Origin of the sequence: Nostoc sp. DedQUE02, from assembly GCF_034531035.1 — a bacterium.
In the GTDB taxonomy this organism is placed as follows: Bacteria; Cyanobacteriota; Cyanobacteriia; order Cyanobacteriales; family Nostocaceae; genus Nostoc.
On record NZ_JAVRBY020000003.1, the window covers coordinates 1 to 85,430 of the forward strand.

The 85,430-nt window shown below is 41.6% G+C and carries 72 protein-coding genes, 1 tRNA gene and 1 riboswitch; of the genes, 38 read left to right on the forward strand and 35 right to left on the reverse strand.

Features of this window, described 5'->3' with window-relative positions:
- Window positions 1-216 precede the first annotated feature (216 nt).
- Together RMX98_RS04025 and RMX98_RS04030 are read right to left on the reverse strand one after the other, a co-directional pair.
- Complete coding sequence (locus RMX98_RS04025; protein ID WP_322678515.1) at window positions 217-513, reverse strand: hypothetical protein; 297 nt, start codon at window positions 511-513, stop codon at window positions 217-219.
- Between the two features lie 312 nt (window positions 514-825).
- Window positions 826-2,172 carry a voltage-gated chloride channel family protein gene (locus RMX98_RS04030; RefSeq protein ID WP_322678516.1) on the reverse strand — a complete coding sequence of 449 codons (1,347 nt, stop codon included), beginning with the start codon at window positions 2,170-2,172 and terminating at the stop codon, window positions 826-828.
- A gap of 95 nt (window positions 2,173-2,267) precedes the next feature.
- Window positions 2,268-2,351: riboswitch (Fluoride riboswitch) on the reverse strand.
- 600 nt (window positions 2,352-2,951) lie between these two features.
- On the opposite strand from RMX98_RS04030, the gene RMX98_RS04035 reads away from it, so the two are divergent.
- The gene (locus RMX98_RS04035) at window positions 2,952-3,821 is read left to right on the forward strand and encodes a zinc metalloprotease HtpX (protein ID WP_322678517.1); all 870 of its coding nucleotides are present in this window, start codon (window positions 2,952-2,954) and stop codon (window positions 3,819-3,821) included.
- 109 nt (window positions 3,822-3,930) lie between these two features.
- On the forward strand, window positions 3,931-4,356 hold the full coding sequence (locus RMX98_RS04040; RefSeq protein WP_322678518.1) for a hypothetical protein: 426 nt from the start codon (window positions 3,931-3,933) through the stop codon (window positions 4,354-4,356).
- 79 nt (window positions 4,357-4,435) lie between these two features.
- On the opposite strand, the gene RMX98_RS04045 is transcribed toward RMX98_RS04040, so the two are convergent.
- On the reverse strand, window positions 4,436-6,502 hold the full coding sequence (locus tag RMX98_RS04045) for a pentapeptide repeat-containing protein (RefSeq protein ID WP_409880796.1): 2,067 nt from the start codon (window positions 6,500-6,502) through the stop codon (window positions 4,436-4,438).
- Between the two features lie 267 nt (window positions 6,503-6,769).
- Here RMX98_RS04045 and RMX98_RS04050 point away from each other — a divergent pair, with 267 nt between their 5' ends.
- From RMX98_RS04050 to aspS, 4 genes are all read left to right on the forward strand, one after another.
- Window positions 6,770-7,093 carry a hypothetical protein gene (locus RMX98_RS04050; RefSeq protein WP_409880794.1) on the forward strand — a complete coding sequence of 108 codons (324 nt, stop codon included), beginning with the start codon at window positions 6,770-6,772 and terminating at the stop codon, window positions 7,091-7,093.
- Window positions 7,094-7,184: 91 nt separating this feature from the next.
- The gene (locus tag RMX98_RS04055; RefSeq protein WP_322675716.1) at window positions 7,185-7,400 is read left to right on the forward strand and encodes a type II toxin-antitoxin system HicB family antitoxin; all 216 of its coding nucleotides are present in this window, start codon (window positions 7,185-7,187) and stop codon (window positions 7,398-7,400) included.
- 32 nt (window positions 7,401-7,432) lie between these two features.
- Window positions 7,433-7,621, forward strand: coding sequence for a type II toxin-antitoxin system HicA family toxin (locus RMX98_RS04060; protein WP_322675718.1), 189 nt, complete (start codon window positions 7,433-7,435; stop codon window positions 7,619-7,621).
- Window positions 7,622-7,786: 165 nt separating this feature from the next.
- Window positions 7,787-9,574 carry an aspartate--tRNA ligase gene (aspS, locus tag RMX98_RS04065; protein WP_322675715.1) on the forward strand — a complete coding sequence of 596 codons (1,788 nt, stop codon included), beginning with the start codon at window positions 7,787-7,789 and terminating at the stop codon, window positions 9,572-9,574.
- Between the two features lie 200 nt (window positions 9,575-9,774).
- Here the strand turns inward: aspS and RMX98_RS04070 are convergent, their stop codons facing one another.
- The 5 genes from RMX98_RS04070 to RMX98_RS04090 all read right to left on the reverse strand — a co-directional run bounded on the left by RMX98_RS04070 (window position 9,775) and on the right by RMX98_RS04090 (window position 15,667).
- The gene (locus RMX98_RS04070; RefSeq protein WP_322675714.1) at window positions 9,775-10,083 is read right to left on the reverse strand and encodes a KGK domain-containing protein; all 309 of its coding nucleotides are present in this window, start codon (window positions 10,081-10,083) and stop codon (window positions 9,775-9,777) included.
- Between the two features lie 381 nt (window positions 10,084-10,464).
- Entirely contained in the window at window positions 10,465-11,538 is a 1,074-nt protein-coding gene (gene ccsB, locus RMX98_RS04075) for a c-type cytochrome biogenesis protein CcsB (RefSeq protein ID WP_322675713.1), read from the reverse strand.
- Between the two features lie 218 nt (window positions 11,539-11,756).
- The gene (locus RMX98_RS04080; RefSeq protein ID WP_322675712.1) at window positions 11,757-13,532 is read right to left on the reverse strand and encodes a DUF3352 domain-containing protein; all 1,776 of its coding nucleotides are present in this window, start codon (window positions 13,530-13,532) and stop codon (window positions 11,757-11,759) included.
- A 1,100-nt stretch (window positions 13,533-14,632) separates the two neighbouring features.
- Window positions 14,633-15,253 carry a chorismate lyase gene (locus tag RMX98_RS04085; protein ID WP_322675711.1) on the reverse strand — a complete coding sequence of 207 codons (621 nt, stop codon included), beginning with the start codon at window positions 15,251-15,253 and terminating at the stop codon, window positions 14,633-14,635.
- 331 nt (window positions 15,254-15,584) lie between these two features.
- A tRNA-Leu gene (locus tag RMX98_RS04090) sits at window positions 15,585-15,667 on the reverse strand.
- A 130-nt stretch (window positions 15,668-15,797) separates the two neighbouring features.
- Here RMX98_RS04090 and RMX98_RS04095 point away from each other — a divergent pair.
- Complete coding sequence (locus RMX98_RS04095; protein ID WP_322675710.1) at window positions 15,798-16,019, forward strand: hypothetical protein; 222 nt, start codon at window positions 15,798-15,800, stop codon at window positions 16,017-16,019.
- A 70-nt stretch (window positions 16,020-16,089) separates the two neighbouring features.
- On the forward strand, window positions 16,090-17,433 hold the full coding sequence (gene accC / locus RMX98_RS04100; RefSeq protein WP_322675709.1) for an acetyl-CoA carboxylase biotin carboxylase subunit: 1,344 nt from the start codon (window positions 16,090-16,092) through the stop codon (window positions 17,431-17,433).
- Window positions 17,434-17,592: 159 nt separating this feature from the next.
- Here accC and RMX98_RS04105 read toward each other — a convergent pair whose 3' ends face one another.
- Entirely contained in the window at window positions 17,593-17,886 is a 294-nt protein-coding gene (locus RMX98_RS04105) for a YggT family protein (protein ID WP_322675708.1), read from the reverse strand.
- A 375-nt stretch (window positions 17,887-18,261) separates the two neighbouring features.
- Here RMX98_RS04105 and psbX point away from each other — a divergent pair, with 375 nt between their 5' ends.
- From psbX to RMX98_RS04125, 4 genes are all read left to right on the forward strand, one after another.
- Window positions 18,262-18,381, forward strand: a complete 120-nt coding sequence (psbX, locus tag RMX98_RS04110; protein WP_013189728.1) for a photosystem II reaction center X protein — start codon at window positions 18,262-18,264, stop codon at window positions 18,379-18,381.
- Window positions 18,382-18,628: 247 nt separating this feature from the next.
- Entirely contained in the window at window positions 18,629-19,549 is a 921-nt protein-coding gene (locus RMX98_RS04115; RefSeq protein ID WP_322675707.1) for a Ycf66 family protein, read from the forward strand.
- Window positions 19,550-19,596: 47 nt separating this feature from the next.
- Window positions 19,597-20,157, forward strand: a complete 561-nt coding sequence (locus RMX98_RS04120; protein WP_322675706.1) for a hypothetical protein — start codon at window positions 19,597-19,599, stop codon at window positions 20,155-20,157.
- A gap of 65 nt (window positions 20,158-20,222) precedes the next feature.
- On the forward strand, window positions 20,223-20,747 hold the full coding sequence (locus tag RMX98_RS04125) for a Tol biopolymer transporter periplasmic protein (RefSeq protein ID WP_322675705.1): 525 nt from the start codon (window positions 20,223-20,225) through the stop codon (window positions 20,745-20,747).
- 84 nt (window positions 20,748-20,831) lie between these two features.
- Here the strand turns inward: RMX98_RS04125 and RMX98_RS04130 are convergent, their stop codons facing one another.
- Together RMX98_RS04130 and RMX98_RS04135 are read right to left on the reverse strand one after the other, a co-directional pair.
- Window positions 20,832-21,839: a succinate dehydrogenase/fumarate reductase iron-sulfur subunit gene (locus RMX98_RS04130; protein WP_322675704.1), complete on the reverse strand. Its 1,008-nt coding sequence runs from the start codon at window positions 21,837-21,839 to the stop codon at window positions 20,832-20,834.
- A 1,168-nt stretch (window positions 21,840-23,007) separates the two neighbouring features.
- Window positions 23,008-23,163, reverse strand: a complete 156-nt coding sequence (locus tag RMX98_RS04135) for a hypothetical protein (RefSeq protein WP_322675703.1) — start codon at window positions 23,161-23,163, stop codon at window positions 23,008-23,010.
- A 148-nt stretch (window positions 23,164-23,311) separates the two neighbouring features.
- Here RMX98_RS04135 and RMX98_RS04140 point away from each other — a divergent pair, with 148 nt between their 5' ends.
- Both RMX98_RS04140 and RMX98_RS04145 read left to right on the forward strand, forming a co-directional pair.
- Complete coding sequence (locus RMX98_RS04140) at window positions 23,312-23,749, forward strand: AbrB family transcriptional regulator (protein ID WP_322675702.1); 438 nt, start codon at window positions 23,312-23,314, stop codon at window positions 23,747-23,749.
- Between the two features lie 164 nt (window positions 23,750-23,913).
- Complete coding sequence (locus tag RMX98_RS04145; RefSeq protein WP_322675701.1) at window positions 23,914-24,774, forward strand: type II CAAX endopeptidase family protein; 861 nt, start codon at window positions 23,914-23,916, stop codon at window positions 24,772-24,774.
- A gap of 210 nt (window positions 24,775-24,984) precedes the next feature.
- On the opposite strand, the gene RMX98_RS04150 is transcribed toward RMX98_RS04145, so the two are convergent.
- Window positions 24,985-25,947, reverse strand: coding sequence for a M48 family metallopeptidase (locus RMX98_RS04150; RefSeq protein WP_322675700.1), 963 nt, complete (start codon window positions 25,945-25,947; stop codon window positions 24,985-24,987).
- 138 nt (window positions 25,948-26,085) lie between these two features.
- Between RMX98_RS04150 and RMX98_RS04155 the strand changes: the two genes are divergently transcribed.
- The 3 genes from RMX98_RS04155 to RMX98_RS04165 are packed head-to-tail and all read left to right on the forward strand — an operon-like array spanning window position 26,086 to window position 28,026.
- Entirely contained in the window at window positions 26,086-27,636 is a 1,551-nt protein-coding gene (locus RMX98_RS04155; RefSeq protein ID WP_322675699.1) for an ATP-dependent DNA helicase, read from the forward strand.
- Window positions 27,617-27,793, forward strand: a complete 177-nt coding sequence (locus tag RMX98_RS04160) for a hypothetical protein (RefSeq protein WP_322675698.1) — start codon at window positions 27,617-27,619, stop codon at window positions 27,791-27,793. The genes RMX98_RS04155 and RMX98_RS04160 overlap by 20 nt, the downstream gene beginning before the upstream one ends.
- A gap of 17 nt (window positions 27,794-27,810) precedes the next feature.
- Window positions 27,811-28,026: a DUF2839 domain-containing protein gene (locus RMX98_RS04165; protein WP_322675697.1), complete on the forward strand. Its 216-nt coding sequence runs from the start codon at window positions 27,811-27,813 to the stop codon at window positions 28,024-28,026.
- Between the two features lie 142 nt (window positions 28,027-28,168).
- Here the strand turns inward: RMX98_RS04165 and RMX98_RS04170 are convergent, their stop codons facing one another.
- The 3 genes from RMX98_RS04170 to RMX98_RS04180 all read right to left on the reverse strand — a co-directional run bounded on the left by RMX98_RS04170 (window position 28,169) and on the right by RMX98_RS04180 (window position 31,998).
- Window positions 28,169-28,423: a hypothetical protein gene (locus RMX98_RS04170; protein WP_322675717.1), complete on the reverse strand. Its 255-nt coding sequence runs from the start codon at window positions 28,421-28,423 to the stop codon at window positions 28,169-28,171.
- A 128-nt stretch (window positions 28,424-28,551) separates the two neighbouring features.
- On the reverse strand, window positions 28,552-31,659 hold the full coding sequence (locus RMX98_RS04175) for a phosphoenolpyruvate carboxylase (protein ID WP_322675696.1): 3,108 nt from the start codon (window positions 31,657-31,659) through the stop codon (window positions 28,552-28,554).
- A gap of 84 nt (window positions 31,660-31,743) precedes the next feature.
- Entirely contained in the window at window positions 31,744-31,998 is a 255-nt protein-coding gene (locus tag RMX98_RS04180) for a hypothetical protein (protein ID WP_322675695.1), read from the reverse strand.
- Window positions 31,999-32,456: 458 nt separating this feature from the next.
- On the opposite strand from RMX98_RS04180, the gene RMX98_RS04185 reads away from it, so the two are divergent.
- The 6 genes from RMX98_RS04185 to RMX98_RS04210 all read left to right on the forward strand — a co-directional run bounded on the left by RMX98_RS04185 (window position 32,457) and on the right by RMX98_RS04210 (window position 43,753).
- On the forward strand, window positions 32,457-35,471 hold the full coding sequence (locus RMX98_RS04185) for a DUF1574 family protein (protein ID WP_322675694.1): 3,015 nt from the start codon (window positions 32,457-32,459) through the stop codon (window positions 35,469-35,471).
- A gap of 175 nt (window positions 35,472-35,646) precedes the next feature.
- The gene (locus RMX98_RS04190; protein ID WP_322675693.1) at window positions 35,647-37,146 is read left to right on the forward strand and encodes an MBOAT family protein; all 1,500 of its coding nucleotides are present in this window, start codon (window positions 35,647-35,649) and stop codon (window positions 37,144-37,146) included.
- 342 nt (window positions 37,147-37,488) lie between these two features.
- Window positions 37,489-38,571: a photosystem II q(b) protein gene (gene psbA, locus RMX98_RS04195; RefSeq protein ID WP_409880785.1), complete on the forward strand. Its 1,083-nt coding sequence runs from the start codon at window positions 37,489-37,491 to the stop codon at window positions 38,569-38,571.
- Between the two features lie 96 nt (window positions 38,572-38,667).
- The gene (locus tag RMX98_RS04200; protein WP_322676636.1) at window positions 38,668-39,360 is read left to right on the forward strand and encodes a Uma2 family endonuclease; all 693 of its coding nucleotides are present in this window, start codon (window positions 38,668-38,670) and stop codon (window positions 39,358-39,360) included.
- 422 nt (window positions 39,361-39,782) lie between these two features.
- A complete protein-coding gene (locus tag RMX98_RS04205; protein WP_322676637.1) occupies window positions 39,783-41,174 on the forward strand; it encodes a malic enzyme-like NAD(P)-binding protein in 1,392 nt (463 codons plus the stop codon).
- Window positions 41,175-41,464: 290 nt separating this feature from the next.
- A complete protein-coding gene (locus RMX98_RS04210) occupies window positions 41,465-43,753 on the forward strand; it encodes a PhoD-like phosphatase (protein ID WP_322676638.1) in 2,289 nt (762 codons plus the stop codon).
- Window positions 43,754-43,900: 147 nt separating this feature from the next.
- On the opposite strand, the gene mtnA is transcribed toward RMX98_RS04210, so the two are convergent.
- The 3 genes from mtnA to RMX98_RS04225 form a co-directional block, all read right to left on the reverse strand.
- Complete coding sequence (gene mtnA, locus RMX98_RS04215) at window positions 43,901-44,968, reverse strand: S-methyl-5-thioribose-1-phosphate isomerase (protein WP_322676639.1); 1,068 nt, start codon at window positions 44,966-44,968, stop codon at window positions 43,901-43,903.
- A gap of 137 nt (window positions 44,969-45,105) precedes the next feature.
- Window positions 45,106-48,630, reverse strand: a complete 3,525-nt coding sequence (locus tag RMX98_RS04220; RefSeq protein ID WP_322676640.1) for a Calx-beta domain-containing protein — start codon at window positions 48,628-48,630, stop codon at window positions 45,106-45,108.
- Window positions 48,631-48,994: 364 nt separating this feature from the next.
- Window positions 48,995-51,772, reverse strand: coding sequence for a M10 family metallopeptidase C-terminal domain-containing protein (locus RMX98_RS04225; protein ID WP_409880783.1), 2,778 nt, complete (start codon window positions 51,770-51,772; stop codon window positions 48,995-48,997).
- Between the two features lie 448 nt (window positions 51,773-52,220).
- Between RMX98_RS04225 and RMX98_RS04230 the strand changes: the two genes are divergently transcribed.
- The gene (locus RMX98_RS04230; RefSeq protein WP_322676642.1) at window positions 52,221-52,409 is read left to right on the forward strand and encodes a hypothetical protein; all 189 of its coding nucleotides are present in this window, start codon (window positions 52,221-52,223) and stop codon (window positions 52,407-52,409) included.
- On the opposite strand, the gene RMX98_RS04235 is transcribed toward RMX98_RS04230, so the two are convergent.
- The 4 genes from RMX98_RS04235 to RMX98_RS04250 all read right to left on the reverse strand — a co-directional run bounded on the left by RMX98_RS04235 (window position 52,406) and on the right by RMX98_RS04250 (window position 57,495).
- Window positions 52,406-53,929 (reverse strand): hypothetical protein, encoded by a 1,524-nt coding sequence (locus RMX98_RS04235; protein WP_322676643.1) that lies wholly within the window; start codon window positions 53,927-53,929, stop codon window positions 52,406-52,408. The genes RMX98_RS04230 and RMX98_RS04235 overlap by 4 nt on opposite strands.
- A 78-nt stretch (window positions 53,930-54,007) precedes the next feature.
- Complete coding sequence (dxs, locus tag RMX98_RS04240; protein ID WP_322676644.1) at window positions 54,008-55,915, reverse strand: 1-deoxy-D-xylulose-5-phosphate synthase; 1,908 nt, start codon at window positions 55,913-55,915, stop codon at window positions 54,008-54,010.
- Between the two features lie 415 nt (window positions 55,916-56,330).
- Window positions 56,331-56,774 (reverse strand): hypothetical protein, encoded by a 444-nt coding sequence (locus RMX98_RS04245; protein WP_322676645.1) that lies wholly within the window; start codon window positions 56,772-56,774, stop codon window positions 56,331-56,333.
- Between the two features lie 349 nt (window positions 56,775-57,123).
- On the reverse strand, window positions 57,124-57,495 hold the full coding sequence (locus RMX98_RS04250) for a hypothetical protein (RefSeq protein WP_322676646.1): 372 nt from the start codon (window positions 57,493-57,495) through the stop codon (window positions 57,124-57,126).
- A 127-nt stretch (window positions 57,496-57,622) separates the two neighbouring features.
- Between RMX98_RS04250 and RMX98_RS04255 the strand changes: the two genes are divergently transcribed.
- Window positions 57,623-57,772, forward strand: coding sequence for a hypothetical protein (locus tag RMX98_RS04255; protein WP_322676647.1), 150 nt, complete (start codon window positions 57,623-57,625; stop codon window positions 57,770-57,772).
- A gap of 72 nt (window positions 57,773-57,844) precedes the next feature.
- Here the strand turns inward: RMX98_RS04255 and RMX98_RS04260 are convergent, their stop codons facing one another.
- From RMX98_RS04260 to RMX98_RS04270, 3 genes are all read right to left on the reverse strand, one after another.
- Window positions 57,845-58,807, reverse strand: a complete 963-nt coding sequence (locus RMX98_RS04260; protein ID WP_322676648.1) for an aldo/keto reductase — start codon at window positions 58,805-58,807, stop codon at window positions 57,845-57,847.
- A gap of 119 nt (window positions 58,808-58,926) precedes the next feature.
- Window positions 58,927-59,112 (reverse strand): hypothetical protein, encoded by a 186-nt coding sequence (locus tag RMX98_RS04265; protein WP_322676649.1) that lies wholly within the window; start codon window positions 59,110-59,112, stop codon window positions 58,927-58,929.
- 246 nt (window positions 59,113-59,358) lie between these two features.
- Entirely contained in the window at window positions 59,359-59,664 is a 306-nt protein-coding gene (locus RMX98_RS04270) for a DUF4090 family protein (protein ID WP_322676854.1), read from the reverse strand.
- 899 nt (window positions 59,665-60,563) lie between these two features.
- On the opposite strand from RMX98_RS04270, the gene RMX98_RS04275 reads away from it, so the two are divergent.
- Entirely contained in the window at window positions 60,564-60,908 is a 345-nt protein-coding gene (locus tag RMX98_RS04275) for a DUF1815 family protein (RefSeq protein ID WP_069074034.1), read from the forward strand.
- Between the two features lie 405 nt (window positions 60,909-61,313).
- On the opposite strand, the gene RMX98_RS04280 is transcribed toward RMX98_RS04275, so the two are convergent.
- Complete coding sequence (locus tag RMX98_RS04280; RefSeq protein ID WP_322676650.1) at window positions 61,314-63,362, reverse strand: CHAT domain-containing protein; 2,049 nt, start codon at window positions 63,360-63,362, stop codon at window positions 61,314-61,316.
- A 107-nt stretch (window positions 63,363-63,469) separates the two neighbouring features.
- Between RMX98_RS04280 and RMX98_RS04285 the strand changes: the two genes are divergently transcribed.
- A complete protein-coding gene (locus tag RMX98_RS04285) occupies window positions 63,470-63,970 on the forward strand; it encodes a thioesterase family protein (RefSeq protein WP_322676651.1) in 501 nt (166 codons plus the stop codon).
- A 438-nt stretch (window positions 63,971-64,408) separates the two neighbouring features.
- Here RMX98_RS04285 and RMX98_RS04290 read toward each other — a convergent pair whose 3' ends face one another.
- The gene (locus RMX98_RS04290; RefSeq protein ID WP_322676652.1) at window positions 64,409-64,606 is read right to left on the reverse strand and encodes a hypothetical protein; all 198 of its coding nucleotides are present in this window, start codon (window positions 64,604-64,606) and stop codon (window positions 64,409-64,411) included.
- A 798-nt stretch (window positions 64,607-65,404) separates the two neighbouring features.
- Window positions 65,405-66,601, reverse strand: a complete 1,197-nt coding sequence (gene dxr, locus RMX98_RS04295; protein WP_322676653.1) for a 1-deoxy-D-xylulose-5-phosphate reductoisomerase — start codon at window positions 66,599-66,601, stop codon at window positions 65,405-65,407.
- A gap of 647 nt (window positions 66,602-67,248) precedes the next feature.
- Here dxr and RMX98_RS04300 point away from each other — a divergent pair.
- From RMX98_RS04300 to RMX98_RS04310, 3 genes are all read left to right on the forward strand, one after another.
- Complete coding sequence (locus tag RMX98_RS04300; protein WP_322676654.1) at window positions 67,249-68,556, forward strand: hypothetical protein; 1,308 nt, start codon at window positions 67,249-67,251, stop codon at window positions 68,554-68,556.
- Window positions 68,557-68,601: 45 nt separating this feature from the next.
- Window positions 68,602-70,629 carry a DMT family transporter gene (locus RMX98_RS04305; RefSeq protein WP_322676655.1) on the forward strand — a complete coding sequence of 676 codons (2,028 nt, stop codon included), beginning with the start codon at window positions 68,602-68,604 and terminating at the stop codon, window positions 70,627-70,629.
- Between the two features lie 198 nt (window positions 70,630-70,827).
- A complete protein-coding gene (locus RMX98_RS04310; RefSeq protein WP_322676656.1) occupies window positions 70,828-72,027 on the forward strand; it encodes a hypothetical protein in 1,200 nt (399 codons plus the stop codon).
- Window positions 72,028-72,068: 41 nt separating this feature from the next.
- On the opposite strand, the gene RMX98_RS04315 is transcribed toward RMX98_RS04310, so the two are convergent.
- Complete coding sequence (locus RMX98_RS04315) at window positions 72,069-73,610, reverse strand: glycosyltransferase family 39 protein (protein ID WP_322676855.1); 1,542 nt, start codon at window positions 73,608-73,610, stop codon at window positions 72,069-72,071.
- A 179-nt stretch (window positions 73,611-73,789) separates the two neighbouring features.
- Here RMX98_RS04315 and RMX98_RS04320 point away from each other — a divergent pair, with 179 nt between their 5' ends.
- On the forward strand, window positions 73,790-74,998 hold the full coding sequence (locus RMX98_RS04320) for a hypothetical protein (RefSeq protein WP_322676657.1): 1,209 nt from the start codon (window positions 73,790-73,792) through the stop codon (window positions 74,996-74,998).
- 41 nt (window positions 74,999-75,039) lie between these two features.
- On the forward strand, window positions 75,040-76,422 hold the full coding sequence (locus tag RMX98_RS04325; protein ID WP_322676658.1) for a DUF2079 domain-containing protein: 1,383 nt from the start codon (window positions 75,040-75,042) through the stop codon (window positions 76,420-76,422).
- Between the two features lie 5 nt (window positions 76,423-76,427).
- On the opposite strand, the gene RMX98_RS04330 is transcribed toward RMX98_RS04325, so the two are convergent.
- The 4 genes from RMX98_RS04330 to RMX98_RS04345 form a co-directional block, all read right to left on the reverse strand.
- Complete coding sequence (locus tag RMX98_RS04330; protein WP_322676659.1) at window positions 76,428-77,069, reverse strand: Uma2 family endonuclease; 642 nt, start codon at window positions 77,067-77,069, stop codon at window positions 76,428-76,430.
- A 142-nt stretch (window positions 77,070-77,211) separates the two neighbouring features.
- The gene (locus RMX98_RS04335) at window positions 77,212-77,634 is read right to left on the reverse strand and encodes a type II toxin-antitoxin system VapC family toxin (protein WP_322676660.1); all 423 of its coding nucleotides are present in this window, start codon (window positions 77,632-77,634) and stop codon (window positions 77,212-77,214) included.
- Window positions 77,634-77,888, reverse strand: a complete 255-nt coding sequence (locus RMX98_RS04340) for a hypothetical protein (protein WP_322676661.1) — start codon at window positions 77,886-77,888, stop codon at window positions 77,634-77,636. The genes RMX98_RS04335 and RMX98_RS04340 overlap by 1 nt, the downstream gene beginning before the upstream one ends.
- Window positions 77,889-78,153: 265 nt before the next feature.
- Window positions 78,154-79,575 carry an NADP-dependent isocitrate dehydrogenase gene (locus RMX98_RS04345; protein WP_322676662.1) on the reverse strand — a complete coding sequence of 474 codons (1,422 nt, stop codon included), beginning with the start codon at window positions 79,573-79,575 and terminating at the stop codon, window positions 78,154-78,156.
- 274 nt (window positions 79,576-79,849) lie between these two features.
- Here RMX98_RS04345 and RMX98_RS04350 point away from each other — a divergent pair, with 274 nt between their 5' ends.
- The 4 genes from RMX98_RS04350 to RMX98_RS04365 are packed head-to-tail and all read left to right on the forward strand — an operon-like array spanning window position 79,850 to window position 82,262.
- The gene (locus tag RMX98_RS04350) at window positions 79,850-80,578 is read left to right on the forward strand and encodes a GUN4 domain-containing protein (protein WP_322676663.1); all 729 of its coding nucleotides are present in this window, start codon (window positions 79,850-79,852) and stop codon (window positions 80,576-80,578) included.
- A gap of 25 nt (window positions 80,579-80,603) precedes the next feature.
- Complete coding sequence (locus RMX98_RS04355; protein ID WP_322676664.1) at window positions 80,604-80,822, forward strand: type II toxin-antitoxin system HicB family antitoxin; 219 nt, start codon at window positions 80,604-80,606, stop codon at window positions 80,820-80,822.
- A complete protein-coding gene (locus RMX98_RS04360; RefSeq protein ID WP_322676665.1) occupies window positions 80,822-81,049 on the forward strand; it encodes a type II toxin-antitoxin system HicA family toxin in 228 nt (75 codons plus the stop codon). The genes RMX98_RS04355 and RMX98_RS04360 overlap by 1 nt, the downstream gene beginning before the upstream one ends.
- A gap of 52 nt (window positions 81,050-81,101) precedes the next feature.
- A complete protein-coding gene (locus RMX98_RS04365; protein WP_322676666.1) occupies window positions 81,102-82,262 on the forward strand; it encodes an ABC transporter ATP-binding protein in 1,161 nt (386 codons plus the stop codon).
- A gap of 126 nt (window positions 82,263-82,388) precedes the next feature.
- Here RMX98_RS04365 and RMX98_RS04370 read toward each other — a convergent pair whose 3' ends face one another.
- The gene (locus RMX98_RS04370) at window positions 82,389-82,547 is read right to left on the reverse strand and encodes a hypothetical protein (RefSeq protein WP_322676667.1); all 159 of its coding nucleotides are present in this window, start codon (window positions 82,545-82,547) and stop codon (window positions 82,389-82,391) included.
- Between the two features lie 82 nt (window positions 82,548-82,629).
- Here RMX98_RS04370 and RMX98_RS04375 point away from each other — a divergent pair, with 82 nt between their 5' ends.
- Window positions 82,630-83,253 carry a Uma2 family endonuclease gene (locus tag RMX98_RS04375; protein WP_322676668.1) on the forward strand — a complete coding sequence of 208 codons (624 nt, stop codon included), beginning with the start codon at window positions 82,630-82,632 and terminating at the stop codon, window positions 83,251-83,253.
- A gap of 456 nt (window positions 83,254-83,709) precedes the next feature.
- On the forward strand, window positions 83,710-84,489 hold the full coding sequence (locus RMX98_RS04380; RefSeq protein ID WP_322676669.1) for a superoxide dismutase: 780 nt from the start codon (window positions 83,710-83,712) through the stop codon (window positions 84,487-84,489).
- An 87-nt stretch (window positions 84,490-84,576) separates the two neighbouring features.
- Here the strand turns inward: RMX98_RS04380 and rsmG are convergent, their stop codons facing one another.
- On the reverse strand, window positions 84,577-85,311 hold the full coding sequence (rsmG, locus tag RMX98_RS04385) for a 16S rRNA (guanine(527)-N(7))-methyltransferase RsmG (protein ID WP_322676670.1): 735 nt from the start codon (window positions 85,309-85,311) through the stop codon (window positions 84,577-84,579).
- Window positions 85,312-85,430: the final 119 nt, after the last annotated feature.

The window sequence follows — 85,430 nt, forward strand, 5'->3', positions numbered from 1 at the left end:
CCTATGGGTCAGCCACTTTATATAGTACATAAATACTATAAAATAGCGATCACGCTGTGCCAGTTGCGTAAGTCCTGGAGTTGTTTGCTTCAAACTCCAACTGCCTAAACTGTTAGATAAAAAACAAAACTGCTGCCGCAGTACTGCTGTGGATACCAGTATCGTATACTATAGCTTTGAATTAACTTATCCACAATTTTGGTATGGGCGATCGCATCACGTCGTGCTTGCAAAATTAGAATTTTGGGTATGTTTGGCAGAATTAGTTTCTGGCTCTGAATACATAGCAAATAACTCATTAAAAGCCTCTTCCCCATTAATCTCTCCACTACTAACAAATCGTTCTACTTCAACCGAACCATCTTCAAAAAATTCCACTTCCCATCGTTCCCCAGCCACCGCCACATTCACCATAATAGTTTCATCTCGATGATGGGCTAAGGTGTAACTAATTCTCTCTTGTTCCAATTGATTTAGAAAAGTAACTAGTTTGCCAAATCCATGATTCTTCATTTGTCAAACCTCTTATCACTTAATAACTTGCGAACAACTTTAAAACCCGGTTTATTTACCTCTGCTCCCGCTTCAATCTCCTCCCATAACATTTCACAAAACTCATCCCAACTGGGCGATTCTTCCGGGAGTGGAGCCTGTTTTATACTACCCTTCTTGTACTTTAGTATTTCAGACACCTTTTGCCCAGCAAATTTGTGTACGATTTTCCCCTCTCCTTTTGATTGAGCAGCTACTTGATTTTATAAAATAGTGATGCCTACGGCGGTAAACTACGCACTTTCTCAATTATCCATTAATTGTATCCATAAATTACTCCTGAGAATTACTTCCTTTTTCTTCTTTATCATCAGGTAAATCAATTTTCGGTTGCCCATAATTAGCCAAAGTCATCCCTTCTTCTAAATATACAGCAGAGTATTTACTCAACCCAATACGCTGTGCAGAATAAATTCCAGAATGACCTGAAAATAAATAGCTCACTACACAGCCAATACCAATAAATATCCCCGATTCCAGACCAAATAGTTCAATTCCCATTAAGGTGGATGCCAATGGTGTATTTGCTGCACCCGCAAACACACCCACAAATCCCATTCCTGCTAACAGTGGTGCAGGTAATGCTAAAAGTAACGATAAAGCATTACCTAAAGTTGCACCAATAAAAAATAAAGGCGTAACTTCTCCTCCTTTAAAACCTGCTCCTAAAGTTAAAGCAGTCAGACCCAATTTTGCTGCAAAATCCCAAGGAGGTAGCTGAGTGAAAAAAGAATCAACAATAGTAGGGATACCAAGCCCAATGTATTTAGTTGTACCACTTAACCCAACAATTACTGTTATCATCGCACCGCCGATAAAAGGACGTAATGGAGGATAAGATATCTTACTTTTAAATAAGTGACTAATTTGGTGAGTTACTTTAGCAAAGAATCTCGCGACAATTCCAAAAATTGCACCTGCAATAATCGCAGCAATCAATCCCCAAATTGTGAGCGTCGGTATAAAGGGAGCGTGTCGGTATGCTGTATGATGTAAACCCAATAGTAAGGTGACTTGATTCCCAACGATCGCAGCAATTAAAGAAGAAAAAAGAGCGTCGTAATGAATTTTACCAATTGCTAAAACTTCTAGACCAAATACGGTTCCAGCTAAGGGAGTACCAAAAACTGAAGCAAATCCTCCACTGATACCCGCCGTTAACAAAATTCGCCGATTAGCCCCTTGGAAATGTAATATTTTAGTTAGCTGATCGGCTAAAGAAGCACCCATTTGTAATGCTGTACCTTCACGACCGGCTGAACCACCAAATAAATGCGTCAGGTCTGTTCCTAATAAAACAAGAGGAGTCATACGGAAGGGAATAACCTTTTTAGGGTTATGAATTTCTTCTAGTAAAAGGTTATTTCCAGCTTCTACAGTCCGACCGAATTGATGATATATCCAACCACTCAAGAAGCCACCAAGAGGAAGCAAGGCGATAATCCAGCGATGGGATTCTCGCCAATCTGTTGCCCATTCTAATGAAGCTAAAAGAGCCGCAGAAGCCGTTCCAGCAAGAATGCCAACTACAACAGAAATAGGCAACCACTTAATTAGATGTGGTAATGCAATAAACGGTTCAAATTGACGAAACTGTTTCATGAATACACTAGCGAACATTCCATGACTCCTTGAAGTGCGATTTGTAGACAGATGCTTTCTACAGGGGAGTCAGGTGATGTCTTTAACCAAGCCCTACTCCCCCGCAGTCAGCGAAGAAAGTAGGAGCCATCAGCCTTTCAGTGATGACTTTCAGTCCTGAAAAGGCGGTTTTGGCGAGCTCCATCGCCATTGATTATAGAATACCATTTTTGCTTTTAATGGAAATTAATATTTGTTTTGTTGATTGATTAACAATACAGATGCGATCGCGATTTGTTTAAAGCCCAAAAATACTCACAAGCAACCGAAGCTTTAAAGGCGTGTGAATTAGATTTTCAGCTATTTACCGAACAAGTGTATGAAGCACAAGAGATATACTCAGAATCTCTATAAGACTCATATTTGATTTCTGAAAAAAATTCGGTATACTTTAATCTTCTGAAATCCTCTTGCCTATTGCCTATCTACGCAAATAATTTCAGTAATCAAACCAGATTCCTATATAAATAACTGAATCTTAACTAATGGCGTAGGCATTGCACTTAATAATTTCTGCCTATTTAAAAAATTATTTCTATAGATAGATGCATTTTTTAATATCTGTATAAATTAGCTCCTTAATATGATACATATCAAAAACAACTAAATTAGTATTCTTAAAAGTTAAGTGGGAAAACCGTACTTCTCTGATAGGTTTTCTCTACCATATATCTAAATTGAGCTAGATAAAATCAAAATGTAGCTGAAGTAATGCTGTTTTCTCAAACATTTACACAGCATTAAGAGGAGAGCAAAATATGACAAATCAATTGAAAACGGCTGCTTTACTTGCTGCGCTAAGTGGTCTTTTGATTGCAATTAGTTACTGGGTAATTGGCGGTTCTAGTGGTTTGATTATCGGGATTGGCTTGGCAGCAGTCACAAACCTATTTTCTTGGTATCAGTCAGATAAGATTGCGCTAGCAGTATACCAAGCACAGCCTGTGAGTGAAAGGGAAGCACCAGGACTTTATCGGATGGTTCAGAGATTGAGCGATCGCGCCAATATTCCCATGCCTAAAGTTTATATCGTTCCAAGCCAGGGTGCTAACGCTTTCGCAACAGGGCGCGATCCAGAACACGCTGCTGTGGCTGTCACCGAAGGTATTCTAAATATATTGCCAGATGATGAACTCGAAGGCGTTATTGCTCACGAGCTGACTCATATTATTAATCGTGACACCCTCACACAAGCTGTTGCTGCTACTGTTGCCGGTGCTATCTCATTTCTAGCCCAAATGGTTAGTTACAGCCTATGGTTTAGCGGTGGTTCACGAGATGACAACAGAGGTGGAAATCCTTTAGGAGTTTTATTAACAGTTATACTTGCGCCAGTAGCTGCGACAATCATTCAGTTAGCTATTTCGCGCACACGAGAATTCTCTGCTGATGCAGGTTCTGCGAGATTAACTGGTAATCCTCGTGCTTTAGCTAGGGCATTGCAACGTTTAGAAGCCTCAGCAAAGCAGATGCCTTTAAATGCTAATCCAGCTTATGAGCCGTTATTAATTATCAATTCTATTTCTGGACAATTTTTGGGTAACTTGTTCTCTAGTCACCCTGCTACAGAAATGCGAGTTGCAGCATTGCTGAAATTAGAGCAACAACTGCCAACAAAAGTTTATTAATTTGTCATTAGTCATTAGTCATTTGGAAAATTTACCATGACTCATGACTAATAGTACAGGGTGCAATTCTGATTCGAGAGTAGGCTTTGCAGTTAAGGAAATTTTAACTATGAATGCTAACAAGATCGAACCGATTGAAACCACAGTAATTGAATCAACCGAATCCATAGTAATTGTAGAAATCAGTTCTGAAACTGATAAATTAGTAGAAAGCGAAATGGTTGGTGAAACCGATGAGGTGAAGCGCGAAACCAAAGCGTTGATTGAGGCGCTAAAAAGACGCGCTGTTGAAGCTGATTCAGCAGGTAATATCACTCGTGAAACATATTTGAAAGCTGTGCATCAAGCACGGGAATTAATTGAGGGAAGGAAAGTGATAGAACGCGATCGCTTACAGGACTCTTGGGCGATAATTCAAAATGAAGCCGAGAGAAACTGGCATTTATTGATGAAAGACGTAGTAGACTTTAGCTTTCGTTTACAAAAGGCGGCTATTGCTGCCTGGGAAACCTTCAATAACCCCTATTCTCGTTAAACAGGGGAAGAGTGCGATCGCAACTAAATGTAGGGGCGCACAGATGTACGCCCCTACCATGATTGGAATTGAAAGCAAATCACCCTAAACCCAAAAAATTTGAAATCAACGGCAACAGATTGCTGCACTGTTCAACCAACTTTGTGGCACTGGGTAAACTAGAAATTGTCCCTTTTAAAATCTTAATAGCCGTTTTCGCCGCCTTTTGCATTGCCCCTTCTTGAGGACTTTTCCCCGCTTCTGCTAAGGCTTTCACTTGTTCTAATGCCTCAGCTTTATCTTCTTGCGGTAAGTTTGTATCAGCCTCAATTGCTGCTTGCAATTGCGTCAACAGTTCCTTAATTCCTGGTTTATCTGGTTCGGGAGATGCTGGTAACTCGTTTATGGTATTTGTTACCGTACCGCTAATATCGCCCAAATTTAAAGCTTGTCCACTGGCATTAAAGTCTCTGCCAACACTGCCAATTTCAATTTTGCGGCTGGCATCATTGCTGTTAGTCATATTTTTATTCTCAACTTTATTGTCAACTTGAACATTTATAGGTTTATTTGCTAATAATTTTACAATCTCTGCCATCTCTCCGCTTTGTTGGCGATAAACGACTATTTGCTCATCTTTAGCCTGTAATTGTGCTTTATATTTTTCTTCTACAGCTTGCAATGCCAGTTGATAATTTTGTGTAAAATCACTATGAATCTTTTCTTTATCAGCACCATCTGGCACACCAACTTTAACGACTACTACCCCATCGCCTTTATTTTCAATACTCTGTAGGGCTAATTCTGTGTCTTCATTTTGATTTTGCACATTTTGAAAGGCATTAACAAAAGCCTTCCAATCAATGCCATTACGGAAAATCAAATCAACAGTATTTAAAACCTCTTCAAATAACTTAGAAAATTCACCTGGTTGAAATTCCCCACTACTGGGACGGCGTTCGCGGTCATCGGTTTTAGGCTTGGGGTGTTCTAAAAGATAAATAAAGCGACAATCAACATTATTGAACTGAGTTGTACTTTCAATATTCCACGCTTCTACACAAGCACCTGTCATGTGGGCGCTATTGAAATCAGTGCCTACAGCTTGAGCTAGAGTTAAATTTGCCCACTCTAAACAAGCTCCTTGAAAGGTTGCTTCAGTAATATTAGCATCTCTGAGATTTGCCTCTTTTAAATCTGCACCTATGAGGTTAGCGCCTTTAAGGTTAGCACCAAGATATGATTTATTTCTACCATTGCAGCTTACGAGCAAATTGAGAACAGTAAGGTTAATTAGTATAGTGTTGTTTACTCTGGCAAAGTCGAGTTTTTTGACTTCATAAAAACGAGTGCGTGTGAGGTTGGCATTTCTGAAATCTGTATTTCTAAGAATTGCACCTGTAAAGTCAACATCAGTTAAATCAGCACTACGAAAACTAGTTCCACCTGTAGCAGCAAAGGCAATAGCAAATGAGCGAACCCAAGCTTCTTTTTCATTTCCAGCTAGACTACGCCAGCCAATGTAAGCACTAAATAATGTAAAGGCTACGGCGAAGGCTAGGGCGAAGGCTCCGGCTCCGGCGAAGGCTCCGGCGAAGACGAAGACTAGGGCGAAGGCTACGGCGAAGGCTACGGCGAAGGCTACGGCGAAGGCTCCGGCGAAGGCTCCGGCGAAGGCTACGGCGAAGGCGAAGGCTCCGACGAAGGCGAAGGCTCCGACGAAGGCTCCGGCTATGGCTAAGCCTTCGGCGAAGGCTTCGGCGAAGGTTCCGGCGAAGGCTCCGGCGAAGGCTCCGGCGAAGGCTCCTAAACCTGCTGTTAAACCCTTACGAATGGTAATAATACAAAAAATTAGCAGAAAAATTAGGGTGACTATTCCTGCTATGAAGTTTTGAGTATTATCAAGTTTAAAAATATATGCTACCAATATACCAAGCAAGATTGAGAAAAATCCTGATAGTCCCGACAGCAGCAATGATACTGTGAGCAACCCAATTGTCCAACGTCGCTGTAATCCGGCTTTAGCACCTGTGAAGTCAGCATCTTTAAGAATCGCGTTGGTAAAGTTTGCTCCTCTAATATCCGCCTTGCTAAAGTTAGCTCCAGTCAAGTTTTGACCTTTAAAAGAGCGACCTCGGAGATTTTGACCGGAGTAGTCTGGCGGCATAATCACTAATTCGTAATTCGTAATACTTCGGCTCCTTTCGACTTCGCTCAAGGCAAGTCGCTCAGTACAAGTTCGTAGTTAAGAAAGTTAGATTAAATTTGGGTTTGGGGGTTTGAATTTGGTGACGTATTTTTGAGAACTGGTATCACTGAGATTTTATACAACTTTGCTGTGTAATATTCCCGATTTGGTGAAATTTTCATCAATATTACTCATAAGGAGTCCACATACTTAAAACTTTCATCTCGCATTCCAGGAACTTGCAGTATGTGCAACGTTATTGCAACTATAGCGGTCTATCTCATAACAGGAGCAGCTTCACAACTTACGGGAGCGACTTCACAACTTACGGGAGCAGCTTCACAACTTACGGGAGCAGCTTCAGAACTTATGGGAGCAACTTCACAACTTACGGGAGTAGCTTCAGAACTTATGGGAGCAACTTCACAACTTACGGGAGCAGCTTCAGAACTTATGGGAGCAGCTTCACAACTTATGGGAGCAACTTCACAACTTACGGGAGCGGTCTACCTTACAATATTACTCACTAAGATTTTCACCTTCCTGTTGCTTCCTGCCTATATCAGCTAAAGTGACTTGATTAGCATAAATTTTTGTTTTGGCGATCGCAGCTACTCAACTACTTTAAAATTAGATTACCCCACCAAAAAAGAACCTCCAGATGACCAGAGAATTTAACGTCATTATAGAACGCGACTCTGAGGGTTATTTTGTTGCCTCCGTGCCTAGTTTAGCTGGATGTCACACCCAAGCCAAATCTCTAGACGAACTGATAGAGCGGATTAAAGAAGCTATTGAACTTTGTTTAGAGGTTGAACAAGAAAACACCGAAGCATTAGAGTTTATCGGTGTGCAAAGGGTTTCTATTCAAGTATGAGTAAACTACCGAGTTTGACTGCGTGAGAAGTAATAACAGCGTTAAAAAAAGCAGGTTTTGAGGTAGCAAGAATCCGAGGGAGTCACCATTTTGTGATACACAGTGATGGCCGTCGAACTGTTGTTCCAGTCCATTCTGGTGAAACAATTGGTTCTGGTTTGTTAGCGCAGATACTCCGTGACTGTGAGATCAGCCGTGATGAATTCCGGGAACTATTGTAAAAATAGGTAAAACTTACCCTTCCTCTCTCATGGACTCCTTTATATAGTGTGAGATTATTTCATTTTTTCTTCAACCAGAACTACTACAATTACTATTGATGCTAGATAATGGGAAAGCTTTGACATTTTCTTCCCAATCTAGCCCGGAAACAATAATTAAGACTTATGCGAACTCACTATTGCGGCGAACTCCGAAAAGAACATATTGGAGAAACTGTTACCTTTTACGGATGGGTAGACCGTCGCCGCGATCACGGTGGTGTGATATTTTTAGATTTACGCGATCGCTCTGGAATAGTCCAAATCGTCAGCGATCCGCAACGCACCCCAGATTCTTACGAGCAGGCGAACGCCCTGCGAAATGAATATGTTGTTGAAATCACTGGTAGAGTAACGCAACGTCCTGAAGAATCGTTGAATACCCGCATCCCAACAGGCGAGGTAGAAATCTACGCCGATAAAATTCAACTCCTCAATGCTGTCCGCAAACAGTTACCTTTCCAAGTTTCCGTAGCTGACACCGAGACAGTGCGAGAAGACTTGCGGCTGAAATATCGTTATTTGGATTTGCGACGCGAACGCATGGCGCAAAATTTGCAACTGCGTCATCAAATTGTCAAAGCCATGCGTCGTTATCTGGAAGATTTGGAAGGTTTTATCGAAGTCGAAACCCCGATACTTACCCGTTCTACTCCAGAAGGAGCGCGGGATTATATTTTACCCAGTCGCGTTAATCCAGGTGAGTGGTATGCTTTGCCCCAATCACCCCAGTTATTTAAACAATTACTGATGGTATCCGGCTTAGATAGATATTATCAGATTGCCCGTTGCTTTCGTGATGAAGATTTACGCGCTGACAGACAACCGGAATTTACCCAATTGGACATGGAAATGAGCTTCATGTCCCAAGAAGAAATTATTGAACTAAATGAGAACTTAGTTTGCCATATCTTCAAAACCGTTAAAGGTATTGAGTTACAGCGCCCTTTCCCCCGCCTCACTTACGCTGAGGGAATGGAACGCTACGGTAGTGATAAACCAGATACCCGCTATGGTTTGGAATTAGTTGATGTCTCAGATATTGTCAAAGACTCTGGTTTCAAAGTCTTTCGGGACACTGTTACCAATGGTGGTATCGTCAAAATCTTGCCCATTCCCAACGGTAACGATGTAATTTCTAATGTCCGCATTAAACCAGGCGGCGACTTATTTAAAGAAGCCAGCGAAGCCGGTGCTAAAGGTTTAGCTTATATCCGCGTCAGGGATGATGGCGAAATAGACACCATTGGCGCAATAAAAGACAACTTAAGCGAAGAACAAAAACAAGAAATTTTACGCCGTACAGGTGCAAAAGCTGGACATTTGCTGTTGTTTGGGGCAGGGGAAGCTGCTACAGTTAATAAAACATTAGATAGATTACGGCAAGCGATCGCTAGAGAATTTAACTTAATCGATCCAGAAAAAATCAACTTGCTGTGGATTACAGACTTCCCGATGTTCGAGTGGAATGCTGACGAAAAACGTTTAGAAGCACTACACCACCCGTTTACAGCACCACATCCTGATGATTTGAGCGACTTAAAAACTGCACGCGCCCAAGCTTATGACTTGGTACTCAATGGCGTAGAAGTGGGCGGTGGAAGTCTGCGGATTTATCAGCGAGAAATTCAACAGCAAGTCTTTGAAGCGATCGGTTTATCTCCTGAAGAAGCACAAAGTAAATTTGGCTTTCTCTTAGAAGCATTTGAATATGGTACACCACCGCATGGTGGCATTGCCTACGGTTTAGATCGTTTGGTAATGTTGCTAGCTGGAGAAGAATCTATACGAGATGTCATTGCTTTTCCGAAGACACAGCAAGCGCGTTGTTTGTTAACAGATGCGCCTTCGAGTGTAGATGCTAAACAGTTGAAAGAATTACACGTTGCTTCAACTTATAAACCAAAGTCTTAGTCAACTAGAAAATAGTTTAAGTAGGGTGGGCATTGCCCACCAATTACTTGAATTGAGAAAGCAAAGATAAAGAATAATATTTATAGTGTCATCTCGGTTGCAAGAAGAAACCAAATCGATTACTTGCAATACAGTTTACACCGTCGGCTAATAGAGAGGCACTAAGGTTCTCATACTTTAGTGCGCTTGCTCATTGGATATTAGTTTTCCACTTGTTTGAGTCTTTGAAAAATTTCATCAAGTGGTGACTCAGATTCATCAGGACAAAATTCTAAAGCAAGTCTAACTTTTCCTTTTTTCCATCCCTGAGTACTAAATTGCAAAACTTCACAATTTAATCCTTGAGTATACAAATTTACTTCATCAGCGTCTTCTGCTCCAATATATTCCTTAATCGCTGTAATCAAATCACGGACTTTAAAAGTTTTAGCAATATTTAACTTATTAAAAGTGTCTGGTTCTATAGACACAACTTCATCATGATTTAGTCTCTCGAATCCATCTTCCATAAAAATCTCCTGTCACTAAATCTATATTTTCTAGAGATATAATGGTTCGTCCGAAATAAAATGATGATTTTATAGATTTAGTGCTGCTCAAAAAAAATCGGCGGGAATCCCATCCCTTTAAGGAGTGTCCGGGATAGCTGACCTGCCGATTTAGTCATTAGCAGTAATGACTTCGATTTCTCTATGACTTTTTATGAAAACGAGCAAAGTGAGATTTTCGTAGCCTGGGATGAGTTAAATAGAAATTCAGTAATAATTTTTGTCTCGTCCGTTTTCAGTTGAGTCTAATACAAGACTTAAACCCCAGCCCCTTCCCGATAAAAGAGAAGGGGGGTAAGATTTCATTCCTCTCTTCTTTTAGGGCAGAAGAATAGAAGTGAATTAAAAAAACCAACCGTAAGAATGCAAACCTTTACCCAAAAGATTCACACCAAGATAGCAAACCCAAACAACAAGCAAGCCTGTAGCGGCTAAAATTGCCGGACGCCTTCCTTGCCAACCGTGAGTAATTCTGGCGTGAAGGTAGGCAGCGAACACTAACCAGGTAATTAATGCCCAAGTTTCTTTAGGATCCCAACTCCAATAGGAACCCCAGGCTTCGTTAGCCCAAACGCCACCGGCGATAATGCCAATTGTCAATAAGGGAAAACCTAGCCCGATGATCCGATAGCTGATGTTGTCGAGAGTTTCGGCAAGGCTAAGGCGCTGGGGTGAAAGGCGTTCCGAATTTTGGATTTCGGATTTCGGATTTTGGATTGGGGTTGTTGTAACTAAACCCAAAACAGCAGTGTTTCCATTGCCGTTGCCGTTGCTACTACTTTCAAAACGAGCAAAACCGTTATTTTCGACAGGGGGAGCTGATGGTTGAGAAATCAGTTCGCCGGCTTTGTGCAAGCGGTAGCCGTTGCTGCGATAGCCACCAGTACCAACAGAACTACCTTGTAGTTGGATATTTTGACCGCGAGTGACAATTAAGAAAGCGATCGCTAATAACGAACCCACCATCAAAGCAGAATAACTCAACATCATAACGCTGACATGCATCATCAGCCAATTTGACTTCAAGGCAGGTACTAAGGGTTCTGACGCTTGCATCTGGGATGGTAGTGTCATAGTAGCAAAAGCTGCGATCGCCATTGCCACCGGTGCTGTTGCAACTCCTACTAAGCGGCTACGACTACTATTTTCGGCAATCAGATGGACGGCAGTAATTCCCCAAGTTAAGAAAAATAGAGACTCATAGAGATTACTCAAGGGAAAGTAACCAGCTTCGATCCATCGTGCCCCTAGTAAAGTAGCTATACACAAATTTGCGATCGCCATCCCAGCTGTCCCCAAAGCGGCTAGATAAGGCAAATTCGGAAAAGCCGCTCCTCCCCAATACACCAGCATTGTCAGGAATAATATGGCAAAGGAGGCATTGTCCAGCCAATTCTGGAGTACAACCAGATTCATACAGTGTTCTCTCCGTGAATGATTTAAAATATCGATTCGACTGTTCTGATCCTATATGTTTAAAGGGTCATGAGACAGGGGAAATGGGAATTGGGGATTGGGAATTGGGGAAGGTGGGGCCCCCTCTGGGGATAAGGGATTAGCGAAAATAAGTATGTGGATTCATATCCCAACCAATCTTAAAAGAATTTCTTCCCCAGTACCCAGTACCCAGTCTTCTATCTAACAGAGTTACTCTTATTGCTTTCTGGACTAGGCAAAGTAGTCGCGTTAGTAACTTTTTTGAGTGCGATAAAAATGTCGTAGCGGTTACTGCGACTATCACTGACGGCAGATGTCATCCCAATTGAGCGCGTTGCATCTAGCAAAGTTTGTTGATTGGGAATTAGAGTTGGTAAAGGGAAATTTTTCACTGTTCGTTCCACATCCAAGAAAAATTGACCATTTGTTGGATTTGGTTCTGTAGGAACTGTTTGTTGGAAAGGGATTGTGCTGGCTAGTGTGTTGTTGGGTTTGGGAACAATTTTATCCGCGATCGGAGCGCCCACTATCAGGAAGGCGACATCTCCATCTAACCAGCCGTGGGTGGCGGTTAACGTGCCATAGGGTGATACCCAGTTAACAACGGGTTGATTTGCAACTTTCCCCGGTTGAACTTGGAACTGGTATTGATCTCTCATCACGTCATCTAGCTGTTTTAACGATGTTTCAGCTGATTTGCGTAGGCTTTGCCCGCCGTAGGCATCGCTTGCCTGTACCATAAACAACAAACCCGCCCGAAAATCATCTGGTGAACCTGCTTTTGAAGTACTAGGAATCACTGATAAGGAAAATTCACCTTTCATCCAACTGAGTAAATCCTTCTCTAAATCGAGATCGGTAAGCGATTTTATACCACCTCTGATCTGATCTGGTGCGATCGGCGATAAAGGATTTCCCTGAGATGTTAAAACATAGTCTCCCCACAATCGCTGTAAGTTACCCCCCGAAAGCATCATTAAAGTTTCTGCTGGTACGCGGCTTTGCATTTTCCCAGCTTTATTTTCCACCGCCAGCACTCTTTGACTATTAGGGTTTAGCCAAGAAACGCCCTTAAAGCGGATTCCTTCTGACTCTAAAGTAATTGTCCCCGCTAAACCTTGGTTATTTTGCAGTTGAGCTAAAACTTGAGCAGGTAAAGGGCGGTTTGGCGAAGCTGCGGCTATTTTGGCTGCCGTTGGTACATTTACATAAAACTGAGCAAAAGGTTGGTAATTGGCAATTTTCGGAAAATTCTCAGCAAAGCCGCCTGTTGTCGCTAGAGATGTTTTATTTTTGTAGGCATCGATCGCTCGTTCTGTAGCTTTGGGGCTATCAGTTATGACTAAAAAACGCCCATCTAATAGTGCAGCTGAGAAATTTTCCCCTGCTTGTCCCTGACTTTGTTTGATAGCGATCCCTTGATAAATACGGTCAATCCATTTACCTTGTTTAAGGGTTTTGGGTTGTGCCAAAATGTTTTTGGCGATTTCTGGATTTTTCACTGGCAAAACCATTACCATCGACTGCTGATCGCTAGCAGCATCTTCATTATTATTAGTGGTAACTGGTTTGGGTGCAGGTTTACTCCCGATTGCTGGGGCCAGAATTGCGATCGTCACATCATTCCCCACCCAAGGAGCGACATCTTTCTGGAAGTCGTAACCATTACTAGTCAAAAAGCGATCGCGTAACTGGACTAAATTCTTGTCCAATTCTGCTTGGGTTTCTCTTGTCCCAAACTGCCGCAATTTTTGCCACTGCTGGGGATCTGTTGTTAAAGAAACCGCAAACAGGGCATCACCAGGAATAATATTTGCACCTACTAGCAAATCGCTAGAAGATAGTTGTCTCTGAGCTAACAGCCAGTATGCTGCACTCCCCGCACCAATCAATAAACCAGCAGCCGAAAGCGTCAGCACCAGAGACGGTTTCTTATTTTTCTTCATCCGAACAGACACAAGAGGTAGTGCCATTGAAACCTATACCTCATACTTGCAAACTCATTACTTGCTTGATTGGTTAAGTTAACCAAAAAGTTTTTCCTTATCTAGTAGTCCACCAAGTTCACTTGGCGGGGTAAAGGGTAAGGGGGAAGGTGGGGCCCCCTTTGGGGATAAGGGGCAGGGGGAAAGGTTTTAAATCCCTTACCCTTTCCCCTTTCCCCTTTTCCCAGCCCTCACCCACCAAAGAAACTTTGCAGGGTTTATGGTAACAAAATCAAATTCATTTCCCCACCTGCTTCCCCTTCTGTTCTTTCCTTCTTCCTGCTTCCTTCTTCCTTCGCGTACTTCGCGTCTTCGTGGTTCGTTCCCTTACCCTTCTTTTCTTCGTTTAACAGATTACTAAAGCAGTTAACTGCATAAATTTCTCTATCCTAAACATTGATCATATTTCCGTAATCAACCTTCCCAAACGTTTCAAAAGCAGCATTTTCGTGGTTAGTTACCTTTTTTAACACGCTTTATTGAATTTCGCAGGACACTTCCTTTAAACGGTTGCCTTTATCGGCAAGTCTTTGCAAGTTCACATCCCTCATTTCAAGCACTTCGAGGATATAACTAACTTAGGCATTGCTGCAAGTCATCAGCAACCCAAACTACCTTCCATTTACAGAGTTTTCATCTGTTGTATTGACTTTATCTAACCAAGATCAATTCCGTGTCCAGGATTTTATATTGATTACCAATCTTCCAAGCCAGATATCTTGTTCAATTATCATTCTGAGGAATTGGCATCAAAATGATACAAAATAGATGTGATTTATGCTGAAAAGCAACTGGTAATTTTTCGAAAAATCAAAAATAAATTAAATAATGTAGACAGTGCCTAACTCACAACAATAGTGTTATTGAGATTGGTACAAGATTTTCATGCTCTGCGGCGCACTGCAAAGGATGAAAAACTTTTAAACAATACTATAAAAAAGCTCAGTACAACTAGGAAGCTTGCCTATTGCCTATTGCCTATTGCCTATTGCCTATTGCCTATTCCCTATTCCCTATTCCCTATTCCCTATTCCCTAACAAAAGCCAATCAGTTCAAAACTCAAAGCGAATTTTTATATGCCTCAGCATTAATTAACAGCATCCAACTGCATAGGCCCCAGATATTTGGTTAAATAAGGCGAAAAAACTTCATAAATTAATGTCAGTGGTTGTCCATGATGCCAAAACAAATAGTGGCGACCCCAAAAAGGCCCAGTTACACCAAAACCAGACTCCAGTGCCGATGAGTCACCGTAGTATATTCCTCGCACATCCCGATACAACTCTGTGCGAAGACGAGCTAAACTTGCCCAAATTGGTAATGAACGGTTTTGCAAATACTCATCTACATGACTGGCTTCCCACCACGAAGTAGCATACGCTAATCGCTGACCAGAAGCGGTACGTAGCCACACTTGTCGCCGTAGTCGCGGCCCTGGGACAGCTTGGATTAACTCAGGAGCAGCATCCCAATCCATGCCAATCAATGACATATCAATAACATCTACTTCTATAGGCTCACCTGTAAGCAATTCTAAGTGACGTGTTGGAGAGCCGTCACCCAAAAGCATTAGCTGCCAAGTCGGTGCTAGCTGAGTGTGAGGTAAACTTTGTTTAATTATTTCCTCCCCTCCTTGCCAAATCGGAGTGAGGCGATGCCAAGCTGGTGGCAGTGCTAGATTATTTGTCGGCCTAAAAGTAATAGTCAATGCTTTATTACAAAACTTCACCTATCTCTATAAAAGCATAAAAGATTAGTACTTTGGCAAGGTAACTTTGTTGGCTGACGGGTAGAGAAAAGTTTTTTCATTTTGTCAAATTTTATAGTGTCTAGTAAACACTAAAGTGCTTCAGACAAGAACTAAATTCCTCTCTTTGAGACGATAGATGTCGCTTGCTTCCCTAAAAGGACAGACTACAAACTTATTTACCAATCTAAAGTTGCCTTCAAGATGTATTAAAGATAGGTTCAAATTTAAGGGTCAATAATCTAAGGTTTTTTGACCTTGACTATTGACCCTATAACTAGACAAGCTAAAATGCGGATGGCGAGACTCGAACTCGCAAGGGCATTGCCCACACGCACCTCAAGCGTGCGCGTATACCAATTCCGCCACATCCGCATGGTTTGTCTAAAGATAGACTATAGCATAAGAAAATAATTATAGTAAGGTGATATCTAAATTCAGTTGCTCAAAAAGATAAATTTTCTCAAGGCGGTATCAGGCTGACAGAAATCTAGCAGCTGCACAAGTGATATTAAAAGGGTTAGAGCTACTGTATTCGGCGGGGTGCGATCGCGTCAGCGATGTCTACGACGAACTATTGCGCGTCGCAAAACCCCAGCTTGGTAGTCTAGCCAAGACTTACAGCAGCAATGTTGTTAGTGTAGTAAAACCCGTAGAGGCAGCAAGCCTGCAATCTTGCATTTGCTTAGAATCAGGGTGGCGAATCTCCTGCGATAATTTGAAATAATGCGGAAGCGTTGTTTCAAGTTGGATCAGAGAAAATGTCAATCTACTGGTAATGATATCGAAACTAAAAAATGAAGTTTGACAAAATATTAATTGCCAATCGGGGAGAAATCGCCCTTCGCATTCTCCGGGCCTGTGAAGAAATGGGGATTGCGACAGTTGCAGTTCACTCCACCGTTGACCGTAATGCTCTCCACGTCCAACTTGCTGATGAAGCGGTTTGCATTGGCGAACCTGCTAGCAGTAAAAGTTATTTGAATATTCCCAACATCATTGCTGCTGCACTGACGCGCAATGCTACTGCCATTCATCCAGGCTATGGCTTTTTGGCAGAAAATGCTCGGTTTGCGGAAATCTGTGCCGACCATCATATTGCTTTTATCGGCCCAACCCCAGAAGCTATGAGACGAATGGGAGATAAATCCACTGCCAAAGAAACTATGCAAAAAGCTGGAGTACCAACAGTACCAGGTACTGAGGGATTGGTAGAATCTGAGCAAGAAGGATTAGGATTCGCCAAGGATATCGGCTATCCAGTGATGATTAAAGCCACAGCAGGTGGCGGTGGACGGGGTATGCGCCTAGTTCGTTCTGAAGACGAATTTGTTAAACTTTTTCTCGCTGCTCAAGGCGAAGCAGGAGCAGCTTTTGGCAATTCTGGCGTTTACATAGAAAAATTTATTGAACGTCCTCGCCACATCGAATTTCAAATTTTGGCGGATAACTACGGTAATGTTATCCACTTAGGTGAACGGGATTGCTCAATTCAACGCCGAAATCAAAAGCTACTAGAAGAAGCACCAAGTCCGGCTCTCGACCAAGACTTGCGTGAGAAAATGGGACAAGCTGCTGTCAAAGCTGCCCAATTCATTAATTACAGTGGGGCGGGTACTATCGAGTTTCTCTTGGATAGATCCGGTAAATTCTACTTTATGGAAATGAACACCCGGATTCAAGTAGAACATCCTGTAACAGAGATGATTACTGGGATAGACTTAGTTGCTGAACAAATCCGCATAGCCCAAGGGGAAAGACTCAAGCTTACCCAAGAGCAAGTAGTATTACGAGGTCATTCGATCGAATGCCGGATCAACGCCGAAGACCCCGATCATGACTTTCGCCCCTCTCCTGGACGGATAAGTGGCTATCTGCCCCCTGGAGGCCCTGGTGTTCGCATTGATTCCCACGTTTACACAGATTACCAAATCCCGCCTTACTACGATTCTTTGATCGGCAAGTTAATTGTTTGGGCCCCAGACCGACCCACTGCTATTAACCGGATGAAACGCGCACTCCGGGAATGTGCCATCACTGGACTACCTACCACCATCGGGTTTCATCAAAAAATTATGGAAACTCCACAGTTTTTGCAGGGTAATGTCTATACAAATTTCGTGCAGGAAATGAACGGTTAAAAGAGTAGGGAGCAGGGGGAAGCAACAAGAGAGGGGAAAAGGTTAAAGGGTAAAGGATGAAGAAATCAACCCTTTCCCCCTTACCCTTTACCCTTTACCCTTCTTACCCATGCCCAATACTTCGACTACGCTCAGTACAAGTGCCCGATGCCCAATAGACTAATTCACACGAGATAGCATAGTCAGCAATCCTTGTTGACCTAGTAAGATTTCTCGTAGCAGGCTGAAGATGCCAACCCAAATAATAGGTGTAATGTCTACCCCGCCTATAGGTTGTACTAGTTTTCGCAACGGGATTAAAAATGGTTCAGTGGGCCAAGCTATTAAATTAAAGGGCAAACGATTCAAATCCACTTGCGGATACCAAGTGAGAATGATCCGAAATATAAAGAAGAATGTCATCAGCCCTAATGCAGGACCAAGAATCCAAGCAGTCAGATCAACACCAGTCATCGGTTTCAGCTACTATCTATCTGTAAACAAAGAAAAATTAGGCAACGGCAAGCTCTTCAGGTTCACGTAGCGTAGCTCGCACTTCGGCTCCTTTCGGCTCCCTTCGGCTGCGCTCAGGGCAAGTCGCTCAGTGACCGTCATAGACATCGCCAGAAATTTTTAAGCTTTGTAAAGGCCTCTGATCATCATTTTAACCAAATGCTGTCACTTCTTTCTGAAATAGAAAAGCAAACTCGCTCATCTAACCAATGAAGCGATTAACTTCACAAATGGTGAAAGCAGTTACCAAGTTTAGCAGTTCAGATTTAGAGGCTTCTCAAGAAAGTAATACACTATTAAAATTAAAATGAAGTGTGTAAAAAAAGGTTGAGAAGTATGACGCCTTCTTTAGCAAATTTTCTTTGGAGTTTGGTTTGGGGTACTGCAATTGTGGTAATACCCGCTACAGTTGGTCTAATTTTCATTAGCCAAAAAGATAAAATACAGCGTTCATAATGCTTATGAGAGTCAATTTGACTCTCATAATTGATTGTCTGTCTGCTATCTACATTAATTGCACCAAAAGCAGCATTTTCTGCGCTTAGTGGCAGTTGTAGATGACAGAAGTATTGTTTTTACTTTTCGCTAAATAGCTTCAGAGCTTCTTTGCTAGAGGCTTTGAAGCTTCAATATATCGTGACTAATTACAGTAGTGATTTTAATGGTGACTCGCTAACATAGATTTGATATTGGGAAAACAGCAATGATAAATTTTGGGCTGAACTCAGCCAGTTTTCTGGCTCAGGTAAATTTTGGGGCAAATTCAGCCAGTATTCTAGGAATTTTCCTGGCTGTGGCTGGGGCAGCACTGTATTTTCTCCGTACTGTGCGCCCAGAATTGTCACGAGATCAAGATATCTTTTTTGCGGCAGTCGGCTTACTGTGCGGCTTCATTCTCGTCTTTCAAGGATGGCGGCTAGACCCGATTCTACAATTTGGTCAATTGCTTTTAGTTGGCACAACTGTATTTTTTGCGGTTGAAAGTATTCGTCTGCGGAGTATAGCTACCCAGCAAGCTAAACGCAACACTCCAATTGTGGACGATGAGCGAGAGGTAAGCGGAAACTATTCAATGAACCGCAATCGCAAGAGGTATGGAGCTGAGATGGAGGCAGACTTAGATCCACTGCCTTATGAAGACGAAGAAGAACGCCCCGTGCGTCCCCGGATTCGGGGTAGCAGGGATGAGATTTCAACTCGTGATGACTACTACGAGGATCAACCCCCCCGTCGTTCAGAACGCCGTAACAGCACCAGTAGCGAAAGACAGCCTCCAGCAGATAGAACGCGCCGGCGGACTTCTGGGCGTTCTGTAAATCGCCCTTCGGAAAACTTAGAAGAAGAAAATTGGGGTTCTTCATCTAGGCAAGTTGATGATTGGGAAAATTCGGATAGAGAAGTTAGAAAACCTTCTCGCCGCAGTAATAACGGAACTGGGCGTCCCGAAAGTCGTGAAGATGATGTTTCTCCTAGACCGAGAAGGCGTCGTCCGCCCACGGACTCAACTCCTCGAAGACCGCGCGAAGATGATGATGCGATTCCAACTGATTATGTGCCATACAACCCGATTGAAAGGGCAAATGAGGAGTCAGATAATTCGACCGATTTTGATGACGATGTTTAAAACAGTTGATGTGGAAGTAGATTTAGAGGCGACGGAAAACGGTTGAGGTGGAAAAATTTACGCCTACATTTTGGCTCCAAAGACCAATTTATTGGAGCCTGGTTTTTGGTTTAACAAGTTTGCTTGTATCTTGTGGTTCTAACAATATTCCCATAGGGCCTACTTCTCTTAACAGTCGTTACACCGAGGAGCAACCTGCTTTGAGTGGAAATGGGCGCTTTTTAGCGTTTGTATCTAATCGAAATGGTAATCAGCAGCTACTAGTATACGATTTGGAAAGACAGCTGTTTATTAGCACACCGGGGATAAACCGACAGGAGACAATTGCCGAAAGTCCAAGTTTGAGCTACACAGGGCGTTATATTTCTTATCTTACTAGTGACCAAGGTAGACCAGTGGTGGCGCTTTACGATCGCGCTACGCAACAGTCGCAAATCGTCACACCAATTTATCGCGGCTGGGTGAGAAAACCAAATATTAGCCCAGATGGACGTTATGTTGTCTTTGAAACCGCTACCCGTGGTCAGTGGGATATTGAAGTCCTAGACCGGGGGCCAAATATTGAGTTAGATATTCCTAACGGTGCAACCGTAGGTTCACCTCCGTAGAAGAGAGGGAGCAGGAGCAGGGAGATGAGGGAGAATAATTAATGCCCATGCCCGATGCCCAATATATGAAACGTGTTTTTTTTATACCTGTATTTTTCTGTTTAAGTTTATTAACTGGATGTTTTGGCTACCCTCGCCTTTTGAGTTATCCCTTTGATCCGGGGGGTCGGAGTCTCAATAGTTTAGCGTCGGAATTAAACCCCCAGATTTCTGGGAGATACATTGTTTTTATTACTGACCGACGCGGTAGCCAAGATGTTTATATGTTTGATACGGTAACTCGTGATTTAGTTGATTTGCCAGGTTTAAATTCCTTTGATGCGATCGCAAATCATCCCAGTGTTTCACAGGATGGTCGTTATATTGTGTTTGCGGCTAGTCGTCAGGGGCGATCGGCTATTTTTCTCTACGACCGAGAAACACGCCAATCACGGAATTTGACCAATAACCTGCAAGCGGAAGTCCGCAACCCTACAATTAGCGCTGATGGTAGCAGGATTGCTTTTGAATCTAGTAACAACGGGCAGTGGGATATTTTAGTATATGACCGCTATGGACAGCCATTGAATATACCTCAAGAGCCACGTTGAAGAATGGGAACTGGGGAAAGAAAATAATAATTCCCCCATGCCCTATTGCCTATTGCCTATTGCCTATTGCCTATTGCCTATTGCCTATTTCCTATTCCCTTCCACTTGTTGCACAGATTCAATGAGCGATCGCACTTGTTCTGTCCCTTCTGAAGCTTCAAATGATAGGGGAAACTTACCCCGAAGAATCATCCGCAAACCGAGGGGTGCAAGACTGAGTAATCCTCTTAAATCTCGAAAATAATTACCGACAACTTGTAAACCAAATTGACGTTCATCAATCCAACCACCTTCTTTAACTAAATCTACCAATACTTTCCGGTGACGAATTGAGCGACTATTGCTGACTTCTTTGTGGGTAAGAATTTCTTGTTTAATTTTAGTGATTTGTTCTAATGGTGCAACTTCCATTGGACAAACTGAATCGCAGTATAAACAACGGGTACAACCCCACACACCTTTAGTTCCTTCGTTGTAGCTTGCTAAACGATTTTCGGTGTCGCTATCGCGAGAGTCTGCTACCATCCGGTAAGCTTTGGCAAGGGCATGAGGGCCAACAAAATTTGGATCGACTTCACGAGCGTTGCATTCAGAATAACAAGCACCGCACATAATACAGTTACCAGTTTGATCCAGGCGCGATCGCTCTTGTGGTGTTTGCAAAAACTCTCTTTCTGGTACTTGTCGTGCTGCCGTACTCACATAAGGGGCAACTGCCTCTAGATTATTCCAGAAGCTGCTCATATCTACAACCAAATCTTTAATCACGGGCATATTGCCAAGAGGTGCGATCGTGATTTCAGGAATATCATTTACTTTAGTTGGGGATGATGGTATTTGTTGTAATCTGGCAAGTTCACTGCCAACATTTTCCTTACAAGCTAAAGCCGAACGCCCATTTATTCGCATTGCACAGCTACCACAAATGGTATTGCGGCAATTTTTACGAAATGCCAAAGTTCCATCCTGCTCCCATTTAATATGATTGAGGCAATCCAAGATTGTATTACCTGGTTCTGCCTCTATAAAGTAGGTTTGCACAACAGGCGAGGAATTTTGTTGCTGTCGAATGACCTTAAAAATAACTTCCATAACCACTAACCAAAATTTTAAAATTGCTTCACCAGCCTCAAAAATCATGAATCAAGGCAGGTAGCTGCGAAAAATGAGCTATACCTTTTTTGCCCTTAATTCAAACTCTAGTGTTAATAGGCTGACGATTAAAGGGCAACTGATTCTAGTTTAAGGATAACCATTAAAATTTTACTTGTAGCAGCCCTGTAGGCAAGATTTTTGTCAAATTCTGAGTGAAAACGCCAAAAATGTAATCGCAGCTTTGCATTGAATTTACCTGTTTAGGAATGTAAAGGAAAGAAGATTTACTGAAAAAGGAACTTAGCTTGATCTTTGACCTAGCGATCGTATCCAAATGAAATGCATGTCAGGTTAGCAACACGTCTTGATGTCAACTGGAGCCAAGCAGTCTTGACTGTAAAATTCCGCCTTCGCTACTACTTGACAGAACTTTTTAATTATATAGAAGTGTGAAAGCCGATGTTTAATATATAGTAGTGGCAATCAAGCACTAGACAGATGTTAAGAGATTTGTTCTTCCCATAGACAGACGTACAAAATCCTCTGACCGCTTTTGACCTGAAGATAATAAACTGAGGAAAAATCTTCACCACTTTCAAATAAAAGTTAGAGAACCGCGAAACCCTGATACGCGAGACTTTTTGCTTTTTGGCTTGCTCTCAATCAAGAAAATATTGGATTGAACTCATTGGTCAAAACCGCTCGTCTCGATTATATAAATTTTTCTAAAAGCCAGATGGCAATGCTCACGCTTGCAATAAAGGGTTAGAAAAATCGTCACTGCTTTTTTCAACTTTCAAGTCCAGGAATTTAAATAAAAATTTACTAGCAACTTTAATTCAAAATTAAACAACTATTTTGCTATTATTAGTCCATGCTAGTATTTAATATAAAATTACGAAGTAGCAAAACCAGAATCAATAGCCGTATCAGCGCGGTTACTACTGCTTTGTTAATTCGTAATGTAGAGACAAGAAAATTCGCGTCTCTACTGGCAGGACAAAAGGGTGTATGCCCGTAGGACTCTATTGAAATACTATGCTGTCCTAAGCTTGAGAGGACGAGTGGAGAAAACTCTACTTACTCATTGGCAAGAAAGGCAAGCACTGAAAGTGAAAAACCTGCAATTTTTTGGGTCTACGACTTATTTGCAGTAGAACCTAACCTATTTGTAAAGGTGGCTGAAAGTTACACCGCTACAGTAGCGCCAAAGAAGAAAATAGTTTTCTTTCTGATGGCGAATAATGCTTAAAAGTGCCGTAACATCACCAAAATTAATGTCTGTGGCAACTATAACCTCTAGTTGGTTGTGGACAACCATAATAGAAGTGCTTTTGGCTCCTATCGGCAGGAATTCACCAGTTACACTAGGGTCTTCAGTAGCTCTATGCAAATGCTAAAAAAATCAAATGCTGGCATGAGACTACATCGTTTATCAGTTTGGAGAGAGTAAGGAAAATTTGAGCATAATGACTGAAACTGCAACCGCACCATTAACCGGAAAAGCACTACTTGCTAAAGTAAAAGAACTTTCCACATTGCCACGCCGAGAAAGAGCAAAACAGTGCGGCTATTACACTGTTACTAAGAATAACCAGGTTCGTGTCAATCTCACTGATTTTTATGACGCTTTGCTATCTGCTAGGGGAATTCCTCTAAGTCCAGAAGCACCTAAAGATGGTCGTGGTCGCGAACCGACATATCGCGTTAGTGTCCATCAAAATGGTCAGATTGTAATTGGTGCTACATACACCAAAGCAATGGGCTTGAAGCCTGGAGATGAGTTTGAAATTAGGCTGGGATACAAACATATTCACCTGATTCAATTAGGTGAAAGCGATAAAAAACTAACCTCACAAGATATAGATTCTGACGAATCAGACGAAGATTTGGAAGACGAAGAGTAAATTTGCTGATGGTAGGGATAAGTTTCAGGTGATGATAACTTGTCCTTACCCCGACAGCAAACTGGTTGCCAGGTAAAAAATACGATTAGACCCCTTGCAGAAGTCACCAAATTTAGTAGAGTCTTGATTTATCAGCAAGAAATCTATAATGCAAGAAGTCTATCGTGTTTTTTTTGTTTATTTTGATAACTTTATTTGAGTCTTCGGTCAACGTCTTACAGGCGTTTATAGAAAATGCACCAGCACTAGTTATAGTGATGGCATTTTTTGTTTGCTGGATAGTTTGCTGGTTGCCAGTAGCAACAATATCGGCAATATTGCTTAATTGGCAACCATTTAAACCTTTGCAGCCAGAGCAAAAAATGCCGTTATTGGTGTCACTTTACCTATTAGCTCCTCTGATTGTCTGGGGAGTTCTTTGGTTGACTAATAAATCTTTTTTAGATTACGGCTTTGTTGGCAATTTTTCAACTCTTGGTTTTTTAGCACTAGGTTTTGTTTTGGGAGTTGTGAGTCTAGCTATTGTATTTAGTGGGCAATTAGGGTTAGGGTGGTGTTCTTTTGAAAAATCTAATTTAAAGTTACTATTACCCATCTTGCTACCGATTTTCTTGATAGCGTTGTTAGTCGGTGGCATAGAAGAGTTAGTTTTTCGCGGTTTCCTGTTCACAGAATTAGCGCAGGATTACCCAGTTTGGTTAGCAGCAGCAATTTCTAGCTTAATTTTTGCCTTGTTACACTTGGTTTGGGAGCAGCGCGAAACTGCACCCCAACTTCCTGGATTGTGGCTAATGGGAATTGTACTTGTGTTAGCACGCTTTGCCTCTGGCGGTAATTTGGGTTTAGCTTGGGGATTACACGCGGGATGGATATGGGCGATCGCTACCATAGATACAGCAGAACTAATTACTTACACTGGTATTGTCTCTGACTGGTTCACTGGTAAACATAAAAAACCCCTAGCTGGCTTGGCGGGAATTATTTGTGTACTGGTAACTGGAGTAATTATTTGGTTCAACTCTTAAGGATTTTTAATTTCCTGTAAAAAGTTGCTACCCAGATCCCCGACTTCTTTAAAAAGTCGGGGATCTAGGCGTTGCAGAACAGAGGGATGAATTTAGGCAGGCAGGGGAGGCAGGGGGTGCTTCGGGAGCAGGGGGGGAGATTTCATAACTTGCGAAATCATCCCGCAATTATGCAACGCCGGGATCTAAATCCACCTTTAGTTTTAAGAACTACTGATTCCTTCTGATTCTGTCGATTTCTCGCTGTAATTCTTCAATTTGACGGCGTAAACTTTCTGTTTGATTTTCGGAAGATTCTGCTGAAACATTTACTGATCCAGAAGCAGGCGATCGCTGATAATTTCCTCGGCGAATTTGTTGGTATTCTTCAGATACAGCCCACGCCCGTAAGTAATGCAAGCGTTCAACAGGGAAAGGATGACTCAACATCGTACCCTGAGCGCCATTGTAGATCAAGAATTTATATATCTGATTCAGTCCATCTTCATCCAGTGCCTGATAATTTTCTGACTGCTTAATAAACTCTTGTAAACTACATTCATTGGCATATTTATTACTGCCGCCAGAGAGCTTCATCATCGTTGACATCACAGGGTTCAAGTCATCCATCACTAGTAGAGCAGCGCGATCCGACGATAACTCGGCTTTGCGCCGCCACTCAAAAAAGGCGTAAATCAAGCCTTGTGTGACAATATTACCAATGCCGAAGGTCAATTCTCCCAAAGCCGAAGCAGCACTCATCGCCCACATCGCCATTTGAATTAAAATAGTATGACCACATTTAATATGCCCCAGTTCATGGGCTAGCACCGTCCGAATCTCGGCTTCGTTTAGTAAGTCTAGTATCCCTGTATTTATGACTATGTAAGGATTTTCTTGCCCCAGGGCATAGCTATTTGCTTGGGGATTTTGCGAGACAAACAGTGTCGGTTCTGGGTAAATGTCCAAATCTCGGACGCATTCCCGAAACATCTGGTAAATAGTGGAATATTGACGCGGCCCGACTTGGATGGTGTTACCCATTAGATAGACTAATTGAGGGCGTTCGTAGATAAATTCCACAAATTTACGAGCAATTAAATCAAATCCCGGTAAATTTCGTAAAGCTTGCTCGGCTTGGCGATCTAGTGGATGCCTGAAGGCTTCGCTGGAAATTCCTGTGTAAGTTGGCATAATTCAGGGTATTAGGTAATTGGTTATTAGTCATTGGTCATTGGTCTTTAGCAAAGGATAAATGACAAATAACAAATGACAACATAATAGAAATGGGGCTTTGTTCGTAAAAGTCACTTTGTATGGAATTGAAAGCGTGTGATTGAGGCAGAAGTTCATTTGTCACTACATAACTTTTTGCGATCGCAAGCGGGGTTCCCTTCCTGGCCCCATCATTTGACGATGGCACGGTTGGTAGCACGCGCCTTGCGCCTGGGACGTAGCGCCCTAATTCAAGTCGGGGCAGTTAGTGGCTATCAAGGGCGGTATCGTACTAGTTTCGTAGCATCAGCTCTGATGTGGCATGGCCCTGTAATTATTGTTGCTCAAGAAGCAGTACAGCAACTTTTGCTGCGGGTGGAAATTCCCCGGCTACAGCAGTGGCTACCAACCAATAAATCGATTAGAACAGGTGACGCTTGGCCTGATGCTGAGTTCCAAGGGCTACTCTTGACCTCCCCAGAAGCTTGGTTAAGAGGACAATTGGCTGGTGGCGATCGCTTTCCCCAAGGTATTCCCACAATTATTGATGGGGTAGACGATCTCGAAGATTGGGTACGTCATCAACTTACCCAAGATATTCAACCCCATGATTGGGATCAACTGATGCTGGCTTGCCCAAACCAAGCTGAGGCAATTCGCGAAGCACGGATACAACTAACACACGAACTTTTTCAGCATCCTGCTAATCCATATCAGTGCTATCTAATTTCCCAGCCAGAAATAGAAATTTTAAGTCGTCTCTATTCTGCTTTAGAGTCAGTACAAGCACTACCAGAACCTTGGAAACAATTCTGGCAGCAATTTCAAAGCCTTGATGAAAATCTTTCCCCCCCTGCCCTCTTCTGGGCGACTATTGCCCATCGACAAGGTTTATTTTCTTTGCACTACGCCCCAATGGAATTGGGGAAAATACTCTCGCCCATTTGGCAGCGACAACCAGTAGTTTTAATTGGCAGCGCTATCGAACCGGAAACTGAGGCTCCCCTTTTTCGCCAACGCTTGGGTTTAGAAGATTTAACTTGCCTGAAATTCTCTGCGGAGAGTCAAGCAGAAGCAATCCAACTGTATATACCTTATAAGTTGCCTCTGCCCAACACACCAGAATTTCAAGCGGCATTTATTCACAAAGTCCGCACACTGGTTTGTCTAAGTGCGACAGCACCAGGATTAATGGTTGTCTTGGTGGGGGATGTACCACTCAAGGCTCAAGTTGCAACGATTTTAGCCTCAGAGTTTGGTTCGCGGGTGCAAGTAGAAAAAACTTGTTTAGATGAAAATGGTATTTTGATTAGCGGTTGGGAATTTTGGCGAGAACATCAACGAGTTTTGCCAGCACCCCATTTGTTAATCATTGCTACCTTGCCCTTACCATCTTTGGAAAATCCTCTGGTAGCTGGTAGGGTAGCTCTTTATAAGCGATCGCATCAAGATTGGTTCCGTTTATACTTGTTGCCATCTGCCTTAAATGAATTACAAAGAGCGATCGCTCCAGTACGAGAAAGTCAAGGAATTGTGGCTTTGCTTGATAGTCGTGTAGTTAACCGTAGCTACGGCGCTCAAATTCTGGCAGCTTTAAGTCCACTGGCACGTATTAACTATCTCGATCCCAGCCTGTTTTCTAATAGCAATGAGGAAAATTCTGCCTAAAGTTGAGTTATCAATGCCCAATGCCCAATTTAAATTTTGTCAACCAAAGTGCGATCGTCTAAAAGCAAGCACTATTATCAACTTAATAGAAGGTGATGTGATTCATCACTTCTCTGTAGCCATGATTCCTGCCAAGATAAATTTAGAACCTAAGTAGAATTTGAGTTGCTAATTATGGGTGAAGCAAAGCGTCGTAAAACCACACTGAAGGAAACATACGGTCAAGAGGCTCGAATCTTGTCTTGGGTTCCGATCACAAAAACCCAAGCCGAACAATTTGTCGCTTGGACTACTCGTGGTGCTTGGATAGGCATTGTTCTTATGGTTGTCGGATGGGCAACTATCCGTTTTATCGGCCCTGCTTTCGGTTGGTGGCAAGTAGTTTACTAATGCTTCCACCCCTTGAAGGGGTGGGAGTATAACTTATTGGAAACGCAACCGCTTTCCATTGGTAATGTAATGCATCGCTGCGACTCAGAGAGAAACTTGAACTAAAGTTCAAGATAGAGAGATTCGCCGAACTAACGTTAGACTAATCACGAGTTTGGCGCGTCACTAAACCACCAATAAAAGCCCCTAAGATAGTACCTGTCCATAGTCCTCTTGTGCTACCTTGCCATATTGCTCCTGGTGTCATCCAAGCGTTACACATCTCCTTTAAACCCCAAGGTTGGTTTTGGCACTTTTGGCTATGAAGCATTACGGTGATTTGCCCACTGGTGTAAGCCCCAAAAAAACCTAATGACAGCGCTAAAAAAGTGCAAATTAAAATTCTATTTTTTGTCATTAGTGCGTTAGTCATTTCTCCCTTATTCCCATCTGCAATACCCAATACTTCGGCTACGCCCTTCTCTACGAGAGGCTGCGCCAACGACTACGCTCAGGACAAGCTCAGTACAAGTGCCCCATTCTCAATCAACCTGTATTTCTCATCCCAGCAGCAATACCATTAATAGTTAACAATGCTCCTCGCAGTAATTCGCCTTTGCTGTAACGAGAGTGGATGACTCCAGATGTAGCTGTCGTATTTTGGGATTGTCGTAGGCGCTTGAGTAGTGAAACTTGGATAAATCCCAAGGGGACAATTGTGCCATTGCGTAACTGCACAGATCGTTGTAATACAGGATCGCCATCTAAAAGTCGATTGTGATCGGTAATTTTTAACACCAAATCCCTTGTAAGATAGAACTCGCTGGCAATTTGGTCAAAGACCTTGGCAAAACGAAGTTGATCTTCTGGTTTTGACAATTCCTGAACGTAGTGATTTGCCATTTGCATATCTACTTTTGCTAAGGTCATCTCGGCCTTGGAAATCACCATCTTGAAGAAGGGCCACTTAACATAAAAGTAGCGCAGCAATTTCAAGTGTTCTTCTGGTTCTTCGTTCAAGAATTCTTGTAAGGCTGTGCCAACGCCGTACCAAGAAGGAAGTAAAAAGCGGGTTTGTGTCCAGCTAAATACCCAAGGAATAGCTCTTAGACTACTTAAATCTTTCTTACCTGATGGACGGCGTGCGGGACGGGAACTGATTTGTAACTGGCTAATTTCTTCAATTGGGGTTACTTGATGGAAGAAGTCAACAAAATCAGGTTGTTCGTAAATTAGGGCACGATAATGTTGACGTGATCGCGCTGCTAATTCTTCCATAATCTCATTCCAGGGTTCAATATCATCAAACCCTGTCCGCAGCAAGCTAGCTTGAATCACTGCTGTGGTGATGGTTTCCATGTGGTATAATGCCAAGTCCAACAAGGAATATTTGGAAGCTAAAACTTCTCCTTGTTCGGTAATCTTGATTCGCCCATTGATGCTATGACCCGGTTGAGCCAAAATCGCTTCGTAAGCAGGGCCACCACCCCGTCCCACAGAACCGCCGCGTCCGTGGAAAATTCGCAAATTTAGATCGTAGTTTTCGGCTATTTGTTGCAGTGATTTTTGAGCTTTATGAATTTCCCAATTACTGCTTAAAAAACCAGAGTCTTTGTTGCTGTCAGAATACCCCAGCATTACTTCTTGTAAGTTGGGGGTGATGGAGGAGGCAGGGGAGCAGGGGAGCAGGTGGTCACTGAGCGTAGCCGAAGTGGGAGCGGAGGAGGGTGAATTTCCATCTGTACCTTCTGTTGTCTGTTCGTAACCACCAGCTAATAAAGCGCGATATAACGGCAGTTCAAACAGTTTTCGCATGACGCTTCTAGAGCGTTGTAAATCTTCTACTGTCTCAAATAAGGGGATAACTTGAATAGTTCCGACGGCAATGGCGGGGTCAAAAAGTCTGGCTTCTTTGGCTAAAAGTAAAACTTCTAGCACATCGCTGACATCGCGGCACATGCTGATAATGTAAGTTTGGCAGATATTAAGACCAAATTCTTGTTGCAGCGATCGCACGACGCGAAAAGTTTCAATTACATCGTTGGTTTTTTGAGAAAATGGCAATTCTGCCGGAATTAATGGTCGACGGGTTTGCAGTTCTCCTGTGAGCCAAGCAACTCTTTGCTCTTCAGAGAGTTCGTTGTAAGGTTGAGGTAATATTTGCAGGTATTCGAGGATCTCATTGAGCGCATCGGCGTGGCGGGATGATTCTTGGCGAATATCTAGCTGTGTCAAGTTAAAACCAAAAATTTCTACCTGACAGATCAGATTTTCTAACTCTCGACAGCTTAAACCTGTTTCTGTCAAGTTGCGCTGAATCATCCGCAGTTCTGCTAAAAAATCGGTTCCCGAACGATACAGGGGACTATCTTGATTTTTTGGCGTTTCTCGATTGTACAAAGCCAGATTGCGATCGCGAGTATTTTCTAGCCGTTTCAGCACATAAGCCAGTTTGAGCCGATAGGGTTCTTGTCGATAACGTAGCGCTAGTGCGTCGTAGACTTCGCTCAACTGGGACTGATCCAATTCCAGAGATTCCAGTAAGTCTGGTAAGACATCACTCCAATGCATCGACACACTCAACAATTCAATCAGATTTTTCACTGACTGAATATATCTCCCCAGCACCATTTTGCGCTGATAGCAAGCTGTTTGCCAGGTAATTTCGGGTGTGACTGATGGGTTCCCATCCCTGTCTGAGCCTACCCAGGAGCCGAAAGAGCAAAAGTTTTTACTCGGTGGTTCTAGCCAAGGAAAGGTATTGGATAAAGTGTGTTTGAAACGTTTATAAAGTTGGGGAATGCCATCAAATAAAACTTCTTGGAAGTAGTGTAGAGCATAATCTACTTCATCTAGCACTGTGGGTTTGAACTGATGAAGTTCGTCTGTGCGCCACCAGAGGCGAATTTCTTCTAGCAATTGTTCGCGGACATCTGCTGCTTCCCAAGGATATGCTCCTGGTGTAGTCCCGGAATGGTTTTCCAAGGCATCCAGTTTTTGCAAAAGTTGTACCACCTGTCGCTGCTTATCCCGGATGGTATGACGAACAATTTCCGTCGGGTGCGCGGTGAAAACTAAGCGTACATCCAGATGTGCAATTAGACGTTGAATTTGTTGGGGTGGTACATTCAGTTTGAATAAATAGGGAAATAAAGCAGCAAAAGTACCTTTTGGTTTGACTTGCGCTTTTTCGAGATAATTTTTTTTGAGGAAGTCTGCTGCTATTCCCTTGCTAACAGGCGCGTCATCTTCTCTTTGATTAGACGAATAGTTAACATTGGATGGTGTTTCCGGCTCTATTTCCTCTGTATCAGCCTCGTAGCGGCTCAATTGCTGCCGTTGTTCGTATTCCTGCTCTATGATGTTAATCAGCTGAAAATACAAAGCAAAAGCACGAGCCGCGCGAATTGCTTCGTTGATATTTAGTTGTTCAATTAATTTGACGGCTGAGGATGCTTGGTCGTTTGTTGCTTGTCCTTCTGGCGAACATAGATCGCGCAACTGACGCAACAAGTCCACCATATTTTGACCGCATTCTTGCCGGAGAACTGACTCCCACAATTCTTCCACTACCTGGAGACGATGACGCAAAAATAATTCCGACACCGGGTATAAATCCGCAGTTTGAGACGAAGAGTATAAAAGGGAACCCATATTCTCTATTCTTGTAAAGCTAATTACTGTTTACGGTTTTAGGTTTTGCACTTAATGCTCACCGGGTTGTTCCTGAGCAAATAATTATTTGGTGTATATCTTCTCATCTTGATTGATTTCGTGTTCATCTGGGAAGTCTAGATTGGGTAGGCGATCGCCTCGAAATAATTCTTCACTGGCTTCACCGATGCTTTCTAGTGCTCTTACTGTAGTTTTTCCGGTAATCAGCAGCAGTAATATAGACGCTGTACCTATTTGTAAAAGGAATGACTGGGGAATGGTAAATAAATCCAGATTGGATGCGGGTTTAGGTGAAGACTGTTGGTTGGTAGGAGACATGGCTAATTTTTGGTTATGGGAATTATGAGTAGAGACGCGATTGCGTCTGTTAGGAGAGACACGATTATTCGCGTTTGTACAAGAGTTCAGAGTTAGGAGTTAAGATAACTCCAACATCGAGGAATGGAGTTGAAATGGGATAAGCTTGTTGTTTGTTTCCCCAACTAGGGGGGTTACGCAAGTCCGGCCTTAAAGGACAAATCATCAGCCAGTCATATAGAATTATTCTGACTTCTAGCTCCTAACTTCTGAATTCTGACTCCCTATTAGTAAAATAAACGCAAAACTCAATATTAGTCAGACTTGCAACCTATACAAGACTATCTTGGCCGATTTTGTGAGCTACGAAGGTAACAAAATTGTTAAAAAAAACCGTCAGAGTGTGATAGACCTATGGTTCTAGTTTACAAGTGCAGGCACTATCCCCCACCAATCGCTTCCTGTAAAGTTAACTGAGCATGAAAACAGTATTACCAGATCGCCAGCAATCCTTAGTGCAATGGGTAAGCCAAGCAACAGGGATCAACACTTTCGGAGTGAAAGTCCGGTTGCGGGGAAATGACCTTCATATTCTTTGTGAAGGTACAGAATGTCCGCAGCGTTGGCGTACTTTGTCTGACTTGCTGCAAGCATTACAGCAAACAAACTTAGATATCCTCACAAACAGCGAACAAACCTCAATATATCAAGTATTTGTCTATGGCCGCAGAAAAGGGGAACAGCGCCCCTCATGGTGCCATCGAGTTCACTTAAATCAAATAGATAAGCATCTCGATCAGGTACAACAAGCGCTGCTAGCAGACTCGGAAAAATCAAAACAACCGGGTGGGGCGCTAATTGTCTCTAACGAAAGTTTGGCACGCCAAGGAAATCCAGAGGCGATCGCTCGATATCTTAGCGAAACTCTGAGTACGTTAGGTGTATCAGTACAAGCAAAAATTAAGCTATATAAACCCAAAAATTCTCAGCCAGAAGAAAATCGCCTGTGGATATTTTGCCAGTCAAGCTATAGCCCTGATGCATCGTTGCTTGCTGAACCAATAGCAGAGAAGTTGCGTTATCTCAAGCTTTCTGGCTACCAAGATGCCGTAATTGTTTCTCAGGTAAGCGGCGAAAGTGCCCCTGATTGGCTACTGCGGGTGGATTTGACCCCACCAGAGGTAATGCTTAAAGAGTGGGCGCGTTGGGGAGATATCCAAGCGATCGCGCGATTATTAACTGAGACACTATCAGGGTTAAAAGTTGGCGTCCAGGTTTCTTTGAAAGAATCAACGCTACATATCTTTTGTATCCCAGCTTTTGATCCTTTAGGAACTGCCCCCATCCCAGACAAGGCAGTGTGCTTAGAGGCAATTTTACCGCAGCTAGAAGCGATCGCTCCTCAAGGCATTCTCGCTGCCACCGTATACGGACAAAAAGCAGGCGACAAGGAACCAACTTGGATTGATTGGCTAGCTTTACCCGCAGCCAAGCATCCCGCCTTTGCCACATCACCATTAGATTTAGCAAATACTGGCGATGAACCAGCCATTATATTTTTACTGGAGCGCTTACTCAATCCTGACCTGGATTGGCGTTTATTAACAGGTGGAATTCGCGTACTGCTGCTGAACAAAAATGATTTATTACACATCATGTGTGATGCACCTGTTTGTCCAGTGCGGCAACAAGTAGCAAGTAAAATTACGCAGTTTATCCGCCATTTAAAAATTCCCGGTATTATGGGAGTACGTATCTACGGTCGCCGTGCTGGGAATAAAGAACCTTTTTGGCATTATGGCGTTGATCTTGAACATCGCCAACGTTTAGTACCAGAAGCAACCCCAGAATTTGCTGCTACTTCTAAATACGTTAACGATTTAGTAACCTCTGAGACTAGTGAACCAATTTTGCGCCCCGACTTAACAACAGAAGAAGTTCAAAGTTTTGTAACCGAAGTCGCGCGAGATTGGATGACAACTGCGACTGCAACAGCGAGAAAATTCCTGTTGAAAAGTCACCTATTTACCGAAAGCAACCAGTCAGCAGAATATAAGCATGATGTTCAAGGGATTAAGATTGCTCTGGTTTGGGGAACACTGGGATTATTGATCACCCTCCAAACCGATTGGGTACTAGGTCGAATTATTGCAAGTACTACGCCTAGTTCGCCAAAAGTCGCTAGTGCTAATCTCCCATCATCTTCTGAGCACAAGGCATCTTTGACATCAGGAAAAAATCAGAGTGGAGAAACGACATTATTTACCAGCACTTCCAAGGCAAAATCTCCTGCAAATCAAAGTTCTGTATTTAATGCTTCGGAATTTACCCAAAGTGATGATACATCTAGCAAGAATTTGGCAGCCGCACCACTGAAGGAAAAAGCGACCGCAACAGCTATTCTTTTAGCAGCGCGATCGCAGATGCCAAGTTTCAATGTCAGGCAGTTAGACGAGCAACTAGCACTGTATAAACAGCGTTTAGCTAGAACTGGTAGTCCACCAGATGTATTGATTATTGGCTCCTCCCGCGCTCTCAGGGGAGTAGATCCGGCAGCACTTTCTAAAGCTTTAGCGACTCAGGGATATCCAAATCTTGACGTATTTAACTTTGGGATCAACGGTGCTACCGCACAAGTTGTAGACTTTGTAATTCGCCACGTACTAGAACCCTCAGAACTACCCAAAATAATTATCTGGGCAGATGGGGCGCGTGCTTTCAACGGTGGACGCGAAGATATTACCTTTAAATCGATCGCGGCATCAGCTGGTTATAAACAAGCATTCCAAAAAACATCAACAACTGCAAATAGCAATAATTTGCCAGAGAATACGGTAGATTCGAAAGAAAAAAAGACAAACGAAGAAAAACAGGAAATTAGTACATATCAAGCTGTTAATGACTCATTAAATCAGGCTCTAGCATCTGTTTCTGCTAGCTATAAAAACCGTGACCAAATTAAAAGTTTACTCCAAAATAAATTGCTCATACTCGGTCAAAATCAGACAGATGTATCAAAAAAACAGCTAACAGACGGTACTTCGGATGAGAGTACTTCTGAGCAAGCAGTTGACTTTGATGGCTTTCTACCTTTATCTATTCGCTTTAATCCCGCTAGATACTATCAAAAACATTCTAGAGTTCCCGGAAATTATGACAATGATTATAAATCTTTCCAAGTAGAAGGACAGCAAGATGCTGCTTTTCAGGAAGTGCTTCAGTTTACTCAGTCTCATAAAATTTCTTTAGTCTTTGTCAATATGCCTTTGACAGCAGATTATTTAGATCCAGTGCGTAGACAATATGAGCAAGAATTTCAGCAATATATGTTGCGTTTGGCTACCAATCCCAACTTTATTTATCGTGATTTGAGCCAACAATGGCCAAAAGCAAATGACTTCTTTTCCGATCCTAGCCACCTCAACCGCTTTGGCGCATACGAAGTCTCGAAAAAGCTGGCTAACGATCCGATGATTCCTTGGACAGTGAAGTAAGGAGATGAGGGAGCAGGGGGAGCAGAGGGAGCAGAGGGAGCAGGGGAGGCAGGGGAGGATATTCCTAATGCCCAATGCCCACTTGCCCTGAGCGTATCGCTAAAGCGAAAGCTCCGCTAACGCGTAGCGTCTCGCAGAGAAGGGATGCCCAATAAAAATAACAAATGACTAAAAAATGAACTTTATATCAATTTTCTATGGGCTGTTCTTGTTAAGTGTGTTAGGAATTTACTGGTCTTTAGCACAATATAAATTCCGATTGTGGACGCTGCTAATTGCCAGTTTGGTTTTCTATGCATCTTTGCACGTCCAATACATACCATTACTATTAGCATTGACATTTATCAATTTCCGTGTTGGTTTGGAAATTGGTAAAAATACATCACCAGGAAAACATTCTCTTGACTGGCAAATTTCTAATGAAGAGTGGCAATTTGCTCAAGTAGACTGGAATCGTCGCCGTTTAAAAGTTTTGTGGCTGGGTATAACTCTAAATGTTTTATTGTTATTAGCTTTTAAGTATTTTACCCCTTTATTCAAGTTTATTTTTCATGTGCAAACAAACTCACCAGATAACTCTTTTAAATTGATTGCACCGTTGGGAATTTCATTTTTTACCTTTGAATGTATTGCCTATTTAATAGATGTATATCGCGGTGCCCCTGCTACTGAAAGTTTTCTCAAATTTGCTACATACAAATTCTTCTTCGCCAAACTGATTTCGGGCCCGATTACGCGCTACCACAACTTTGCAAATCAATTCAATACACTAGAATTACCCAGTACCGATAGAGTAGCTGAGGCACTGTGGTTGATTGCTAGGGGTGCAGTCAAAAAAGGTATTTTTGCAGACCACTTAGGAATTTTTGTCGATTTATGTTTTGGTAATTTGCAACGTGCCGGTAGTACCGATCTTTGGTTAGCTACATTAGCCTACGGCTTGCAGTTATATCTAGATTTTAATGGTTATGTAGACATTGCCCGTGGTAGTGCTATGCTTTTCGGTTTAGTTCTACCTGAGAATTTTGACTTTCCTTATTTCAGCACCAATATTTCAGAGTTTTGGCGGCGCTGGCATATCACTCTCGGAGATTGGCTACGTAACTATGTCTATTTTCCTTTGGGTGGTTCCCGTCGGGGTTTAGTCCGTACCTGCTGGAATTTATTTATTGTGATGCTAATTGCTGGTATATGGCACGGTGCTGCTTTGGGTTATGTCGTTTGGGGCATATTCCACGGATTAGCTTTGGTGGTTCATCGACTTACAGATTCTATAAGCGATCGCGTTGAAAATCTAGAACAATTCTGGCAAAATCCTCTGGGTATCTTTGTCGCTTGGTTATTAACCCAACTGATGGTTTTTACCTCTTGGATCTGGTTTCGCTTACCCAATCTCCAAGACTCTTCTTTGGTAATTCGGCATCTTTGGGGTTATCCGGCTGACGCCCAGTTTGCTGAAAAGGTCTATGTAGAAGCTTTAAATATGAGCCAATACCAACTGACTTGGGTACTTCTAACTTTAGCTGCCCTGATGGCTGTAGTCTATGCCTTCAACCGAATGCTGAAGTTAGAGTTTAACTGGCCCCTTAAGCTTGTCTTTGTTCCCCTGTGCTTTTACGCTGTTTGGTTATTAGCTCCTGAAGGCAGTTTGCCCTACATCTATTTTGATTTTTAACTGAAATATCAGGCAATATATAACTTATTATCTCGTTACAAATCAGCAAAACTTAAAATTTTTTCTTTAGGCTAATTGTAAAGAAGTGTAAAGGTAAATAACTAGGCGATCGCGTCATTGAAAGTTATATGTTGGAATGAGTTACAAAGCCTCAATCTATGGCTTTTATCACTATTGTTTATCGTGGGAAAACTTTACAGTTCGATGAGCTTTTTAAAGGATTTTGTTACAGAATATTAAGTCAAACATCGCCTCAAAGTAAATTCATGTAGACTGTAATTTAACAGGCAAATACAAAATCTGCTTGTTCCATATTTAACAACCCATTGCACTTATAAAACAATGACCACAACCTTACAACGGCGCTCTGACGCTAACGTATGGGATCGCTTTTGCGAGTGGATTACCAGCACCGACAACCGAATCTACATCGGTTGGTTTGGTGTCCTAATGATCCCAACCCTGCTAGCTGCAACCACCTGCTTTGTAATCGCCTTCATCGCTGCTCCTCCTGTGGACATCGATGGTATTCGTGAACCAGTTGCAGGTTCTTTGATCTACGGAAACAACATCATCTCTGGTGCAGTTGTTCCTTCTTCAAACGCTATCGGTTTGCACTTCTACCCAATCTGGGAAGCTGCTTCCTTAGATGAGTGGTTGTACAACGGCGGCCCTTACCAGTTGGTAGTTTTCCACTTCTTGATCGGTTGCGCTGCTTACCTTGGTCGTCAGTGGGAACTTTCTTACCGCTTAGGTATGCGTCCTTGGATCTGCGTAGCTTACAGCGCACCTTTGGCTTCCGCTACCGCAGTATTCTTGATCTACCCAATTGGTCAAGGTTCATTCTCTGATGGTATGCCTTTGGGTATCTCTGGAACCTTCAACTTCATGATTGTGTTCCAAGCAGAACATAACATCTTGATGCACCCCTTCCACATGTTAGGTGTGGCTGGTGTATTCGGCGGTTCATTGTTCTCAGCAATGCACGGTTCTCTAGTAACTTCTTCCTTGGTGCGTGAAACCACCGAAACCGAATCTCAAAACTACGGTTACAAGTTCGGTCAAGAAGAAGAAACCTACAACATCGTTGCAGCCCACGGCTACTTCGGTCGTCTAATCTTCCAATACGCTTCCTTCAACAACAGCCGTTCACTGCACTTCTTCCTCGCAGCTTGGCCTGTCGTCGGTATCTGGTTCACCGCTTTGGGTATCAGCACGATGGCATTCAACTTGAACGGTTTCAACTTCAACCAATCAGTTATTGACTCCCAAGGTCGCGTCATCAGCACTTGGGCAGACGTAATCAACCGCGCTAACTTGGGTATGGAAGTAATGCACGAGCGTAACGCTCACAACTTCCCCCTAGATTTGGCTGCTGGTGAAATTACACCTGTAGCAATGACTGCTCCTGCTATCAACGGTTAATACTGAAGTTTAGCTAAATAAAAAGCGCCCTCCAGAAATGGGGGGCGCTTTTTTGTTAGATTCAAACTACAACTCCTGCGGATGAGGAATTAGGTAATGGCTGCTTCTGTGGAACATGGCTTAAATAATAGCGCTTCCATCCCTCCTTTAGAAAGCGGCGATCGCTTAACCCGCCACGAATTCGAGCGTCGTTATACAGCAATGCCTAATAAAAAAGCAGAGTTAATCGAAGGAGTCGTCTATGTGGCATCACCCCTGCGTTTTAGAAGTCATGGCCAACCTCATGGACAGTTAATTACCTGGTTGGGAGTATATCAAGTTTCCACTCCAGGCGTAGCACTAGGCGACAATGCTACCGTGCGCTTAGATTTAGACAATGAACCACAGCCTGATGTATTGCTGTTGATAGATAAACCAACTAAGGGACAAGCACAGATTAGTGAAGATGATTACGTAGAAGGCGCACCGGAATTAGTAGCAGAAGTAGCAGCCAGTAGTGCATCTATTGATTTATACGATAAAAAACGCGCCTACCGTCGCAACGAAGTGCAGGAATACATCGTCTGGCAGACTTTGGAAAATAAACTCGACTGGTTCTGTTTGCAAAATGGTGAATATTTGCCACTTGTCGCAGATGGAGATGGTGTGATTAAAAGTAGAGTATTTCCAGGTTTGTGGTTAGCTGTCACCTCACTCCTTACAGGAGACATGACGACAGTTTTAGCAGTGCTGCAACAAGGGTTAAATTCAAAAGAACACACGGAATTTGTTGAGCGTTTAGCTAAGTAAGACTTAGTACAAAATGCTTTGAAAAATATAAATATTTACATAGATAAAATATTAAAAAAATATCTGGTGTATTTGGGTACAATTACTAAATTGTTACTCATTTATATTAGTAAATGCATTGGTATAAATAAAAATAATTATCAAAACCGGGAGCAGTGGCAATACTTGTCGGGTTTTGGGGGAAAGGGGAAGGGAAAAAGGGAAATAAAAAACCTTTAACCCAAACCCAGTAACCTTTTCCCCAAACCAAATTCTGAGTTGAAAATGCAAAACCCCAGTAGTATTGGGAGCAGTGGATAAACTAACTACTGAGTGTTATCCCAGGAGATAACATACATTGTGTTTCCACAGACTACAAATCTCAGATTTTAGTTTTTGTCTCAATTCAATATAAAATCTAAAACTTAAAATCCAAAATCAACATGGCAGACCTAACTCCGAATTCTAGTTTTAGTTTGACACTGCGCTTGCAAATTCCCAATCGTGTAGGGATGTTGGCGTCGGTAACACATGCGATCGCAACCTGTGGTGGTAATCTCGGTCAAATTGATTTAATCGAGCAAACCCGCAAAGAGTCCACCCGCGATCTGACTGTGGATGCTGCTAGTACTGAACACGCTGAAACCATTGTGCAAGCAGTCAAAGCCTTGCCAGACATCAAGTTACTCAGTGTTTACGATCGCACCTTTAATTTGCATCGCGGTGGCAAAATTAGCATTACCAGCAGAATACCTCTCAAGAGTGTTTCCGATTTGGCAATGGCTTACACCCCCGGAGTCGGTCGAATTTGTACAGCGATCGCTCAAGATCCAGAGGAAGTTTACAAGTTAACCATCAAACAAAACACCGTTGCTATAGTTACCGATGGTAGTGCCGTTTTGGGTTTGGGAAATCTCGGCCCAGCCGCCGCCCTACCAGTCATGGAAGGTAAAGCAATGCTATTCAAGGAATTTGCGGGGCTAGATGCTTTTCCCATTTGTCTGGCTACCCAAGATACAGAAGAAATTATCCAGGCAGTTAAGAATATTGCTCCAGTATTTGGAGGCGTGAACTTAGAGGATATCGCTGCACCTCGCTGCTTTGAAATCGAGAAGAGATTACGCCAAGAGTTAGATATCCCTGTTTTTCACGATGACCAGCATGGTACAGCAATTGTCACCTTGGCAGCGTTGTTTAATTCCCTGAAACTGGTAAATAAATCCTTAGCAGAAATCAAGATTGTGATTAACGGTGCTGGGGCGGCGGGAGTAGCGATCGCTCGGTTACTCCGTAAAGCTGGGGCAGAAAAAATCTGGATGTGCGACTCTAAAGGGATTCTTTCTACCAGTCGCACCGATTTAACAGAGGAAAAACTCGAATTTGCTGTCAAAGGTCAGGGTACATTAGCAGGTGCAATGCAAGGGGCAGATGTGTTTATTGGAGTCAGCGCACCAGGAGTTTTGACACCAGAAATGGTGCAATCGATGGCGAAAGATCCAATTATCTTTGCAATGGCAAATCCGATTCCAGAGATTCAGCCAGAATTAATCAGTAAAGATGTTGCTGTCATCGCCACCGGTCGCAGTGATTACCCAAATCAAATCAATAACGTCCTCGCTTTTCCTGGGGTATTTCGTGGTGCTTTAGATTGTCGGGCACAGGCAATTACCATCAAAATGTACCTAGAAGCCGCAAGTGCGATCGCTTCTTTAGTTAAGCCTTCAGACTTGAATCGGGAACATATTATCCCTTCAGTTTTTGATGAGCGCGTCGTCACTGCTGTTGCTGCTGCTGTCCAACGCGCCGCGCGTGATGAAGGTATCGCGCGGAATTAATTTTATGGGATGCGCGTCAATACAGTTCAGTTAAGCTTTTTTCTCTCCCCCTGCTCCTGAAGCCTCCCCTGCTCAAGAACAGCCTGCCTTAACAGATAAATTTGCTTAACTGAACTGTATTGGGATGCGCGTCTCCCTCGTCCCTGAGCTTTTAGGCTGCAATCAATTTGCGCTATCAACTGATGTTAAACAGATAAGAATTGATGCATGATTGGTGATTAGATGAGTTTGGGCTACCAATTTAGGAGCAAAGTAACACATCTCAAACACCATCATGTCAACTGTTTGCAATGAAGTATCAAGTTGGGGACAAGTTTTTACAAGAACTACCACTGATTTTAGGAGGGCCAATCCTCAAATATACTGAGCCAGAGTCTGTGACGATATGGGTGGCACTAAAACAGTCTTGTCAGGTAGAACTTAAAGTTTATGACACAACAAATGATGGTGAAGTAATAGGAAATTGTTTATTAGAAGGAGAACGCTCTACCTTTGCTCTGGGTAAGTATCTTCATGTAGTTGCGATCGCGGCTCGGTCTACAATTGGACATCGCCTAACTGGAGGTCACATCTATGCATACGACCTCCAGTTTACAGTTGCTGACCAAACTACGCAAACTCTACAACAAGCATTATGTTCAAACTCCTCTCCTCCAGTCAGCATCAGCTACTTCGATCATCAAAAACCAACCTTTGCTCTACCGCCAAACCATCTGCAAGATTTGCAAATTGTCCATGCTTCCTGCCGTAAACCTCATGGGCATGGGTTTGATGCACTACCAATTCTCGATAGTATGATTCAGGCGTCAGCAAATCAACCCCAACGCCGCCCTCACCAGCTATTTCTTACCGGAGATCAAATTTACGGAGATGATGTAGCAGATCCGTCGTTGTGGGTTGCTACTACTCTTGGTGATGTTCTCTTGGGTTGGGAAGAAAAACTTCCGGTGAGTGGAGTTTACTGCACTCCCCAGCAACTACCCCCCGGAGAGCGGGGTGATGTGGCGACAAACCAAGCTGGCTTGACCGCAGGATTACATAATAAAGCTGAGAAAGTCAACAGTCATCTTTTTAGTCTGGGTGAATATTACGCTACTTATTTACTCGCTTGGTCGCCAGTGTGCTGGCCAACAACATTTCCCAAAGGACACCAAGTAACGAGCGATCGCCATGCTATCAAAGACTGGAATCACGCAGTCAAGCATTTGCGACAATTCATCTATACCCTTTGGAAAGTGCGCCGCGCCCTTGCCAATATTCCCATGTACACCATCTTTGATGACCATGATGTTACTGATGACTGGAATTTGAACCAAGCTTGGTGTTTGCGCGTGCTGGGGCAACCATTAGGGCGAAGAATAGTCCAAAATGCATTGTTAGCTTACACGGTATTTCAAGGGTGGGGCAATACACCAGGGCAATTTGCAGAAGGAAAATCAGGTGAAAGGCTGCTGGTGGCTGCACAAGCTTGGTCAACTTCTCAAGGAACGGATGAAAAGGCTAATGAAGCGATCGCTCGTTATGTAGGGATGCCAGCCATCGATCCCCACACAGACTTACCTATTTTAGTCAGAGATGGTGCGGTATTTATTCTGAATCGAGATCCAGAAGCACTGACTTGGCACTACATAGTCAGAAGCGATTGCCATGAAGTAATTGTGTTGGATACACGTACATGGCGGGGTTATCCAGCAGATCAAAAACCAATTGCACCACCAATGTTGTTGTGTCCAAAAGCCTTTGAGCAACAACTAGTTTTACCTTTACAAGAAGTAGTTGAACAAACTCAGATTCAAACTACATTTGTGATTGCACCCACGAATGTATTTGGATTACAAGTAATTGATTGGATTCATCATTGGCACTTACAACAGGAAAAAGTTTTTTCAACCGATGTTGGAGATGCCTGGAACATTAATGTTGAAGCGCTGGCGAAATTTCTAACCACTTTGTTTGAGGAACGTCAACAAGTCGTTATTCTATCTGGAGATATTCATTATAGTTCTGTTGCTCACTTATCTTATGCACGCACCTATTCCAAATTACAATCTGTTTTGGTACAGTTAACCGCTAGTGCATTGAAGAATGAAGAGATGTTGACGCGGCTAATTCATACACGATTGAAAGATTGGCTGCTACCAGAAAAGGTACGACATTGGATAGGCTGGATCGACCCACCCAATATGGTAGAAATTTCCGAGAAACAATTACACCATAATCGCCAGTTGCTGACTAACTCTGAGTGGCATTGTGTACTGGAATGGATACCTCGAAACACTGCTCAGACTTCTGTCCACACAGCAGATATATTATCATTGATAGCTCCCTGGAAACGAGCCGAAAATGCAAAATGGAAATGGTTACAACCCCTGATGTTTTGGAAATCTCGTTGGTTTCAGGAAGGACGAGAAGTCGTGGGATTGAATAATTTAGCTTTGGTTCACTTTGAGTTAGTAGATGACAGTAATTGTTGCAAAGTTATGCAAGATTTGTACTGGTTTTCTTCTTGGTATCCAAGCCAAATTATTTACAGCCGTTTTGAGAGACAGTTAACGCCGAATCAGTCATTGTTAAGATGATCGACTTTGCTCTGCGAATTAAAATTTTGAAAGTCCCCGGCTTTTCTAAAAAGTCGGAGATTTTTTTGGGGCAATCCCCTATAAAGTTTCCATTATTCGGATTTAGAGTTATCAAGAACTCGGCGCAAGTTCTCCATTAATTTGGATTTAACCAATCGGTAATTGCTTTAACTGTGATTTTGCTAATTTATCAGGTGCGATCGCTCCATTCTCTGTAATGATGGCTGTAATCAACTCAGCCGGAGTCACATCAAAAGCTGGGTTATAAAAATCTACACCTTCGGGTGTGAGAATGGTATCGCCAACTTGATAGATTTCTGTTGGTTCGCGTTCTTCAATGGGAATTTGGCTGCCATCGGCTAATTCAAAATCAACGGTGGAAAGGGGTGCAGCGACAAAGAAGGGGATATTATGTGCTTTAGCTGCGATCGCCACACTATATGTACCAATTTTATTAGCAGTGTCGCCATTAGCAGCAATGCGATCGGCACCCACAACTACAGCATGAATCAAACCCTGTTTCATGCAATGGGCTGCCATATTATCAGTAATTAATGTAACTGGAATACCTTCTTGCACACATTCCCAAGTGGTGAGTTTTGCGCCTTGCAAACGGGGACGGGTTTCGTCGGCAAATAAACGTTCTAAACGTCCTTCCCTCCAAGCAGAACGTACAACACCCAAGGCTGTACCATATCCAGCAGTAGCTAATGCCCCGGCGTTACAGTGAGTAAGCAACCTTAGCTTTTCTGGGGTAGTGGGCAAGACTGTTAAACCATTGTCACCGATCGCCTGACAGGTTTGTAAATCTTCAGCGTTGATTGCTTGGGCTGTTTGGAAAAGGGTTTGCTTAATCTCTTCTACCGTTCCCAGCGTTTCGTAGGCGGCTTTCAGCATCCGGCTAATTGCCCAAAATAAATTTACTGCTGTGGGACGAGTAGAACGCAACAATTGGGCTACTTTATCTAAGTGTTGCAAAAATTCGGTGCGATCGCTTGTCTCAATTTCCCTCGCCCCCAAATACATTCCATAAGCCGCAGCCACACCAATTGCAGGCGCACCTCGCACAATCATTGTTTTAATCGCCCGCGCCATATCTTCACTGCGGTGAATTTCCACGAATGTATATTCGTTTGGTAGGCGAGTTTGGTCAATTAGTGACACTGAGTCATTGTGCCAAATGACTGGATAAACCTGATTTGTAGAACCTGTCATAAAAAGAGGTAATACTTTTTAAATTTGCTGAGAGAATAATAAAATTTTACAGATTGAAATCAAAACGATTTTTTGTTGAACAATTACACCTTGATTTTAATTTCTGAACATGCTCTAATTTTAGCAAAACATTCGTACTAAGCAATCAGACTAAAATTACTATTACTCAAAGTAATATTAGGATTCCCTAGAGTGGCAAATTCAAACACTTTTCCTGCACCCAGAACATTGCCATCTTGGTTATAGAATAAACTGCCAGTGCTTCTACTATAGACTATATGTGCATTACTGGCGTTGACAAATTGATCTTGATTGACAACTGCAAAGTCAGTTAAAACCTGTCCCACATTATTACTAACAGCATTAAAGGTAGTTTTACTCAACACAATTAGGTCTTGTCCCACTTCAAACTGAGTAATGTTATCAACACCTAAGCTGGTGCTAAAAACTCCATTAGCTTGAAACTGATATTTATCTTTGCCAGCGTTGCCTGTGAGAAAATCATTACCCAGTCCTCCCCAGAGAACATCGTCACCAGTTCCACCTGTAAGAGTATCATTGCCATTACCACCTTGGAGGTTGTCATTTCCTGCTAACCCTTGGAGTTGGTCATTTCCATCGCCGCCAATTAGAGTGTTATTGAGTGTATTACCAGTGAGAGTGTCATTGCCTGTGCCACTTGTTGCATTTTCGATGACGTTGTTGGCAGAGAGAATGAGTTTGAGATTAGTATTAACAGTTTGCGAGGTGGTTGAACCTAAATTTAGGTTGACGGCAACAGTAGTACCGCTAAAGTTAATAGTATCAGTACCACCTGTTGTGGTTTCTGTAATTGTGTCGGTTCCCAAGGCACTATTAGCAACGAAAGAATAGGTATCATTTCCAGCACCACCAGCAAGGCTATTATTGGCACTATTACCTTTGAGAATATTATTACCTGCATTACCAGTACCGTTGATTGCAGAGGTTCCTGTTAGGGTGAGGTTTTCTACGTTGGTTGGCAAAATGGTGGTAACTGAGGCAGTCAAGGTATCGGTTATGGTTGTAGTAACAGTTTTGGTTGTACTAAGGCTGGCATTGGTGGGAGAAGTGAGAGTTAGAGTAAAGGTTTCATTTGCCTCGTTTAGGGAATCATTGAGAATCGGGATATTAATGATTTTACTGGTGTTTCCTGGGTTGAAGGTCAAGGTTCCGGTGGTGCTGGTATAGTCTAAGCCTGCTGTAGCTGTACCGTTAGCAGTGGCATATTGGACGGTAACAGTGGTGTTGCTGGCTTGGGAGAGACTAACGGTATAACTAACATTTTGAGGAATAGTGTTACCCTCGACTATTGTCTTGCTAGCACTGAGGTTAATGGATAGCAAATCATCGTTAGTAATGGTTCCGGTGACGGCTGTTGTTGTACCACGGGTGTAACCAGTGCCGGAGTTTAAAGTTAAAGTAACAGTTTCATTACTTTCAATGGTGGTGTCTGCTGTCGGGTTAATAATTAGAGTTCGTGTACTTGCACCTGCTGCAAAGGTAATCGAGCCTGTGGTGCTAGTAAAACTTGCTGCACCTGTTTGAGTGTAGTCGCTGTTGAAGGTGGCACTGCCAGCAACACCGTAGTTCACGGTTAAAGCATTGCTGGTGCTTCCGCTTCTGGTGAAGGTGTAAACTAGGTTGCTGCTTCCATCTTCAGTAACACTACTGGGAGCTACGGCTAAAGTAATCAATGGCAAATCATCATTAATAATGGTTCCAGTGACGGCTGTTGTCGTACCAGAGGTGTAACCAGTGCCGGAATTTAAAGTTAAAGCAACAGTTTCATTACTTTCAATGGTGGTGTCTGCTGTCGGGTTAATAATTAGAGTTGCTGTACTTGCACTTGCTGCAAAGCTAATCGAGCCTTTGGTGCTATTAAAACTTGCTGCACCTGTTTGAGTGTAGTCAGTATTTAAGGTGGCACTGCCAGCAACACCATAATTCACAGTTAAGGCATTGGTGGTGCTTTTGCTTCTGGCGAAGGTGTAAACTAGGTTGCTGCTTCCATCTTCATTGACACTACTAGGAGCTACAGCTATGGTGATGGATGGCAAATCATCATCAATAATGGTTCCGGTGACGGCTGTTGTTGTACCAACGGTGTAACCAGTGCCGGAATTTAAAGTTAAAGCAACAGTTTCATTACTTTCAATGGTGGTGTCTGCTGTTGGGTTAATAATTAGAGTTGCTGTACTTGCACCTGCTGCAAAGGTAATGGTGCCTGCGGTGCTAGAAAAACTTGCCGCACCACTTTGGGTGTAGTCAGTATTTAAGGTGGCACTGCCAGCAACACCGTAGTTTACGGTTAAGGCATTACTGGTGCTTCCGTTTCTGGTGAAGGTGTAAACTAGGTTGCTGCTGCCATCTTCAGTTACGCTGCTGGGAGTTAAGGCTAAGGTGATGTTGCTAATACTAGCAGCAATAGGTACACCGGAGTCTTGCAATATGGCAACGTCAAGTGGAGAAATGTTGTAGTGAGTTCCGCGATAATACACTACACCATTCATCAAATCCGCAATCAAATCGCTTCCTGGTCTGGGGAAGTCGTTACCCACATGAGTGCTGTTACCGTAGGTCAATGGCACAGAAGACCCGTAAACACTCGTTGCTTGAGTTCCTACAAAGAAGAAATTGCTTCCATCAAAAATAGTTTGTTCATCGAATGTTGATTGATAATCTCCGGGAAATGTTACGTCGAAAGCATTTCTCCATCCATTGAAGGCAAAGGCATGACCAAACTCGTGGAGGAATACAGAAACAGCATCTGTTCTATCATTAGGCACAGGAGTAATTCGTGCTGATGGATCTGGATCAAACCACAGCTCATTTGTCAGATAATCAGAATTGAAGTTGAATTCAATGTCAGGATCGGCACCGTTAGGATCGATTCCTGTGCGAATTTCTGCCGTTGCACCTTGCTCAAATACGTTAAAGGTTCCGTTATTACGTACAAAAGATGCAGTAACACTTCTGCCTGTAGCTGTCGGGCCAGGGTTAGAAAAATCAACAAGTACCTCTAAGCTAGCATTACCTTCAATATAGTTATCCCAATACGATCCAGCAGCCAATATGTGAGACTGTATTGCAGAGTAATAGGGAGAAAATGTCCCCAATGGATCGTTAAAAGTAACAGAAAAATTCAGTTCTGCTTGTTCTACAGCAATTATTTGTCCTGCGACAGTAATAGTTGCCCAATCATTTTCTGTGCTGATTCTGGCTAAATCTTGATTCGTTAAACTTTGTCCCCGCACTAAAGCTGAGAAAAGTTCCCCTTCATCCCCTAAAGTATCTTTTTGATTAATTTGAGCATCAACAAAATGTCCAATTTCCTCTAACAGAACTGCACTAACTACTACTGGTGCAGCAGTTGCTACAAAGCTATCCAAGAGATAAATCTTATTAGTACTACTGGCATAAGCTCCATTAGCATTGCCTAGAATGTCACTACTAATCACCTCAATTTGAGGAAGCTCACTAAAATCACCCGCTTGCCACTGCGATCGCACTGTCGCCGCAATAGTACGATTGTATTGTGTACCAAAAACATTATCGAATAAATTCCAAAAATTTTCTAAATCAGAAAAGGCACTCAGTTGGTTATATATTAGCGGCAATACAAAGTTGAGGAAGTTAGTCATAAATGTATGGCTTATATGTGAATAAAAGTGAAGATTATGGAAATTAATAAATTTTGTGGTTTCAGGTTATTGCTGAAGGCTGTTAAAGAGTTTAAAACAAATAGCAGTTTTTTCTAGCAGAAAATAAAACTTTAATCTAAAAATATCATAATTAAACTTCAGTAAGCGATCGCATCACTTTAATTTCCTGATACGTTAAGTCAACCGACATGATAAAATGTATATATATTGAGTTTTATAAAAGTTGTATAATTATTATTTCATAATGTGCTTACTGATTTTAAATTTCCTCACATGGGTTGATTTTTGTACGCCGACTTACTTGAACGCCCACACCTGAATCACAAGTGTGGGCAAAGCAGTACTAGGCAATCAGACTGAAATTGCTACTACTGAGAGTAATATTAGGATTCCCTAAACGGGCAAACTCAAACACTGTTCCTGTGCCCAAAACATTGCCATCCTGGTTATAGAATAAGCTGCCACTACTTTGGCTAAACACAATACGCGCATTACTACCGTTGACGAATTGATTACCACTGACAACTGCAAAGTCAGTTAAAGCCTGTCCCACAGTATTAGTAATAGCATTGAAGGTCGTTTTACTTAGCACAATCTGGTCTTGTCCGACTTCAAAATCAGTGATGGTATCAATACCTAAGCTTGTGTTAAATACACTATTGCTTTGGAACAAATATTTATCATTACCAACTCCACCTGCAAGAGTATCATTACCATTACCTCCCACGAGAGTGTCATTTCCTACTAACCCTTGGAGTTGGTCATTTCCATCGCCACCAATTAGGGTGTTATTCAGCGTATTACCAGTGAGACTATCATTACCTGTGCCACCCGTTGCATTTTCGATAACGTTGTTGGCAGAGAGAATGAGTTTGAGATTACTATTAACGGTTTGCGAGGTGGTTACGCCTAGATTTAGGTTGACAGCAACTGTAGTATCGCTAAAGTTAATAGTGTCAGTACCACCTGTTGTGGTTTCTGTAATTGTGTCAGTTCCCAAGGCACTATTAGCGACAAAAGAATAAGTGTCGTTTCCTACTAATCCTTGGAGTGAGTCATTTCCACTACCACCAATTAAAGTATTATTCAGTGTATTGCCAGTGAGAGTGTCATTGCCTGTGCCACCTGTTGCATTTTCAATAACGTTGTTCGTAGAAAGAATCAGGTTGAGATTGCTATTAACTGTTTGCGAAGTTGTGACACCTAAATTTAAATTGACGGCAACTGTAGTACCGCTAAAGTTAATAGTGTCAGTACCACCTGTTGTGGTTTCTATAATTGTGTCGGTTCCCAAGGCAGTATTCGCTACAAAAGAATAAGTATCATCCCCGGCTAAACCTTGGAGTCGGTCGTTTCCGCCACCACCAATCAGAGTGTTATTTAGTGTATTACCAGTGAGACTATCATTGCCTGTGCCACCTGTTGTATTTTCGATAACGTTGTTGGCAAAGAGAATCAGGTTGAGATTGCTATTGACTGTTTGCGAGGTGGTTAAACCGAGATTTACGTTGACGGCAGTTGTAGTGCCGCTAAAGTTAATAGTGTCAGCACCACCTGTTGTGGTTTCTATAATTGTGTCGGTTCCTAAAGCAGTATTCGCTAGGAAAGAATAAGTATCATTTCCTGCGCCACCATACAAAGTATCATTTCCAGCATCACCTAATAATCTGTCATTTCCTTGTTCGCCAAATAAACGGTCATTACCGCCAGCACCAGAGAGGGTATCGTTACCTAAACCAGCAAACAAATCATCATTGTAAGCAGTTCCTGTAATGTTGTTATCTACAACTGCACTGTTGAAAATAAAATCACTCGCTTGTAATTGGCTGACGCTAATGCCGTTGAGTTTGAGTCGATAATAATAATCGCCATCTAACACTCGATATCTGACGCTAATGATGGCGTTACCATCGACATCATTACTTGTTAGCAATAACAGATTATTGAAGTCACTGATGCCTAAAGTTCTAATATCTATTTTGTCTTGTCCCTTTTGGAAATCAATGACGATATCTTGCTCTTTGGCAGCGATAGAATTATCAAAGTACTCGAAAACAAATTCATCGTTCCCTGCACCACCATACAAGGTATCCTTTCCAGCACCACCTAATAATCTGTCATTTCCTTGTTCGCCAAATAAGCGGTCATTCCCGTCTCCACCAGAGAGGGTATCGTTACCTAAACCACCAAACAAATCATCATTGTAAGCAGTTCCTGTAATGTTATTATCTACAACTGCACTGTTAAAAATAAAATCACTCGCTTGTAATTGGCTGCTGCTAATGCCGTTGAGTTTGAGTCGATGATAATAATCGCCATCTACCACTCGATATCTGACGCTAATGATGGCGTTACCATCGACATCATCACTGATGAGTAGTAAGAGATTATTGAAGTCACTGATGCCTAGAGTTCTAAGGTCTATTTTGTCTTGTCCCTTTTGGAAATCAATGACGATATCTTGCTCTTTGGCAAGGATAGAATTATCAAAGTACTCGAAAACAAATTCATCGTTCCCTGCACCACCATACAAGGTATCCTTTCCAAAACCACCTAATAATCTGTCATTTCCTTGTTCGCCAAATAAGCGGTCATTACCGTCACCACCTTGCAAAGTATCGTTACCTAAACCAGCAAACAAATCATCATTGTAAGCAGTTCCTGTAATGGTGTTATCTACAACTGCACTGTTGAAAATAAAATCACTCGCTTGTAATTGGCTGCTGCTAATGCCATTGAGTTTGAGTCGATAATAATAATCGCCATCTACTACTCGATATCTGACGCTAATGATGGCGTTACCATCAATATCATTACTTATCAGCAATAACAGATTATCAAAGTCACTGATGCCTAGAGTTCTAAGGTCTATTTTGTCTTGTCCCTTCTGAAAATCTGTAACAATATCTTGGACTTTGGCAACAACAGAACTATCAAAGTACTCGAAAACAAATTGGTCGTTTCCTGCACCGCCAGATAAGGTATCACTTCCAGCACCACCTGATAATTGATCGTTTCCACCCAGCCCAGAGAGGGTATCATTACCGTTTAAGCCTTGAATAGTATCATTTCCAGAAGTGCCGACTAAATTATCATTATTGTTTGTTCCTAGAATGACCATGATTTTATCCTCTTTTTTTGGGTTTTAAGATAGTGCAGAAATTTTGAGATATGGACAAGGATTCTTATGGATTGAATATCAGAATCCAGTATGATTTTTGTAAAAAGCTACGACAAAATACAGGCTTAAAGTTATAGCAGTGAACAGGCAATAGGCAATAGGCAACAGAGTTAAAAGTCTCTGGATGCCGATGTTTAACAATCACTTAATGTCCTAATCTCACTGGCTACTGCTATGACTAGTCAAACCCATAAGAAATATAGAGCGATCGCTTGCTACTAAATTGATACTTATAGTAAATTGATACTATAGTAATCCTAGTAATTAACTAGATTAAGTATACAGATAATGAAGCGATAAAAGTTAATTTAAGTAATTATTTAATATAGATGATTTTCGGTAATTAACTAGACTTTAATAAAAGATTATCTTTTTTATATAAAACTTTATGTTTTCATCAGCAATGGTATGTAGTAATACATTTAGTACACCAAACCGCTTGACAAGAAACAGCATATCTGAATCTAATAAAGCTTCAGCGATCGCATCACAGACCATTTATAAAGTAAATATTAAGTATGGTGCATTAGGGCTAAAGCCTAACGCACTGCCTCCTGCCTTAGACTTATTAGTTTAACCAACTCTTCTAGCCATAGGTGTGTTTCTAGCAAGCGGATTTCTTCCAAACAGCTTGATAATGGTTTCAACAAATTGTTTATTATCGTAAAACTCATGCATTAAAGTAATCGGTTGTGAATAAAGTTGATCGCTAAAAAAGATTGATTTCCAATCTAGTTCGGTGCTATTAACAACTCCAACTTGCGCCATTACTTTAAGAAATTCATAAGCAATTAGACCTTGACCAATGGCAGATGGATGAATGCCATCTAAACTAAATAGTCCACCTTGTCGAAGTCGCCCGGCTGTGTCTGCATGGTAGTATTTGGTGTTGACTTGGGGATAGACAAAGTTGAAATATTCGGGAAAATCATACTGCACTTCTCCAGCATTTCGCTTGAAGGCAATTTCTTGTAAGGCATCAGCAAGTTCAACAATGTGATACCGCGATCGCTGATATTTACTGTTCTTACTTTTGATCAGTTCTCTGATTATTTGATTGTAGCTGCGAATACAGTCATCAATGTAGAGGGCATCTTGTAGCGTTAGGTATAAAGTTCCAGTTTTTCTAACTGTATCCTCTTCAAAAGGAAAATAAGTATAGTATTTGTAGTAAATTGAAGGTCTATCATCTCCAGGAATATTAATTTCAGTAGTTGGGCCTACGCCTTTTGCTAAAGGTACGATAGTTACCAACGGTACTGTTCCAATGAAGACATTCCAATCAGGATTGTTGTTACCCTGCATGATGGTATCAACGCGATCAAGCAATTCTTGATATTCAGCTTCAAAATCTTTGGGATGCCACAGGTTCCATTGTTCTCTTACCTCACGGAATGATTCGGGTTTTTGACTTGGGTTTGTGAGAGTTTTATTTGAGTCATTGGGAGTTTGATTAATTTCTAAACTGATGACAGTTCCAAGGGCATTGTTCGATCCTAACCAGAGAATTAAATTCTCAACTCCCTGTGGAGTGCTTGTATGATGTTCCAACCAATCCAATTGACTATAGTTGTCATAAATAGCGTTTAAAGATGGGTTGAGAACTTTAAGTGCTGTTCGGTAGAACGCAGCATTAGGCAGACCTAAAAAATCAGGTTTGCCTTCTCCTTTTTCGTTACTAATTTCAATTTGATATTTACAAATATTAGGTGTAATCATCCAAGAATCAGCAATATCAAAACCTTGAATTGCTACATTGTGGAAGAAGTCAATTCCTCCTGGATAACGCTGTTGGGCACTACCTCCTTCCCGTTCATAGTAATCTTCAGTTTCATCTAGTACCCCCTCAAGAGTTGGTAATATGGTCAGCCAATCTAGGGCGTTGATATCTGAGCCATATTTTTTCTCCAAACGCCGTAAAATCTTCTCAATATTGGCTGGTAGTCCCCCCATCGGCCATTCAGGATAAAGATATTCAGCACCAACTTGTAGCCCCATTGATTTAGCAATCAAAGTTGAAAAGCAAAGGTCTGTCCGGGCTGCTGCCAAAGACATAAAGCCTTGAGAAATACTGTCACCAATTGTAAATAGTTTCATAATTTTTCCCAACATCTAATAAAATTATCGCCCACACCTGAATCACAAGTGTGAGCGATTTATTCTACAAAGAATTAACTAAACCACAGCAGACACTTGCTGCTTAAAGAAAGCTTGCAACACTCTCTCTGCTATTTGATGACTAGTCAAACCTAATTCTGTCTTAGATTCATTGGGTTCAGCATGATCTACCAACACATCTGGTACGCCAAAACGCTTGACAGGAACGAGAATATCTGCATCTAACAAAGCTTCGGCGATCGCAGAACCAAAGCCACCCATAACACAACCTTCTTCTAAGGTAACGACGCGGCCGATTTTCTTAGCTAAAGGCAAAATCAACTCGGTATCCAAAGGCTTAACGAAACGGGCATTAATTACAGTTGCTTCAATGCCATGTTCACCAAGAATTTCCGCAGCTTGCATTCCTGGATAGACCATTGTGCCATAAGCGACAATTAACACGTCATCGCCTGTACGCAGAATTTCGCCTTTGCCAATTTCCAAAGGTTCCCAACCTTCCTCCATCAAGGGAACGCCGTAGCCATTGCCACGAGGATAACGCATTGCGATCGGCCCACTGGTATGATTAATGCCAGTTACTATCATACGTTGCAGTTCTGCTTCGTCTTTGGGCGCCATGATTGCGATGTTAGGAATGCAACGCAGATAAGCGATGTCATACATACCTTGGTGGGTGGGGCCATCAGATCCAACAATTCCTGCCCGATCTAAGCAGAAAAATACTGGCAGGTTTTGGATGCAGACATCATGAATTATCTGGTCGTAGGCGCGTTGCAGAAAAGTAGAATAAATGGCGGCTACGGGGCGCATCCCTTGAGTTGCAAGCCCTGCTGCTAGGGTGATAGCGTGTTGTTCAGCAATGCCAACATCAATATATTGATTGGGTAGTTTGGCTTGAAGTTTATCTAAGCCTGTTCCCGTTGCCATCGCCGCAGTAATCCCGATGATTTTCGGGTTTTGTTCCGCAAGTTTCACCAGAGTGTGAGAAAAGACTTTGGCATAAGCCGGAGGTTTAGGTTTATTGGAAGGAATGGCTTTACCAGTTGCGACGTTGAAGGGGCTTTGGGCATGGTAGCCAACTTGATCTAGTTCGGCAATTTCATAACCTTTGCCCTTGATTGTTGCTACGTGTACCAAAACTGGGCCCGGTATTTGATGTGCTTGTTGGAAGGTGGCAATCAATTCTTCGAGATTATGCCCATCGACTGGCCCAATGTAGGTAAAGCCGAGTTCTTCAAAAACTGCACCTACCTTAGGAACAGCCAAGCGTTTCATACCTTCTTTGATGCGTCCGAGTTCGGGTGAGAGGGATTCACCCACGAAGGGAATTTGCTTAAATTGTTCCTCAAGATTATCTTTAATAAATTGCACCGGTTGGCTGAGGCGCATTTTGTTCAGATAGCGGGGAATCGCGCCGACGTTGCGAGATATAGACATGTCGTTGTCGTTGAGAACAACCAACAGGTTAGTTTTCGGCATGTGTCCGGCGTGGTTGATGGCTTCTAAAGCCATACCCCCAGTCAGCGCCCCATCCCCAATCACAGCAACGGCTTTAAATTTTTCTCCTTTTAAGTCTCGTGCTAAAGCCATACCCAATGCTGCTGAAATACTTGTAGAAGCATGTCCAGCCCCAAAGTGGTCAAACTTGTTTTCACACAGTTTGAGATAACCTGCAACTCCGTCCTTTTGTCTGAGGGTGTGGAAGCGATCGTAGCGGCCGGTTAACAGTTTGTGGGGATAAGCCTGGTGTCCTACATCCCAAATCACTTTATCCCGATCTAAGTCCAGTGTCTGGTAAAGTCCTAATGTTAATTCAACAACACCCAACCCTGGGCCTAAGTGTCCACCATTAACTGCTACTGTTTGGAGATGCTTATCTCGAATCTGACGGGCAATCTGTTGTAGTTGGCGAACAGATAAACCGTGCAACTGATTAGGATGGGTGATTTCGCTCAGATGCATATTATAAGGTTTTCCTCTCTAACTTCGAGTTTCGGTATTTTGATTTTCCCACGGTCGGGTTATTCACATAATCAGACTCTTACATTGTTACTAAGTTGTAGCGGAAAGTATAACTTCGTAATTAATAATGGTAAAAAATTTGTTAACCATTAACAATTCATTCAAACAAAGTTGTCATCTGTTAGAACTAGAGGATATTTGTCAATCAGTAACATTACTCAAAATGCTATTTGATTAGTATAAAAAATAAGTTTTTAACAGCAGTTTACAGGAATTTCTTTTAACTAGATCGCTCGCTTTAGCTAAACTCAGTATTTTTTAGTTTCCTAAATTCTTCGTAAACAGCAAGATTCCTGACTTTTCTAAAAAGTCAGGAATCTAAGCTTTTCGATTTGAATAAAATCAAATAGGATTGCTATTTACCAAAAGCATCCTTGATGCTATCAACAGTGCGCTCAACAACATTCTTTGTGTTGTCTACTGCTTCTTTAGTCCGGGCAGCATCTTCGTCTGCTCTTTTCTGAATTGTAGCGGCATCTCTCTTTGCTTTGCGCTCAACAAAACTACCATTGTCTGTTGCTTGATCAACTTTACTGGCGTTGCTCTTTGCAGCTTCCTTAACTTTATCTTTCGTATCTTCGATGAAATTTTTGGCTCGTCCAGCATCTTTACTGGTTTTTTCTTGAACTTTATCGCCTGCGTCTGATGATGCGATCAAGGTTGCAGTAGGAGCAGCCATTGCTGAAGTGTTCGATAAAAATGCCCCTTGCCATACGAAAGCGATCGCTAACATACAAAACAGCGCTGTAGCCATCCAGCGTTTTACCGTGGAAAGCTTTGTAACATAATTTAACTTCATAGAATACAATCTCATGTGACTTAGTATACTATTTCTACTTCATTTAGCTGATTAGACATATCGATCCCTAGATAGAAGTTCTAGCGTCAATAGTTATGAAATTAATTCAGTATTTTGATAGATTGAGTTTTGAGTAAAAGATTTTTTTTGCTGGTAATTTCGGATAAGCATTTTTCATTTTCTTTGTGGTCTGGGAAAGGGTAAGGGGTAAAGGGTAAAGAATGTATTCAAAACCTTTCCCCTTTAACCGAACCGTATTGGGAGTGGGGTGCAATGACTGTGGGAATCATAACTATATTATCTGGACATGATATGAGTTCATTAACTTGCGATCGCTTCTAGCAGTCAGTTACGCCATCGCAACTGACTTTTTACGGTTGGGACGCTTGCGTTCTGATTTTTTCTTCAGTCCAACAGCTTGGGCTTGATCGCTATCTGAGCCATATTGCCCACGAATCACTTCTTTCATAGCTAATACAGCATTGTGAAATTCCCATTCTGCTAATCGCCTAGCATCGGTAGCAGCACGATATAAAGTTAGTTTTTCGGTTTCGGCTTGTTGTTGCGCCAACATAGCCTGATAAGCTTGCTGTAAATTTGCTACAGACGCATCAGCACGGGTTGTGTCGTATGTGCTGATGGTTTGCAACCCGTGCCATGAATTTATATCTTGACTAATTGATTGCGAAGGCAAACGGCGGGTTCTATCTTGGGTGGCCATATATGCATACTGATACAGTTATACATTTAATGTGCCCATTAAAACAAAAAAGCTAATAGTAAAGTAAGATTTTCAGAGCGGAGACTAAGAAAAACAAGTCGAAACAATCGCATTGCAAGTTGAAACAATGCCATTACAACTCGAAACAATGGCATTGCAAGTCCAAACAATCGCATTGCAAGTCAAAACAATCGCATTACAAGTCGAAACAATGCCATTGCAACTCGAAACAACCGTATTGCACGAGGTTGCATTCGATACTGTAGTGATAAAATGATTAAACTACAAGATGTTTTGCTGTTGTTGTATCATCAATGTGAACTTTTTGCTGAGACAACACTAACAAAGCTCACGCTGACATCAATTGCTGGAGGCGCTGTGGCTCCTCTCCCAGCCAATCTGGATTTTGGGCAGTGCTATCGAAAATGGATGAAGTTTTAAAAGGCTCAAACTCGCCGCGTGATGCTGCTTCTGCCGTTTTTGCTAAAAGCGATCGCACCTGCTCGTCATTCATTGGCTGGAATGTCCGCACTGCTTCAAAAGCTTGGTCTAGAATCTCCATGCTATCAATTCCGGTAATTACAACCGATGTAGGCAGATTCAAAGCATAGTGTAAACATTCAATTGGCGTTACAGTCTTTGACCGTAAAAGAATACCGTTTGCCAAGCTTTTCATTCCCAGAACGCCGATGTTTTGCTTAACCAGTTCTGGCACAACCAGCTTTGCAAAACTCCGGTAGTGGGCATCCATCACATTGAGCGGCATCTGTGCTGTATCAAATTTAAACCCGTTAGTGGCTGCAACTTCCAGCATGTGCAGATGAACATAGGGGTCTTTGTGCCCGGTGAAGCCGATATATCGGAGTTTGCCAGCTTCTTGCGCCTCAATGAAGGCAGCATTCGCCCCTTCTTCGTCAAAAACTCGATGTGGGTCTTCGTGGCGAAGGATTTCGTGGTGCTGAACGAGATCGATGCAATCAACTTGCAGGCGTTTAAGTGATTCGTCTAGCTGTTTTGCTGCTGCTTTTTTAGAACGACCATCGATTTTCGTCATCAGGAACACTTTGTCTCGATAGCCATCGCGCAGCGCTTTTCCCATACGAATCTCGCTGGCTCCACCGTTGTAATCCCAACTGTTATCCATAAAGGTGATGCCACGATCAATAGCTGTTCTCACAATGCGGATAGCCAATTGCTCATCAACGTGCTTCAAGGCGATGTGCCAACCACCCAATCCGATGGCGGAAACTTTCTCTCCTGTACTGCCGAGAACTCGATATTGCATTTCTGAATTTGACGTAGTTCCTGCCATGTGTTTCCAAGTCTTTCAGCTATTACTTAATTACATACAGCCATCTGCCAATTCAAACACAAGGCAAAGTAGACAATATCTTGCTGAAGATACACTTTTCGACCCGATCAGGAAAAGACTCAAGAAGCCAAAATACCGATGGCAATTTGGGATATGTAAGGTAAATAATTCGTAATTCGTAATACAACTCTTGGAGAGGCTACTTCGGCTTCGCGGTAGTTGAATCTCGACTCACAACGACTGCGCGGTAGTTGAGCGTAGTCGAAACTCAGTGCAAGTCGCTCGATTACCGCCAAGCGATGCACTGAGCTTAGTCGAAGTGTCGAAACTCAGTACAAGTCCGCTTTTTCGCGCATTCGCAATTAAATCAAGCCCGACACAACGGGCAAAGGGTTTCTACCTGTCTTGGGATACAAGGACTGTTTCGCGCCACTTGCGGGCGAGGTTTTAAACATGAAGCTTTTTTGATAAAGAATTGAGGGCAAAGAAATGCTTTGCCCCTACAACATATTTGGTTCAAATAAATGAAAACTGTTGTTAAACATTAACAATTATTTACCACTATAAAAGAAGGCAATTTCTTTTTCTTTTAGGGGTGCGAAACCAGCATCTACAAGTAATTGGTCGAGTTCTGCTTGGGGAATGTGTTTTGCACCAATTCGCACAATACGCGATCGCATAGTATTGGATACACCACTGCGCTGTCTATTGGCTTCTAGTGCCATAACTTTCCCATAAAGTTCTAGCTTTGCAGGTGGAATGGGAGAACCATCAAAATCAATTCCCTGTGCGATCGCTTCATCAATCGCATCAGCACCTGTAGTGGTTGGATTCCCTGGATTAATTTCGGTAGGCATGGTGATTTGTTTTTCTTCGCTATGGGTAGATTTTACCAGCCTTGCTGACACCATAGCTGCTTACTGGTTTTTTTGCTGCCGAGGATTAATAATTAATAAAAAATAATTACTTACTTTGAATAAATAATCGAAATATATTATACATGGATGAAATTTGGCAAAACCAAACTACGATAAGAATCTTTCCAAATTCTCATGCTTTGGTCTGTACAACTTTTTGAGGATAATCCCAAAATGCCAACATCGCTTTGCTGAGTTTAGGTATTGTCAGTGTTGAGTTGAGCCATTTTGGATTCTACACTGATTTTATAATAATTACGTAATCTTTGTATAAAGTACTGTATTTAATTTGCTTCTAGTACTGAATATGAGATTTGCACTGTCATCTGTTCAACTTTATATCAACTTTATATATAGAGGAGAAAGGAATTTAGTATACCTAATCATTTATCCATACCAAAATATACGTTAGAAAGAGAATAGATTGAACATCTAAGCAAAACACAGTATAACAATGCAAAACTACGTTATAGCTTCTAATCACAGCTAATTTAGCTACACCTCGCCCATAAGAACGAAATATGTAGCTTTTCTGGAGTTGACTAGTGCTAGATTTAAGTTAATCTTAAAGCGGATCGCTTCTTGCAAGAATCTACCCTGACAGAAGTGTATAAAGATATAGTTAAATTTAGAAATTCTGTCCGAGATTTTGAATTTGCAAACTGAATAGTTTGATACGGCGCTCAAAACCCCGATCCACTACCCTAAACAAGGTAGTCAATTAACGACTCAACATTATCTGTCTGGTAATTGTATTGAATAGTTTACAATACCAATGGATGAGAAAATCTAAAGAAAATATAAAAGAGACTCATAACTGTGGTGTCTGGAGGACAAAAGTGTTTCTGAGACTAGCACATCAACATCGACAATTCGTCCAAGACTTGGTAATGAACCTGCAAGCGTTGGCGGTTGTACTAGAACGGCGTGGGTATCCTGCGTCCTGCTACACCTGTGGCGACCAAATGAATAGTGCATCGTTCATGGTTAGCTTGGGTGATAACCATCTGATTCGGTTTTTAGTGTCTGATTACGGGATTACTTGGACGGAAATGCGGGATGACCGCGAATTAATGAAGCTAGAAGGTGCGGAAGCAATTAGCCAACTAGACGAACTGGCTAATCTTGTCAAGCAATCGATGCAAACTGATACAGGCTCTAAAACTCTTGCCAAGAAGTATTAGGCTTCTATGTCGATGGCAAATTAGAAATTGATTATCGATAACTGGTAATCGGTTTCTCCATTACCATTAAGTGATTGGCTCCTAGCTGGCCCATCGCAAGTTTTTTGTATCTACCAAAACCTCACAAACCGGATTTTGAGCCTTTAGCTAGAAGATGTTTTCCCAAAATCTAATCAAATGCGATAACTTCTCTACGAGATGCTGCGCCAAGCAAGATCCCTGTAGGGGTGAATACCGCAGCTCAAATCGCCGATGTTGGGTGTCACTAAAATCAGATGGTAAATCTGGGTAGTAGCAGCAATTATAATGTTAATTGCCATACACCTCAAGTCCATTGCCAATCAAAATAAAGGATGCCAATAGCATGGATGAGTAGCAGCAATTATAATGTTAACTGCCATACACTTAAAGCCCATTGCCAATTAAAATAAAGGGTGCCCAATAGTATGGATGATTAAAGTTACTAACTGTTGCTACGGGTGCATTGTGACTTAGAGACTTCCAGTTTCCAGTAATTAATGAGACTTGGGCTTGTCGTAAAGCTTCAGCTTTAGTCAAATTTTGGCGAGAAATTATACCATAAAAAGCGCTCATAAGTGCTTGTGTACCACCATCATCCACAGACCATAAAGAGGCGATCGCGGCTCTAGCGCCGGTTTGTTGCATTTGATAGCCAAACCCCAAAATTTCCTCACCGTTACCTAACTTGCCTCCCAAGCCGGTTTCACAGGCGCTTAATACTACCAAATCTACATTGGGTAGTGACCAAGTGGCGACATTTCTAAAATTAACGCGATCGCCATTCCCGAATAAAATAAACGAATCTTCTGGTTTTCCTACCACAAAGGCTGCATGAGTCGCTAAATGGACAATTGTATAATCATCCATTTGGGGTACAGCGACTCTGGGGGTAAAGGCATCATCTAAAAGCTTCTTAGTTTCAGGAATTGCAGCTGCTAAACTTTCCACCTCCTGCGTTGCAAAGGGTAATCCAGCGAAAGCAAGCTGTCGATTACCAACTTTGATTTGATAATTACCTTTAGTAAAAGCACCTGCTAAAACCCGCAAAGTAGATTGTTTTGGGCTATTTAAGTTAGTCAGACTAGCAGATGTAATGTGATTTACACTGAAGCGCTGCACTAGCCATTGTTTGCCATCATATAAAGCAGTTAAAGGAATGTAGCGTAACTGGTCATCTGGAGCATAAATCAGAGTCTGTGTACCTGATAGCTTCAGGTCTTTTTCTATGGGTTTAATTAGCCAGTCATACAATTGACGTGCAGGTGCTTTGATATTTCGACTGGGATTGATTAAAGCTTGGCGGAAAACAGCAATTGTTTGATGGAGGTCTTCGCGTTTGATCGCAACGGTGCGATGAATTGGTGGAGATTCAGGAGTTACCAAGACCAATTCCAAGCTATCTTTTAAAATCAGTGGATAGAGTAGTGCTGATTTTTGCGGCAATCGTGCCAAATTATCTCGAAGTTCGTTGAGATTCTCCAAATCTAAATTTTGCCGCCTAGCTGTACGGCTAATTTGCTCCACCTGTGCTTTCACCGCAGGACTATTGATAAATTCGTTAAATTCATCTAAGAGTTGCTGTTGATTTAAAACTAATTGCTCAATGCGTTGTTTCTGTTCGAGCGATCGCTGTTCGGGCTTAATTTTACGTAGTGTTGTCAGTTGTTTACCCAGCACAACAGCATTATCCACGCTTTGCTTCCACTTAGCATGAATTGGTTTTTCTGTTGCCGCTATATTAATACCTTTGACAGTACGTTGATTACCTGGCACATTCTGGAGATATTCTTCTAGTTCTTCAACTTTGAGTAAATCCATTGTCCTTTGTGCTTCAGCAACACGTTCTTGTTTAAGCAATCGTTCACCTAAAATGCGGTATGTCTGGCTAACTGTTATGTTATAAGCATCTGGTTGTCGCGCACTCAGTGCTGATGGATTCAGGCGAGCTTTCTCACGATTAATCAAACAATGCTTGTAAAAAAAAATTGCTAACTCTGGTTTGTTTTGGATATCGAATAAGTAACCTATATTACTGTAGGTTTTACCAAGTCGAACCAAATCCCCAAGTTCTTTATTAATTAATAGGGCTTGCTGATAGGATTGAAGTGCTTCGGGATATTTTTTTTGACTTTGGTAGATTCTGCCAATATTGTTGAATGTTACCGCTTCCCAAGAGCGCTCTCCAAGTTCTCTGCTAATGGCTAATGCTTTTTGCAATTTTTGCAACGCTTCTGTCGATTGACCTTGCCGAGATTCTTTGATAGCTTCTTCGTTGAGTCTGGCAATTTCTGAGAGTTGATTATTATTGGGTAAAGCTTGGGCTTTTTCTCCAGAGTCGTACCTTAACCTTGCATCTGGGTACGCCATCCCAAAACTTAGTAAACTAAGTAGAGTCAAAGCAACAACATTAACATACCGGAGATTAAGCCGCATAATAAAACACTCCCTATACTCGGAAGGTAAATATTAAATCAAGAAGCCCGACAACGCAATTAATTTTTATTGATTTGGAAAATTTATAGGTGCTGAGAAATTTGAAGATGTCAGAAGAAAAATCTAGCCAACCAAAACTACCTCCAACCAACGCCCTTGACAATCCATCAAGTCCTGAATTTGGGAATTGGTTTGAATATCTTGTGAGAGTCCAACCCCACCACACTGACTATGCTGGTATTGTCTGGCACGGTTCCTATATAGCTTGGATGGAAGAAGCGCGGATTGAATGCTTGCGATCTATAGGGGTTGAATTTGCTGATTTAGTAGCTATAGGTTGCGATTTACCCGTTGTAGAACTGTCGGTGCGCTATCACAGTTCTATTCAATTGGGTGTCACAGTGGTGGTAAAAACGCGCATGGCTGAGGTAACTGGCGTCCGAATCAATTGGGACTATGCCATTGTCTCCACTGATGGACAACAATTGTATGTCACTGCCAAGGTAACTTTAGTCGCTTTAGATCGCGAAAGAGGCAAGATTATGCGTCAGTTGCCGGCGAGTGTTAAGGATGCATTAGCCAAGATTTCAGCTTTCAATAATAAATGATCAACAAAATTTGTAAACACCTACTACAGAAACTTTGACGCAACTGGCATCAAAGCTAAAAATTTCATCATCTCATATTTTATACTTCAATACAGTTCAGTTAGCGCCAAAAAACTTAAACTGTGTAGGTTAGGTTGAGGAACGAAACCCAACATTTTCGGGGTTTTATTGGGTTAAGCAAAGCGCAACCCAACAAAGCAATTTTCTAAATCAAACTGTATTTTTTATACTTAAATTTTGCGATAATATTAAGTATACAGGATTCATATTTGATTTCTGAAAAAATTCAGTACAACTTAAAAAAGTTTCTTGCCTATTGCCTATTGCCTATTGCCTATTGCCTCTTGCCTATTGCCTCTTGCCTCTTACCTCCTACGCAAATAATTATGGCTACGCCACGCTGCACGAACAGAAATCAAAGCGGATTGCTATATATTTTTACTTACCAGTTTGGATCTGCGACAGATTTTGAGCGAACTGCGTTACGTAATGCCAAATATCTTGTGGAGTAATGCCAAAACTAATATTTAATAGAACAAGGATTGCTGCAAGAGTTAATGCACTGCTCAAGGTTGCTTTGACTAACTTCCACAATATTATGAAGACTATCCAAGCTACAATCAACGTAGCAATCATATATATTAATTCCTTAATAGTTGCCCTTATCTGAGAGTAGGTTTATTCAGAAAGGGTAAGTTTTTGTTTTGGTAATAATCACTGGTATAAAAGATGCTCAACCCGATTTTTAATATCCACTAAAATGGGATTTTTTGTGATAATTAGCCTGGGAATATTTTACCTAAAAATGAGATTATTATTTATGTGGTGCGCTGCTTTTTTTTGCAAAGTTTTTGTAAAGCTTTTTATTTTTTTGGATATAAATTATCAATATACATAAAACTAAGAGCTGATCGGGAAACTAACAATTTTCTTCAATAAAGTTAAATTTGTTAACTTTTTTGTAGTTTAGCGAGTAGATTTTCGCCATCAGGTGAAATGATTTCTATATTAATTGGATTAAAGACTGGGGATTAAAGATTGAGGACTATAGCAATCCGATCTGAGTTGTGATAAGTCTGAGTGATGACGAACCGCCCTTCGGGTGACGCTCAGTGACTCGCTACCGCTACGCTAACATCAGTCGCCTACAGCGCTGGTAAACTAAGTACGCCAAGGTAAAAGAGAATTCACAAGTCTCACGAATGATTTAGGAGTGCTATAGGCATCTAATTTCTAACCCTCAGTCCAATGTAAGTAGGTCGGCGTAAATAATGTTGGGATAAGGCAGGGGGCCACTTCGACTACGCGGAAATCGAGCGAAGTCGAGATTCAGTGACCGGGGGCAGGGGGCAGGGGGAGAAAGAGTTTGAGCCTTATTTATTTTTATTTACACAGTTTGGTTTTATTGCGCCGACTTACTTAAACGGAAGGTTTTTATCGCAGAGAAATTATCCGCGAGTGAGTTTCTAACTTTTCAGTCGATGTTAAAACTTCTTGCCTTGCCCATTGATCTGCTGCCAAAATGTCATCTAAAGAGGGGTTTGCACGGTTATCATTTTGATGGCGATCGCACACCCATTCGATACACCGAGGAATATCTAAAAAGCGAATTTTTTCATCTAAAAATAAAGCTACAGCTTGCTCATTGGCGGCATTTAACACGGCTGGCATCGAACCACCCGCTTTACCCACAGCATAAGCCAACTGCATACAAGGATACTTTTGGTGATCTGGTTCGCGGAAGGTTAAATTTCCAGCTTTGACTAAATCTAGTCGTTCCCAGTCGGTGTAGATGCGATCGGGCCAAGATAAAGCATACAGCAAGGGTAAGCGCATATCCGGCCAACCGAGTTGGGCTAAAACTGAAGTGTCTTGCAGTTCTATTAGCGAGTGAATGATGCTTTGGGGATGAATGACAATTTCGATATTGTCATAATCCAACCCAAACAGAAAGTGAGCCTCAATTACTTCCAGTCCTTTATTCATCAAAGTAGCAGAGTCTACTGTGATTTTCCGCCCCATCGACCAATTAGGATGCTTCAAGGCGTCAGCAACGGTTACATCTGCTAACTTTTCTACATCCCAGTCCCGGAAAGCTCCACCAGAGGCAGTGAGCAAGATTTTCCGCAAGCCTGCTTTTGGCACACCTTGGAGACATTGAAAAATTGCCGAATGTTCGGAATCGGCTGGGAGTAATTTTACACCGTGTTTTTCGACTAGGGGTAGAACCACAGGGGCCCCAGCAATCAGGGTTTCTTTGTTCGCTAAGGCAATATCTTTACCAGCTTCAATAGCTGCGATCGTGGGTAGCAAACCAGCACAACCAACGATCCCAGTGACAACCGTTTGAGCATCGCCGTAGCGAGCGACTTCTATCACTCCAGCCTCACCAGCCAGTAGAATCGGTTGGGGATCGAGGTCAATGATAGCTTCTTTGAGCGCTGGTAATTTATCTTCTGAGCAAATGGCTGCTATTTTCGGTCGAAATTGCCGAATTTGAGCAGCCAACATTGCAACATTGTTCCCAGCTGCCAATCCCACAATCCGAAACTGATCTGGGTACTGAGTGACAATATCTAAAGTTTGAGTACCAATAGAACCAGTGGAACCAACGAGAGTAATCGCTTTCACAATTGCTTAAGGATTTACAGACAACTCTCACTATAAATTGCTGGGGACTCTTTATTGAAGAAGAATTCAGAAGTCAGAATTCAGGAGTAAGAATCAATGTTCGTTGGGGATTCAGACCCACCACTACGAAAGTTGACCACCAAATTTTCAATTTGGTGGGGGTCTTAAACCCACTTATTCAGGAGTCAGGAGTCAGAATTCATACTGAATTCTGACTCCTGACTCCTGAATTCTATTTTGATAACAGCAATCACTATAATCGATACACTGACGACGGCGAGGAGAGACGCGGGGAGGGGAAGACGCAAGGACGCAAAGAAGGAAAATTTTCCTATTTCCTCGTCACCGCGCTAGCCCCAATCCGTTAATTTCAACTCGATAGACTGCTAGCCATAAAGTAATAAAGTTGCTTAATTTTCATATAACTAGACAAAAATTGTATTTATAAATAGTATATTTTTAAAGATAAAATCTAAAAAAATTGTCAAAAGTAACTAAATAGGAAATAATTTTGCTTAACTGGCAATCTGTCCAGTTTGTTAATGATGTTGTTGGAAAATTTAATATGCAAAATGTTATTCATAAATTGCTGTATTGCAGCTATATGTAAAGGATGCATAAAGGAGTTTGTTGAAGCACTCAAGCTTATGGTTAAAGTTCAGATAGTTATAAAAAAAGTTTTATGGAAAAATGATTTCCTGTTTCCAGCAGCAATATGGCTTGCTAGCCGAATATTCATTTGGACTGCTATGTTGCTGGTTGCGCCAAAGTTACCGTTACCAGCAGAAGAATTTTTGCCCAATTTTGGCTGGGGGGTTTTTGATGCCTGGGATAGTATGCATTATCGAGCGATCGCAACTTCAGGATATGAATTTGTAAATGATGGCAAACAGCATAATCTGGCCTTTTTTCCTTTATTTCCCTTAAGCATCTGGTTTTTGATGAAGTTGGGCTTACCGTTTGAATTGGCAGGCATCTTAGTCAACAACTTGGCATTTTTTGCAGCGCTTTACTGTTTGTACTTTTGGATCAAGGATCATTATGGCATCAATGCAGCGCACTGGGTAACTGCTGTGCTTTCTTTGTATCCATCTTCGATGTTTACGGGGGTGGTTTATACAGAGGGACTGTATTTGTTTTTGAGTACGGCGACTTTGCGGGCGTTCGATCAAAAGCAGTATGGTTGGACTGCCCTCTGGGGCGCAATGGCGACAGCAACACGTCCTACAGGTATGGCACTAATTCCAGCATTGGCGATCGCAGCGTGGAAAGAACGCCGACCGCCTATTGCCTACATAGCTGGTTTTACTACTGCTATTGGCATACTTCTATTCAGCTTGTATTGTGCGATTTATTTTGGCAACCCTTTAGCTTTTATCGAAGCACAACGGGGATGGCGACCAACTCTAGGATTTGATTGGCAGGGTTGGTTAAATATGTTTATGCAAATTGTCGTTGGCAGCAACAATTGGCAATTTGGTTGGGTTCAAAACTCTTCTGGTAGGATTCAAGACCCTTGGTATCTCTTGTTATTTGGCGTGATTTTTGCCAGTGGCTATCTTTTATGGCATTTCCGTCAACGTTTTAGTTCTGTAAAATTATTTTATGGTTTTTATGGTTTAATCTTATTTTTGTTGATTCTGGCAAGCGAACAGTGGATCAATAACTTCCTCAACTTGTTCATGGTCTTGGGTGGTGGCTATATGTTGTGGCGCTTACACAGGCAACTGACCACAGTTACAGTTATTTATGGCTTTTGTGGTATTGGTTTACTGTTAGCCTCTGGAGGCACTATCTCATTAAGCCGTCTTGCCTACGGTATTGTGCCTTTGAACATAGCAATTGGTGTGCTGCTATCTCGCCATCCTCGCCAAGGATATTTAATATTGGGCGCTTTTGTGACACTACTAGCCAAAATAGCTGTAGGATTTGCCCAAGAGCATTGGGTTGGTTAGAGGGTTCGCTCCATTATTGCTAAGAAATTGAATTTGAATTTCCTAATGAATGTATCCAATCAAACGAAGATAGCGATCGCTTCATTATTTCTAGGTGTAGGTGCCATCTCTTTTGGCTCTATTTTTATGAAATTGAGCGAAATTGAACTCAGCCCCAGTGCGACTGTATTTAATCGCTTTTGGCTTGCTAGCGTGGTCTTCTTGCTGTGGCATGGATACAAGGCAATCCGGCAGCGATTTTCTGGAGACAAACCTGTAGAACAGCAGCCCTACACCAGCCAGGATATTTTACTATTGCTAGGTGCTGGTATTCTTTGGGCTGCCACTTTAGTTTTGTTGGCTTGGTCGCTGACTGAAACTAGTGTTGCGATTTCTAGTGTGTTGCATAATCTCGCCCCCATATTTACTAGTTTAGGGGTGTGGCTTTTATTTCGTCAGCGTTTTGAGAACCAATTCCTGATGGGGATGGTCATCGCCCTTGGGGGAGCGATCGCCATTGAATTTGAAGAGTTGCAAATTGCCACAGACGAAGTTCAAGGAGGCTTGGCTGCCATCGTTTCGGCGGTTTTATTGAGTGCATACCTGCTGATCGTAGAAAAATTACGAACCAAATTTTCTCCAGCGACAATTCAATTGTGGATCTGTGCGATCGCGGCTTTAGTCATCTTACCCATACTTTTGTTCACTCAAGATCAGCTTTTCCCCTCTACAGTCAATGGATGGCTTTGGGTCATTTCTCTAGCCCTGATTTGCCAAGTTTTAGGTCATGGGCTTTTGACCTATAGCCTTGCCAAGTTTTCCTCTGTGGTTGTCTCTTTGGTGCATTTGTTAGAGCCAGTATTTAGCGGCATTTTCGCTCTGATAATTTTTTCGGAAACATTAACTTTCTCAAATTGGGTGGGTTTCGCTGTAGTTTTAATCGGTTTATACTTAGCCGTATCTAGCCAAGAGGCTGTTAATTTGCCGTTCCAAGAATCAGTCAAAAATATAATTAACACTTTCGTTCAAAGTATGACGTTCAAACTGTCATTACTAAAGCAACAATTCTCCGAAACACCAGCTTTATTAGGAACTGTTTCATTATTGTTTGCTCTAATTCCCATATCTTTAGCACCATCTCTAACCAAATTGTGTCAACAAGAAATTGGTGCAAATGCTGTAGTATTTCATCGCAGTTGGATTGCGACAGTTGTCTTTGGGTTGTGGAATGGACTTGAGGCTTTCCGCTACCAACAGTCTGTTCAAGAAGGCAGGGAGCAGGGGGCAGGGAACAGGGAGCAGGGGACAGGGGGCAGGAGGCAGGAGGCAGGAGGCAATATTACTCCTGCCTTGCTTGACAACCAATCTGTAGAAAAGAAGCCTTTTACAAGTCAAGAAGTGTGGCTATTGTTGGCAATGGGAACCTCTGCTGGAACCTATCTTTTATTATGGGCTTGGTCGCTGAGTCAAACTAGTGTTGCCAATGTGGCTTTACTGTCTAATTTGAACTCCTTATTTGTTGCTTTGGCAGGGTATTTGTTATTTGGTCGGCGTTTTGACAACAGATTTGTGATTGGTCTGATCGTTGCTTTGGGAGGAGCGATCGCATTTGAACTCAATAAGGTGCAATTTGCAACCGATCAAATATTAGGTGATGCATTAGCATTGTTAACTGCGGTTTTCATGGCTACGTGTATGCTGCTGATCGAACGACTCCGAACCAGATTTAGCACTGCAACTATCATGCTGTGGCGCTGTGGAGTGACAACAATGTTTCTACTACCAGTCCTCCCATTCCTCGAAAATAGACTATTCCCCTATTCTTGGACGGGTTGGTTTTTCATCATTTTCCAAGCTCTTTTTTGTCAAGTGTTGGGTCAGGGACTATTGGCTTATAGCCTCAGCAGAATCTCTTCAGGCGTTGTCGCTGTCACCCTTCTTCTAGAACCAGTCCTAGCTTCTATTTTTGCTTGGTTCATTTTTTCAGAACAAGTAGGTTTGTTTGATTGGGCGACTTTTGCTGTAGTTTTAGCAGGTATCTATTTAGCCCAATCTAGTCAATCAATTGTTCAAGTAACAAATGAAGGCTCATAGCAGTATGACAGGTAGTAAACATAGATAAGCTGTTCGATGTTTAATTTGTATAAGTAGGGTGAGCATCTTCCCCAAATTACAAAACTTTAATGAAATCAATACCAATTCAATTAATAATTGCAATATATCCTTTGGTAGAATGTTGCATTGCAACGTCTCTACATTATTTGGACACCGCAAACTGGAATAATGCAATTTATGATGAAAACTTCCAACAAAACATTATTAAATTTAGTGAAATCTCCGTTTAATAGGTTTTTCAACTCTTTCCCATTGCCTGTTCCTGGGTACTTGGCTATTGGCATTATCTTAGCAGTAGTGATTCGATTGGTTTGTGTTCCAAATAAATCGGTAGATTACAAGTTTTTTTTAGCGCGTTGGTATGATTTCATCGCATCTCATGGCGGATTTAGCGCTCTCAAATATAGTTTTTATGATTACACACCTTCCTACCTGTATTGGATTGCAATTTCTGCCACCCTGCTTTCGGGATTGCCGAAAATTTTTGCAATCAAGCTTTTTGCGATGACTGTTGATTTTCTTTGTGGCTTTTTAACTTACAAAATTGTCCGACTCAAATACCCAGAGGGTAATAAACCAATATTTGCTTTTTTGGCAGTTATATTGAGTCCGACTGTCATATATAATAGTGCCCTCTGGGGTCAATGTGATAGCATTTATACAACGGGATTGATTGCCTGTATTTACTTTTTATGTATTCAAAAAGAAATCCCCGCCTTACTCAGTTTTGGCGTGGGACTTTCTTTTAAGTTGCAAGCGATGTTTTTTGCACCTTTATTATTAGCTCTTTTGCTCAAAAAGAGAATTCATTGGTATTATTTACCATTAATTCCGGCGGTATATATAATTTTAGTTTTGCCATCGTGGTTGATGGGAAGACCGATACAAGAATTGCTATTAGTATACTTTAACCAAGCTAATAAATATAAAGAGTTGGCTAAAGGTGCGCCTAATTTTTATCAATGGATTCCTAATAATTTTTATAATATTGTTGTCCCGATAGGTCTAATGTTAACTGTATCTGCAATATTTTTATTAGCATACATTGTTTATAAAAGTAGATTAAAAATCACTCAAGATAGACTGATACACCTAGCCACAATCTCAGTTTTGTTTATGCCATATATTCTACCCAAAATGCACGAAAGATATTTTTATCCTGCCGATATCCTTTCGATTATCTTTGCCTTTTACTTTCCTCGATATTATTGGGTAGCTATAGTTGTGCAAATGGCATCATTTTTCAGCTATTTGGGAACTCCGATATTTATCAAGTTATTTTCGATACCTTTAGGTTTTGCTCTCTGGTTTGTGGTGCGAAAGTGCGATCTGATTTATCCAAAACTAAATTTTAGAGAGTATGTAACTAAAGCATAAATTGATTAAAATAAAAAAGTTAAATATCATACATATTTAACTTATGGTGAAATCAGTGTAAATTCTTTAGCTGATCCGATAATTTTACTACCAGTTAAATTGATTTGCTGCAAAGCCCCATTGTCTAACAGTAAATAAGATTTATTAGATAACATTTGTTGTAAATTTGGTACATTTGCAGGAGTTACTTTACAATCGCAGTAAAAGTTTAAACTGGGACGCGCATAAGCAAAAGAAGTATAAATTTGTGTTCCTGGTGAAACATTTGCCCGAATTAATTCTGCTACTGGTTGAACTGGAAAAGCCTCCTTTAATTCCCAAATCCATGATTGCGAACTCATCAACAGTGCTAAAACTAAGTACATCCCAGAAAATAAGACTGGAATAAAGTTGCGATCGCGTTGTCTAATTAACCAGACTACTGCACTCATGCTTATTGCCAAAACAATGCTCATGACTATTAAAAGAGGCTCTTTCTTTGCAAGAATAAAGTAAATACAACCTCCGAAACCAGCAATAGCAATAATAGCTAGAAATATTGTCAAAGTCCGCACCTTCAAATGACCGTACTGCCAAATTTCGCTAAGTTTAGCACCAATTGCCAAAGCTAAAAATGGATATACAGGCATAACATACCACGGGAGTTTAGTTCTCATTAAAGAGATACTTACTAAGTAAACAATTGTGCCAATAAGAATTAAGCGACCCCAAGTAGTATGACGTTTTTTCCAAGCTAGATAAAAACCTCCTGGTAAAAATAATAGCCAGGGAAAACTATACTTAATTAACTCAATTAAATAATACCAAGGTGGCCCACTATGACCTTCAACAGATTGTGTAAGGCGATCAAAGGTTTGTGCCTGAAAATTCACTTTGAAGAAACTTTCGCCATAATGTTGCCATTGAGCAACAAACCAAGCGATCGCAGGTGCATTTCCTAAAAATATTCCCACTAATAAATAGGGACTTGTTAACAAAGCAAACTGCCGATCTGCAATCAGGAATAAACCAGCGATCGCTCCTAGCGGTAAAACTAGCATCCCTTTCATGAGAGTGATTAACCCTAGACAAAATCCCACACCTAGAGCATACCGACGATTCTGGCGTGCTTTTAGCAAACAAAACAATAGCAGCAAGAAAAAGGTAATAGTTGCACCATCTAGCATTGCTAGCCTTCCGTGACGCACCACAGGCAACATCGTCAGGTAAACTAAAGCGCTAAACAAAGCTGGTAAACTTTGGTTAAAAAGCAAACATCCCACCAAGTAAAGCAAAGGCACTCCCAAAGCAGTTAACACTGCACCCGGTAGACGCGTTGTCAACTCATTCACGCCTGCGATCGAGTAAGTCCAAGCAATTAACAAGTGCATCAAGGGTGGCTTATTATGATAAGGTTCTCCTCCCAAGGTGGGGTAAAGCCAATGCATTGAACCAAGTGGGGCACGCCAAATTTCACGGGCAATCTGTGCCACAGTACCTTCATCCCAATCTCGTAAAGGGGAGTTTCCCAAAAATATCAGCCATAGAAATAGAGATATTATCAGTAGGCTAAATAACCATTCTTTTTCTCGGAATAGACGCATATCTAAAATCGGGATAATCATCTCAAACCTCCAGAATATCTCCACAAAAGCTTGCTTTTTATGGCATCATAGCAGCTTCTTAAACCAGTCTGATGCTATAGCGAAGTGTTGAGCAGCTTTTGCTGAAATAATAGATCCTTTGATATGATTTCATCATTTTTGAATAACAGATACAATTTATGACGAAAACTCCAGACAAGACATTATTAAAATTAGTGAAATCTTGGTTCAATAGGTTATTAAATTTTTTCCCATCCCCAATTTATGGATACTTAACTCTTGGAATTATTTTAGCAGTGGTGATTCGATTGGTTTGTGTTCCGAATCAATCGTCTGATTATAAATCTTTCTTAGCGCCTTGGTATGATTTCATCGCATCTCATGGCGGATTTAGCGCTCTCAAATACAGTTTTTATGATTACACACCTTCCTACCTGTATTGGATTGTAATTTCTGCTACCCTGCTGTCTGGATTGCCGAAAATTTTGGCAATCAAGCTTTTTGCGATGGCTGTTGATTTTCTTTGTGGCTTTTTGACTTACAAAATTGTCCGACTAAAATACCCAGAGGGTAATAAACCAATATTTGCTTTTTTGGCAGTTATATTAAGTCCGACTGTTATATACAATAGTGCCATCTGGGGGCAATGTGACAGTATCTATACAACAGGAATGATTGCCTGTATTTACTTTTTGTGTATTCAAAAAGAAATTCCCGCCTTACTCAGTTTTGGCGTGGGACTTTCTTTTAAGTTGCAAGCGATGTTTTTTGCACCTTTATTATTAACTCTTTTGCTCAAAAAGAGAATTCATTGGTATTATCTCCCATTAATTCCAGCAGTATATATAATTGCAGTTTTGCCGCCTTGGGTGATGGGAAGACCGATACAAGAATTACTATTAATCTACTTTAGCCAAGCTAATAAATACAAAGAATTGGCTAAAGGTGCGCCTAATCTTTATCAATGGATTCCTAATAATTTTTATAATATTGTTGTCCCGATAGGTCTAATGTTAACTGTATCTGCAATGTTTTTATTAGCATATATTGTTTATAAAAGTAAGCTAGAAATTACTCCAGACAGACTGATACACTTAGCTACTATCTCAGTTTTATTTATGCCATATATCTTGCCCAAAATGCACCAAAGATATTTTTATCCTGCTGATATTCTTTCAATTATCTTTGCCTTTTACTTCCCTCGATATTATTGGGTAGCTATAGTTGTGCAAATGGCATCATTTTTTAGTTACTTGGGAACTCCCATATTTATCAAGTTATTTTCATTACCTTTAGGTTTTGCTCTTTGGTTTGTTGTGCGAAAGTGCGATCTGATTTATCCAAAGCTACAAACTGGATTTAACTCGAATCTCAATCAAAAGTTTTAGTAAGGGCAACTAGAATTTAAATAAAAAAAAACTTGCCAAGAATGAATAATCTCAAAGCAATTATCGGCATTAGTACCTTAATTTTATTTATCTCCAGCAGCTTCCGACACGAGTTATTTAATTCATCTGGGGATTTAGCATTTTTCGACCAAAGTATTTATTTAATTAGTCAAGGAAAAACACCATTTTCTTCTGTACTTGGTTTTCATGTTTTAGCCGATCATGCTGCTTGGATTTTATATCCTTTGGCTTTATTGTACAAAATTTACCCTAGTGTTTATTGGCTGTTTGCAGTACAATCTGTTGCTTTAGCATTAGGCGCTTTACCTACATATTTTCTGGCGCTGCAAGCAGGTTTAAAAGAAAATTTAGCAGTTGCAATGGTGGCTGTATATCTACTGTATCCGGTGATATACAATAGCAATTTGTGTGATTTTCACCCAGATACGATCGCAGTCCCCGCACTTTTGTTTGCAGTTTTGACTGCGAGATCGAAAAAAATAGTTTGGTTTTGCGTCAGTATTCTTGTGGTATTGGGTTGTAAAGCTGTATTATCACTCACCGTAGTGGCTATGGGGATTTGGTTACTCTTGTTTGAAAAGCGACGTTTATATGGGGCGATCGCTATTATTAGTGGGACAATATGGTTTGTGATTGCTAACTCGATTATCATCCCTTATTTTGGTACTGAAACCGCGTTACTAAACCGTCATCTTTATCGCTATAGCTATTTAGGAAACTCCTTTTCCGAAATGGTAAAAATATTACTTTTTCAACCACAAATAATTTTAAAAAACCTTTTTTCAATTATCAACTTAGAATATTTATGTTTTTTATTCTTACCTGTATTTTGGAGTTTAAAACCACAATATCTCATCCCATTGATAAGTATAGTTCCTTGCATAGGACTAAATTTACTTGCAGATCATCCTTCGCAAAAAAATCTAGTTTTACATTACTCTTTACCAGCGATTCCATTTCTTATTTTAGTTTTAATTGCTAGCCTAGCAGCAGGTAAGGTTTGGCTAAAACAAAGACAAGCAATTATTTTGTGGTCTTTAGTTTGGTTTTTAGTTTTCGGTAAATTTGGTTTTTTTAGCTCAAAATATCTCCATAATCTGGACAATTTGGCAGCCACAAAAGAGGCGATCGCTTTAGTGAAGACTAAAGATAGCGTTTTAACTACAGATATAATTACTCCACATTTAACCCACAGACAGTTGATTAGTTTTAAATATAATCCTTCTCAAGATATTGCTGAATTGAATAAGTTTCATTATGTCTTGCTCAATGTTCGCCATCCAGGTTGGGCTGCAAGTTCAGAATCTCTTTCTAACTTAGTAAATATTTTGAAAAATCAGTCTAAATTTAAATTGGAATATCAACGAGATGATGTATATCTATTTGAAAAAACTATTAGTTAAGAATACTAATTTTGCTGAAACTGGCTCAATAACCAAGCTCCAACTTCAGATTGATTCATCTCACGGCCACGGCGTAAAGCTACCTTTAAAGTAAACATCGTCAAAGGCAATACCTGTGATTCGTGAATACGTTTACTACCCTGTTCTGCCATAGCATAAGCGATGATTTGGGCATTTTGAACATCTACTACCCAATATTCAGCAACACCTAACTCTTCATAGAGCGATCGCTTTGTACCCAAGTCATCCAACAAGGATGTTTTCGCAATCTCAATCACCAAATCCGGTACAGGATAGCGATCCAGGTTGACGATTCCTGTACCTGCTGGAATAGCTTGGGCGCGTTCTCTGAGGTAATACGCCACATCGGGCTGACAATCCTGAACACCAGTTTTACGAAAAGTGGTTGTATCTAAACCTGTAGCCAATATTTCTTTAAGTGCTGCAAATAGAGTTACCGCAAAAATAATTACAACATGGTCTTTACCATGATCGAAACTAACTGGTGGTATCTCCAGCCTCATGTGTCCTTTGTAGTAGTAACTCTTTGCCTTCTCGTTGAGCAAATTAGCGATCGCTTCCTCATACTCCTGCCAAGAAGCACAAATCCATGTATCTGTCGGTAACTGGGTCTGAGTTTCACTCATTGCCTAACCCTTATGCCAGTAAGCTATATCTCTTGTAACTCAAATTCTAAAGTTCTAGCTCAACCTTTTAACCTTTGAAGTGCAACCTTTGAGTTCTGAGGTTCTATGATGAGGCTTGGAAGGCGATCGCTCCTGCTTCAACTCACACTTGACAATTTCGCATTAGAGGGGTGAAGCCTGCTTGCACAAAATGTCTGTCATAGGCAAGCGCTTCAACAATAACCTGTTCCTCCATAATTTTGAATGACACGCAATCGGTTTGACTCCACTCTTTATCTGGTCTTTGCTCATAAAGCGTTAACGCAGCTTGAAATTGCACGCTAGTTTGCGGAATGATAGTTGTATTTGCGTGGCGATAGAGGCTCCTAATAAGACTGGTGGCTGCTTGTCGAAAGTACTCACCACGAGATGAAAAATCATTAAGTACTTCAGTTAAGACCATCTCACTGGTGACAATATGAGCAGGTTGTAAAGCTTTTGAGAGGTTTACCGCTTTGTTATGTAAATCATCATGAGGATTTAGCAATGCCACCCAGTACCCTGTATCTGCAAACACAACCCGCATCAATGTTTCCCTTGCTTCTGTTTTTGGTAGTAATCAAATCTCTTAGCTAAGTCTGTGGGTAGTTTTTGCCATTGTTCATCAGGGACTTGGGCAGAGATTTCAGCTACTAGTTCCCAAATAGGTACAGCATCAGGATCAAAGGAAAATTCGCTTAATTTGGATATCTCGCTGAACTTGATGGTAGTTGACAGGTTTTCAGAACCATCTGACGAAGATATCGGTGTATGTTCCGGTTGAAAATTTTGTTTTACCATTCTATTAATTTTACCTGCTTCTTCGATATCTGAGTCTGAAGATGAGGCTTGGAAGGCGATCGCTGCTGTAAAAAACTAAACTACAATTTACCCCCCTTTTGAAGCAGGATTTAGGGGAATCTTTAACGATTTTGGTTTTATACAAAGATGTGTGTACACCGTAGGATGCATTGGGGGGAAACAAGAAATCCAGTTCCCTCCCCAGTACTTACGGGGAGGGTTAGGGTCGGGTAATTCGACTTGTGACTAATTAGCCCTAATAGAATTAACCAAAATGTTGAATAATTGCCTCAGCAAATTCAGAACATTTTAAGGGTTCAACAGGCGGTTCTAGTAATCGGGCTAAATCGTAGGTGACTTGACTATTTGCGATCGCATCGCTTAAACCTTTCTTAATTAGGTCTGCGGCTTCTTGCCAACCCAAAAATTCCAGCATCATCACACCAGACAAAATTACTGAACCAGGATTAATCCGATCTAAGCCGGCGTGTTTGGGTGCAGTGCCGTGGGTAGCTTCAAATATGGCACTAGAATCACCAATATTTGCCCCTGGCCCCATTCCCAATCCACCAACAATAGCGGCGGCGGCATCAGACAAGTAATCGCCGTTCAAGTTCATCGTCGCCAAAATCGAATACTCATCCGGTCTGGTTTGGATTTGTTGAAAAATACTGTCAGCAATCCGGTCATTCACCAAAACTTTCTCTTTCCATTTGCCCTCGCCGTGGGTTGCCCAAATTGTGTTAAGAACAGTTTCAACTTCCTTGACAATTTGCGCTTTCTTCTCGTCAGTGAGACTATCAAACCCAGGATCAATCTGGCGGGCGTTTTCTTCTAAGGAAATATTGGGATTTTTCTCCTTGTTACTCAAAATCCAAGATTCCCGTTCGGTGACAGTTTCTTGGCGAAATTCGCTGGTTGCTAGTTCATAACCCCAATCGCGGAAAGCACCTTCGGTGTACTTCATGATGTTCCCCTTATGCACCAAAGTCACCTGCTGCTTGTTTTTGGGCAATAGCAAAGCGTGTTTGATGGCACGTCTAACTAGGCGCTGGGAACCCGTTTTGCTGATGGGTTTGATGCCAATCCCAGAATCCAGAGGAATGCGTTTTTTTCCGTGTTCTGGAGTTGCGGGGATCAGTTCTTCATTGAGAATTTTAATTAAGCGATCGCCGATTTCGCTACCTTGTCGCCACTCAATGCCTAAATAAATATCTTCTGTATTCTCCCGATAAACAATTACATCCAGCTTTTCGGGATTTTTGTGGGGTGAGGGTGTACCTGCATAGTAACGACAAGGACGCACGCAAGCATATAAGTCAAAAATTTGCCGCAGCGCTACATTTAAAGAACGAATTCCCCCCCCAACAGGAGTAGTCAGAGGCCCTTTAATAGCTACACCATATTCTTCAATTGCTGTTAGAGTGTCTTGAGGCAAATACTGATAAGTCCCGTATAAATCACAAGCTTCATCTCCAGCGTAAACCTTGAACCAGCTAATTTGACGCTGACCCTTGTATGCTTTGGCTACCGCCGCATCTAACACTTTTTGGGTAGCAGGCCAGATGTCTATACCTGTGCCGTCGCCACGAATAAAGGGGATAATTGGATTGTCCGGTACGATTGGTTCACCATTTTTGAAGGTGATTTTTGCTCCGGTTGCGGGGGGGGTAATCTTTTCGTACATCGTTCACACACTCCTAATCGATACGCTGCTATTCAAAAAACCTTATGTGGCAGGCTTGTATATTTTGCTATGTCTTTTGTTCCCCAAGCCATAAGGCACAGATTTTCCCCCTATTCCCCTTGTACATTATTTGGGGATTATGTGTGGGATTCAGTGAAGCGATCGCAATTTTGTACGATCAAAAATAGTAAACTACTTTTCGCTATCAGTGTTTCACTTTAGAAAATGCCCGATAGCTTACCGCTCTTTCACTGACCGTTAACACAAGAATGGCATGACAGACCCAATGATTTTATCAGGCCCTGCAAATGACATCGACTCCCTCCGACAACCGTTAATCGCTGGGTCTGAAAAAGTCCAACAGCAGATAATCCCACAGTTAGCTGAGTTGGGTAATGAGGGATTAGACGTGTTGATGGACTTTTTACTGAAACGGCGCGAAAACCCAGCGACTTGGATTGATGGCAAAGCTTACCAAGTCCTCTATAACTCTGATGCACCTCAAGCCAAAGAATTTTTGCGCTCCTGTTTTCCTGAAGGAATTGTACCTCTAAAATCAGAGTGCGGGATTAACTACAATTCTTTGCAACAGCTACTAGCTGTGCAAGACTTCCAAGCAGCCGATCGCGTCACCATCGAAAAAATGTGCGAACTGTCAGGGCCAACGGCTGTACAACGAAAATGGTTGTACTTTACTGAGGTAGAAAATATCTCGGTTGTTGACTTGCAAACCATCAACAACCTCTGGTTAATCCACTCCGAAGGTAAATTTGGCTTTTCAGTGCAGCGAGAAATCTGGTTAAGTTTGGGTAAAAATTGGGAAAATTTCTGGCCGAAAATTGGCTGGAAAGCAGGTAATAACTGGACGCGATACCCTAACGAGTTTACCTGGGATTTGAGTGCGCCTAGAGGTCACTTACCCCTTTCTAATCAACTTCGGGGGGTAAGAGTCTTTGCTTCTTTACTTTCTCACCCAGCTTGGTCGAAGAATCCAGAAAAATGATTTTGAGCCTACGGACAAACAGATTATGATCGATTCCACCAACCGAGAATTCTACGTCATCATTGAACGGGATGAAGATGGCTACTATGTTGGAGAAGTTCCTCAGCTAAAAGCCTGTTACAGTCAGGGAGAAACAATTGATGAGTTGATGGCTAATATGAGAGAAGTAATTGAACTTTGCTTAGAAACAAAAAGTGATGAAGAAATACCAGAATTTATAGGTATTCAAAAGGTAGTAATTTAATGCCAAAATTACCAGTTTTAACAGGTAAAAAAGTTATTCACACTCTTGAAAAAATAGGTTTTCAGGCGGTACGTCAAAAAGGCTCTCATGTACAAATGCAACATGAAGATGGGCGGTTAGTAACTATTCCTGTTCATGCTGGTAAAACAATAGGTAAAGGATTACTACGCAAAATACTACGCGATATTGAACTTACAAGGGAAGAGTTTATAGAATTGCTGGAATAATAGAGTTGGGAAGTTTTCCACTAATTCCAAATCCACAATCTTAAATTAGATAATGGCAAACGTTCGTCTAGAAGATATTAAGCGTAGATTCAATAACGTCACCGCGATCGAGGATATTACCTTTGAAATTCCTGATGGCGAGTTTTGGGTTTTAGTTGGGCCATCGGGTTGTGGTAAGTCTACAATTTTGCGAACGATCGCTGGTTTAGAAACCGCTACATCGGGCAAACTCTTTATTGGTGATCGCTTGGTGAATAATATTCCAGCCAGACAACGCGATGTGGCGATGGTGTTCCAAAACTACGCTCTATATCCTCACATGAGCGTGGCGGAAAACATCGCCTTTGGGTTGCAAATGCGAAAGGTTGACCGGAAAATCATTCAAGAACGAGTGACGAATGTGGCGCGATCGCTTTCTCTGGATCATTTGCTAGATCGTAAACCCAAACAACTTTCTGGGGGACAGCAACAAAGAGTAGCATTAGGGAGAGCGATCGCACGTGAACCGCAAGTGTTTTTACTCGATGAACCTTTATCTAATTTAGATGCCCAATTGCGCGATGATACCAGGGCAGAATTGAAACAGCTACATCAAGAGTTAGGCATTACAACTATTTACGTCACTCACGATCAAGTTGAAGCCATGACTTTGGCTGATAAAATTGTCGTGCTAAATCGTGGGCGGATTCAACAAATTGGCGATCCCCAAACTATTTATGCAAATCCTGCTAATCAGATGGTGGCAAGTTTTTTAGGTAGTCCACCGATGAATATTTTGCCTGCAATCTATGAAAATAATGGTTTTGATGTCAGTGGGCAATTATTAACAATTCCAGCAGTTGTGAAAGAAAAATTACAGTTGCGTCAGGGACACAGTTATGATTTGGGGATTCGTCCAGAGCATATTTTTATTAACGAACCGCTAAATCGCCTTCACGTTAGCGTCTCTGAAAGAGAAGCCTCTCGAACAGAAGCGTCTCGCAGAGAAGAATGCCAAGAAGTAAATGAGGGTCAGCTGATTGTAGAAGTTAAAGTAGTGGAACCTTTGGGAAGGGAAACTTTGATTCGTGCTGGTTTACCAGGTTCGGCGGTGGTGTTGAATATTCAGGTAGGCTCTGATGTGCGTCTTCGTCGAGGCGATCGCCTTTCTCTAGAGATCGATTTAAATCAGTTGTTTGTATTTGATCCCAAAACTGGGGACAGAATCTTATAAGCGCTTCGGAGTGTAAAATATAATTGTTTTGTGTGCGATCACTGTGACGGGGTGTCGGGGCAATCGCTGTAGTTCGTGGTGAGGGATAGGTTAGCGATCGCATCCAGAATCATCACTACACCGCCGTTAATCCAATTTTTGACCGTAACTCTGACCTTGCCCTTGCGTCGTGCGATGCCTGCGGCGGGCGTAGCCATCGCGGTCATTTGTTAACCCAATAGCGAAAATTTGCTGTATCTCTTGCTGAGTAAGAACCTTGGCGCGTCCATGCCGATTTACTTTCACCTTTGACCGCTACACCCCGTTAACTCTTAATTTTCAGGTTACAGCAGTGAGAAGTGTTTATATCCATAATCAGGATTAAATAATGATTCAATCACTACAAAAACTATTTACATTTGATGAATATTTAGAGTTTTTAGAAACACAACCGGGAAACATTCGTTATGAATTACACGATGGAAATATTATTCAAATGCCGCCACCATCAGGTAAACACGAGCAAATAGTAGCTTTTTTAACAATGATGTTAGGGTATGAGTGTCTTCGTCTTAAACTTTATTACGGCATACCTAAAACCGCCACAGTGAAGCCAGAAAATAAAATGTCAGGGTACTATCCTGATGTTTTATTAATGAATTTTTCTAACTTGGGTAATGAACCATTATGGGAGAAACAATCTATCCTTAGTAAACCAGCTTCAATTCCATTAGTGATTGAAGTAGTCAGTACTAACTGGAGAGATGATTATCATAAAAAGTTTGCTGACTATGAAGAAATGGGTATTCAAGAATATTGGATTGTGGATTATGCTGCTTTGGGTAGCAAAGAATTGATAGGCGACCCCAAACAGCCAATAATCACAATTTACTCTTTAAGTGATGAGGGTGAATATCGTGGGAAACAGTTTAGAGGAGACGACCGTATAGAGTCGCCAACATTTCCAGATTTAAATCTAACTGTTGAACAAATTTTTTCAGTGCGTTATTGATGAATTAGACCGTAACCGCCGCAAGTCTTCAATCACTGGGATTGATCGAGTAGCTAGCTTCCATTTAGTGTTTGACTTCCTAATAATCAGCCGTCGTCTAACGATACCCTTGGGTGTGTAAATGTCTTCAGTCAGCAGGGTACAGGCTTTGCGGATTCTTGCAGCACTGAACAGGCACACACTAAATATTGTGCGAGCGCGGTTGTTGTCTAAGCCGTTCTCTTGTGGCGACGGGATTTATTTTTTGGTGCTTGGGTGCGAACCTATGATTAGTTGTAAAAAGATAATTTAAGTAAAAATACATAATGTTTTGAATATTAGTACTTAATATTACAAGTCTTGTAAATAGTTTCTTAAACTGCCAGAAATAATCGCTAAATTCTAACTTTTTGTAGCCAGAATCTAAGAAAATAAAAACTGCAATAGAGACTTCATGGATTAGCTGCAAAAACTTATATGACTATTAATCGACGCCATTTCTTGTTTTTACTTACATCAGGTGCTGGTGCTTTTGCATTAGACGCTTGTGCATTGGCAGAGAAATCTCCTGAGAGAAACACTGCAATTTCAGAAACGACACCAAACACAACAGCAAATACAACACCAAATAAAGCAGGTGCTATCCAACTACCACCTTTACCTTACGCCTACGAAGGACTTGAACCACACATCGATGCTAAAACGATGCAATTTCACCACGATAAACACCACGCAACTTATGTAAAAAACCTGAATGCAGCGTTAGATAAACACCCAGAACTCAAAGGTAAAACTATTGAAGAACTGTTGCGGAAACTTGACAGTGTACCACAAGATATTCGCAAAACAGTACGCAATAATGGCGGCGGTCATGTGAACCACTCAATGTTCTGGGAAATTATGAAGCCGAAAGGTGGAGGAGAACCAACAGGAAATATAGCTTCTGCAATTAATCAAAGTTTTGGCAGTTTTGCAGCGTTCAAAAAGCAGTTTAACGAAGCTGGTGCTGGTCGTTTTGGTAGTGGTTGGGTTTGGCTAGTGCGTAACAAAAATGGCAAGTTGGAAGTGACAACTACAGCTAACCAAGATAGTCCCTTAAGTGCAGGTAAATATCCCATCCTGGGTAATGACGTATGGGAACATGCATATTATCTGAATTACCAAAATCGCCGCGCCGATTATTTAGATGCTTGGTGGAACGTGGTTAATTGGGATGAGATTAACAAGCGATTTGCAGCAGCAAGTAAATTTGCTTAACTATTGAGATGTTAATATTCTACCCCTATCAAAGTAATTCGTAATTACAACCAGTAGAAGCTTGCACTTTTTCTAATTACGAATTAGTCAAAGGGGCTTTTGAGTAGGTACACCAATAGCACGGGGAAACTGAACTGGTGTGGTGGCTACCTTACGCAAATAAATACAGTGCCGGATGCTGTGACTCAAGGGTGTTGTAAATTGTTCGATTGATTCAATAACGCCACCCAACAGTTTCACAGCATTCTGCAAAGCTGTTGTTTCATCCTCAGTCCAATTACCGCGATAAATTATGGCTAAACCTCCGTGTTTGAGCAGTGGTAAAGTATATTCTGCACACACAGAGGCAGCCCCTACAGCTCGGATCAATGCAATATCGTAAGCTAGTCGGTATTGCGGGTGCTGACCAATTTCTTCAGCCCTACCAACAAGAGTTTTGCCATTAGTAAGAGTAAGTTCAGTTAATAAATTGTCGAGAAAAATAATTTTTTTCCGAGTGGAATCGAGAAGAGTAATTGTGCAATTAGGTACAGTAATTGCCACTGGAATACCTGGAAAACCTGCACCTGTACCAATATCAATGAGAGCAGGAGAAACAAGAGAGAAATTTGCTGATAACAGGGGTGCAATTCCTCGCAGAGAATCCCAGAGATGTTTTTCCCAAAACTCTTGGGGGTCAACAATCCGAGTTAAATTGAGTTGGCGATTACCTTCTAGGATTAACTCATAAAGCTTTTGAAATTGCGCTTGCTGTTGGACAGTTGGTTGCCAATTGAGAGTTTGCTGCCAGATTTCTGCCATCTCAGGCAATAGATTTGTCATTTGTCATTTGTCATTTGTCATTTGTCATTTGTCATTGGTTATTCTCCCCCTGCCTCCCCTGCTCCCCCTGCCCCCTCCAGCCGAACTTCTAGAGTTACAGATCCTCTTTCTGGCGTAAA

What these genes read in the sequence shown, in the direction of transcription:
- RMX98_RS04200 (WP_322676636.1), top strand. Translation starts at nt 38,668, where the DNA reads ATGGCTGCTTCTGTGGAACATGGCTTAAATAATAGCGCTTCCATCCCT.
- RMX98_RS04050 (WP_409880794.1), top strand. Translation starts at nt 6,770, where the DNA reads ATGTGCAACGTTATTGCAACTATAGCGGTCTATCTCATAACAGGAGCA.
- RMX98_RS04040 (WP_322678518.1), top strand. Translation starts at nt 3,931, where the DNA reads ATGAATGCTAACAAGATCGAACCGATTGAAACCACAGTAATTGAATCA.
- rsmG (WP_322676670.1), bottom strand. Translation starts at nt 85,311, where the DNA reads ATGACAAATCTATTGCCTGAGATGGCAGAAATCTGGCAGCAAACTCTC.
- RMX98_RS04285 (WP_322676651.1), top strand. Translation starts at nt 63,470, where the DNA reads ATGTCAGAAGAAAAATCTAGCCAACCAAAACTACCTCCAACCAACGCC.
- RMX98_RS04025 (WP_322678515.1), bottom strand. Translation starts at nt 513, where the DNA reads ATGAAGAATCATGGATTTGGCAAACTAGTTACTTTTCTAAATCAATTG.
- RMX98_RS04230 (WP_322676642.1), top strand. Translation starts at nt 52,221, where the DNA reads ATGTTTTCATCAGCAATGGTATGTAGTAATACATTTAGTACACCAAAC.
- dxs (WP_322676644.1), bottom strand. Translation starts at nt 55,915, where the DNA reads ATGCATCTGAGCGAAATCACCCATCCTAATCAGTTGCACGGTTTATCT.
- RMX98_RS04270 (WP_322676854.1), bottom strand. Translation starts at nt 59,664, where the DNA reads ATGCCTACCGAAATTAATCCAGGGAATCCAACCACTACAGGTGCTGAT.
- RMX98_RS04135 (WP_322675703.1), bottom strand. Translation starts at nt 23,163, where the DNA reads ATGGTTGTCCACAACCAACTAGAGGTTATAGTTGCCACAGACATTAAT.
- RMX98_RS04260 (WP_322676648.1), bottom strand. Translation starts at nt 58,807, where the DNA reads ATGGCAGGAACTACGTCAAATTCAGAAATGCAATATCGAGTTCTCGGC.
- aspS (WP_322675715.1), top strand. Translation starts at nt 7,787, where the DNA reads ATGCGAACTCACTATTGCGGCGAACTCCGAAAAGAACATATTGGAGAA.
- RMX98_RS04330 (WP_322676659.1), bottom strand. Translation starts at nt 77,069, where the DNA reads ATGAGTGAAACTCAGACCCAGTTACCGACAGATACATGGATTTGTGCT.
- RMX98_RS04280 (WP_322676650.1), bottom strand. Translation starts at nt 63,362, where the DNA reads ATGCGGCTTAATCTCCGGTATGTTAATGTTGTTGCTTTGACTCTACTT.
- RMX98_RS04080 (WP_322675712.1), bottom strand. Translation starts at nt 13,532, where the DNA reads ATGGCACTACCTCTTGTGTCTGTTCGGATGAAGAAAAATAAGAAACCG.
- RMX98_RS04365 (WP_322676666.1), top strand. Translation starts at nt 81,102, where the DNA reads ATGGCAAACGTTCGTCTAGAAGATATTAAGCGTAGATTCAATAACGTC.
- RMX98_RS04210 (WP_322676638.1), top strand. Translation starts at nt 41,465, where the DNA reads ATGAAGTATCAAGTTGGGGACAAGTTTTTACAAGAACTACCACTGATT.
- psbX (WP_013189728.1), top strand. Translation starts at nt 18,262, where the DNA reads ATGACGCCTTCTTTAGCAAATTTTCTTTGGAGTTTGGTTTGGGGTACT.
- psbA (WP_409880785.1), top strand. Translation starts at nt 37,489, where the DNA reads ATGACCACAACCTTACAACGGCGCTCTGACGCTAACGTATGGGATCGC.
- RMX98_RS04045 (WP_409880796.1), bottom strand. Translation starts at nt 6,502, where the DNA reads ATGCCGCCAGACTACTCCGGTCAAAATCTCCGAGGTCGCTCTTTTAAA.
- RMX98_RS04320 (WP_322676657.1), top strand. Translation starts at nt 73,790, where the DNA reads ATGACGAAAACTCCAGACAAGACATTATTAAAATTAGTGAAATCTTGG.
- RMX98_RS04225 (WP_409880783.1), bottom strand. Translation starts at nt 51,772, where the DNA reads ATGGTCATTCTAGGAACAAACAATAATGATAATTTAGTCGGCACTTCT.
- RMX98_RS04030 (WP_322678516.1), bottom strand. Translation starts at nt 2,172, where the DNA reads ATGTTCGCTAGTGTATTCATGAAACAGTTTCGTCAATTTGAACCGTTT.
- RMX98_RS04375 (WP_322676668.1), top strand. Translation starts at nt 82,630, where the DNA reads ATGATTCAATCACTACAAAAACTATTTACATTTGATGAATATTTAGAG.
- RMX98_RS04105 (WP_322675708.1), bottom strand. Translation starts at nt 17,886, where the DNA reads ATGACTGGTGTTGATCTGACTGCTTGGATTCTTGGTCCTGCATTAGGG.
- RMX98_RS04305 (WP_322676655.1), top strand. Translation starts at nt 68,602, where the DNA reads ATGAATGTATCCAATCAAACGAAGATAGCGATCGCTTCATTATTTCTA.
- RMX98_RS04170 (WP_322675717.1), bottom strand. Translation starts at nt 28,423, where the DNA reads ATGACAAAAAATAGAATTTTAATTTGCACTTTTTTAGCGCTGTCATTA.
- RMX98_RS04340 (WP_322676661.1), bottom strand. Translation starts at nt 77,888, where the DNA reads ATGGTAAAACAAAATTTTCAACCGGAACATACACCGATATCTTCGTCA.
- RMX98_RS04055 (WP_322675716.1), top strand. Translation starts at nt 7,185, where the DNA reads ATGACCAGAGAATTTAACGTCATTATAGAACGCGACTCTGAGGGTTAT.
- accC (WP_322675709.1), top strand. Translation starts at nt 16,090, where the DNA reads ATGAAGTTTGACAAAATATTAATTGCCAATCGGGGAGAAATCGCCCTT.
- RMX98_RS04185 (WP_322675694.1), top strand. Translation starts at nt 32,457, where the DNA reads ATGAAAACAGTATTACCAGATCGCCAGCAATCCTTAGTGCAATGGGTA.
- RMX98_RS04180 (WP_322675695.1), bottom strand. Translation starts at nt 31,998, where the DNA reads ATGTCTCCTACCAACCAACAGTCTTCACCTAAACCCGCATCCAATCTG.
- RMX98_RS04165 (WP_322675697.1), top strand. Translation starts at nt 27,811, where the DNA reads ATGGGTGAAGCAAAGCGTCGTAAAACCACACTGAAGGAAACATACGGT.
- mtnA (WP_322676639.1), bottom strand. Translation starts at nt 44,968, where the DNA reads ATGACAGGTTCTACAAATCAGGTTTATCCAGTCATTTGGCACAATGAC.
- RMX98_RS04380 (WP_322676669.1), top strand. Translation starts at nt 83,710, where the DNA reads ATGACTATTAATCGACGCCATTTCTTGTTTTTACTTACATCAGGTGCT.
- RMX98_RS04125 (WP_322675705.1), top strand. Translation starts at nt 20,223, where the DNA reads ATGAAACGTGTTTTTTTTATACCTGTATTTTTCTGTTTAAGTTTATTA.
- RMX98_RS04345 (WP_322676662.1), bottom strand. Translation starts at nt 79,575, where the DNA reads ATGTACGAAAAGATTACCCCCCCCGCAACCGGAGCAAAAATCACCTTC.
- RMX98_RS04140 (WP_322675702.1), top strand. Translation starts at nt 23,312, where the DNA reads ATGACTGAAACTGCAACCGCACCATTAACCGGAAAAGCACTACTTGCT.
- RMX98_RS04035 (WP_322678517.1), top strand. Translation starts at nt 2,952, where the DNA reads ATGACAAATCAATTGAAAACGGCTGCTTTACTTGCTGCGCTAAGTGGT.
- RMX98_RS04220 (WP_322676640.1), bottom strand. Translation starts at nt 48,630, where the DNA reads ATGACTAACTTCCTCAACTTTGTATTGCCGCTAATATATAACCAACTG.
- RMX98_RS04245 (WP_322676645.1), bottom strand. Translation starts at nt 56,774, where the DNA reads ATGAAGTTAAATTATGTTACAAAGCTTTCCACGGTAAAACGCTGGATG.
- RMX98_RS04360 (WP_322676665.1), top strand. Translation starts at nt 80,822, where the DNA reads ATGCCAAAATTACCAGTTTTAACAGGTAAAAAAGTTATTCACACTCTT.
- RMX98_RS04070 (WP_322675714.1), bottom strand. Translation starts at nt 10,083, where the DNA reads ATGGAAGATGGATTCGAGAGACTAAATCATGATGAAGTTGTGTCTATA.
- RMX98_RS04250 (WP_322676646.1), bottom strand. Translation starts at nt 57,495, where the DNA reads ATGGCCACCCAAGATAGAACCCGCCGTTTGCCTTCGCAATCAATTAGT.
- RMX98_RS04310 (WP_322676656.1), top strand. Translation starts at nt 70,828, where the DNA reads ATGATGAAAACTTCCAACAAAACATTATTAAATTTAGTGAAATCTCCG.
- RMX98_RS04325 (WP_322676658.1), top strand. Translation starts at nt 75,040, where the DNA reads ATGAATAATCTCAAAGCAATTATCGGCATTAGTACCTTAATTTTATTT.
- RMX98_RS04300 (WP_322676654.1), top strand. Translation starts at nt 67,249, where the DNA reads ATGGTTAAAGTTCAGATAGTTATAAAAAAAGTTTTATGGAAAAATGAT.
- RMX98_RS04175 (WP_322675696.1), bottom strand. Translation starts at nt 31,659, where the DNA reads ATGGGTTCCCTTTTATACTCTTCGTCTCAAACTGCGGATTTATACCCG.
- RMX98_RS04205 (WP_322676637.1), top strand. Translation starts at nt 39,783, where the DNA reads ATGGCAGACCTAACTCCGAATTCTAGTTTTAGTTTGACACTGCGCTTG.
- RMX98_RS04160 (WP_322675698.1), top strand. Translation starts at nt 27,617, where the DNA reads ATGAGGAAAATTCTGCCTAAAGTTGAGTTATCAATGCCCAATGCCCAA.
- RMX98_RS04130 (WP_322675704.1), bottom strand. Translation starts at nt 21,839, where the DNA reads ATGGAAGTTATTTTTAAGGTCATTCGACAGCAACAAAATTCCTCGCCT.
- RMX98_RS04235 (WP_322676643.1), bottom strand. Translation starts at nt 53,929, where the DNA reads ATGAAACTATTTACAATTGGTGACAGTATTTCTCAAGGCTTTATGTCT.
- RMX98_RS04355 (WP_322676664.1), top strand. Translation starts at nt 80,604, where the DNA reads ATGATCGATTCCACCAACCGAGAATTCTACGTCATCATTGAACGGGAT.
- RMX98_RS04255 (WP_322676647.1), top strand. Translation starts at nt 57,623, where the DNA reads ATGCCATTACAACTCGAAACAATGGCATTGCAAGTCCAAACAATCGCA.
- RMX98_RS04290 (WP_322676652.1), bottom strand. Translation starts at nt 64,606, where the DNA reads ATGATTGCTACGTTGATTGTAGCTTGGATAGTCTTCATAATATTGTGG.
- ccsB (WP_322675713.1), bottom strand. Translation starts at nt 11,538, where the DNA reads ATGAATCTGGTTGTACTCCAGAATTGGCTGGACAATGCCTCCTTTGCC.
- RMX98_RS04335 (WP_322676660.1), bottom strand. Translation starts at nt 77,634, where the DNA reads ATGCGGGTTGTGTTTGCAGATACAGGGTACTGGGTGGCATTGCTAAAT.
- RMX98_RS04350 (WP_322676663.1), top strand. Translation starts at nt 79,850, where the DNA reads ATGACAGACCCAATGATTTTATCAGGCCCTGCAAATGACATCGACTCC.
- RMX98_RS04115 (WP_322675707.1), top strand. Translation starts at nt 18,629, where the DNA reads ATGATAAATTTTGGGCTGAACTCAGCCAGTTTTCTGGCTCAGGTAAAT.
- RMX98_RS04315 (WP_322676855.1), bottom strand. Translation starts at nt 73,610, where the DNA reads ATGCGTCTATTCCGAGAAAAAGAATGGTTATTTAGCCTACTGATAATA.
- RMX98_RS04190 (WP_322675693.1), top strand. Translation starts at nt 35,647, where the DNA reads ATGAACTTTATATCAATTTTCTATGGGCTGTTCTTGTTAAGTGTGTTA.
- RMX98_RS04150 (WP_322675700.1), bottom strand. Translation starts at nt 25,947, where the DNA reads ATGCCAACTTACACAGGAATTTCCAGCGAAGCCTTCAGGCATCCACTA.